A 115,343-nucleotide genomic window follows, 5' to 3' on the forward strand; every position below is an offset into this window, starting at 1 on the left:
GTCCGTGCCCGATGGCAACGACGCCGCAGGCCGGGCAACCAGCCAGGGACTGATCCGTTTCAATGCGAAGGAGCAGGCTCTCGGCAGATCCGGTGACGGAGGTGATGTGCACTCCAGTGATACCGAGCAGAGTGTCAGCGCGTTCGCACCAGCGCCCACCGGGACAGGACGTAGAATTAGACAAGTCAGGGTCTCTTTTGAGGTTGGAAGTTTGGTCGCTACCAATTCAAAGAGACCCTGACCCCGTTCCGTGCGCGCCACGCCGCAGCAGCCGCAGAACATCCCGCCATCTCAAATTCCTGAGGACACCCTAACCACGCTCAAATGCGAAGGGCCCGTTTGTTCAGGAGTGCTTGTGCCTGCCGTTCCATCTTCCATCATTGAAACCATCTGGGACCAGTTCAGTGCTCTGATACCACCGGTGGTCGATGACCATCCGCTGGGTTGCCACCGACCACGGGTGACTGACCGGATCGTGTTCGACAAGCTCGTCCAGGTACTGGTGCTCGGTGTCGCCTACGACAAGATCTCTGACACCATCTGCTCGGCGACCACAATCCGGCGGCGTCGGGACGCGTGGATCGCTGCAGGGATCTTCACCGAACTCGAACAGATCGCCCTGGAGGCCTACGACCGGTACTGCGGACTGGAGCTGGAAGATCTGGCCGTTGACGGGTGTCTGGTCAAGGCCCCGTGCGGCGGTGAAGCGGCTGGCCGTTCGCCGGTTGATCGCGGCAAGGGCGGGACCAAACGCTCTTTACTCACCGACGGGGCGGGCCTGCCTCTGGGGTGCGTGGTCGCCGGCGCCAACCGCCATGATTCACCCCTGCCGCGCCCCACCCTGGAAAGGCTTGGCCGGTTCGGCTTCGACCTGCCCGAAGACATCCATGTGCACCTGGACGCCGGTTACGACTCCGGCGCCACCCGCGACCTGCTCGACGAACTGGGCTGCGAGGCCCACATCGCTAAGAAAGGCGTCCCGGCACCGATCCAGAACACCTCACGCTGGGTCGTCGAACGCACGAACTCGTGGCACAATCGCGGCTTTAAGAAGCTCCACATCTGCACCGAGAAGCGGACCCGGGTGATCGACGCGTTCATCGCCCTGGCAGATACGATCATCACCATCCGCAGACTCATCCGCCAGGCCTGGACCACCCACCGCTGGGACACCCGGCCAACACGCAGACCATACCCTATCGGCGGAATCTCTAATTGTCTGGACTTGGTCAACCAACGTGTAGTGGTTTCCTGTTGGCTCTCCTGCAGGCCTGTTATGAGGATGCGGATGTTGTCGTTGGTTCGCGGTACCGAATGCCGAAGCCGCGGGTTAGTGGGGCCAGGAAGGCGATTAACGCAGAGAAGATGAGCCCACTCCAATTGAACACTGCCCAGGGTAAGAATTCGAAGTTGTCTACGCCGAGCGTAGTCGCGAAAAACACACCGCTCACTGTCCACGGCATTAGTACCTCGGTGATGGTGATTGAGTCCTCCATGCTGCGGGACAAATTGACCGGGTGGAGGTTCCTTTTGCGATAAGCCTCTCCGTATAGGTCGTTGATCAGGAAGTATGTGACCAAGGCATTGGAGATGGTGACGATCATGGTGAATCCGGACAGCAATGTAGCCGCGACCAGTCCACCGGTCGTCTTCAGCTTCTCGATCATACGACCGATCAGGATGCGGAGCACGTTTGACTTCTCTAGTGCCGCAGCGAAGAAAAAGGCGCAGAATACAAAGAACGCCGAGCTGTACATCGAATACAGCCCACCGCGGTTCAGTAACTCCGCGAGCGAATCCGATACTCCATCACTGCTAGGCAGCATCTCTGTAGTGAAGCCGGAGACCGCCGAGGCGAAGAGGTCTGCGCCGTCGAACCCTTGCACGATTCCCGCCAGCAGCAGCGCCGACATTGAGGACACGAATAGCACCATCAGTGGCGATTTGCGTAGGATCGACCCGATGAGCACGACGGCGGCCGGGATCAGCAGGGTTGGGTTCAGGTCGAACAAGGCGTTCAGCTCGCTGGTGGTGCTGGTGATCGCGTCCAGGTTCGCCGACGAGTCGCCGATCGAATTGCCCGCGATTAAGAACACGGCAATAGCTAGCAATGATGACGGGACTGCTGTATAGAGCATGTGGCGTATGTGCTCATACAAGTCGGCGCCGGCGGCTAACGAGCTCATGTTTGTGGTGTCCGAAAGCGGCGAGAGTTTGTCGCCGAAATAGGCGCCCGAGACTACCGCACCTGCGGTGATCGCCAAGGACACGTCCATTGTCTGTGCAACGCCGATGAGGGCGACGCCGACGGTGCCGCCGGCACCCCACGACGTGCCGGTGAAGGTCGCGACGATGGCCGTAATGATGAAAGCGAGAACATACAGAAATGCCGGGTCGATGAGTTCCAGGCCGTAGTAGACCATCAACGGGATCGTCCCGGCGACCATCCAAGCACCAATCAGCATTCCAATGCTGAGCAGGATCAGGATGGCAGGAAGGGCCTGCTTGATCTTCTCGCCCATGTCCTCGAGGACCTGCGCCAGGGTGATGCCATATCGGGCGGCGAAGAGGGTGAACACAATTCCCGCGAAGATGAGCATCAGTTCCGCTGGGTACTTCAGGATCCCGATTCCGCCGACCAGGATCACCACCGTAATGGCCACGGGAACGAGAGCCATCGCGACGGCCGGCTGGGGCGGCGTTCGGGCGTCTTTCTTCTCCATAGAGGCAGTCCTCTCGTTGCTGGTGCTGCGATGGCGCTCTTACAGCTTCGGTAGGGAATCGAACGCTTTGTCGAGGTCCTCGATCTGTCGTTCCGCGCCTTCGAGCCCCACGGAGAGGCGGATCAGGCCGGGCGCCAAACCGTTCGAACGTAGCTGCGCGGCGTTGCCCGGTCGCATTGGCGAGGTCACGAGGCTCTCATACCCACCCCAGCTGGCACCGATGCGGAACAATGACAGGCTGTCGATGAATCGGCGGACCCGTTCGAACGTGCCGTTCCGGAGGTCGAAGCTCAGCAGGCCGGAGAAGCCGCTGAACTGCGCACTAATGATGTTCTCGTCGAGCGCGTGGTCGGCGTAGGGGTGATGGACCGCCACGACCTCCGGGTGGGAAGCCAGGTGGTTTATGACCCGCTCGGCGTTGCGCTGGTGCTCTTCCATCCGAACCGGAAGGGTCCGTAACCCCCGCAGGATCATTGATGCCTCCAGCGCGGACATGACTGCACCGAGGAGTTGGTACCCTGTGTAGAAGATCTCGGTGATCGCCGCTCGCGAGCCGATCACGGCGCCTCCGATAACGTCGCTGTGACCACCAATGTACTTGGTGCACGAGTGCACAACGAGGTCTATCCCTGAGGAGATCGGCTTCTGGAACAGCGGAGTCGACCACGTATTGTCCATGACGGTCCGAATGCCGTGGTGTCGCGCGACGGCTGTTAACGACCGCAGGTCCAGCACCCGCATGAGCATGGTGCCCGGGCTCTCCACATAGATTAATGCCGTGTTCTCACGAATATGCTCCTCGATATCTTCGCCCGGGTCGGCCAAAACAGTGTGCTCGATGCCGAAGCGGCGCAGATGCTCAGCGAGCTCGAGAGTGGGCCCGTAGATCGTGTTGACGAACAGCACATGGTCGCCACTGCGCAACAGCCCGGTCAGAACAGCGCTAATAGCCCCCATGCCGGAGGCGAAACACTTGGCCGCCTCACCGCCCTCCAACAATGACAGGCGTTCCTCAAGAAACGCCACCGTGGGATTGGTCCCACGACTGTACACGAAGTGCTCGTGCTCCGCGGCCTGCTGTCGAACGAAGGCGTCGAAGGACGGCTTCGCGAACAAGCTGGTCTGGAAGATTGGTGGCGCGACTGCACCGGCGCTTTCCCCTGGCCCGTTCCAGGCACCCATGCAGATCTCTCTATCCGTACTGTGCAAATGTGCACCTCTCTCTTGGTGTTTGTGGATTCAGCGCGTCCGACGCCGCTTCCGGTGCGACCCTCACCAATACCCACGCGCCTCATCTTCTCCGGGAATCGACTCCGAATCAGCGGCCTGGCCGGTCGTTGGACCGTGCACACTTCGGCGACTGCGACGGGAGTCCGCTGCTGGGCTCTGGCGTGGATTACATCTTCCATGGTGTCCTTGCTGGCTTTGTGTGGTGTGCGGAAGCTCGGCGGATCGAGTTGATGTCGACCATCAGCCGGCGACGCTGCTTCATAGGGACCTAGATTCTCCTGGCTTTCTTCCACTTGTCATTGAATCAGTCCAACTGATGGGAGGGATAATGATCAGGCTAAGGTGAGATTTGTAGACGAAGATGCCACAGTCCTGTACATGACCAAAGACGCGGCGCCGACGGAGCCGACGTCGATGCCGAGTTCCGACTGCCGGACCTCGACTGAATGCACTTCACTTATAGTAAACAGACGATTGATCTCGCGCGCTGCTATGGGGAGAACGACTTTAGAGAGTTCCGGCCATTCCGGTCCACCGAAAACTATTGCCTCGAGATCGAGTGCATTCGCAAGGTTCGAGGCAGCTCGTCCGAAGGCATGTCCAACTGCCTCCAACATCTCCCGGGCCGAATCGGTTCCTGTCTCCGCAAGTTCCGAGAGTTTGGCGATGGCAGCTGCCACTTCTATTGGGTCTTTGGTGTCCACGGCTTTCAAAACACCGGCTTCTACGGCGCACGAGACAATGTAAGGAGGGGCTGTTGTGATCGCGACGCATCCTCGTCCGCCGCAAGAGCAGATTGGACCGTTGGGGTCGCCGCTTAAATGGCCAATCTCTCCGAGGTTCTTGGAGGCCCCCCGAATGATCTCGCCGTCAAGGACTACACCAGCGCCGACACCGGTTCCGACATAAATGAACGCGAAGTTGGACAGTTGCTGGCGTCCCGCCCACAACTCTCCAGTTGTGGCGGCGATTGTATCCTTTTCCAATACAGTAACTAGTCCAAGCCGCGTCTCCAACTCATTACGAAGTTCGAGCAGCGACCACCCGCGTAGATTTGGTGGGCCGACCAAAGTTCCGGCATCGACGTCAATAGGGCCCGGGCAGGAAACGCCCAATCCGCTCACTGCATCTACACCGATCATATTGTCCCGCAGCATCGTACATACTGAGGTTTCGATCGCGTCGAGACCTGCCTCCGGGTCGTCACCCGGAGGCGTAGCGACCGACGTACGATCGACGATGTTGCCCGCGAGGTCGAGGACGACGAGATCCATTCGTGCAGGGTCAATGTGCAGACCTACAGCGTATTGGCTGTCGGCCACAATCTCATAGAAGACAGCGCGTGCTCCGTGCTCTGTCGCCGGTCTAGCAGCAGGTCGTATCAATCCCAACTGTATGAGCCGTTGACAAATGTTCGAAACAGTCTGGATGGTCAGGCCGGTGCGTTCGGCGAGAATACGCTTCGGCAGAGCGCCCGACTGACGAATCAGATCGAGCGCGAGTACTTGGTTGTAATCGCCAACCTGCGGGAGATTCGATCCGCGCTTCCGCATCCCGATGTCCTTTCCATGAAGTCTTATTACGAGTGCATGGTCCGTCTGCAAGCTATTGTTGAATTCAATTTGATTGTATACGCTTTGAGGACTTGGCCCTAGCCTTCAAAGGAGAAGTAGAATGAGGAGAAACCTGTTAAGGACCGTCCTGGCGGCCAGCTCCGTACTTGCCATATCCCTCACTGGCTGTTCATCTGGCTCATCCGGTTCCGATGATACGACACTGGTCTTCCGGCAGTTCGATCCGGCCGCACAAATTCAGGGCCTTGAGAAGGCAGTCGATGCCTGGAATAACTCTCATCCGGATATACAGGTTGAGCTTCAGACTCTCAGTCCCAATGACGTTCAGCAGTTCGCACGCGAAGCGAACTCAGGCACTGGTCCCGATATCACGCAGCTCGGTCTCGCCGACGTCGCATTCGTCGCCGACCCCGACATCCTGCTTCCCCTTGACAAGTACCTCAAGTCAGATCCGTCGATAGATGCTGACAACCTGCTTGCAATGGATATGGTCAAGTCCGACGGTAAGACATGGGCGATGCCTTGGACCGTCGATACCATGGCTCTCGTCTATAACCCGAAGGCATTGGCCAGTGCAGGGATAGATGCGCCGCCCACCTCATGGGAGGAGCTCGCAGATAATGCCGCCAAGATCAGTTCTTCCAGTGGCGGCGAAGTAGCCGGCTTTTGTTGGCCCGCCGGAGGCGCCGCCACCAGTTCCGGTTGGTATGCGATCAATTACTACATCTGGTCACATGGCGGCACTCTAATTGAGAAGTCGTCATCCGGTAAATGGCAGCCAGGTGTTTCCCGATCACAACTCGAGGACGCCATCAAGTACCTCAATGGCCTCTTCGTGTCAGGGGCGACCCCGACCTCATACCAAGCGGTCTCCGACTATAGCGATGCCGCTATTCTGAACGAGCTTGCCACCGGAGACTGTGCGATGAGTTATCAGCCTCCCGCTACTTTCCGCACGGTGCAGTCGCAAGCCGATGCGCAAGGCATTGAGCTGGTGACAGCTCCCATGCCTGACGGTACGACCGACGGGTCTACTCATCTGGGTGGCCGTGCGCTCGGGATCAACCGGAACACCGAGCATCCCGACGCCGCATGGGAATTCATCAAGTACTTGATGAGCTCTGACACGTTCGAAAGCTACGATCAGTACCCTGCCTCAACCAGCACACTTTCAAAATTGGATGTGCCTGAGGCCGAGAAGGGGTACGTCAAGCAATTGCCCCATGCCGAGTCTTTCGCCCGCTACATTGGTTCCGAAACGAATGTGGGGACCATTCAGGAGATCGTAAACGGGCAGTTCTCGGCTGTGTACTCAGGGCAGAAGGACGCTCAGAGCGCAGCCAGCGCGATACTTAAGCAGTTGCGAGCTGCTCTGAAGGGCTGATTTTCATTTCATCGCCTCGTCTACGCAAGGCACAACCTTTTGTGCTTACAGGACCGGCATTGGCCATCATTGCTGTACTGTTTCTGTTCCCGGCTGTGTACAACCTGGTGCTGTCGTTCCAACAGTTGACGCCATATCAGTCGCCTGCTGAGGCAGTATGGGTTGGACTGCGAAACTTCGTCTCTGTGTTCACCTCGCCCCAGACGGCGACAGCGGCCATTAACACTGCGCTGCCATTCACCTTCGCTACCGTGGCCGCACGTGTCGTGCTCGGGTTGGGACTGGCCCAGCTGCTGCAGAGTCGGACTCTAGCGCGGTGGCGGTTGCGGGGCCTTGCCCGTACTCTCGCATTGCTTCCGTGGATGATTCCGCCAGTAGCTGCCGTCGCGAGCTGGCGCTGGATGCTTAATGCCAATACTGGCGTGATCAACCAAATACTCACATCCACCGGTCTGGTCGATAGCGGAATCCCGTTCCTGGCCCAAACAAGTACGGTTTGGTGGGCAATCGATACTATTCTTGTCTGGCGCGAGTTGCCGTTTGTCGTGATCGTGATTATGGCGGGTCTGCAGGCCATCCCACAGGAACAATACGAAGCGGCAGAGCTTGATTCGGCAAATCGTTGGCAGCGGTTCCGCTATGTGACGCTGCCCAACCTGCGCCCGGTGCTCCTTGTCGTGGTGTTGATTACGACTATTCAGACCTTCAATAACTTCGTCTATGTCTGGCTCACTACCGGTGGCGGCCCGGGTAACTACACACAAGTACTCGCTACGCAGTTGTACTCGGCCGCGTTCATCGACAACAACCTTGGGCAGGGAGCCGCAATTGGCTTGATCATGTCGATTGTGATGTTAATATTCGCCCTTGTCTACCTTCGCATCACGTCTGGGAAGGAGAACTTGTGATGTCATCCGGTATTCAAGCACCTTCGCACGACTACACCTTCAGGGCCTCTGATAAAAGGCGCCCACGAGACCTTCTAGTCATAGTGCCGACCTTCATTTTGCTTCTGCTGCTGGTGTTTCCCGTGCTATGGATGGTGTTTACTTCGCTTCGTCCTGCCAGCGCCCTCATCGGTGGGACGGGCCTGTCCGAATTGTTCGTCGATCTCGGCTTCGACTCTTACGTCCGTCTGTTTCAAGGATCGGACTTCGCGCGCTTTATCGGAAACAGCCTACTGATCTCCCTGGTGAGTACCACGTGCACCCTCATTCTGGCGAGTGTGGCCGCCTACGGGTTCTCGCGCTTCCGCTTTCGGGGCCGATACCCCCTGCTGCTCGTGGTGCTGGCAACCCAGCTGGTGCCCTTCGTCGTGCTAATTACGCCGGTGTACCTGTTTTTCTCCACATTAGGTCTGCTCAATACCTACTTCGGACTAATTATCGTGTACGTAGCGATGACGCTGCCGTTGGCCACGTATCTGATGTTGGGGTTCCTTAACACGGTTCCTCGTATGCTCGATGAAGCCGCGCGGGTGGACGGCTGCAACACTTTGCAGGCGATTTTCCGCGTCATATTGCCTGTTGCGGTACCTGGCCTCGTCTCAACAGGGGTGACCACGTTCATCGCCACCTGGGAAGAATTCCTCTTCGCCAGTGTCTTCCTGACCGATCCCAATCTCAAGACTGTGCAGGTTGGGCTATATGGGTTCTTTGGCGAGTACGCGACAGATTGGGGAGTCATTATGGCAGCCGCTACGATTTCGGCCATTCCGACAATCGTGCTGTTTTCGATCATCCAGCGCCGCCTCATTACCGGCGTGGCGGCAGGAAGTGTGAAGGAATAAATATGCCAGTCCGGCCAAATATAATAATCATCTACGCTGACGATCTCGGCTGGGGGGACTTGGGCTGCTACGGCGCCGACGAACTTTCCACTCCGGCTATTGACACACTCGCTGAAAATGGCGTGCGTTTCACCGACTGGTACTCGAACTCACCGGTATGCTCGCCGTCACGGGCATCACTTCTCACCGGCCGTTACCCGGCACACTGTGGCGTCGAAAGTATTCTTGGCGGAACCCGCCGTACCCCGGGACTAAAGCCGCAACGTACACTGGCTGACAGTTTGCGCGGACAGGGGTATACCACCGGCATCTTCGGGAAGTGGCATCTGGGCGCCGATCCGACCTATGGGCCCCTCAAATATGGCTTCGATACCCACTTTGGCTTCCGAGCGGGGTGCGTCGATTACTATTCCCACATCTTTTACTGGAATGACCATAATCCAATTCATGATCTCTGGGAAGATGACGAAGAGGTGTGGCGCAATGGCGAGTATCTCACCACTATAGTGGCAGAGCGCGCCGCCGGCTTTATCGAAGACCACTCGGATGGACCATTCCTCTGCTACGTTCCCTTTAACGCTCCCCACTATCCTCTGCACGCACCGGAACACTACGTATCGCAATTCTCCCACCTGCCAGAGGATCGACGAATGATGGCAGCGATGATTAAGGCAATGGACGACGGCGTCGGACATATCATGGGGACACTTGAGCGGCTTGGATTGCGGGAGGACACGCTTGTATTCTTCTCTTCCGATAACGGGCCTTCCACAGAAGAGCGCAATTGGCTCAATGGTGAGGAAGTCTCATACATGGGAGGTTCGGCCGGCGGTCTACGCGGCCACAAAGGATCGGTATTTGAGGGGGGTATCCGCGTCCCCGCCATCATCTCCTGGCCCCGGAATATCGGGCCCGGGCAGGAAATTACCACCGCCGGTGTGATGATGGATGTTGCCCCGACCGTACTCGATGCAGTGGGCTGCCCTCCCGAAAGCGATATTGATGGCCGCTCAATGCTAGGGACGCTGCTGGGTGCGGATGCGCCGGAGCGCACTATCTTCTGGGAGTACGAGCAGCAGTCAGCCTGTCGTTCCGGCCGGTGGAAGCTAGTGCTTGGGGCCATCGAGAGCCTACAGGGCCCCGTCGTCGTAGAGGCGGCCCTCTTCGACCTGATGACCGATCCCAGCGAACAGAATGATGTGCAGGCCGACTATCCCGATATGTTCGAGAGATTGAGTTCACAACTGCGTGCATGGAGCGCCGAGAACGCGTCCCTGCGTAATGAACATGAGTAATTTGCCCGCGCCCAAACCAGATGTGGAGTAACTGATTATGGATCATAAAGCGACCGCTGCCGAGATGCGCATCGAGCGGTTCACCCGGGAACGGATCCTCCCGGCGGTGAAGCGAAGGAGTACCCCGCTTGCGATTGAGGCGTGGGATGTGCCGGGAGAACCAGTTTCGTTCAATGAAGCACGCGGCGGAGAATACCGTCCGTTCTCGGCAGGCATGCCTTGGAGCCGCCCTTGGGGCACTACATGGTTCCACGTAACGGGCGAGGTCCCTAAGGGGTGGGGCGACGATGATGCATCACTGGAGATACATGTGGACCTGGGCTTCACAGATCGCCAGGCAGGGTTCCAGGCAGAGGGCCTTGTTTATCGTCCGGATGGTTCAATCATTAAGGCATTGGAGCCGCTGAATGCCTACGTACCGCTGGAAGCGCACTGCTCAGTGGACGTCTACATCGAAGCCGCGTCGAATCCCGATGTGGGGGGCAACTACTTCTACTTACCGACGCACCTCGGGGATCCCGAAACTGCCGGCAATGAACCGATCTACACACTGCGTCGTATCGACCTCGTCGAACGCGATCCAACGGTATGGCGCTTGTATCACGATGTATGCGCTCTTGTTGGCGTTGCAGACCAACTGGAGACCAGCGCACCCCGCCGCGCTGCAATACTGGGCGCCCTGGAACGGATGTGCGACGAGGTCGATCCCCAGAATGTTGCCGGAACCGCGGCAGCTGGACGCGAACTCCTCTCGTCCTCCCTCGCCAGTCCAGCATCAGCGAGTTCCCATCACGTAGTCGCAGTTGGCCATGCCCACATCGATTCAGCTTGGCTATGGCCCGTACGCGAGACAATCCGCAAATGTGCCCGCACGTTCTCAAATGTGCTGCAGCTAATGGACGAGGCCCCCGAATTCGTGTTCGCGTGCTCGAGTGCTCAACAGTTCGACTGGATGCGGCGATACTATCCCCAGCTCTTTGAACAGATCCGGGAGCGGGTCGCGGAAGGCCGCTTCATCCCAGTTGGCGGAATGTGGGTCGAATCAGACATCAACATGCCCGGCGGTGAGGCATTGGTGCGCCAGTTCCTGCGTGGAAAAGGCTTCTTCCAGCGTGAGTTTGGCATCGAGCCGACTGAAGTATGGCTTCCTGACACCTTCGGTTACACAGCCGCGTTCCCCCAAATCGCAAAACTGGCAGGCAACGATTTCATGCTGACGCAAAAGCTGTCGTGGAACGAAGTTAATCCAATGCCACATCATACTTTCCTGTGGGAAGGGATTGACGGAACTCAGATCTTTACTCACTTTCCGCCAGCTGACACATATAACTCGGACCTATCCGGCGAGGATCTGACTCGCGCCGAACGGCAATTCTCGGAAAAGGGCGAGTCGAACATTTCGCTCCTGCCATTCGGCTTTGGCGACGGTGGCGGGGGGCCAACACGGGAAATGGTCGAGGCCGCTGACCGCAAGCGGAATCTCGAAGGATCGCCCACAGTGGAGATATCGTCTCCACTTCGCTTCTTCAAGGAGGCGGAGAGGCAACTTTCCACTCCGAGTGTCTGGTCGGGAGAAATGTACCTCGAACTGCATCGTGGGACTTATACCTCCCAGGCCGGCACTAAGAGCGGCAACCGCCGGAATGAACACCTCCTGCGCGAAGCTGAGCTTTGGTCCGCAACCGCCGCCGTCCGCGGCGTCATCGAATACCCGTATGACGAACTGAATGAAATATGGGAACGCGTCCTGCTGCTGCAGTTTCATGACATCCTTCCTGGTTCGTCGATCGCCTGGGTGCATCGAGAAGCAGAGAGCGACCACGCGGAGATGAGCCAGCGTCTGGAGGAGATCATCGCACGGGCGCAACGTGCTCTGGCCGGCAGAGGCGCCAAACGCATCGCGTTCAACGCAGCACCTGTTGCACACCATGATGTCCCTGCCAGCGGTGCAGCCCTCAATATCCCAAAGCAATTTGCTGCACCCATCGTCGATGGAGAGGGCTGGACGATGCGCGGCGACCGGATCGAAGCCCGCTTCAATTCAGCTGGCATACTTGTGTCACTCATCGATCGCAGAACCGGACGGGATGCTGTGCCATCTGGCCAGGAAGCCGCAGTTCTGCAGGTTTTTCGGGACACACCTAATCAATGGGACGCATGGGATATCGACGTGCATTACCGCAACAACAAAGCTGAGCTGCGGCAGGCCGACGACACGTGCGTGGACGACGAAGCTCTCGTCGTTACACGCAGTTTCGGCTCGTCCACCATGACCCAAAGGTTCAGCCTTTCCCAAGAGGCAACGGAAATTGATATTGAAACCCGGGTTGATTGGCGTGAGCAGGAGAAGATGCTCAAGCTCGCCTTTGCCGTGGATGTCCTCGCCGACCATGCCACCTCAGAGATCCAGTTCGGCCACCTGCAACGCCCGACACATACAAATACATCTTGGGATAAAGCCCGTTTCGAAACGATTGCCCACCGCTGGGTTCATGTAGGCGAGCATGGCTTTGGCGCCTACGTAGCCAACCGGGCAACTTATGGCCACGACATCACACGACAACGCAACCTTGACGGGGCACCTTTCACCCTCGTGAGGGAATCGTTGCTGAGGTCACCAATGTTCCCCGACCCTAAATCTGATCAGAGCGAGCATGTGCTCCAAACTTCCTTTGGTATCGGATCCACGATCGACACGGCAGTGAGCGCGGGATACCGAATGAATCTGCCTTTGCGCATACTCGAAGGCGGCAAGGCCCCAGCCCCTGTCGTCACTGTCGACTCGCGGTCGGTACTGGTTGAGTCGGTGAAGCTCGCTGAGGATCGATCAGGTGATCTAATCGTGCGCCTTTATGAGTCTCTGGGCGGATCGGAGCCGGCGACCGTGGACATCGATGCATCATGGACGGCGGCATGGCGAACTGATCTACTGGAGCGCGACGCGGAGGAGGCGCGATGGTGGCCAAGCGGGCCGATTGAGATGGCTGTAAAGCCATTCGAAATCATTACGCTGCGGATGCGGGTGGACAGTTGACCCACTCACCTTGCAGGGTCTTTTCAAAGTCGGGTGAGGTGGTGTTCGCGCTCTTGCCGTGGCGTGGCGGCTTTTAATGGAGGAGTGTTATGTCGCAAGAGATCGGTGACAGTTCTGCCTCAGGACATCGGTGACACTTGGGCGGGTTTTGGTGGTGACACTTCCAGTGGTGTTAACGGTTTTGGCCTGGCCCGTGGTGGTGGCGAAGAATGATGGGTGAATAAGAATGAGCCTGTCAATGCCTGTATCCGTCTCGCCATCGCCGGGTGGCCCGATGACGCACCACGCGGTGCGGTCAGCACGTAGACCCCTCAACGGAATCCGGGTCGATCTTGGTCAGGAACGTCTTAGAATCGGCCGAGCGTTGTCGGGGGCTTTCTGCCCGACGAGAGCGCCCGCGAACCATGAGGTTATGGTCGTCGGGTGGGTTATCGCTGTGCCGACGACGACGGCGAAGGCACCCGCCTCAAGGGCTGCCGCGGCCTGGATAGGAGTATGGATCCTGCCTTCCGCCAGTACGGGCTTACTCACCACCGCGACGAGCTCGCGGACCAGGGCGAGGTCCGGCTCCTCGGTCCTCGCCCGCTCTCCCGTATGCCCGGAGAGGGTGGTTCCGATACAGTCGGCCCCGGCATCTTCGGCGTATATGCCGTCTGCCACACTGCCGACATCGGCCATGACGAGCGCAGATGTCTGCCGATGCAGTTCCGTGATCGTTTCCTGCAGCGACAGGCCGTCGGGACGCGATCTGCCAGTGCCGTCTATGGCTACGATTTCGGCACCAGCCTCAGCGACGGCGATGGCGTGCTCCAGAGTGGGCGTGATGAAAATGTCGTTGCCTGGTACCTTCCAAAGCCCGATTTGGAGTGCCTCGATGTTGTCGTGGATGAGTCTGATGTCATCCAGGCCCTGGGCCCGGATGGCGACAGCACCCCCGAGTACAGCGGATTGGGCCATCAGCATCATGGTGTGCGGATCTTGGAGCGGCTCGCCGGGATATGCCTGGCACGACACGACGAGCTTGCCCCGTAGCATTTCGAGCGGTGGAGTGCCCGTTATGTGGCTCATTGTCGATCTCCCTTCCGCAGATCAACAACGCGGATCAGAGAGCTGTGCGGGAGGTCGTCCGCCTCGCGCAGCAGGCGAGCGGCTCCGTCCAGCGACGTCCCTTCCGGCTGCAGATGACTGCTGGGGCCCCACTCGTTGAGGGCGCGTGCGATACCAGGCAGAAACAGGTCGCTGGCAGGGGAGAGCCCGCCGATGAGGGAATACTTCAGATCAGCGGTGAGACCGGCCCGTCGTGCCGCAGCCGCAACGGCGCGACCTATGTGTCCAGAGGCTTCTTTGAGGATCGAGACAGAGGTCGGATCGGCGTCACGCGCGGCGTTAATCACTACTCGGGCGAAAGCGGCGACTTCGCCTATCGGAGATGCGGCGGAGGCGACTGCGATGGGGATAGCAGATGTGCCCGTGTACTTGTCCTTCGCCTTTTCCAGGAGGTACGAGGAGGCGGGCTCACGGCCGTCTTCGGCGGATAGCGCGGCGATCAGCCCCTGCCGGCCGATCCACCAGCCCGACCCCTCATCTCCGATCAGCGGACCGACACCGTCCACGCGGGCGAATTCGCCGGACTCGGACCGCGCCAGTGCCACCAACCCGGTGCCGAGGGAGACGACGATGCCGGGGCCGCTTCCCACAGCACCGAGGTATGAGGTGACGGCATCGTCGGCGAGGGTGAGACGAGTGGTTCCGAAGGCGTTGTATAGGTCACGTGCTGTGTCCAATGTGTCGGGGACGCGGCCGAAGACTCCGGTGACGCCTCCGGCTATGGAGTCGAATCTCTCGATTCCGGTGTTGTCGACCGCTTCGCGCACGACGGCGTTTATTGCGTCGCGGAAGGGGGTACCCATCACGTAGCCCGGTCCGGAGAACTCTGGTCCGGCCGTGCCGTCGATGCTCGCGCGGGCACGGAATCCGGTCTGGCCGAGGTCGAAGGTCAAGGTAGTCATCTGCTGCTCACTTTCGGTCTCACACATTCTTGTCCAGAAGACGCTGCAGCCAGCTTGCCCTTGCCCGGTGCGCCTGACGGGACACCTCGGCGTCTTCGACCACGCAGTCGGAGCTGTGGGATCCGCCCGACCACATGTGCAGCTCGACCGCGTTTCCCGCGGCGTTGAGCCGGCCCGCGAAGTCAAGGCAGCCGTCACGGAACAGCTCCGCCGATCCCGCGTCGACAAATGTGGGAACCATGCCTTCCAGATCCGCGCGCTCTCCCGGCGGGATAGTGGAGGCCCCCGCGAGGACCACGGACCACGCGGTTCGATTTGATTGATCGCTCCATGCCGGGTCGTGCGCGAACTGCTCCAGTCGACGGACGCTCCAGGCGGTCGAGCATCGGGCAGGTGAGGAGTTGGCCGGCAAGCCGGACGCCCCGCCCGCGTGCGGCGAATGCACATGCAGCGGCAAGACCGCCACCACCGCTCTGACCGGCGAGTACGGTCGGGAGGCCGTCCGCGCCACAGTCGACAACAATGGCCAGTACGGCGTCGATCATTTCATCGAGCTCGTGCTCGGGGGCAAGCGGGTATTCCACAGTCCATACATCTGCACCGGCCGGCTCGGCGTGTCTGGCTACGACATCCACTCCGTCGAAGCGATTCCCGGCGATGAAGCCACTGCCGTGAAGGAAGACGACGTGGGCCCTCGGGTCGCGGTGAACTGGACGGAAGATCGTCACCGAGCAGGCGCTGGAGGTCCGCTCTTCTCGGATCAGGCCGAGCCGGTTCGCAACCTCTTCGACCGTCGTCCTCCGGGATGCTCCGGAACGGCGGTAAGCTTCGATATCTGCATGAGTACGCAGATCGGTTGGAAGAGCCGTTGCGAGGCCGTTCAGCCCGGAGCGCAGAACGGCCGCCGCCCCCGGATGCAGACGGACGACGGGCCCGTCTCGCGGTCCTGTCGGCATAGGCGGGATCATTCTTGTCGAAGACGACATGCTTGCCTCCCTCTACTCTGCACCGGGGTGCGAGTCGGTTGATTCCGTGCCCCGAAGATCCCGTTCGATCTCTTCGAGGCTGCGGCCCTTGGTCTCGGGGATATACCGGGCCGCGAAGACGACAAGGATGATGCAGAATGCCGCGTAGAGCCAGAAAGCGCCCGAGGTGCCGAGTGCGTCGAGCATCGGCAGGAAGGTGAGAGAGACGACGAAGCTGAGGCTCCAGTTGGAGAACAGCGTCACGCTCATCGCGGTGCCTCGGATCTTCAGCGGGTAGATCTCTGACGGAATGATGAACACGACGACGTTCAAGCTCGCCGCGACAGCGGCAATGTAGACGGCGACACAGATGAAAGCAACCATACCGGCTACGTCCGAGAGGCCACCGATCATGAACGTCGTGGCCAGGGCGATGAGAGAGACAGCCATGATAGAAACGCCGGAGATGAGCAGCGGCTTGCGCCCGATGCGGTCCACCAGGCTCATCCCCACCAGCGTCATGACGACGTTGACGAGCCCGATGCCGACCGTCGCCAGGATCGCCGCCGAGGCATCGAAGCCCGCGTTCTGGAAGATGATCGGCGCGTAGTAGATGACCGTGTTGACACCGGTGGCCTGGCCGAGGACCTGGAGACCAATGCCGGCCAGGAGTGCCGGGGCCATCCATCGCCGGGTCAGGTCGCGGAGGCGGGTGCGTCCGCCCGATCCGACCTGCTCGATTTCCGCGATCTCGCCTTCTACGGCGTTCGCGGGCCGCAGGCGTGCCAGGATAGCCCGGGCCCGATCGCCCCTTCCGTTCAAGAGCAGCCAGCGCGGGCTCTCGGGCAAAAAGAGCATCCCGATGCCCAACGCGAGGGCAGGAATAATGCCGACCGCGAACATCGCTCTCCAGTTCTCGCTGTCGGTGAAAGCGTAGCCGATGAAGTAGGCGACGGCGATGCCGATGGTGATGAGCAACTGGTTGACGGCGACGAGGCGGCCACGGCTGGCCGGGGGCGCGACCTCCGAGATGAAAGTGGGCACGAGGGCCGAAGTGGTGCCGATGCCGATGCCGAGGATGACGCGGGCGGCGACAAGGGTGAGGAACGACGGGGCGAGGGCCGCGAGAGCGGATCCGACCGTGAAAATGGCCGCTGCGATCAGGATCATCGTGCGGCGTCCGAAGCGGTCGGCAAGCCTGCCGGAGCCGAGGGCCCCGATCATGGCACCAACCACGATGGAACTGACCACGACGCCGGATGTGAACGAGGAGAGCCCGAAGTCGTCATTGATGAAAGTCAGCGCACCGGAGATAACGCCGGTGTCATAGCCGAAGAGGAAACCGCCCAAGGCGACCACGGAGGTGATGCCCAGCACGGCCCGCGTTCGGTTCCTGGCCGAGGGATCGTTTCGTGAGTTTTTCAGCTGTGAAGCGTACTGATCGTCTGTCATGTCCGGTGTTCCTTCATTGGAGCCAGAAAATTGGTTAGATCCAATAATGCGATTAATGCCGGACCTACGCAATAGATCTCGTAAAATCGTGAGAACATGAAGTATTGGTACGAACCATATTACGAAGGGTGGGTGCCGCAGTGTTCCCGGGATCAAAGCACGAGTGGCTTGGCGCGGAGCTGCGCAAGCAGATAGAGCCCCTCGACGCGCACACGCCGCTGTCAACTGAACGGGAACTCGCCGTTCGTTACCAGGTGAGCCGTGCTACCGTTCGGACCGCACTGCGCGGGCTTGAGGCCGCTGGGATCGTCTACCGGGTCCAGGGTGCGGGAACGTTTGTGTCGGACTCGACCGTGTCGAAAACCCTGACACTCACCTCGTTCAGCGAGGATATGCGGAGGCGGGCGAGCCGCCCCGACTCTCGGGTCGTCGTTGCAGGGGAGGTACCTGCGGGCAGCGTCATCGGGGGCGAACTGCGATTGTCCGTTGATGATCCGGTTGTGCGGTTGGTCCGGCTCCGGCTCGCGGACGACGAGCCGATGTGCCTGGAGACGAGTTATCTGCCAGCGGTATTGGTCCCGGGACTTCTCGGCGAAGACCTGTCGTCTTCTCTATACGAAAAGCTGGATACTCTGGGTATACGTCCGGTGCGCGCCGAACAGGTCGTCACAGCAGTCACAACGGAGGACACTGAGGCGGGGCTGCTCGTTGTGCCGCCGGGGGCCCCCGCACTCCGGGTCCAGCGCATCGGTCTCGATCATCGTGACCAACCGGTCGAACGTACGACGAGTCTCTATCGGGCAGATCGCTACGATTTGAAATTCGGCGTTAGGCGTGAGCCGTTGATCTAGCGTGGCTCCGAGGGCGCACCCTTCTTTGTACAGATGGGATATACCGTGTTGGACAAATGAGTCAGGAGCCGCCCGCCACACCTTGACTCACCGCATCGGCCGGCCGTCCCGGTCCTGTTCAAATTTCTCCCGCTTGCGCGTCTCGTCACGGGCCTTGTCCCGCATGGTGATGGATGATTTATGCGTCAGGCGCACATCGGAGACGGCGTATATCCCTTTGGCCAGGTTTTCGGTCCGATCGGCGATCGAGTAGGCCAGCAACTGTTCAGTGACCTGTGAGGTCTGCTTCACCTGTTTGAGACTGTCCTCGAGGTGACTCAGTTGTCTCTGGCTATGGGCCTGGTTCTGTTCCATCGCCTCCATGCGTGCGGCCAGTGAGCCCAGCAGCGGGTTCTGAGACCGGAACAGCTCAACGGCGGTGGACGTGGAAGCATCAGTGTCGACGTCCACGTCGAATTGTGCCGACAGCGCGGCGATCACCAGGGCCGGCTGGGACAATCTTTGGCTGAACTCGCGGGCCTCGTCAGCATCAATACCCCGATCGCGCACCGTCGCTGCCCGCACCTGTTCCTGCAGGGCCGTGATCAGAACATCGGGCAGGCCCCGCACCTGCAGCTGCTTCTTCGCCCGAGACAAGTTGAAGCCGGTGCGCGGCAGGGCTGCGGTATTACCGGCCCCTGCTGGATTCTTGTGCGCCGAGGCCGATTGGACCGCAACCTGCTGATCAGTCTTGCGCTGTGTCGATACAGCCGACACGGCCTGGGCACGATCGCGTTCTGAACCCTGTTGTGCCGACGATGACGTCTCGGGCACAACAACGGCAGGCTCCGCCTGCGGCTCAGGGGAGCCGGGCTCGGGTTCAGGCTCAGGCGCAGAAGCGGCATCAACGTCTGGTTGCGCCGGTGCCGCCGCTGTAGTCTGCGTGGCTGCTACCACATCAACACCGGAAGAATCATCGGGCCCGCCCGGCTCAGACTGTCGCCGATCACCGACGGCCTGAGAGTCAAAATCGTCATCAATGTCCCGGTCGGGTTCAGGATCCGCGCCGCCTGGCCGGGCGGGCTCGCCGGTCGCGACCGTGTTGGGCCGGGTGGTCAGATACGACATATCGACGTCCATGGCCTCATCGACTGAGGCGTTCTGGAGCAACTCGTCAAAGGTCCCACTCACGCCAGCTCACCGTCTTCGTCGTCCATCAAATAGTTGTCCCCGCGGGTCAGCCCGATGAGCGTGTCGAAACCCTGGGTGGTCACACGCTCCAGGTTTGCTGAGTTCGTCGACAGTGCCTTGACTTCGTCGACGAGCTGGTTGATCCGGGCGATCTCCAGCGTGGGAAGGTCATAATCAAGATTCTCGCGCCGGATCTGCTCGCCAATGGCATCGGCGATGTACTCGTTGACCGTCAAGGCCCGTTTATCCGCCCAATACTGCACCCGCTGTTTGGTATCGGGATGCAGCCGCACGGTCGTGCGTTCACGACGGTCCTGGCCGGGTTGTGTCGTTGCCGCCATCTTCGCGACCTCCTTTATAATCATCATTCAACTCATGTATCAATCAATTCTAACCAGCATTGTGAGACAATCACGCATCACTTGGCCGATCATCAGGTCAAACACGCCGACAGGGACGAGCTGAAATCCGACGACTGCCACAGTTGCTGGTCCTTTTCGTCGGGGATGTATTCAGCGATAGATCCGGCCGCGATCTCGGCCCCGCCGGCGATAAAATGCAGTGTTTGCTGCGAAAAACCGGCATCCAGCACTGCCTCGCTCAGACACCGGGCGCTGTCTTTAATCAACTCACTCTGGCGCTGACCGCCGAACGAGGACATCATCGATACCAGGCCCGGCTTCAACTGCTCCACCGTGGTGATCGGTTGATCCCGGTTGATGTCGTACTTCGAGGGCACATGAATATACGACGATGGCGCACTCGCCTGTGGTGTGGGGCGGTTGGTCATAGCAGACTGCGCATCGCTGCCGGGCTGTGCCTTGCCGCCGGAGCCGGCGGCAGAATCCTCGCCGGCATTCAAATCAGCATCGGCACAACGATCGACCAGCGTGCGAAACTTCTGGCCCATCAGGGCATCGGCAGCGGTATTGCTGACGTCGGCCCGCAGCGCTGAACCGACCTCGGTCCACCGGTCGCCGCCGCGTTCGACAATGTATCTCTGCGCCTCGATAGAGAGGCCGACCTGCTCTACCGCCTCGACAAAGCACTGGCCGCCGTCGGAGCTGGTGTGCAGACTGCCGTAGATCATCCGGTTCAACGCTGCGCCGAGCTCTTCGTCACTGACCGGCGAAAGTGCCGCCTTCGACGACTTCGGCTGTGCCGGTGCTGCTGCTGACTTCGACGGTGTCTGCGTTGACTGTGTTGGCTGTCTCTGCGGCGGTGTCGCTGTACTGGTCGCGCCGGGCCCGGCGGTGTGGCCGGCGGTGGCATCACCGCTGCCGCAACCGGCCAGCATGGTCACCACCAGCACGGCCGCGCCGCCTAAGACTGCTTTGGACATCATGTTCAAGGCATCTCCCGATTCGACTGATAAAGCTTCTTGATTTACGAGTCCATCATATCTGATAGATAATAACGATCATCGATTGAATGCTGGATGCGCCGTTGGTTGGTGTGTTGAAAGTTGACAGGTGGGCCCGGGATCAGCACAGCTGCTCCGGGACAAGCATGGAAAGAGTGACTGAGGCAGTTGCGTTAGCGGTAGCTGCCGGTCTCGTCGCGATCTCGTCGCCGCGGTGTCACAACCGCGACGACCTCGACGCACGAGTCGTCAGTCACGCCATGACCGCACATCGAGGTGCGGTACGCGCAAAAAGGGGAATACCCATGTCCTATGCAGTCATCTACGGCAACAACCTGTGCCTGAAGCACCACTCAAAGTCCGAAGCCCTCGCCAGCTTTTTCGCCATCGCGACCCGGCACGCCAATGCCCAGATCTTCGCGATCTGCGGATCCAACTTCACCAACCTCACACACAACGCGTTGTACGCCCGGGAGAATGCCTGATGCCTGAAAACATCGAACACACCGCTGTGATCACCGTGACGCTGCCGGTGAGCCTAGACGGGAACACCTGGTATCCAATCGTCTTCGAGGCCGAGTCGGCCGATTACCTCGACTCTCAGATCCAGACCTGGATCATCACCCACCGGGATCAATTGATCATCGGCGACGAGAACACCGACTACTCACGACTGCCCAAAACCTGTCAGGCACTGCTGTCGCCGGTTTACGAGCATGCCTGATCAAACACACCGCGCACGTACACAGCGACGGCGTCTACAGAGAGATCGATCATCATGGCGTTCAAAACCACCCGGACACGGTTTGAGACCGAAGCAGAAGAACAGGCACGCCTGGCCGAATTTCCCGAAGGTTCGTTGACCCACACATTGTCCACCCGGCCGGTGAGCCTCACAGAGGATTCGCTGGCCGATCTGGCCATTGAACTGCCCTGGCACGGCGATAAACACCATCAATACCAGGTCATCGTCGAACCGATTGAGTTCCGCGGTGTCCGACCGGATGGCTACATCAATCAGAAATCGTCGCTGCGCAAACGCAACATCGGTTCCTGGATCTGCCTGGTCGTGTCCTCGAACCACCCGTCGTATCCGCCCGCGAATGCAGGCCATCGCGTCACCATCAGGACCGACGAGCTGGTCCGGGGCCACCAATCCAACATCTGAGTGTCCAACGGCGGCAAAAAGCTGCAACAAACCCGCCTGCGCATGTGCCGGTGATCGAGCCGGTCACCGACACAGGCGGACTATACACCACACCAAGGAAACCATGAAGCCCATATCAAGATTAGCCGCGGCACTGCTGACTTCACTGCTGGCGATCATTGCTCTGTCCGGCTGCAGCATCGGCCTGTTTGAAGACAAACCGACGACAACGACCCCGCCCACCGACCAACGTGCACAGATCACCACCGAGGTGGTGCGCGTCATCGACGGCGACACCGTCGCCGTGAAGCCGGTCGCCGGTGTCCTGGAGGCCACCAACGAGGCCGGCGACGAGCACTCGGTGCGCCTGCTGGGCATCGACACTGCCGAGATGAACACCTATGAAACAGCCACACCCGAATGCGGGGCGCAGGCCGCCACCGACCACCTCAAGACCATGCTGGACGCCGGCACCGCCGTGACACTGACCTATGACGACCACGCCGACCACGCCGACCACACCGACCGCTACGGCCGGTCCCTGACCTATCTCAGCACCGATGGCGGCGGTGATGTCGCGCTGCGGCAAATCAGCGCGGGTTATGCGGTGCCCTGGTATCCGGACGGCGAGCCTGAACCACAGCGCTTCGGCATCTACAGCACCGCCGCCGACAAAGCAGAAGCAGCAGAGGCCGGCGCATATGCATACTGCACATCCATTGGCCGCAGCTGACCCAAATAACCAAGGAATCACTCATGAGACAGAAACACCCCATGGAATTAAATGACGTCACCCTCGTCTACGTTGACGACGATGATGTCGAACATGAACAGCCAGTATCCGACGTCACCTGGTCGGGAACCCTCATTGATCCGGACAGCGGCCACGATCTTGAACTATCGCATGTAGTCATCAACCAACCGCCATCGTCGGAATCCGCTTCCCGCGCCGCAACAAACAACAACCATGACTACAGCGGAGGTCACGATGACGGCTACCGGGCCGGTCTGCAGAAAGCCCGTGATGCCATCGCCGACGGTGAACTGTTCAACCGTCAACAAGTCAAAGAGCTGCAACAAGCCCAGGAGCAGATCATTGTCTCCGTCATCGGCGGGCTCGACCAAGCTTTGATCGAGGTTGCGGCAGGTGCCGGTCTCGACGAGTTCGCCGGACAGATTGCCCGGATCCGGTCTCAACTCCAGGACCAGGGATAAACGACGGCAAAGTCATGGCACGGACAAAGAGCACAGCGGGGCGGCAGCACAGCTGCGCCGGGGGAGGGCAGTGACAACACGTTCACCGCCACCGCCGCGTCACACGAAAGGATTGTCCTTCATGTTCGCCATGTCACCACTGCAAAGCTGGGCCGTCATCGCGCTCATCCTCGGCTGCATCGGCAGCTGGGTCTTCAACTCCGTTACCGCAACACACGAGCGCGTCAACAATGACGTCGTCGTCGAGCACGCCCGCCGGAGTGAACCTGAGTCCGTGCCCGTCGAGGCACCCGAACCCGTCGCGTCAGTGACGGACATACGCTCAGCGCGCAGCGCCGGCGATCACGGAACCGACGACGAAGAGGACTGGCTTGCCGCCTGGCGCGGGGTCCTGTAAGTCACTGCTCAACTGAACCCATCAACGTGGATTACCTCGAATCCGAGATTCGTCGTCTGCACATGTGATCTCCAGCTGAGAAAAGAATTTGAACACGTCAGAATCAGCGCAGCTGATTCGAGATTCGTGATGAAAGAGACACACCATCGACAAGGTCGATTCGGGTGTGGGAATGAAAGACAACTACATACTTCGCACTACGCACTGATCAGAACAATCAAGGAGAAAACCATGTCGAATCCTGCCAACAACGGAAACCTCGTCGGCCGTCTCGCCCGCGATCCGAAGGTTTGGGAAAACAGCGACGGATCCAAGAAGGTCGCCTTCACCGTCTTCGCCGATCGCAACTACAAGAACAACGGCGAGGTCCTCTCCGACGCGGTTCCGGTTGAGGCGTTCGTGCGCAAAGACACCGACTTCGAGGCCACCCCGTTCGCCAGCCTCTTCCAGGGCAGCCGCCTGGCGCTGAGCACCTCGCTGCGCATGGACAGCTACACCCGCGGCGACGAACAGGTCTACGACCTGAAGGTCGTCGTCGAAGCGGTGACGTTCCTGGAATCGAAGACCGAATCCCAGAAGCGTCTGGCCAAGCGCGCCGCCGAAGCCGGACAGGTCAACCAGCAAGCCGCTGCCGCTGTTGCCGAGCCGGTTGCCGCCGTGCCGGGACAGCAGTCCCTGCTGACAGATGATCAGGTGTCGGCCCTGCAGGATGAGCCGCCCTTCTAAGACCTGACAGCGCTTTGAACTTCATCGAGGCGCTGGCAGCACCATAACTGAATAACAACTGAATACACCGATTGGCCGTGCCGATGAACACATTTGCTTCATCAGCACGGCCAATCTTTTTTATCAGCCTTTACGTTGCTGTTCTTTGAATCCACTGCTGCCAGGCCCTGGCCAGCCGCAAATGCGGGAAGCCTGCCAGGCTCGTCGTCGCAGCATGCGCCTCGATCCAGGTCAGTGCTGATTGACGGCTCGTAAAGCCGTAGAACGCCGTCATGTCATCAACAGAATAGGACGGCAGCCGGCCCCATTCCGGTACAGAAAAATCAGCAACCATCACGCCGAACAAGCCGGTATCTGGGCCGGAATCGGCTTCAAGCAGGTAATACACGCAGCGGCCGTCCGCGCTGCGTGTGGCCCACTGATCTAAAGGTCTGCGATACGTGGCATCCGTGGTCGTGGTGGGCATTGGCCGCGTGGTTTTATCAATCATCAATGAATCAGTTTACAGTAACGCACAATCGTTGGCTGTGTGGCCTTGGAGATGGATCAGCATAGCTGATCCGAGTGGGGGATTGAAAGAACATCTTCATCCACTCACGGAGGTTTCGACATCATGACACTGCTTCTGGAGCACACTGCCACGCCGGCAAACAAGAAGACAGCCAAACCCGCATACACCGAAGCCGACCGCGTCGCCGACCGCCTGCTGTGCCGGACGTACCTGCGCCAGTGGAAAGAAAGTTTTGGTGGTTGGCCAGCACCCGAGTCCGGTATCAGCTTCACCACCTTCGCAGCCGCAGCCGATCGTCTGGCTGCACCGATCTATCACTGAACGTTCAAACACACCCGCGTCACGAAGAGGAGAGTTGATCATCATGGCGTCAGCCACCAAGGACACCATGCTCAGCAAGCGCTGCCCGAACGGGCCCGGCGGCCGCGACTGCCCGTGCTGCGGAGACAAGCCAGGCAAGAGCCGCACCGCGCCCGCCGGCGAACCAAGCGCGCCGAACGCCGCAGCTGGAAGAAGACCGTAACCCGCAGCGAAGACTGAACCGTTCAGTATCACTAACGAAGCAAAACAGATATCACAGGAGTTCATCATGACCGCTACTCACACTGCCGCCAAGACCCTCGCCGATCTCACGGTGGGCGACCAGGTCACCGTCAAGCGCAACCTGAACCACTCTCACTGGATGGTGGTCGTCGACAATCCCCGCGAAGGCAGCCGCCGGGTGCCGAACCCGGATCCCGACGAGGTCATCGGCACCGCAGCAATTATCGACCGCCGTGACGTACCGGCTGTTCCCGGTTGGTGCGGCCGCAGTGCCACGACCCTGGTCAGGCTGCCCAACCACCATTGGTATGACCTGGCCGACGGACTGCAGAACGGCAGCCGGGCCACCCGCATCGAACCATCCGTGAGGTTATGACACGGGCCGACGTGCATTACGCCGACCCATCACGACCGACCCTGCTCCGCCGCACCGGAGCAGGGTCGGTCGTGATGGGTCGGCATAGACAGAACTACGAGCATGATGGCCGAATACGCCTTGCGCACCTACGGCACCGCGCCAGTGGCGATCACGACCGGCACATTAGAATGGGCTGAAGCGTACCAAGACCTCTCGCGAAAAGGAGTACACGATGGCCGCGCTCAATATCACTGATCTGGCCGGGGTCGTGTACTCCTCGGGCAAGGTGTTCGACGGCCTGAGAACCGGTCGCCTCGACACTGAGAACTTCCTTCGCTCGGGAAGTCTCGAGGGCGTCACCTCGCGCTCGGATCTCGCCCTGCTGCAGGACATGCGCGACGTCGCTCAGTTCGTCGTCAACTACGGGAACCAACCTATCGACGCACGGTTCGTGTGCGAGGTCAATGCGCAGCTCACTCGCAGCGCAGCGATCGAACCCGGAAAGCTCCGGGCTGCCGACCCGCCGATTGGAGTCAACACCCGACACGGTCGGCACGACCCCAAGGCGCTCACCGATGCGGGATTGCAGCAGATCATCGACGGCTCGCTGGCGGCCGGGGACCCGGACGAGAATGCGCTTGACCTGTTCGTCGATCTCGCGAAGGCTCAGCCCTTCCAAGACGGTAACAAGCGCACGGCGCTGTTCGTGGCCAACGCCCGGCTCCTCGGTGCCCGGAACAACAGAATGCTTACGATCCCGGTCGATGAGAACGACCCGTCAGTAGCTGACAGGTTCAATGACTTGCTCGCGCGGGCGTACATGTTCGACGAACACGACAGTGTCAAAGGCATGCTCCGTGAAACAGGATTAGTCGACATCGAACCCCAGACTCGACTGTAGCTCAGCCGGCGGGCTGAAGAGCCCTCACGCCTCGACCACCTAAGGGGCCAGGTCAGTACGAGCCGACCAGAAGTTCACCATAACAAACCCCGGCGGCGGTGCGTACGCACCGCCGCCGGGGTTCTCTTTTTTCGCATCCTATTCACGTGCCAACCCGTAGTAGCAAGCGTGACGCAGCACAGCTGCGTCGGGAGGTGAACCAACAACCAAGACACCCGGCTAAGAACGAGGAGACCGTTATGAGCACCCTGCCCACCGTTTTTCCGCGCGTGCCGCTGAAGTGCATGGATCCATCCATGCTGGTCTTCGAACTCGACCGCGAGAGCCACCGGCTGATACCCGACTCCTGTGAAATGATCACCTCGGCGGCGACCATGGCCTCCTTCCTGCACCGCGAACAGACCCGCGCCGTCCGTGGCGATATGCCCAAGGTGCCCTACATTGAGCACCCGCTGCGCGTGGCACTGCGGCTGATCCGCTGGGGCGCGCGCGACGGAAACCTCATCGCCGCGGCACTGCTACACGACGTTGCCGAAGACTGTGCCGCAGAGCTGGTCGACATCTTCGGCCACGGTGACGAAACAGTGTTCGACTGCCTCGGCCGGCTCTACGGCGGCGACGTCGCAGAATGTGTCAAGACAGTGACCAACCCGACCGACGGAACTGGCTATGAAGAGCACCTGTGCCGGCTGGCTGATTCACAGTCACCGGCACTGCTGATCAAGGCCAGCGACCTCAAAGACAACGCCGGTTCGATCCGCCACCAGCTCGGCCACGGCAAGGACAGCCGGATGCTGTGCCGGCTGCGCAAGTACCTGCCTGTCGTCGACATCGTCTCCACCGAGCTCATGAACAGCGGCGGCGGGGCCATGCCTGGTGCGGTCACCGCGACGGCTGCCATCAAGATGACCGATCTATCCATGGACCTGCTACAGCTGGCCGATGAGCACAACATCGTGATCTAAAGACAGCACGGACCAGGATCAGCTGAAAGAAAGGAAACCAACGACCATGTCAAACAACCCCACCTTTGACCACGTGGCCAAACGAGCGAAAAGCGCTACCGGCAAACTGGTCATCGTGTCCCTGGTCGTCATCAACGTCGGGCTCATCGTGCCCAGCCTGATCTTCAGTATCCAACTCAATCAATACAGACCCACACTGATCATCATCGGTATGAGCCTGGCTGTATGGGCTGTCGGATACAAAATCGTCAAGCTGATCCGGGACAAACTGGCCCGGTGGCGCAAGTCGAAGGCCAAGCCCACGGCAGCGGACGAATTCCAATCCCGGTTGGAGTCCGACTGGACCGACATCAAATGGTGATCGACCATCATGTCAAATCACTTGAAACCATCGAGAACCCTCCCTGCTCCAGCATCACGCTGGATGCGGGGAGGGTTCTTTTTTGCTCTGGTCTGTTCTGCTCTGGTCAACCACCACGGCCGCTGTAGATTCCGCATAAAAACGGCTCTCTTGATGTTCAGGTGGGGGCGGAAGGGCCAAATTCGGGGTACATGTACGAAAGTTTGTGCATCTTCGTTTCTTGGAATGTCTCGACGGCGGTCACTCCGGTTACTTTTGGAAGCTGTTCCACGAGGAGCTGCCACAGGTGCTCATGATCCCTGCAAACTATTTGAATGTACAGATCTGCCCGGCCGGTACACGAGGAGATATAGGTCACTTCAACCCATTCCGTCAATTCGTCAATAGCGGCCGTTTGTTCACCGAGCTGCACATTGAGCAGGCAGAACGCCATCGCGCGATAGCCCAGTTTGAATGGGTCGGCGATTGCGGCAATCGTTAACACACCTTCAGACTGGAGGCGGTTAGCCCGTCCCCGTACTGTTCCTTCAGAGACCCCGAGGCGGCGGGCTATTTCGCGATATGACTCGCGGCCATTGCTCTGCAGAATCGTTAATATCTTGCTGTCAGTTGAGTCTAATTGTGTCTCTACTTTGCCACCTGTGGAGTTCTTAGTTGCCCTTTTCATATCGCATACTTTATCGGAATGGCCGGGCAACTGTACGCAGTGGCCACGCTCACATGCCCTTCAGGGTGGGTAAGCCGGTCGCAAGGAAACCACCGTCGACATAGAGCGCCTGGCCTGTTACCCAGGTCGCCTGATTACAGAAGAAGGCGACGGCTTCGGCGATGTCGGCTGGCTGCCCCCATCGTCCAAGTGGTGTACGCGAGAGCTCGTGAGCCGCGATTGGGCCTTCGCCGAGATAGTCGCCGCCCATGGCGGTCTCACTCGTACCCGGGCCCACGCCGTTAACAGTGATGTTGTGCCCCGCGAGCTCGACTGCCAACGTGCGGGTCAACAGCAAAGCGGCACCCTTGGACGCGCAATAGGCACTTTCGTTCGCGAAACCTTGAACGGCGGCGTTCGAAAGAATATTGACAATCGAGCCGCCGCCGTTTTCTTTCATACGACGGCTGCCTTCCCGGCACATGAGGAATGGTCCGCGCGCGTTGACCGCCATGATCCGGTCCCACGTATCGACTGACGTCTCGTGCACCGGGTGGTCGGCGAATATCCCCGCAGCGTTAACGAGAGCGGAGGGGACGCCGAATTCGTTCTCCATCGCGGAAAACACGGTCACCACACTGCTTTCGTCGGAAACGTCTGTCACGTGTTGCCAGCTATCGACCCCCTTATCGGCCAGGAGCTTCGCCGTTTCGTCGCACGATTGCCGGTCGAGCAGGGCAATGCGGTAGCCGGCGTCGGCGAGCCGGAGGGCAACGCCCCGGCCAAGCCCCTGGCCCGCACCGGTAACTGCTGCGATTCTCTTCTCTTCGGCCATGACTTTCCTTTTCGTCCGTAGATGAATTGCGCGTATATAGCAGGGGCTCTCGCGAATGGTGACGGCGCCGGACGTCCGATGATGTCGGGCGTGCCGGCGCCGTCACCATTTACCGACGGAGTCTTCTCATGCTTCTTGCGGCAGCGACTTGCCGAGCCAGTCTTCGTAGAACCCTTCAAGGTCTGGCAGAAAATCGAACACGATCGGGAACCCGGGCGGGGCCGCCTCAACTTCCAAAAGGGTGACGCAGCCGGGGCAGATAAACTCTCTGAGCTCCATCCACTCCGGATCACATGTGTACCGTCCGGGATAAATCTCGGCGATGCTCTCCCTGTCGCCGCGGACGCGGATGAGGGCCTGGTTCTTCCAATTGTCCTGGTAGGAGCCGAATTCATGGCCGCAATCGCATTTCACGATCCGGTTCTCCCCGCTTTGCACGATGTAGAGATGCTCACCGATCGGCAACAGGATCGGGTGATGCCATGGTACGCGCTCCTGCAAGATCGACAGATACTTGTCGAAGCGATCGTCGTCCTTATGTGCGCTCATGATCGCCCGGGTGGACGGCCACGGCATGGACCCGTCAATTAAGTCCGCAATTTCTGTCTTGTCGTAACTAGCCATCTGTTAATTCCAATCCGTTCTTGAGGGGGTGAGTGACCGCGCCGGATTAGCGCCGTGAGCGCTTCGCGATTTCGTAGTCGGACGGAAGGCTCCAAAAGTTCCGGAACTCGCCGGCGAACCGCGGCGACAACTCCATGCTGTCGCGATACATTTCCCGTACTTCCGGGGCGAAATCGCCGTCTGCGACCCGGCTGCGTGTTTGTTCGATCCACTCGCTGACAGGGAGGGCGTTCGCCAACCGCTCGTCGTGAATGTTGCGACGCCTGGACTGGGTTGCTTCCGCATTCACGGTGCTGGTGTTGTCGTTGGATTCGACGACGACCCCGTACACGTTCTCGGCGGCATCGGCCGTCACGTAGCCGTTGGCGACGTCACGAGCGATTGAGCCGGCGTCGCGTTCCAGCGGATCTCCGTATCCACCCCCGCCGTTATAGGAATGCGCGAACAAATCGCCGCTTTGCAGAGGCTCGGCCAGGTACGGACCTTCGTCAATCTTCGTCTGTCCATCGGTAAGACGTTCTATATCGGACTCGTACGGGTTGTCTCCGATCGAATGCGGAAGCGGCTTGCGCTCCGCGGCCCGTTGTTCGATTCCGGCGTCTTTCACAGAGTGATGGAGCTGCACCGTCGGAGCTGGGTACCCGCCGCACATTCCTGCGTTGTCGAACACTCGGCTGGAATGTTCGGAGGTCGCGGGGATCAGAAGTTCCGTGTTGGTCACCGCCCACAGCGATTCGAATCCGCTTCCGCCGCGGTAACGACCAAATCCACCGGAGTTGGGACTGATGGTACGACCCAGATAGACCATCGGCATGTCCTGCTCCCAGATCTCCATATTTCCCATGTCGGATTCCGGGTTCCATCCCACGTAGGCGGTGTCGAGCCCGTCCTTGATGCCGAGCGCTCCGCTGCCGGCGGCGGCGCACTCGAACAGGGCGATCCCGAAGTCACCGCCATACTGGCTCTCGCCGCCCATTTCCATCATCGGGCTATTGACTTGGCCGACGAATACCTCTTCCTTGTAACCGCGGCCTAAGAATCCGCGGCTGAGCATACGTTGGAAACAGCCGAACGCCGGTAGGAGCAAAGCCCACGACGTTGCGGTGGCAACTGTTTCCTTGTCCGGGTTCGTCCAGGTGCCCAACGGCAAATTCATATCGGTGGCCAGCCAGGCGCCGTCGTTGACCTTGCCGTCGAAGTTCATGTGCTGGGTCAAGGTGACGAACATTCCGCCGTCCATGCCTGCCGGCGTGCAGTTCATCGAGTGGTAGCCCCATGAGTTCGTGCCATCGAAGTCCAGGCTGAGTTTTCCCTGGCGGGTGACTTCCATTTCCATCGGAATCGCATACAGCCAGTTCCGGTTGCCTTGCGGAAGGACCCCTTGCTTGCCTTCGGTCACGTGGCCGAAGAACGTGTGGCCACGGTACCGACCGGGGACTGTGAGCTGGCGCACGCGGGCGAGCTGTGCCCGGCGTCCCTCTTCAATGAATTCCTTGGTTGCCCGCTTGTAATAGTCGAGGCCGACTTCGTCGATCAACTCCCTGACCTGTTTACGGACCTCGAGACATGCGGCGACCTTGGCCTTATCGTCCAGCACCCAATAGATCGGCATCCGCAAGTTGCGTTCGAGCCGGATGAGATAGTCGCGGCGCAGTTCGTCATCGTAGCCGACCTTCTCGGCGCAGACCATGAGCCCTTCGGTATAGCGCTCCTGTGACAGGGCGACGTCACCGCCGGGTGTGATTCCGCCGACTTCCAATTCGTGAGCCACTGCGGCGACCCACCCGATCAATTCGTCCTCGTGGAAGATCGGGATCGTGATGATGACATCCGGTGCCTGGACCGTGCCAATGAATGCGTCGTTGTTGGCGAAGATATCGCCAGGCCGGATGCCGGGCGATTCTTCGTAGCCGTTCTGGATCATCCATTTGATGAATCGGCTGGCTGTATGAACGTGCACCATAATGCCGGTAGACAGAGCAATGGCATCGCCTTCGGGAGTGTAGATGGCGACGACGCTTTCGCCGACTTCCCGGACCCCGGGGGACGCGGAGATTCGGCGCGCCATCTCACGAGCGGAGACGACCATGGACCGGAGTTTAGTGTGCATGCTCTCGTACTTGAGAGGATCCGCCGCACGGAGTTCCAGGTTTTCGAGACCAGCATAACTATCTGTCTCTTTCAGCAGGCGTTCGCTTTCCAGAAGGCGCTCGTGGAGCGTCGTTACGCTTTGTGGTTCCGTTATCGGTGTTGCAGTCATTTCAACCTACCTTTTACTCGGACTCAGAGGAATCTTCGGCGTGCTCGTAGTGCACGATGGTCCATTCGTCGACCCATACGCGGTCGCCGGCCGGTATGACGAGGGTGGTGGCGGGATGTTCGACCACGGCCGGGCCGGCGACGACGTTTCCGGGCTTCAAGTAGTCCATCTCCCACAACTGGGCCTCGTGCCATTCGCGGTTGTAATACATCGACCGCGTGCCCTTGAACGCCTCGGCGAGCGGGGTCTCACCCTGCAGCGTCTCGCGCACGAGTTTGGGCTTGATCTTTTCGACCTTGGCCACGATCCCCAGCTCGGTGATGCTGTGGCCGGCCTCGCGGTACTGCGCTACCGCTCCGTTGATGGCGGCATACAGTTCGTCGAATTCCTTGATGACCAAATCCAGGTCGGAATCCGCAGTGATGCGTTGCATGGCGAGCGGCACTTCCACGTCTTCGAGCTGACCGGTGTAGCGCATCTGGGCGAACATTTCGAGCTGTACATCGGCCGGGGCGTGCCCCTCGTCACCCATTTCCGAGGTTGCGGCTTCTTGCAGTCCCTCCCATATCCTATTGATCTCCTCGGCCACACTGTTCCGGTGCTCGGCATCGGCATTCGGCGGCAGGGTCAACTGGACTGAACGGCTATACCGCCGTAAGTAATCGGCGGTCGTGCAGCCAAATGCCGAGAATGCGGCGGCAAAGGGGAACGTGAGGATGTTTTTGAATCCCATACCGCGGCTGTATTCGGCCATATGCAGTGGGCCGGAACCGCCGTAGGCCATCAATGCGTAGTCTGCCGGGTCGACGGCTCGGGCTGAAATCATCTGCCGCATGGATTCTTTCGCATCCATCTCCAGCATATTCGCCATGCCTTCGGCCGCCTCGTAAACGTCGACGCCAAGTGGATCGGCGACCTTCTCCTTGAATACGCTTTTTGCGGCTTCGACGTTCAGCTTCACTTTTCCGCCGAGGAAGTAGTCCGGGTTCAACCGGCCCATAATGACATCGCAGTCGCAGACTGTTGGTTCGGTGCCGCCCATATCGAAAGCCACCGGGCCGGGGGTGGATCCGGCGCTCTCAGGGCCGAGACTGACCTTTTTGGTCAGCGGGTCGACCTTGATGATGGTGCCCGCACCGGCCCCGATGCTTTCCATGGAGATGGTGGGAAGGTTCAGCTTGAAGCGGGCGAGGGTGGGTTCATTTTCGATCGGGATGTTCCCGCGGGTGATCGCGCTGATATCGAAGCTGGTGCCGCCCATATCGCTGACGATCACAGAATCGGATCCGATAATGTCACCGACGTATTTCGCCCCGAGAATTCCTCCCACGGGTCCGGAGATCATCGTCTCGTGCAGCCGCGGGTAGCGGATTCCAGCGAGACCGCCGTAGGACAGGACGGTTTGGACGCCGTATCGGAAGCCTTGTGATTGCGTGGCTTCCTCGACGCCCACCAATTGTTCGCGGCTGACGTCGGCAGCGTAGGCCTCGATGACGACGCTGTTGAGTCTTGATTGTTCGCGGATCACCGGACGCACCGATGATGACCGGTAAATGGGGACCTCGACATCACGCTTATTGAGTACGTTTTGCACGATCTCAGTGATTTGTCGTTCGTGTGTGTCGTCCACATAAGAAAACATGCAGCACACGCAGATCGCCTCGACGCCTTGGGCGACGAGCTCTTCGGCCGCTTTCTCCGCCTCGTGTTCGTAAACCGGCGCCACCACATTGCCGAATTGGTCGATACGCTCGGTCACGCCGTAAATGCGATGCCGGGGAACAAGCGGTTCCGGCGCCTGGTGCGTGACCGCGTGAAGCCGGTCCGGATACGAATAATCGGTCCAGGCTTGCAATCCGCGGCCCATCAGGATGGCATCTTCCATCCCCCGGGTCACGATCAGTCCGACTCGGCGTCCGGTCCGTGAAAGCAGCGTGTTCAGCATTCCGGTACCCGAATAGAGCACTACAGAGAGTTGCTCAAACGCCTCTTGTGACGTCAAATCCCAATATCCGGCGGCGTCTTCGGCCGATTCGAGAAAGCCGACCGACTCGTTTTGCGGCGTGGTCGATGCCTTTCCGACCGCAAATCGTCCGTCCTCATCGACGAGGAGGGTATCGGTCATCGTCCCTCCGGCGTCGATCCCAAGTACTAATGGTCGAAAATCGTTCACGAGATGTCCTTCCATATCCGTTTGAAAGACCAACTTGATCTTCCGGATGCCCCTCGATTCGGCGTGAGCGGGAAGCCCTCCGATGGGAACACAGTCGCCACAACCATTGAGTGACACCACTTCGGGTGCCTGCATATACTACGCATTGCAAAATAGTTCATGCTTACCAGAAGGTAATTAGTAGCACAATTCCCCATAAACTACGCATTGTCAAGGATGGTGCCGATGGGGGGCCTGCGCCCCGGCCCGCGACCTGGACCACAATCACAACGGCACAGGCTGTACTCGACCGATCGGGCAAAGGCACGAACCGCCCAGCGACCCCGGGGCGGCATTGGGTCGATTGCGACCCGTGGTGGATCCCCCAGGGCCGCCGACCGCGCCGCCCCCGTGACGATTGACACATCGATCAGTTGCTGAAAACATCCGTTACGGCGCTGCGTAAGAAATCCAAAACATATCCATGCAATCTGCGCGTAATGTGCGAGATGATACGCGATGCGAATATTTGACTCTCAGGAGGCCTTCTTGCCCCGCGAACTCGACGAACACCTTGAACTCGATTTAACTCAACTCGATTCCGCTGAAACCGGACGGGAACTCAACAAAATGGACATGCTTCATTTGGCCCTTCTCGGCCTCGTCCTTCCCGCTGCCCTTTTGGTGTGGGGATGGATGTGAGGGTGTCTCCAAAGACGACAAGCATCCCGCGGTCAAGCCTGCCGCTTCCCCTCGGTGAACGGAACTGGAGCAGTTTCGTGCTCGGAACTGTCTGCACCAGCACGGGCGTGGCCACGTGGGCATTCGTGATCGGCGGTTCGGCTGCGCTGTACCTGAATGCGCGCATGGGGCTGATCGCGATGGTCGCCGGCGCGCTTATCGGACAGCTACTGGTTACGCTTGCCACGACTCCCGTCAGCACGAAATTTGGAATTGAAACCACTGTTTCGACGAAACCACAACTCGGTGTACGCGGGATCTACATCGGCCTATTCCTGATGCTCTTCAACGCCATCGGTTGGAATACCGTTCTGATGATTTTCTTTGGGCGGGCCGTAGCGTCCGTCCTCGACATATTTGGGCTCATTGGCGACTCATCCCGCTATACCGTCTCGGTGGTCAGCTCGGTCGCCGGCCTGATCCTCATCGGCGTTTTGGTCACCCGCGGCACCAGATCGCTGAGTAAGACGGGACCCGTCATTGCCGGAAGCATCGTTCTTTTGGCCGCGTGGCTCGTATATATCCTCCTGCGCACGCACGGAGTGTCGGGGGTCGCCGACGCCGCGCCGTTAGAGCCGCACGATAACCGGCTGCTGAACTATACGCTAGTGGTCGAGATGCTAATCGCCGGAACGTTCGGCTGGTGGGGCTACATGGGCGGAATCGTCCGGATGGTCTCCGGGGCCCGTAAGGCTATTCTTCCAACCATGCTCGGTCTCGGTGCGGCATGGGCCGTGGTCGCTGCGGTGAGCTTATTTGGCGCGCTGGTTACCGGCGAACCCGATCCGACGGTCTGGGTACCCGAGATCGCCGGCCAGGTTGGCGCGGTCATCGTGTTGATATTTATCAGCTTCGCGAACCTCGGGTCGACCCTTGTCGGGGTGTACGTTTCCACGCTCGCCGTTAAACAAACGCAAAGTCTTGGCCGCTCACTGTCGTGGGGGCGTACGGTTGCCCTCGTACTGGCGCCGATGTTGTTCATTTTGATCTTCATCCCGAACATGATCTTTGACAATGTTCCGATCTTCATGGCCTTCCTCGGCATGATTACCGGCCCGATGGTCGGCGTTCAAATTGCGGATTGGTTCATTCTGCGGCGCAGGGCGCACATGTCGGTGTCTTCGTTATATCTGCCCGGACGGGCCTCAAATTACTGGTATCTGCGCGGTTTCAACCCTGCCGGCGTCCTCGCGCTGATCGCCGGAAGCTCCACGTATATGCTCATCATGAACCCATACACGCTCATACCGAATTCGCCGATCTTTGCGTACACCACAGCTTCAATACCTGCCGTCTTGATGGGCGGGACCGTGTATGTCTTAGCCTCGCGTGCCATGTGGCGGCTCTTCCCGCACACACATACTCAATATCAAAATCATCGTCAGTTTGATGTCGAAGCATCGTGACGGAGTCAGTCGAAGCATCGTGACGGAGTCAAAGGAGCGAAATCCATGCCCAGGCTCGAGAAAAAGGTAGCGATCATTACCGGAGCTGCCCAAGGAATCGGTGCCGCGACGGCCGAGCTCTTTGCCCAAGAGGGCGCGGCCGTCGTGATCGCCGATATCGACGAAGCTGCGGGCCGCGAGGAGGCAGCGAAAATCAACGCGGCCGGCTACAACGCAACATACTTCAACCTCGATGTCACGAGCCGGACGGGTTGGGAAGAATGCGTGTCGTTCACCGCCAGGGTTTTCGGCAAGTTGAATATCCTCGTCAACAATGCAGGTATTTCCCACAGCAAAAACATCGCGGACACGAGCGATGAAGTGTGGGATCGCACGATCGCCACCAACCAAACGAGCATCTTTTACGGCATGCAAACCGCCATCGACACGATGCGTCAGAGCGGCGAGTCCTGCGCCATTGCCAACGCCTCATCCATCGATGGCCTTGTCGGTGAATCCAGGTTTTTCGCCTACTGCGCCGCAAAGGGTGCCGTGACCATGATGACGAAGGCTGCTGCCTTGTATTGCGCAGAAAACGACCTGACCATACGCGTCAATTCCGTGCACCCAGGTTATATCTTGACTCCGATGGCATCCCGCGACGCCGAACAGCACGGTCAAACCCCTGAAGAGTACACGAAACAATTCGTCGACCGGCACCCCGTCGGCCACCTCGGAGATCCAGCAAACATCGCCAATGGATACCTCTATCTGTGTTCGGACGACGCGGCGTTCGTGACGGGAACCCAACTCGCCATAGATGGCGGGTTCACCGCGCAATAGGTTCCAGCGCTCCTTGGGCGGGCCAATCTCCGACGTTGATCTGGTCGAACGCCGCCGATAGCCCGTCTTCGCCCGGCAACGGGGTGAACCCCTTCGTCACCGTGTAAGTCCCGGCTCCAGCAATCCAACCAACATGCAAAAGCCCTCATCCCAACGTGGTCGAGCGACCAACCATAAACAATAATAGCGATTAGGGCTTTCATAACTGCCCATTATCGGCGGTCAACGTGTGCAGCGGGTGGACCCCCGGGTCCCTCCGGCGATTACCACGATGAGTCCATTTAACTGGCTGAGGGCCCTGCAGCTCTTGGCCGCGGGACCCTCAGTAATCCATAACAGGGAACCTGTCCCTGTCTTCGTTTACAGTTTACTCCAATGGGTAAAGACGAAGACCGAGCATTGAGGCTGTGATGTTAAGGCGCTTCAGCGCACCCCGGCTGGCTCCCTACCTTGTCGCCGCGGGCAACTTCCAGAGGCGCTGTCCACCTGTACCGATGGAACGTCGCCCCCTCCGGGGCCGTGTATGAGGCCCTCCACATCTTCGAAGTCGTTCTCCGCAATGCGATCGATGAACGCCTCCCAACCCGATCCGCAGACCGGACGCCTGTACACATCGGGCCACTTTTCCAAGCGGACGTTGCTTTAGAACCGTTCCAATCTTTTCAACTGAAGCGAACCAGGGACAGCAGATCCTTGTCTATGGCACCAGACATCAATGGGGACTTCTCGCTCGGGTGGTGATAGATGCCGGACTCAACTCTGGAGTGGGACACTCAGGTAATGGGTGGGAAACTTTATAAGGTCGAGTACCGGTGCAGGCTGATCGCGGATGGCGGCTCCAACTGTGGAATGGGTGCCGATCCAGGCGGTTAAGTGCAATACCGTTCAGTTAGGTCCGAGTATTGTTATCTCGGGTGCTCCGGTCGGTTGTGGCCAGGTGGCGTGGTGAGAGCGTTTGACGTGCCATTTGGGCATCTTGCGTTTGATGGCCCATGGGTTGGAGCGGGCGCGTCGTGGCGGGTTGAGTCTGTGCAGGAGTTTGTCGGTGACCAGGCTCCAGAGCTGTTCAAGGCCGCGAGGGGGAAAAAGCGCCCTCGGATGGTGCGCAGCCGCTCCAAATACGGCCGCTATACCATCAGGATCGCCGTGGCTGGACCCGATAACTACCCCTTCAGCGAGGTCCCGAGGCAATTTGGATTATTCCGAGCCTGAAGCGTAATTTCCCCTGTTCCAAGGGCCGTTCACGCGGCAAACGGAATAATCCCAGACTCGGAATAATCCACGAAGAAGTCATCGCCGTCGACGTCGAAGCGCATCTGACGTCCAACGAATGCATGCTCTGGTTCCAGATCAGTCATGAATTATTCCTTTGTTCATATGCAGCCTCGTTGGCCGCGATCTGTGCCGCCGCCCGGGCGAACATCGTGAAGCTGGACTCGATATCGACACGCGAGTCTGCAATGTACGGGTCCAGCGACAGCTTCAGGCTAAGTTTGGAGGCCTCGTGCCAACGCCCGTCATCGATCAACGAGCGCAGCCGGCGCACCGGCTCGGCGCGGGCCTCGACGACCGCTTCGTCGTTGAGCGCGAACACAAAAAGCTCTGCGACCGGCCCGGGAAAAGCATTCATCACAGAAATTGCCGTGTGGCCGAACTCAATATCGGCGGCGTCGACACCGTCGGCACCACCGAGCCAGTGCCGGCTCTCCCACCGGTCCAGGTCAATGTATTCGCACAACTCATAGACCCTGCCGTTACTGTTGGTGCGCAGACGGAGCACATCCGCCTCACGCTCCACCGAAACCTGCTCACTCATCACGCCACCGCCTTGCTCTTGTGCTTGGCTTTATTCACGGCTTGGCCCTCGACGTGCCTCGCGGCGATGTAGAGGCCCTCGCGGTTCAGGTGCCGCGAGTAGCCCGAGTCCAGATACAACACCGGAATATCACCGGCTGCTTTCAACAGTGCCGGATACAGCAGCTGCTTGAGCGGGCCGGCCCCGCCGCCGTAGACGTAGACGACCTCGGTCATCGCCCCGGCCTGGGAGAGCACCTCGCCGAAAGAAGAAGTGATCTCGTCGACCAGATAAGAAGCCTCGTCCTCGACGAACCCGGCGGCACGGGTGTGCCGCGACTGTTGCAGCGGCGACGGCACAGCCTGCAGGAAGTCGGCCAGCTGCTTGCGCGAAGAAAACTGCAAGGTCGAGTCAGACTCGTTCATCCGCTCCATCGCGTTCATCAACGCGGTACCGTAGCCCTCCTGAAGTGTCGAGGCGGCCTCGGAGTTGAACCGGCCGTCGGAGAAGACCGGGAAGTTGACGGTGCCTTCGCCGACATCGACTCCGATCGTGTTGCGCACCTGGACCAGATCGGCGGCGGTGACACCTTCGACGATCGAGGCATCGCGAGTGCGCAGATCGCCCAGCAGCGCCTGTGCCAGCGGTTCGCCCTTGTCGGTGATCGCGAACTGCGCCGACGCGCCTTCGGCCATCACCTGCACGTCGTCGAACTCCAGACGGACGCTGACCGGGGTGTTGAAATTCTTGATGGTCACCAGGTGCACTGCCGGGTCAGCTGCGCCCGGTACGCCCATGAATTCGGCGGCGTAGGACTGCCGGCGGGCGACGAATTCGGCGATCGGCAGCGCCAGCCCGGCACGCACGCGCACCCGCAGCTCGTGATCGGGCAGCGAACCGGTCGCGCCGACGTGGTCCCGCAGCGCCTTGGCCGCGAAGACGCCGAGCACCAGAACCTTCGACAGCTCCTGGTCGGCCTTCGAATGCTTGCCCAACACCTCGAACTCGGTGAACTTGGAGCCGCGCACGGACAGCGCGGACCGGCCGAACATCCGGCGGTCGGCGGCGGCGACCAGGGCCGTGATCATCGTCGCATCCAACCGGTTGTAGAAATCGTCGGTGCCGGCTGCTGCCGTCGGTGCGAGCACTTCGGCGGCTGTAGCGTCGGCGGCCGGCACCTTCGGGCTGGTCCGCGACGTCGACACGACCGCCGAAGGCAGATCAATGTCGTCGACGACGCCGGTGGCGGTGTTGCGGATGACACCTTTGACGTAGCCGTTGCCGACGTCGATGCCTCCGGTCAAAGTGATGGTCTCCGTGCTCATAGATTCGTCGTTCCTCAATGTCAGTGGTGGATTCATGCGGCGGCCGTATATGTCAGGTGCCGCCAAAAGCGGCGGCGGCTTCAGTTGCGCAGGCCGGCCATGATGTCGTTGATGTCGACCTGCACGTCATCGGCTGATTCGCCGGACCTATGCGGGGTCTCATCTTCGGATCCGGCCGGCTGCTCTGCGGCAGGCAGTGTCGTTTCAGTCTCCTGTGTAGAGTCCGGCCGGGCATGCTCATTGAAGGTCTCCGTGGCGGCGGCTGATTCTTCGTCTGCCGACGACGGCCCATTATTATGCTCAGTGGATTCGACCGGCGGCCGGCCGCGGCGCGGCAGCTGATCAACCGGCCGGTTCACCACATCGAGGTATCCGTCGCGCTGGATGGACTCACGGATCAGCAGCTGCAACGAACGCGAGATGTTCTCCTGCTTGTCGAGCCAGTAGTTCGTTGAAACATCCACCGCCGGAACACTCCAGCGCAGCCGGCGCGGCTCAGACTCAGCAGGCCGGCCCTGGCGAGCACCGTCGGGCTTCACATCGTCAGCCATAACAGAGACATCCTCTCTTCCCTGATCGTATTCGATTATGTATCAATCCTTATGCTAATGGACTTTTACCGGTCTATGCAAACATCAAGATAAACCATCAAAAGACCATCTGTCATAGAGGACCACATCAGCGTGCCAATGCGGTGGGCATAATCGACCTCAGCAGAGCCACCGGCAAAACCTGAGAAAGTCCTGTATTACCCGGCGGCAGAATATAACCCGGGACCAACCGGGTACGGCAAAGAAACCCAATACCGCCTGTATCCAGACCGTGAAAAGTCCCTGGCCTGATGCAGGTCCAGTGCCAGCCGCTTTCCAAACGCTGCACAGGTTGAGCCGGGACCGCACCGGGGCCACGCAAAACAACGGTCTTCATCAAGTCCCGATAGAACCCGGCACCGTACACGCATCGGGCGCACTCGGGCACCCAATCAGGCCATCCGGCCGGCAAAAGATGAAAAGCGGCCCATTGGGACTATTGCGGGTTCGATGGCGGTCTTGGTTCCGGCTTGCTCAGCCATCATCAAGCCGCAGATCAGCCACACTATAGTCCACGGTTGGCACTCAAAATCGGTGCTCCGAACGCGATGGCACCGCCGTCGCAGACCCACATTTAAGCTCAATTTGAGGGCCGGCGTCTGGGCCGCGCATCGACATCGAAACTGATGGTGGATCCGGTGTTCGCCGGTTGCTGCAATGACGGTGCAGGGCGGTGGAGGGCACACACCATGGACAGTCGGTGCAACTGCCGGTGCTGCGACCGTTGCAACAGGGGCGGTGTGAGAAGTCGGTGAGACTCACCCATCGGCCGTGGAGTCAACGCAGGGGAGGGGAGATCGATACGGGGGACGAAAGGGGTAGGCCGCGCATACAGCGATGCTGCTGTTGAGTCGGTGTTTCTATACAGAAAGCCATGGCAGAGGAAATCGGTGGGCGAGGCGTTTCTGTATAGAAACACCTTTTGCCTTGGAAATTGCCGGCCACGACCGATGAGACATATCGAAACATAAGTGCAGCAAGATTCTGCCGACACTATTGAGACATTCGATATGTCGGTATCGGGACTCTTCTTTTTTAATGCGCCCACACCAAATGCGTTCGGGCCGCGCAGGCGCGATACAGGGCAGGGGCCGAAGCAAAACTGTGCAGCGCCACACGGCTACGCCAGCGGTTCCGATGGGCGCTGCACAGCGTGGGCGCTGTGGAACGCACTGAGGCCGTGACGCCATGAAGCCGGCGGCCGATGACGGCTGTAGAGCTGCTGGCGCAGCCGGCGGCCGTCGTACCGATGCGATGGTCTGAAGCGACTGATGCAGCGACAGAGGCGTTGCACTGTGCATCCAGAGATGGAACGGAGAATTATCCACAGCGACAACAGAGAGCGGATCCGCGCAGCTGGCGCGGCTGTGGCAACGGTGTCGATACACAATGACAACGCGCTGCGCGCGACGACACCGAGGTGCAGAGGCGGACCTGTACACGACGCGTCGATCGTTCCTCACGACGGTGTGCACAGGCATTCGTACGGCGGTGCCACGGGCACCAAAAAACCAGTACACCATAAAGGGCCATGACCAGGGGAAACACACTCGTACGTACACGCGCTGCGCGCAAACAGGGACGATGCACGGACTCGTACGTACCGGAGGTTTCCCCTGATACACCAGCGTGCCAGTCTTCCGCTAACGCTCCAGACGTGGAACAGACAGGGGAGGAGGGAAAGGGCATAAGAAAAAGTGGCACCACTGGTCCTACGGACCCTCCGCTGGCGCTCCGGTCTTCCGCTAGCGCTCCACACAGTGGCGGTCGGCATAGCCGACACTTTTTCACGGTCGCTGGCGCTCCCTGACCTCGCTGGCGCTCGGCCATGCCCATACAGGGGAAATAGACCCACCACCGCGCGACGCTGCATCGAATCCACAGTCGTGGACCGACCGCAGCAACGTCACCGTCAGCGGTGGTGGAGGCCGCGCAAAGCGCGGCTGATCAAGGGCAGTTCCCCGCCCGGCGCGTGTACGCGCCGGGCGGGGCCATGAAACCCGCCGCGTCGGCCTGTGCACACAGAACCGCCAGATGCCGACGCGGCGATGCGGCCATCATGAGCAGTCAGCCGTACGGCTGACACGGGTGCCAATAAAGATGGCAGCGTCCATCAAATAATTGTCATTGCCTCATCCATCGACATCAAGTGAAAAGAGCAGGACCAATGAATCAACCATTTTTTACCCCGTATGACACCGGAGCCCGCTGCGAGCCGAAAATATGGCAGCCCGATCACAATTCCGTGATCGATGCAATGAAATGCGATGAAAAAGACGATATTGGCAAGGTCGACTTCGATGATGATGAGGGCCATACCGTCTGTGTCGTCCATGTTGAACCGGACGCCTCCGGCAAGTTCGCCGTCCATGTCCAGCCGTTGTGCGGTGACGACGAGATCAGCGTCGAGCTGCACACCGAACAAGAGGCACGGTGATGGCCACGTTCGTCGATGTGACATCAACCAACCCGTGTTGCATCCGCACGTCTCGTGCCAGTGGCACAGCTACTACATTATGGCTGATCAGACGTGCCAGGACGCCACGAACGTCTGCCTGAACTGCTACGGAGAGGACCACTGATGCAATCATGAACCAGTCACAGAATGATTTACACAATGATTCCGCGACGTATTCACACGTCATGCTCGTCACCGGTGCACGTAGCTGGGATGATCAGGCACTGATGCGTTCAACTTTCAACGACGCCTGGCGATTCTGGGGATCAGGGCATATGGCCCGGCCGCTGTTGGTGTGCGGGGACGCCGGCGACGGTGCCGATGCCATGGCCGGGCGGGTGTGGCGCAACGCGGGCTTCGACACCAAAGTCGTTGCCGCCGATTGGTCCACCCGTGGGAAGAAAGCCGGCCTGCTGCGCAATCAGCAGATGGTCAACCTTGTCGCAGAGCTTCGCGAGCAGGGCAGCGACGTGCTGTGCACGGCCTTCATCGACGTCTGTCGAAAACCTCGATGCCCGAAGCGCGACGATGAACAGCTCATGCCTGCTGCGGGCGGTCATTACTCACATGGGACGATGCATGCCCGGGCCGCGGCGCTGAAAGCGGGTATCACCACTATCGACGTGCTGCGTCCATAGCGACCATCAGTGGCAGGCACGAAAAGATCCCATGGTCGTTGACGATGGGATCTTTTCTGTTGATCAGCCGATCACGCACACCCGAGACGGATGACGCTCAATCGTTTTTCTTATCGCTGGCCAGCCCGTGCTCGGCCCGATATGCGGCCATGATCTTCTTCGGGATCCGACCATAGCCCTTGTCTTCATAACCCTTCTTTTTGGCCCAGGCACGGATGGCCGCGCGCTCTTCGACTGAGGTCTCGGGCACCTGCCTGGGTTTGGCCTGCTTCTCCTCGGCCTTCCGGGCCACCGTGACATACGTATCGAGATAGGCCTTCAGCTGCTCCTGCTCATCCGGGGTCAAGTCAACCTCATACCAATCGTCTCCCAGTCCGAAGGTGATCGTGGCCGCATCCGTTTTTCCGCTGATGTCTGATTCGATGATGTGTCGTGTAGCCATAGTCCCGAGATTAGCCTACTGAGTGGTCTATGAAAAGTCTTTCGGCAAAGAGGTGGCGCAACAACTAAGAACGCTGCTATATGAGCATAATTGACCGCTTTCCAGTGCTAAAATGGCACTAGTAGATACGAGTAAATTGTTTTCCACGCAAGGACCACACGACCATGAATCAACCTTCCAATGATTCCACTCTGCTTCTGGAAGAAGCCTCAAAGACCACTGACCTGTTTGCTCTGCTCTGTCAGCGCAAGGGGTGGACTGATGAATACTTATCGGCGATAGACAATGCCGAACACGATTCGCTCAAGGATCTCGATACGCTGGTTGCCGCTCTCGAAGATATTCGGCTCGCCGGCGGCACCATCACCATTGCTCCGGACTTCGACATGGACGGCATCGCCTCGGGCGTGCTCGGCTATGCCGGCCTGAAAGAGCTCGGCTTCAACGTCAACCTCCACATACCCGACTACCGTCGCGGCCACGATCTCACCGTCGAAGATATTACCGAGATCCACGATCGCTATCCGGACACCACGGCGTTGCTGACGTGCGACGGCGGCGTGAACTCGCACCCGGGCATCGCCGCCGCCAGGGCACTGGGCTGGACGACGATGGTCACCGACCACCACCAAGAGCTCGAACCCGGCTCGAGTGCCGACATCACCGTCGATCCCTGCCGCATCGATGAGACGTACGCGCTGCCCGGTATTTGCGGCGCTCACGTGCTCTATCAGGTCCTTCAGGCCTATGCCCTGGCTCATCAGCCGTTCAAGTTGTGGGCGATCCGGCTGCTGCGTCTGTTCGCCGGACTGGGCACTATCTCCGACGTCATGCCCATCCTCTACGAGAACCGCCAGCTGGTTCGTGATTCACGGTCGATCGCCCGTCTGCTATGGGTACCGGCACCAAAGACACATCAGTACGCCGACCCCGAGCCCGACAGGATCAACGTCGAGCACGCCACGCTGATGCAGTTGCTGCGCAACGAGCCGCATGATCCGGCATTCATTGCGGCCTTCGAAGGTTTCGCGGTAATGCTCAAGGCTTTCGCGATCGGCGGCAAAGTCCGTGACATCGACAGCATCAACGAGGGCTTCTACGGCTTCTACGTCGCACCGGCGATGAACAGCCCGCGCCGTACCGGCTCACCGTTGGAAGACTGCTTCGCCGTCTTCACCGGCCAATCGGCCGGCGAGAAGCTCGCGGCCATGGACCGGGTGATCGAAAACAACGAGGTCCGCAAGGAACTGACCACCCGCTATATGGAAGAAATCGTCGAAGGTGACCAGCCGCTGGCCCCCTGGGTCTACTTCTCCGGGGCAAACCATGGCATGTTCGGCCTGCTGGCCTCCCAGATAATGCGCGCAAACGGCCACCCGGTCGTGGTGCTGGCCCGGCCCGCCACGGCCGGTGAGCCGGTCAGCGGATCGGCGCGTGCGCCCGGCTGGTTCGACGTCATCGCCACCCTGGACGGATACGAGAACCTCACGGCCATCGGTCATCGACAGGCCTGCGGCGTCAAGCTCGCATCAGCGGCCGCCCTGGACCAGCTGGTGACGATCCTCGCAGACGCCACCCGCGTGCTGCTGTTGACCGCCGGGGACAACCTCGGACCGGCCGCCGACCTCACCCTGGGACCCGACGAGGCACACGACGCACCGCTGACCGATGCAGAACCACTGATCGAGTTGGTACGGCGCTTAGAGACTCTGCGCCCGTTTGGCCACGGTTTCACCGAACCGGTCGTCGAGCTGGTCGTGGACCCGGCCACGGCCCGGCTGGACCGGATCGGCTCCGAGCGCCAGCATCTGCGTCTTCTCACCCACACGGGTATGGCCCTGTTGTGGTGGAACGCCGCCGCGAACCAGGGCGATCGACTGGATGGTGTGGTTGCCGACCCCGCTGTACACGGGCCTGCCCGGTTCATCGGCAAACTGCAGCTGAACACGTTCCGCGGCGAGACTCGTCTCCAGGCCGTCATCAACGAACAGCTGTGACCGGCGACCGCCGCCGATCACAGTCGGCAAATACCGCCGCAACGACCGGGTCCGCAGCGTTGGGCCGGTCGCGGGCTCTGATGCACGATGCCGGTTACAGCGCCGCCATCGTGATCGCAGCCGTCGGCGCATATCTCGTGCTCTCGGCCGTGGTGCTTGGTGTTATTGACGATCCGATCATCGCCACGCTGGCCGTGGACGGGCTGGTCATAGCAACGGTGCTCGGCCTCAGGGCGCTGCGGCCGCAGTGGCTGTCTTATACCCCGCCCGCACAGCCGTCCGGTTTTTGGCCCTGGGCACTGCCCGCGTTCTGCCTGGCCTTTTTGGCCGGTCAGAGTGCGGCGCTGGGTCTGTACGAACTGGTCGGCTCGGCCGGGTTCGATGCCGCCGCCGATACACGGGAAGCCTCGAATCCGATACTGGTGCTGACATTGACCCTGGTGGCAGCACCGGTGTGCGAGGAGGCGATGATGCGCGGGCTTCTGTATCCGCTGCTGCGCCGGCGCGTGTCCGTTCTCGTTTCCGCACTGATCAGTGCAACAGTCTTTGCCGCAATGCACGCCAACATGGTCCAGGCCGCCGCGACGATTCCGATGGCACTGCTGCTGGCGATGGTCTATGAACGCACACGGACGTTGTGGCCGGTAATGGTGCTGCACGCGGTGTTCAATCTGGCCGCGATGCTTGTTCCGCTGGCGGTCATCGCAGCACTGTCCACACCGGTGATGACAGTGCTGCTGCTGGCGGCGTACATCCTCGCCCTGGCCCGTGTCTTCGCCCGAATCCAAGCCGGCCCGCAAGGGGGCCCGTGCTTGTAGGGTTCCGACCTGCCTGTCATCGACGACGAAGGGCTGTGACATGCAGTTTCATTTTCACTGCCCACGCTGAAATGCTGCGTTTCGTGACATTTTCCTACAGTCAGATCCAAACGCTACACATCTGGCGATCCTCGACGGGCCGTCTCCATTTCGGATCCGTCGAATGCATAAATATTCGTTCTGGAGCAGTCTTTCTGAGTAGTGCAAACAGCTTCGGCTTCATCGCCATCACCAAACTCATACCTGGATGGCAACGTGTCGCATTTGGAGATGGCCCATTGAACATGCCCCTAATGATGCCGCCCAGTCGGGGCGGCATCACCAGGGGCATGCAAGTCTGTGTCGAAAATTATTCCTTAGCCGGCGAGGGGCCCGCCTGAGTTGACTGGTATCTTGGGCAACGCTAGGTCTTCAAGCCCGTAGCTAGATATCAGTTCGCGGTACGCCCCAGTTTCTACGAGTTTCAGCAGGGCTGCTCTAAGTGCTTCCCGAAAATCGGCGTTGTCCTTGTGTACTCCAATGCCGTAAACCCCTGGGTCAGGCTGAAGCCAGAGCGTCTTGAACGTTTCGGGATTCTGCCGGACGTTGTATAGGATTGAAGGAGCGTCGATCCAGGCGGCGTCATCCTGACCGCTTTTGACCGCCAAGACAGCTGCTGCTCCGTTTTTGTAACCAATACCCTTGATCGGCGCTTCTCCCTTTTCCTCGCATTTTTCTGAAGCAGACTGGATTAGGCCCTGCTGCCGGGTGCCGACAATGAATGCGATTGATGCACCACACAGTTCAGCAGGGGAGGCGACCTTGTCTTTCTCGAAGTCGGCTGAGACCATAATCCCGGTTCCGGATTGCATGTAATCGATAAAGTCGATGTTCGTCCGCCGCTCTTCATAGTCGCCAATCGAACCTATTACATCAAATCGTTTCGCTTCGAGTCCGGGCACCATGGAGTCAAAGGAACCCTTCTGGATATTAACTTCGAGCCCCATTACTTGGCCTGCTGCTCGTAACAAGTCGGGTGCAAATCCCGTGATCTCTCCAGCAGAGTTGACGAACTTAACAGGAGGCACATCGGGATTGATAGAGACTTTGAATGACCCCCGTTCCTGGTACTCTTCGGGTACCATGGATGCAATATCAGGGTCGGTCTCATACTTCTGTTGCGCGGCTCCGGACTTGGGTGCTGAGTCGGGCGCCGAAGCACCGCCCGTCGGGCTGGTCGCTCCTGGGTTTGAACAGGCGCTGATAGTCATTACTGCGACCAAAGCCAGGCCGCTTATGCTTAGCTTGTTCTTCATGGGTCTCTATCTCCTTTGATACCGATGACACATTTGTCGGTGAGTCAGATCCGATTGTTTTATTTCGCGATGACAGTCAATGGGTTACCATCCAGGGCCTTAGGAAGCCACGACGGAAGAGAAAAACTCTCGAGCTCGCTGGTGAGAAGAGTTGTGAACGACTTGTTTTGGAGAGCCTCGCTCTATCACTTCCCCATCGGCCATCATCACGACCTCGTCGGCCACATCCTGCGCAAACGCCATTTCATGGGTCACGATCAACATGGTGGAGCCCTGTTCGGCGAGTGACTTGATGACGGCTAGCACTTCGCCTACCAATTCCGGGTCAAGGGCGCTCGTAGGCTCGTCGAATAACAAAATCTCAGGTTCCATGGCCAGTGCCCTCGCGATGGCGACTCGTTGCTGCTGGCCACCTGAGAGTTCATTTGGATATCGGTCTTTCTTGTGTTCCAAGCCGACCCGTTCTAGCAGCTGCAGAGCCGCTGCCCTCGCAGATTTGCGGCTGTGTCCTCGTACAGTAATCGGCGCAAGCGTCACATTCTCCATAACAGTACGATTGGGAAATAGGTTGAAGGTTTGGAATACCATTCCGAAGTTTAGCTTCTGTAGACGCGCTTGCTTGGATGAAACCGGAACGCGGTGTTGTCCCCGGACAGTTTGACCAATCATCTCTCCCTTAAAGAACACTGCACCTCCGTCAATTTCTTCTAGTCCGTTGATGGTGCGAAGCAATGTACTCTTGCCAGAGCCGGAAGGGCCAACGATGCATGTGACGCTTCCTGGGGCAATTTCAATGTCAACACCCTTCAATGCAACGAAACTACCGAACTGTTTGGTGATTGCAACAAGTTCAAGTATTGGTTTTGCCACGTTCATCGAATGTCTCCGTCCGCAATAGTGGATGTTCTGGTTTCCACTTTCTCTGTCGGTTCGCGTTGCTCTTCTTTGTCCGTTCTCCGATCAAAACCCCGGCCAAACCGTTTTTCGAGGAGCGATTGTCCGTACATTGCGATGGATGTGAGGGTGAGGTACCAAATGACCGCCACGGTGAGCAGGGGAATAGTTTGGAAATTTGTTGCATAGATCAATTTCGCTGTGGTCAAAAGTTCTGTGTATCCGATTACCGAGACCAAGGATGTATTTTTGAACATCGTAATGATCTCATTGGCCATAGGTGGCGTGATCACGCGAATGGATTGCGGGCCGATCACTCTAGTGTAGGTCGTTAACGGGGACAGTCCCACAGCCCGACAGGCTTCAAATTGTCCTCTATCGACAGCGATAATCCCAGACCTGAAGACTTCCGCCGACTTTCCACCGAGGTAGAGGGACAGACCAAGCACGGCTGCAGTGAAGCGGGAAATCACTTCGTTAGTTGGGACTTCGAACAATGATGGGCCAAACGGGATACCGATGCCGAGGGAGGGTACTAAGGCGGCAAGAAAGAAGATCATTAATAAGAGCACCAGTAAAGGGGTAGCCCTGATCACCCATATGTACATGGCAGCGAGTTTTCGCAATACGGCTAGGGGTGACAATTTCGCCCACGCTACCAGTATGCCGATGAACAAACCCAAAAGGGTAGTAATGAGGGTCAGTGTTATAGTGTTTAACAGACCCTGCAATATGCGTTGGCCAAATAGGTACTCGAAAACCAGAGGCCAGTTCCAGTTTTCGTTGAAAACAAAGAATTCCAGGCCTACGAAGAATACATATACTGCCAATACAATACTTGCCCATTTTGCAATACTTGGGCGTGGTTTGATCGGTAATAAGGCTTCGGCCCTTATTTCGCCTTTATCGGTCAGGCGCTGTGCCGTCCGTTCAGTGGGTGTTTTCATGTGCCGCCTCGGTTTCGCTTGTGACTATCGCCTGGATGTTATGCATGAACAGCCCTGGACGCGGTCTTTGCTTCCATGTTGAGAAGGCCTCGTCATTCTGCACCAGGTCCTTCATGGTTTTGACTGTGAGGTCGTCGAGGTTGAGATTGCGGGCCGTTCTGCCAAGATCACGGAAATCACGCCCAAGTAGGGCACTCGACATGGTTATCAGCGCGTTCGATATTGGGACCGGCACAGTGGCGATCTCAGCAAGGGACAGCAAGGGAACTACTCCGGCGAAGGTGTCTTCCCACAGGAAGCGGTGATTCAGGTGCTCGGGCGAAGAGGACTTCGCATACATGGCGCATCCCTGAATTGATTCGTACAAGCTGCCTTCCGGGGCAGAAACCGTCTGCGTGAGGTAGTCGGACAGCGTCGTTGATTCATAGCCGAACGCCCTTGCGACGGCCAGGCGCTCCTTATCGAACTGTTGGATCACTGCCGCGATGCTCGGGGTGATCCCGTCAACATAGTAAAGAAATTTTCCGCCTTGGGCTTCTACCCTGCCAGCGTTCAAAACCATGGGAACGACATGTAGGGCCGGGCCCATGTTGTTGAATGCGGATCGCAATACGTCGTCCACGGCAACGAATGAGAATTCCGGAAGCAGGACGTCGAAGACGTCGGCCCGACCACTGGGGAGGCTGGCGATCTCAACGCCGTCCTTACGGCCACCGATGCGAACGGTGGCCGGGTCCGTGGCCCGGCTTCCAAATACCGTTGTCGACGTTTCACCGATGAGCAGGTCACCGGTGAACCCACCGGTGATAAGTCCCTGCCACATGTCGATGGTCCCGAGCGTCCCGGATGCCATGAGGATGAGCCGCTGAGAGCTTGAAATATGCGGAGCCAGTTGGCTGCCGACACTCTGATAAGCATCGGTGGTGGTATTGACGAGAATAACGTCCGCGCCGGAAATCGCTGCGCCAATATCGGTGGTGACTTCTTGGATAGGCGCAAATCCCTCGATGACTCCTTGGACTTCGAGGCCGCCGCGATCACTTATCGGTTTCAACCACCGGTTAACTTCTTCGTCATCATCACGGTTCCATAGGTTGACTTGGTATCCGGACAATGCGAGGAAGCCGGCGATGGCCTGCCCGCTACTGCCTGCCCCGATCACCGTAACTGTGCGTGCCTTCATGTTTTGTCCTCCGTGGCTTCTTGCACTCGTTTATCCGGCGGTTCAGTTCTGAAACTGAACCTCTGTTGCCAAGTCGTTAAATCGCTGTAGGCCGAAATCGATGAGTGATGAGTGGCGGGTACCAGTCAGAATTTCCTCCGCGACCGTCTCCGCGAGGTGCGGAGCCAGCGTCACGCCGCTGTGGGTGGCGACGGTATAGTACCGCTGATCGGAGTCCAACCAGTCGGCGATTGTGACCCCGTCCGACGGGAGAACGCGATTACCGATCGTTGCCGTTGATATCTCAGCAGAATCCAACGCTGGCCAAAGGGCTCGGGCACGGTCAAGCAGAGCGTTCGGCACTTGCCACAAAGCCGGGTCCGCCGAATCCCACTGGCTTGCAGTCGGATGATCGGTTATTGTGACGCCGCCATTCGAGCTGGGCCTCATGGAAACGGTATCCGCGTGAATCACATGTTTGGGGCCTCCGGTAATCGGGGTCGTCGTGCAAGTCATCCCTACGGTCGGATGTTCCGTAATTGCTCCCGGTTCATGGGAGGCATCGATGGCTGTCGGAAGGGTCGGGAAGTCAACGCCTATCGCTGGGGTGAGCAACCGGATCCCATTGCCGGCGGTGAGTATGGTGACATCCGAACTGAACCATTCATCGATACCCGAGGCATTGCTGACAAGGACCCCGTTCTCGGTGAGCGCAGTCGCCCGGTGATAGGGCATAAATCGCGCACCAGATTCGATGGCCTCGTTTACGAGAATCGAGCACATAAGGCTCGTATCAACCCATCCTTCACTGGGGAAATACGCCCCGCCGAGGGCGCTGCGGAGGTTTAAGGTGGGCTCCATCTCGGCAATATCGTCCAGAGGCAGCAGCTCAGCGCGATAGCCAATCTCTTGTAGCCGCGCCACCTGCGTTTCTAACTCATCCATTTGCTGATCACCGTGAGCAATTCTGATGTTGCCTATCTGATGAAACCAGGGCCGTTTCCGGTCCGCTGCGGACCAGCGTTCGTATGCATGCAGGCCCAGAGCGTTCAACTCCGCATAGCTTTGTGGCTCTTTACCGTTTGAGTTGACCCAAGCAAAGCTCGCTGCCGTTGTACCGTTACCAACCTCACCCGAATCTAATAACGTCACTTCGCAGCCGCGACGTGCCAGTTCCCTTGTCAGCGAGCACCCAATCACTCCTGCTCCTATCACCAGAATCGATTGGTTTCTACGCGCATTCGTACTTGACATAAGACCGTCCTCATTGATCGTTTTCATTTCTTAGCTCCCCTTATGGAGAAGGGTGTAATTTACGTCGACTCCCTCGAGTCGATTGGTTGAACCAAGTTGTGACCAGTCGTGTCGATGAGAGCCAACCGTCATGCCACCGTTGGCGGTTTCACCGCCACCGGCCATGAGATGGCTGATTCGGCTGATTGTGTTGACTTATGGGTGGTTAGTTACTTTGGTCCGAATACTCTAGGAAGAGTTCACGGGTGCCTGGGCGAAGGTAATAAGCCGTTGACTCCGCGAGTTGCCCGTTCGGTTGCCAGATATGCCGACGTCGTCGCAAAATCGCAACTCCCGGATCGATGCCAAGCAGGTCTGCGTGTTTCTTTTCCAGAAGCATCGCGTCGAAATACATTCGTGAGCGAGCCACTGACACACCCAGAGCCGCGAAATGCTCCAACACGGCGAACGTTTCCAGCCGCTCATCAAGCAGCTGTGGGGAGAGTCCGAACGGGATTGCCGCCACCTCAACAACAACTGGGCTGTCATCCAGGTCATGCCTAACTCGAACAAGCTGAGTCACGGGCTCGTCGGCATCCATTCCGGGCAGATGCACTTCCGCCTTTCCTGCAGTAACGACATCAGCGGATACCACGGACAGTCGTCCGGGAACATCCGCGCCACCCATTTTGGGTCCAACTAAACGTAGGAGGTTGACCTGTCGAGCTCCTTCGCTGACATGAGTCCCTAGACGTTTGCGCCGCACCACCAGCCCAGCTTGAGCAAGATCGTTCAGGACCCGCTGTGCAACCGAACGGCTGACGCCGTGTTCGGCCTGCAGCTCAGCCTCAGTAGGAACTTTTGCTCCTGGGGTGAGGTCCCCTGACTGAATCCGTTCCTCAAGTTCTGCACGGATGGTCTGGTATCGAGGCTTCAACATGTATTGACCGTACAATTGGTTCTATGACCGGTCAATAGTTTTTGGAGATTTTTTGTTGTCGGGGTCACATGTTCAGGGGGGAGTAAGCAATCACCCGGCGCGCCGGAACTCCGGCACCCCCGCCACCGGCATCCTCTACCTCGGTTCTAGACTGCTGGCCCAACTCGGGCGTGTTCAAAGACCAAGCTCGTTTGAGTTCCAGCCACCGCAGGATTAGCAGATAGCCAATCGAGGACAAACCTGCGGATGTGTTCTGTGTCCTTGGCAGCGATGTGGACCAGGAAATCTTCGGCACCGCCAAGTACAAAGAACTGCAGTATCTCTGGAGCGTGTCGAAGTTCTTCACCAACCTTGGCCATTAGGTGGCGGGCGCCAGGTTGCAGACGCACGCTGATTAGCGCTTGAAGGGGAAAGCCGAGCGCATCTGGCTCAACATCGATCGTGAATCTATCGATGATCCCGGCTTCCTTCAAGGTTTTCATTCGAGATAGACAAGTCGACGGCGCTATGCCGAGTTCATCGGAGAGGGACTGATTGGTCCGGCGTGCGTTCCCGCCCAGCAACATAAGGAGCTTGCGGTCGAGTGGGTCGAGCTGCATTCGTAGTTTCTTCGACTGACCCATACGACATCGCTCCATTCCCGAATATTCATTCCACTTCGTTGCTAATAACCGAAGAAACTCTAACCGATGGCGCTTAAGCCAGGAAAGTCTGCAACCATCTCCCCGTAACGAGACCCTATTGTTCGGAGGAAGAATGATCATTTCAGTGCCAAGAGAGGTCAAGAACAACGAGTACCGCGTCGCCATCACTGCGGCCGGAGTCCAAGAACTTCACGCCCGAGGCCATGAGGTTTTGGTGCAGGCAGGTGCCGGACTTGGTTCAAGCATTTTTGATCATGAGTACGAATCTGCCGGTGCAGAAGTAGTCGAGGATGTGGAGGCACTCTGGGCCCGGGCTGAAATGGTAATGAAGGTTAAAGAGCCAATTGCAGCGGAGTACGGTTACTTTCGTGAAGGTTTGATCCTCTTCACATACCTTCACCTCGCGGCTGAACCTGAACTTACCGAAGCTCTTGTTCGAACAGGAGTAACCGCAATCGCTTACGAAACAGTTCGAACGGCCGATGGGGGGTTGCCTCTCCTGGCGCCGATGTCCGAGGTTGCGGGTCGACTAGCCGTACAGGCCGGTGCGACATCACTGATGGCAGCAGCAGGCGGAAGCGGCATCCTTTTGGGTGGTGTGCCCGGAGTCCGTCCCGCCAAAGTGGTGGTGCTAGGAGCAGGAGTCGCAGGAACCAATGCGGCTGCAATGGCCATTGGGTTGGGCGCTGAAGTTACGATCCTCGACATCAACATTCCACGCCTGCGTGAGCTCGACGCTCAGTACCGAAGCCGAATCAAGACCGTTGCTTCGAATGCGTTCGAAATCGAAAGGACGTTGATAGACGCTGACTTGGTCATTGGCTCGGTCCTCCTCCCAGGCGCGAAGGCTCCGAAACTGGTTACCAATGAACAAGTGTCAAGGATGAAGACAGGATCTGTCCTAGTCGACGTCGCCGTGGACCAAGGAGGGTGCTTCGAGGACAGCAAACCCACGACCCACGAACATCCCACTTTCAAGGTCCACGACACGTTGTTCTACTGTGTCGCCAATATGCCTGGTGCCGTTCCCAACACCGCCACCTATGCTTTGACCAATGTCACCATGCGTTACGCACTGGCTATTGCAGATCACGGCGTGGACAAAGCACTTGCACTCGACCCATCACTTGCCCTCGGCCTGAACGTCCAAGCCGGTCAGACTATTCATCCATCCATCACTGGCCATCGCCCCTGAGCCGACACTGACACCAGGGCCACTTCGAGGCTGGTCAAAACGTTAGCGTCGAATACTTCACTTCTTCACAAGCCCAAATTCGGCACCGCGGGATCAGGAAACATCTGCGGCCGACAATCACGGTCACCGCCCGATAGGGGAACCCTCACCGGTCACACCCCATCCTGACCTGCGGCGATGCAGCTCCGGGTTTTGACCAATGCCGTATAGGCGGTCCGGACCCTTGTCCGGTGACGCGGGCCCTATACGACACACCCTCTGCGACACCACAGATGTCGGTCGTACCCACGTTCCCGTGCCATCCCGGCCCCGCCGATAACGGAACGAGTCTGCGTTAATCAATGTGCAAATACTCAATAGGGTGCATCCTTATACAGTCCACTCCACGCTAACCAGTACGTTCCCTTGGATCGCGAAATACGAAGAGATCACACCGAGGTCATGAAACGCTGTGATCACGAACGGGCGGACCCTACAGTGCCAAAGAAACAGACGAGGTAGTGCCCTTATTGCCGCCGCCGTCCGGTCGTCAATGATGTCCGGTCGGCGGGCAGGACCATGGGCGCAACTTCGATCTGTGGGTGACCGGGGTTCAACCGGTCACCGGGGGAAGGATGGAAAGAACATATACAGTCACACTGACGGCTACGCCACGAAAGGAGAGCTCAATGTCTGTTATCAGCCCGTGCGAATACGTCGGCGGCAACCTGATCAATCCGCCCATGGAGCCGTGGCTGGCGGCCAGTCACCGTCTGACCACCAAAGGCGGGAAATTCTTCCCCACCTTTGACATCGGCTATTACCACATCTTCGAGATCAATGTTCAAACACCCTCGTACGATCGCACTGAGCGCGAAATAACGCGCAAGCTGGGCCGGTTCTACAAGAAGATGAACATGATCGAAGGGTTCCGCACCCTTAAGACCAGGATCGTCAACGAGTACATCCCCATCAATCACAACTTCAGTATGGTTCATAAGATCACCTATGTGATTGAGAAGACCGGCACCGGCAACCAGAACCCCGACTGCCCGTATCCGCAATACCCGGATGACATGCGGCGGCTGACGTTTGCCCCGGAGACCGCCGAGGTGTTGAAAAACGAACCGACGCTGAAATCCAGAGGCCCGATGGTCCGTATCCCGGACAACCACAGGACGTTCGGATACTGACGTGGTCCGGCTCGTCGGGAGCCAAAGACGCAAAAAGGCCGGAGAGCTTCCCTTCCCATGGGGATAACTCTCCGGCCTTCCTGTTACTTCACACGCTCATTCAAATACGGGACACGTGACAACGACAAGTCACCTATCACCTAGCCGATAGACTATCGGAGTCCGGGTCTCAATGCAAGCATCAAAACAACCACCAATGATCATCCGAGACGAGACGGACAAGGAGGACAAACCATGCACGACAACGACACTGATCATGATCGAAACGCCCGCGACCAGGGCGTGGCCGATGCCCGGCAGATGGCCGACGGCGCGGCCCGGTTCGCCTCCGGTGCCCGGGGCTACATCAACCACCGCCTCATCCCGGCGGCCGCCGCAGGCACTAAACGGCTAAGCGCCGAAGCCGCCACACGCACGAGCAACGCCGGGGGAGTGCGGGCACTGGCACGGAACCTGGCACCATGGGCCATCGTCGCCGCAGCGATCGTCGCGGCCATCTCGCTGTTCATGCCCGTGGCCTCAATGGGCGGGTTGAGTATCAGCTACATGAGCATGCCCAGCCCGGAAGGGCCGATACAGCTGATCCTGCTGCTGGCAACCATCGCCGTGACCGGATTCAACGTCAAATCCGGCCGCACGCGCACATGGTCACGCATCGCCTCGGGCATCGCGGCCATCGTGCTGGGCCTGCCCGACACGTTCAGCGGATTGACCAACCTGTCCACGTTCGGATTCTCGTTCGCCAGCCTGTTCCTATAATGCTGCTCGTGTCAGGACTGGCCACGCTGGTCACCACAGGCCCGCGTTCGACACCGACTCGATTCTGAACAGACCACCCGAAGCCGGCCGATGCCGGCTAAATACAGCCGGCTCAAGAGAGAACAGACGTCATCTCTTGAGCCGGTTTTCACATTTTAACCATCGTCGTCGCTGAGTCAGATAGTCCGTGCGGCGCTGCAGACGCTGCGCGGCGGCTCAAAAGCATACTCGAGCACCCAAACCCCGGTCACCGTGGTTTATGATGCTCACAGGACGAATGCAGGTTCTCACAAGCATTCCCCGGCTGACGCCACCGGCAAAGACGCCGGCTTCGCATCCGGCCCGGATCGTGCAAATCCGACCCGCGTGTACCAATAGTGGTACACCCCTTCAAATGCGCTTTGACCTGCATAAACATCTGTATTACACAGGTGACGGAAGCATCCCGGTACCATATGGCTTTTCCAGTTGGTACAGGTGTTTGCCCTGGTCAGAACGGCTTTTAAGCCATTGGTACCAGTTGTACCAACTGTTCGCAGATCTTTGTAGGGAAATATAAGGCGAACACTTGATACGACAACACGCCGGGACATTGGTCGATTGACCAATAAGCTGATGACGTGTATATCGCACACGCACATGCGTATTACTTTTATATTTTCAAATGGTACAACTGGTACAGAGATCCCAAAACCCGCTCTGACCAGGGCAAACGGGTGTACCACTTGAATTTTTAGAAATGGTACATCTCTTCTGCGCGGCCCCCTTGAATATCCCTCAAAACCCGCTCTGACCAGGGCAAACGGGTGTACTTATCAGTGGTACACCTCTCCGGCATCTCCTACAGGGATATATGCTCAAACCCGTCCAGGGTCCCTCAGAACCTCCACCCGCCGGTGACATCGCCTCCCGTTGACCCGAACGACACCCGCGACAAACCCGGCGGCTCACGCCGCCGGCGGGTGCGGTGCTCGGCACTGACCGCCGTCATTGACCATCGACGCCGACCAGCCTCATCATCACAAGCGGCGAAATGGACCATTTGCAAAGACAGTTCGATAACGGAATCGATAGGACACTGATGTCTTTGCTGAATGAGCATTCAATGATCTAGGCTGAGAATCCACGGCCCATTCAAATACGAGATCTAACCGGCTTCCCATATTCATGCTGGCCGGCCCTGGTATCGAGACGGGATACGACGACACATGACACTTGACAGCACCGACGACAGCACGACCGAAACACCCGGCACGGCCGAGAACGCGGCCGGCGAAAAGGACCAGGACACCTTCCTGTCCGACATACTCGATTACTTCGAACAGCGTTCGTCGGCGGCAGCCTCGCCCAGCCTGATTACCGCCGAAGTCACCACCGGCTACCTTGCATGCCTTGATCCGGCCGACCCGCCTCACCCGCAGTTCCTTGAGCAACAACTGCTGGTCGCCCGCAACGCCGTCGTGGAGGCCGAAAACAAGAAGATCAGCCAGAGCAAGGACAAGCTGGCCCGGTCCAACTATCTGACCCTGTGGCAGGTCGCCCGGATCCTGCTGCGGCTGCATCGCGTCATCCGCATTGCACCCAACGCCAAAGACACCGACCGCGAATACGACCTGCTGGCCATGTATCGGCCCGGCGGGGCCGGCTATGGCACGTACACCACCAGCGAAGACGACATCCGCACCACGGCCCGGCTTTACTACATGCTGCTGTCACTGAACGACTTCAAAGAGATCCAAGCCATCCTGCGCGAAGACAGCCCGCGCCGGCACCAGTGCGCACACCCGGACCTGATCGCCGCCAACAACGGCATCGTCTTCTACGGCACCAAAGACACTGACATCGATTTCGTCGGGAAGACCTTCCACTTCAAAGCCAAGCAGGTCCACCCGTTCGACCCGGCGATCATCTTCTTGAGCAAGAATCACGTCGACTATGTCGCCGACGCGCCCAGGCAGGTCATCACCGACCCGGTCGATCACAGTGACTGGGAGGTCGTCGAATGGGTCAACAGCCTCTCCGACGACGAGGGCATGCCGGCGCTGCTGTGGGAGGTCATCGGCGCGATCATCCGGCCCCATGTGCCGTGGAACAAAACGGCCTGGTTCTACTCCGAGCAGGGCAACAACGGTAAAGGAACCCTGTGCGCACTGATGCGCAACCTGGTCGGACCCGGCGCTCACACTTCGATCCCGCTGTCCGACTTCGGCAAAGACTTCGCCCTGGAACCTTTGGTGCGGGCCAATGCGATCATCGTCGACGAAAACGACGTGGGCACCTTCATCGACAAGGCCGCCAACCTCAAGGCCGTCGTCACCGGCGACATCATTCAGATCAACCGCAAGTACCGCACGCCGATCGCTTACCAGTTCTTCGGCTTCATGGTTCAATGCCTCAACGAATTCCCGCGCGTCAAAGACAAGTCGGAGTCGTTCTACCGCCGGCAGCTGTTCGTGCCGTTCACCAAGTGGTTCGGCGGCAACGAGAAGAAGCACATTAAGAACGACTACCTGCAGCGCAAGGCGGTGCTCGAGTATGTGTTCTGGTATGCGATCAATGTCGCAGGTGCCGCTGAGCCGGGCAACTACTACCAGCTCTCCGAACCGGCCGCGACGAAGGCCGTGCTCAACGAATACAAGGAAGCCAACGACCCGGTCCGGGGTTTCTGGGAGGAATTCAGCACCCGCTTCGCCTGGGACCTGCTGCCTTTTCCGTTCCTCTACGACCACTACAAGGTCTGGTTCGCCGCCGTCTCGCCGTCGGGGTCGCCGGTGTCCCGCCAGCAGTTCGTCACCGACCTCGTATCCATCATTGCCGAAGATGAGAACTGGCACTGCCCGGACAAGAACCGCAAGATCCGTCCCGGCTCGATGATGAACACCCCCGAGCCGCTGATCGGTGAATACGAGCTCAAGAACTGGTACAGCCCGACCTATCAGGGTTCGGATCCGTTGCGCCTGGCCCAGCCGATGCTCAAGGCCAACTACCGCGGCCTGCTGCGGGCCACACCGACCACTACCGCAGCACCGGCCGGCGACACTGACAAACAGGATTGATACACATGTCCCGCCTGAACACAGCCATCGATGCGCTCGTCGCCGCACTGTCGAGGGTGGCCGAAGAACACAGCAATCTCGCCTCCACCCAGGCCGAGGTCGTGCGCGAACAACGGGTCACCAACCTCATCGTCCGCTCACAGATCGAAACCGACCCGGGTGAAAAGGCCCGGCTGCTGCACGAGGCCCGACAGCGCATGGACGCACCCAGCCGGCGCGCCGCACACCACTCGCTGTAGAGCCGCACGCCACCACCACCATCACGAAAGGACACGAGGCCATGCCCGCCACCATAGAGGCGACCCACCCTGTAACCGAGTCGAGCCACTCGAGAACTGACCATGAACCCGGCTCGCCCTTCGATGCCATCCGGAACATCCGCAATGACGGCAGCGAATACTGGTCGGCCCGCGACCTGATGCCGCTGCTGGGCTACGACTCCTGGCGTCGGTTCACCGATGTCATTGACCGTGCACAGGCAGCAGCCCGAAACCAGGGATTCACCGCCGGAAATCTTTTCCTTGACACTGCCGTCAAAAATTCAGATCAACATGGTACAAACCGCGGCCGTCCGGCTAACAACGTCGAATTGACACGCTTCGCCGCCTATCTGGTGGCCATGAACGGCGACCCACGTAAATCGCAGATTGCCGCCGCACAGGCATATTTCGCCATCCGTACCCGTCAGGCCGAAGCCGGCCAACACCAACACCAACACCAAGGCCCCGCGCCAGCAGATGACATCAGCGCCGAGCGCAAGCTGGCGTTGCTTGAAGCCGCCGTGGGCATCCTGGGCCGTGAACAGATCCGTCAGCGTACGGCCCGGTTCCTGGACGAGACGGTCGGCGTGCCGGAGCCGGCCACAGACCCGGCGCACAGAGCCAAGCATCGCGGCACAGGCATCAGAAATCTCGAGCAGTTCTGGCACATGGCCCGCCATCGCCTGGTGTGGGATCTCGTGCCATTCGCGTTCCTGTGGCAGCTGTATCAAACCTGGTGTGCACAGACAGAGCCTGAAGCGGTCTTGCTGTCGCGCCAACAATTCGTCAGCGGCCTCGTCACCCTCGTGGGCGAAGACGGCGAATGGCACTGCCCGGATAAAAGACGCAAGATGCGGCCGCGGTCGATGATGGATGCGCCAGAGCCGCTGATCGCCGAATACGGGCTCAACGATCCACGGGATCGAATCAACCACCGGGGCCTGCTGAGAAGCCGGTCCTTGTCGCGAACCGGCGATTAAACCGAACCATTCAATGACCGGCACTGACCACCACAATGAAAAGGGATCCCCATGACTGCCGGAAGGACACCTGTCACTGCCGATACGGCTTCGTTTACTTTCTACGACATCGAGTCGCTGTCCAACGTTTTCAGCCTTGTGGCCTATACACCGCGGCCCGCAAGTCACCCCGATCTGCTCGAAGTATTCTTCCTCGTCGACGACGAGCAGCTTTGCGCGAGCTTCGACCACGATGCGCTCACGGCGGCGATCACCGATGGCAACCCCGGCCTGCCGGCGGTGCATGTCACAGCACACGATCTGCGCACCGTCGAGGGCAATCTGGCCCTGGCGCAGCTGATGGGTCTTTGTGACGCCGACCAGGTGTGCAACACCGGTCAAAAATCTTCCTACCCGCTCGATCTGCGCCCTGTCTGCGACACCGACAATGATTACAACCCGATGCACCACCCTTATCTGGCCGGGTACAACTCGCTGAACTACGACACCACGATGCTGGCGCTGTATCTGTCCGAGGTGTTCTCGGACGTGGCCGACCATAGGCAGAATCTGGACAACGCCCGGGTGCAGGAAGAATATGCCCGCACTCCCGAAGACCAGGCCCACACCCAGGCGCTGGTCAAAGATGTCCTCAACCGCAAACCAGTGTTCAAGCCGGTCTCGGCAGCGACACTGCGCGGTTACAACGACCAGCTGTTCAGCTCCGAGCACATCGACTACATGCCCGGCTACAACCAGTGGGACTCGCAAGCGGCCAGGATCCGCCGTGCGATGCTTCATTCGGGCCGGCATCTCGATATCGCCCGGCTCAACGAGCTGCAGCACAAGGTCGCGCTCAAGCGCCTGCTGGGCATGCTGGGCCGGCAGATCAAAGAATCCGACAAGCTCGGCCACGGCTCAGTGGTCACCACCACCGGCGAGCTCTATGAACTGCTGGCCTACAACGTCTCGGACTGCCTGGGCCTGGCCCAGCTGTTTGAACATCCGGTCTATTCGTCGGCCTTCGACCTGAAAGCCGGTCTGCTTCAGCAGTATGCGGAGACGGTGTACACCAAGTCCGGCACTGTGCGCATGGACCGGTTGACCATCGATGCCTCGTCGGCGAAGTTCGTGGGCCGCATTCTCGCCCCGTACACACCCCTGAACGACATTGAAACCGTCTCGTTCGACTACCCGGCCAAAGAAGTGGCCGACGAACGCGGTATCGCCCAGGTCAATGTCCTCGACGAATGCGTCCACTTCTTCGACACGCAGGTCGCCCCCGACCGGGCGACCAACACGGAACAAGCAGCCGCCTGGGCGCAGTTCATGGACGTGGTGACGTACTATCGCCGGATCGAAGGTGAAAATTTCAACGATTCCGACCAATACAACAAGCGTTTCAAGCGGTCGGCCGCCTCGCTCAAAGAGATCGCCAAGACGCCGAACAACATACCGTACTTCCGCCCCGACGGCACGGCCTCGTCATGCTTCGCGACCTTCTCCACCGGCGGGATTCACGGTGCCGAGGCCGATAAGAACGCCTTCACCCGTGACCGCATCGCCCACGTGCAGGCCGACACCATGCTGCACCGGGCCAAAACCCTGATCCCGGAGGCGGTGGAGTTCGTCGCCGAGGCCAAGCGCCAGCATGCACAGCTGTCACTGCCCGACGGCTCATACGTCGACAAGCGCGATGTGCTGCTGGGCTCGGATCCGGCGAAAGTCAAATACCGCAAGCCGAAGAAAGGTGACCCGGCCCAGACCGACCAACTCGCCCGCGCACAACAGCAGGTCCCCGATCCGGCCGATCTGCTGGCCACCCAGCGTCCGGAAGCCGCGGCGCTGCATGTGTCCATGTCCGACGGCAGCGTTCTTCACGGCAAGACTGTGCTGGCCACGACATCGGCGGCCGCCGCGACCTACCGCGACGAACCCGCCAAAAAGGCTCCGAGCCTGTTCACCGCCAAGGAGGATGAATCCACCAAGCTGTACCCCAAATATGCCCGCACCTCGGCCGGGCCGGTCATCCATGAGGATTTCACCAGCTACTACCCGAACCTGCTGCGCAATATGCGAGCCTTCTACAACCCTGAACTCGGCGAAGACCGCTATGCGACAATCTTCTTCGACAAGGAGCGTCTGGGAGCCGAGCTGAAGAAACCGGGCCTGGACGCGGCAGAAAAGGAGCGACTGACAACGTTGCGCAACGGGACCAAGCTGATCCTCAACGCAGCCTCCGGTGCCGGCGACGCCTCGCACAAGAATCCGATCAGGATGAACAACCGGATCATCTCGATGCGGATCATCGGCCAACTGTTCAGTTGGCGGATCGGCCAAGCACAAACACTGGCCGGTGCCCGGCTCATCTCGACGAACACCGACGGGTTGTATTCAGTCATCGACGATGGTTCCGACGTCTCCAACGACTTCGAGGCCGAAACCAACAATCGGGTCCTCGAAGAGCAGAAAGCCGCCATCGGTATCGACATCGAGCCCGAGCAGATGTTTCTGATCAGCAAGGACTCGAACAACCGGATGGAACTGACCGCCCCCGCAGCCGGCACCACCGTGGCGGAATCGAGGATCGTGGCGGCATCCGGGGGCACACTGGCCTGTCATGACGGGCCGACGCCGACAAAGGCACTGGCCCATCCGGCAATTATCGACCACGCTCTGGCCCGGTACCTGCAGACCATCGCGGCCAGGACAGAGGCGGCCTTGTGCGAAGACTTCGATTTCGACCTGGGGCGCAAGATCATCGACGACGCCCGTGATATCGAAGACCCTATACGGACCGCGTTGCTGTTCCAGAACGTCATCGCAGCCTCCAGGGGTTCGATCACCTATCCGTTCGCCGCAGCTCCTTCCGACACAGACGCAGCCGATGAGCAACGGGGCGGAATCCGTGATCCGCAGCCGCTGCAGATGATCAACCGGGCTTTCATCGTCCAAGACGGCACCGCCGGTGCGGTAAATCTGCACAATGCCGGTGCCTGGAAGGTCTCTCCGGTCAGTGCGGCCAAGCGCGAAAAGGACGGGCTGGCCCGGGTCGAGAACAACAGCACGGCCATCGGGATGCTTCGCCATCACGGCTGGGCCCGCGACCGCCACAGTGCCGCCCGTGACGGGCTGAACCTGCTGCCGACAGACCAGGACGTCGTCGTCCGCCGGATCAACGGCATCGACCCTGCCTGGTCCATGGTGATCTGCAACGACGATCTCTACACCGCGGGCCGACCGCGGCTGAGAGATCTCATCGCCTCGCTCGATCTGGAGGTCTACACACAGATGCTCGCGGAGACGTTCACCAAAAACTGGAAAAACAGCCCGGCGTAGTCCAGCACCAGCACGCACGAAAGCCGCCTCAGGTCATCCCGGGGTGGCTTTCGTGCGTTATAGCAAATCTACACTGAAAGATCAGTCAATGATAAATCAATATACGTCATCATCAGGTATAGAATATATGTAAGAAACCATTCTAATGATATCAACGATAGACATCGGAAAGAGAGGACATTATGTCCAGCATCACATTGCCCGTTCGCGCTGACGACCCTGATATTTCGTATGAAGCCGCTGAGAAGGCGGCTTTCGGGGCCTCGAAAATTCGCCCTATCGTGCTCGCGTTGGTGCGCGAACACGGCCCGTTGACCCATGACGAGTTCATCGGTCAATACAACCGGTTGGTCATCATGGAAACGGATACCGCCCGTGCTTCCGATTCCGGTGTACGCACCCGGCTGCACGAGCTGGTCCGTGCCGGGCTCATCATTCAAGACCCCGAAAAAGGCAAGTCCAAGTTCGGCAACAATGCCAAACGCTGGATCGCCGTCGACGGCAGCGGTGGTGGCGACAACACCGATGAGCAGTGAATGACATGATGAACGACTACACCGTAGATACCGCCGCTGATGACCGTATACACGATCGGGCCGGGGTATTCGTCGCCTCCATGGACCGGACCGAACGCGTGGTCTGGCTGCAGCGCCAGGGCGTCAACGACCGGCAGATCCTCGATGCCCTGCTCACCGACGGCGATGAGGACCTGGACGAGTTCACCCGCGACATTGCCGGCTCCATCGCGGCCTCCGCCGCCAACAACCCGCACGTACAGACCCCGCAGTGGTTGGCATGAGCACAGCCACACGTGAAGACACGGTCGAAAAGTACCTGCTCACACGCTGTCGGGCGAACGGTTTTCTGTGCATGAAGTTCGTCTCGCCGGCCCGTGGCGGCGTGCCCGACCGTGTCATTATCACCCCCGCCGAGACAGTCTTCGTTGAAACCAAGCGCCCCGGCGGCAAACCCCGCCGGCTCCAAAAGATTGTCCACACCAAAATGCGCCGATACGGGGCCAAAGTCTACGTGGCCGACGACCGACACAAAGTCGATGAACTCATACGCGAACTGGCCACGAAGAAATAACCGGGACCAAAGGCCCAATAACGACTATTGAATCGACCACCAATTGATGACCGGCTCAGCCGACGACGACGAATCTGAAAGAGGTAAACCAGCGTGTTTGGAAAAAAGAAGAAGCACAGCTCCGCCCAGGACGAAAACATCGGGCCGGCTGACCCCCAGTCGACTGAAATCAATCCCGGGCCAACTGATCAGCAAGACGATGAACCACGCCAGAGCACGGACCTGCCAATTCCTCTGATTATCGCCATCATGGCACTCGGCCTCGCCGCTTTCGTGCTCGGCGGGACAATGCTGGGTCTGTACTAGATGCCGTTCGACTCATCGCAGCGTATGCCGCGCGGCAAAGCCGCGATTCTCACCACCGAAGGAGGGAGTCGAGCCGACTCGACGCATCCAACATGACATCCACCACCACACCACAACTGCCTGCCCTGAAGAGAGATCAGCAGCAGATTCATGACTTCCTGGTTCATCAACCCTTCGCCGGCGCATGGCTCGGCGTGGGCAGAGGCAAGACATTGACAACCCTCAGCGTCCTGCAGACGGTCCGGCCTATCGGACACATTCTTGTGATCGCACCCGTCGCCATTGCCCGTTCCACCTGGATCGATGAGATCGCCAAATGGAATTTTCCCGTCAGGACCAAGTCGCTAATCGTCAATGACAACGACAAGAAGCTGTCGAAGGATAAGCGTCTGAAGCGATTCGAAAATGTTTTCACCGACCCGCCGACGATGTACTTCATCAACCAGGAGCTGCTCACGCAGCCGCCACGCACCGGTTGCCACATCTGTGGCGGTGAGGGGTTCAAGGACCGAGCCTGTCATGACTGCCAGTTCGGTCTCATTGACCAGATGCCGGTTCAAAACATCAACGGCCAAAACACCACCACATGGCCCTTCCAGACGGTCATCATCGATGAATCCCAGGGCTTCAAGAACCACGCCAGCGGCCGGTTCAAGGCGCTCCAGACCATGCGGTCGGCGATCACCCGGATCATTGAACTGACCGGAACTCCCGCACCGAACGCTTTGACGCTCGACGCCCCGATCCTCACCCCCACGGGTTGGAAGCTGATGGGTGACATGCAAGTCGGAGATCTCGTGATCGGATCCGGCGGCAAGCCCACCGAGGTGATGGGCGTATGGCCGCAGGGTGACAAGCCCATCTTCCGGGTCACCTTCAGTGACGAGACCGTTGTCGACTGCACCGAAGACCACCTCTGGGCTGTGAACAGCCGCAGCCGTCGTAGCAAGGGTCTCGACCCTCTGGTGATCTCCACCGGCGAGCTCAAGAAGGGAAGGAGCCGCAGCCGAGCGACGGACATCGAAGTTGGGCTGACCGACATGAACGGTGCCCCGCGATGGGCCACACCGACCGTTGCACCTGTGGAGGTGTCTTCGCAAGATATCCCGCTTGACCCCTATCTTCTAGGAGTTCTTCTCGGAGATGGGCACATCGGACACAGCGTCGACTTCACCACCATGGATCCTGAAATCACGCGGTATGTGGCAGAGGCTCTTCCGCCGAGAATGCAGCTGACACACAAGGGCTATCGGCGCGACTCGAAGGCCAGCGCCTACTACATCACCTCTGGTAAGCGCGGTGGAAGTTTGCCCGGCGCGATTCGCGGGGCTGTGCCCAACCCTGTGAAGACCGCTCTTCGCAACCTGGGTTTGCTCGGGCTGAGATCCTGGGAGAAGTTCATTCCAGACGTCTATCTATGGAACAACACAACCGTTCGACTCGAGATGCTGCGCGGTCTGTGCGACACCGACGGTTGCAGCAAGACGGGCCGTGGGTCGACTTCGAGCTTCGGCACCTCGTCACCCCGGCTAGCCGAGGATGTCAAGCACCTCATCCGGTCTCTGGGCGGATACGTCACTCAGCACATCGAGCAGCGAGAAGGCCCCCAAGTCATGCCCCAGGGGCACACCTCGTCGATGCGCCCGCACTATGTCCTGACGTTCGGCCTGCCGATCAGCCCTTTTCGCCTTCTGCGGAAGGCGAAGAACTGGCAGAAACGTTGGCGCACCAAGGAGCGAACCATCCACTTCATCGAGCCCATCGGCAATGAGCAAGCACAGTGCATCACTGTGGCAGCAAGCGACGGTTTATTCGTCACCAAGGACTTTGTGGTCACACACAACTCGCTGCACGATCTGTGGAGCCAGATCTACCTGCTCGACCAGGGCCGGGCACTGGGACACAATATCACCGCCTTCCGGAACCGCTGGTTCACGCCCAAGATGGTGCCCGGCACGAACACGCCGGCCAAATGGGTCCCCACGGCCAACGCCGAAGCGGAGATCCACCAGGCGATCGCCCACCTGGTAATGAGTGCGCAGAACACAGATCTGGTCCTGCCTGAACTAACCATCGACGACGTCAATGTCACGCTCACGCCCGACCTGCTGACCGCCTATAAGGAGTTCAGGCGCGATCTGGTCCTCGATATCGTCCGGACCCACACGGACGCCGACGGCAACCTCACCCAGAGTGTGGAGTCGATCGTGGCCCAAAATCAGGCGGTGCTGACCAGCAAGCTCATGCAGTTCGCCTCGGGCACGCTCTACACCGCCGATCCGGACGACCCGTCCACGCAGGGCCGTTACGAGATCATCCACGATAAAAAGCTCGAAATGGTCGAATACCTGGTGCGCAACAACGGCGGCGAGCCCATACTCATTGCCTACCATTTCCGCTCCGACCTCGAACAGCTGCTTAAGCGGCTGCAGAAAGCCGGCGTCGATGTCCGGGCCTTCGACGGTTCGCGTCAGATGGTCCGTCAATGGAACGACCGGCAAATTCCGGTCATGCTGCTGCATCCGGCCTCGGCCGGGCATGGCCTGAATTTGCAGGAGGGTGGTTCGACCATGATCTGGTACACACTCACGCACAACCTGGAGTGGTATCTGCAGACCAACGGCCGGCTCCATCGCACAGGCCAGAACAAGCCGGTGACCATTCACCGGCTGCTCGCCAAAGGCACCCACGACGAGCGGATGCCCGCGGTGCTGGCCGATAAGAAGCAGATCCAGGATGACCTCATCGACGCCGTCGATGCCGAGAACGCCACACTGGCCGCCTTGGAGGGTGAGATCCAGGACGATCTCAATGATCTGTGGACCGCCACGCGGTTATAAATCACCACAATCATGATGCGCTGACGTGCTCAAACAATGTGGCGGTAGGTAACCACCAAAAGGAAGGTCGGCGGGGCCGACCCGGGGGCCGGTGCTGACAGTACACGCCGGTGGGAACCGCCCGGAGGGTCCCACCGGCGTTAGCCCCGGCAGGCAATTCCCGAGAACACAGAAACCTGCCATGTCCCGGAAACCGATCCTTCATCCACGAAGTCACCCATGGGTCCTGCGACCAGTACAGCGACAAGAACAGAAACCAGACATGAACAACACACCACACCTCCATTCCGACCAACCCGTGACCCTCTCACACCGGGACCGAGACTTTCTCCGGCATTTAAAGTTCCGTGAAGCGGTCCACGTTCAGAAACACCCCTGCTGGCTGTATGCAAAAACACGGGGTCGATGGCAGCTCGTTGTCCTGACCCTCATGGACACCTACGAAAAACACGACCGCTTCGTAAAAAACGACAGCACCATCCAACGGCTCATGGCCGACCGGCTCATCGAAATCTCGTCCGAAACGATGCTTCCCAAGCCGTACCGGAATCAACATGGAGTCACGGTCAAGCTCACCGACCGCGGCCGATTCGCATGCCGGTAATCCGCCGTTTCACGCAAGTGACTGCATATACCAGTCGGCACAGCCGACCCGGAAGCCAAGTCGGCTGTATTGGCTCACACCGGCAACATCCGTGCCTCAACTGCACGTCAGAAAAGCCTTTGATCATCAACACCACAGCCCGTACACCAGGAGCTTCTCATGAAAAATCTCATCGACGACACGTATTGCCCTCTCTGTGGCAATCTCGAATGCCATGCAGACAACGATGGCTGGTGTCTCGCGCACGGGTGGGATTGCGGCGACTTTCACCAATATCTGAATGAAACCAGTGAACCACTGGTGGACATCATTCACCTGCAGGGTGACGACTACGAGACGGCCGTCGATGCCGCCAACGACCAGGGCGGATCCACTGAGGCCGTCGTCGCATATCTGGCACAGTTCGACTACGGCGATGAGACCGACAGTGTTGCCGAAATCAATGGTCACACCAAATTCGTCGAGCTCGAACGCCTACAGCACCAGCTGCACGAAGCCGATCACGGCGGCCTGCACTACTGGCTGCAGGTTGATCACGGCCTGCGCTTCTACGGCCTGTACCGCCGGCCACTCTAAACAATGCGCGGCTTTACCCCGACCATCAATAAGACATACCTGAAAGGCCCGTCATGAATAACTCAAATACGCGTCGTGCCCGGGCGGCACTATCGGCGCTGATAGAACCATCGGATCCTGTCGGCATGGCGTTGATTGAAAGCGTCGGGCCCGTTGACGCCCTCCGGGTTGCTGAGGGAACCATTAAGCACAGCCGCCAGACGGCACAGGATGTCAGCGCGATCTTGTCTGCCCGGGAATCCGGGTATCGGCAAGACCCGCTGCCGGAGGCGTTGACGAAGTGGGCCCGCAAAAGCACCGATCCCGCACCCGAGCGCGACATCGCCACTATCGAAAGACTCGGCGGCCGCCTGCTGATACCGGAGGACGAAGAGTGGCCCGACGCCTTGTTGGATCTAGACCTCGTCCATCAACCGATATGCCTGTGGGCCAGGGGCGGCAACGGGTTTGAAATCCCTGCCGAACATCGCAGCGTCGCATTGGTCGGTTCGCGCGACAGCACCAACTACGGCAATGCAGTCACGGCCGATCTGGCAGCATCGCTGAGTCATCGCGGCTTCAGCGTCGTCTCCGGGGGAGCCTACGGAATAGATGCGACGGCCCACCGTGCAGCGATGGCCACCGGCGGTGCGCCCACCCTGGCCGTGTCCGCATGCGGGCTGGACAGATACTATCCGGCCGGAAATGAAGACCTACTGCGGACCATAGCCAATCAAGGCATGCTGATCTCTGAAGTCCCGCCCGGGACCGCTCCGACCCGGTGGAGGTTCCTGCAACGCAACAGGATCATGGCCGCCCTGTCTGCGGTCACGGTCGTGGTGGAGGCGCGCTGGCGGTCGGGGGCGCTGAACACCGTCCGCCATGCCATCGACCTCAATCGCGAAGTCGGTGCTGTTCCCGGCTCTGTCCATTCAGCCAACTCGGCCGGATGCCACCGGCTGTTACGCGAAGGCACAGCCGTATGCGTCAGTGATGCCGGACAAATCATCGAACTGGCCGGATCGATGAACCAGCAGATGACGCCTGAACCGAACCTGACACCTTAACCACCAATTCAAATACCAAAAGGAGCAACCCATCATGGGGTATAACACCGACTTCGACGGCGCTCTGACCGTGAGCCCGCCGTTGAACAAGCACGAACGCAGCTACCTTGTCGACTTCGCCGATACCCGCCAGACCAGCCCCGACCACGGGCCGCTGGTCGTCCAGTCGCGGATAACCGGCTTCATCGACGGTAACGATCCCCAGGGCGACAAGCCCGGCATCTGGTGCCACTGGGTCACCGATGACGAGGGCAACCTCGTCTGGGATGAGATGGAGAAGACCTACGACCACGCCGAGTGGCTCGAGTGGATTATTCTCCATCTACTCGGCCCTGATTCACGTGATTACGTTCAGGCGCACGCGGATGACGACCCGCGTCTGGCGCACTTCACCTGCGACCACACCGTCAATGGCGTCGTCGACGCTCAGGGCGAGGAACCTTTCGATCTCTGGCGGATCAAAGTCGAGACTAACGACGTGCAGACGCAGTACGCCGTGATCGTCTACCCCGACTAAGTTTCACCGCACGAACACCGAAGAAAGGAGACCCTCGATGGGCAAACGCAAGCACCAGAAGAAGTCACGCGAGTCTGTCGAGGGCTTCCGCGGCACCTCGAACCCAGAGCAGGCGCACTGGATGGGTGAGCTCAGGAAGTCCAACGCCGCGCAGCGGCACACACCGAAGCCTCGCAAAGGCACCCGCCGACAGCGCCAGCGCCAGGCGATCCGCGATCAGCAGAAGAACCGACAAGGATAGCTGACTCAAAAAACCGCTACGCCGGCGACGGCTTTATGCGATTCAACAACGGCTCCATCGCGCAATGGTCTTCCCACAACCTCGTCACCGTGAAGCTGATCAAGTTCGACAACAGCGAAAGTGAATAGTCCTCATGAGAATCCGCATCACCATCAACACCGACGACGCCGACCACCCCGATGCAATCAAGACCGGCACGCCGTTCACGCTCAACGTCTATGACGACGACGCGCTGCCGGGCCGGGAGCAGCTCGAAATCGGTAATGAATCATGCGGCATCGGCGGCGACATCGCCCAAATGCTGCATAACCTTGCTGAACATTGGGGCGCGCAGACAGTTCACGACGAGGACAACAAGCCGCTGCCACGCACCGTCGACCAGTGGCGTGCCGCCGAAAACCAGCGCTCTGCCGGAAAGGAATCCGCACATGAACGAGAACGAGCCCACTGACACCTGGACCTGCGACTGCGGCCGGCCCATGGCCCGTCACCGGGGACGGGGTGACCAGAATTGTCCAGAATGCGGCCAATGGTTCAACGCCGTCGGGCAGCGCCTGCGCAGCAACTGGATGAACAATCCCTCACTATACGACGACAACATCGGCGACCTCGAAGGCTTTGAACTCGCCGAAGCTGCGGCCGAAGCCGGTCATCCCTGAGTCGTCTGCGCCGATACAGAAAGCGGCAGAAACCCCGAGGAGAGACAGATATGAAAACACCCGAACAGCTCAGCCGCGAGGTCATCGACGCCCATTACGGCGTCGGCACCGAGTGGGAAGAGCCCAATCAACACGGCGAAGAGAACTTCACCCGCGCCCAGGCCGAGTCCGACATCGATGCCGACGACATCCGCCTCCTGATTGAAGAGGCCGTCGAAGCCGATCGCCAGCAGATCCGCAAGAGTCTCGACACATTCGATGCGGTTCCGGGTTTTCGGCCATTCCCGCTGGCCACGGTCGATGCGCTGATCGAGGCTTACGAGGCCTTCGACGGTGACGTCGACGGCTTCATCAGCGCCTGGAACGATTACACTGCAGGGCTGGATTTCCCGTGCCCCGAAGATCCCGCCGGCATCCACGACGTCACCTACGGGTCCTGCGACCAGTGCGGCGACAAGAACAGGAACTGAACCATGCACCAGCCCAAGTCCGTCGATCTGCGTGCCCGTCTACGCGCTGTCATCGACGACAAGAAACACCAGGCGATCGTCTTCCCCAACCTCGACGAGGTCCGTGTTGGCTCCGTCGGCTACTTCACCCCCGGCGGCATCGACGCCCGGCGGCTGAGTTCCGGCTGGATCGCCGACGGACCCGACCGACACGCCTACCGGCCAGGCCCGGAGCAGATATTTACGTCCCTGTCCGGGCCCGCCAACGACGAAAAACTCATCTCGATGCTCGAGGCCGATCTGATGCCCGAACACCACATCCTCGTGAACTTTGAAGCCGTCACTGACTCCGAGATCATGGACGGTCCATACGGCTCCGGGGGAGACGGTGTCGCCACCTGGACCAGTCTTTTTGAGCCAAAGCTGCTCGGCCACAATCTCAACGACAACGAACTCGCCGGTCTCTACTTCGAGATCGAAGCCGTTGGCAGCCTGAGCGAATCCGACGCCTATCACGACCTGGACAAGCTGATCGAAAAGATCGGCGAAAGCCCTGCGGAAGCGCTGCGCTCCCGGATCAACAATCCAGACCCCGGACTCCTCGAGCCTGCGCCGGACACGAACGAGACCAAGAACAGGAACTGAATCATGCAGCAATTGACCGAAGACGAATTCGACTTCCGCTTTACCGTCGTGCCCGATCCTGCGACCGGAAGTGATGTACGGCCATCCGACCGGAGCCTCGATCCTGATTCGAAGCAAGTCTGGACCATGGTCGAGGCCGACGACAATTTGTACATCATCAGCGGCTGGCACTATGTCAACAACATTGGCTACATGGTCACTGAGGAGCCATGGGATGAAGAAACCGAGGCCCTCATATACGACGCCGCAGGCCTCGTCGACGACGGCCTCCAGGGCTGAGCGCCTCACCAACCACACGCAAAACGACCGTCGCAGCAGTTGCGGCGGTCGTTTTGCGTGTGTGATCCCTGCTGATCAACCACTCACACAAGGACGCCCCCATGAGCCTCACTCACATACCCGCGCACACCATCGACCATCCTGACCGCTTCGAAGACGAAGATGCTGACTTCGGCTATGCCGTGTTCGCCGATACCGATGCCGAAGACCCCCGGTCCTGCATTGAAAACCAGCACGCCGCACTGTGGGCCTACCGTGAACCGAATCTGCGCCACTCTATCGCCGCAAACAAGCCCGACGGCAATATCGCCATTAACGCTTTCGCCCGTTACTTGGATGAATCCGGCGCTGAGACGGCCCTGGACTGCACCCGGCGCTACTTGGCCGCATTCCACCCCGAACAGAAAATCTCGGTGGACACGCAGAACATCCGCGGCTACGCCCAGGGCGACTGGCTTGACGTCGTCGTGGCGGTCTCCGAAGGTCACGGCACCCCTGCCGGTCACGCTGGTGAATTCGCACGGTGGGCCTTCGGCGACGTGTGGACCGTCGTGCCCGACGTTGGTGCCGGTATCTCCAACATTTACGCCGACGACGCCGAAGAGGCGCTGGCCTACTTCCAAAAGAACTTCGAGGACGAGAAGCCGGTGATCGGACAAGACTGCGAAGTCCAGCCCGGCATACTCGAACAGGTCGTACTCAGAGAGCCCGACTATACCGATGAAGCCATGGGCGTCAATCGGTGGCACTGCACCGACGGCACAGTCGTAGCCAATACTCATTATCACGATATCTCGGTCGCCGGCCGTGTGTGCGGTTTCCACCGGGTAGATGACCCCGAACAGCTGATCTCGGCCCTGGTTAACGCCCACACCTATCTACAAAACAGGGAATGATCCCTATGTCCACCTTTACCCGCACCCTGACGCTGAACATCAGCGCCGACAGCGAAGAAGAGGCCGATGCAAAGACCCGGTGGCTCATCGACGCCGCCGAGGAATCCGACGCGCTGCCACAAGGTGTGAAGCCCTGTACCGCGGGCACAGACATCAACGCCGACCATCCCGATCCGCACACCGCGCCCGGCGGCCCGTACACCGTCTGCTGGACCATCGACGCGGAAGGTGGTATCTCTCCGGCAGCAGCGGCGCTGAACGCCTGGCAGGACAACTTCAGCAACTGGTTCAACCAGCCCACCAACGAAGAATGCTGCGTCTTCGACGTGCTCGACACCGGCACCGGCCAGCAAACACAGGTCGATCTCAGTGACGAACAGTTCGCCTACCTGTTCGACTAATCAGAAAGGTTTATTCATGTCTGCTCCCGCCACTATCCCGTCCGGATTCTGGTCACAGATCGAACACCAGCTCCACCGGATCATCATCGAAAAGCCCGGCACCTTCGACGAGGTGCGCGCCATCCTGCTTGACCCCGCCTATGACGCCGTCACCGCTGACGTGAACCTCAACGGCGTGCGCACCTTTGGCCCGAATTCGGCGTTTTTCGCCGGGTCCGGGGGAGAGTCCACACTTGTCCACGCCCTTCACCTGGCCGGGTGGAAAACCATCAACGCCCGGGCTTCGTATTACTACGTGCTCCAACAGCCCGATACCGGCGAAATCCTGACCTACATCGAAGGCGACGTCGAACGCGGCGACAGTCTGCACTGACTGCCTGGTTGCTGCAGAGTCGGGCAGGGGAGCGATTCATGTCCACCAGATCCGGGCAACAACAATGTAATCCGCGAGAGCGCTGCTCGCACACCGGATGCGAGGCGACGATTCCGGCGCACGCCTGGGGTCGCATTAAGTCCGACTGGTTCTTCCAAAAGAACGGTGACATGTTCTGTCCCAAACACACACCGGACTGGGTCGAGACCTGGCGTGCGCGCAGGGGTCAGCGAACAACCACGAAAGAGAGCTGAATCGCCCATGACCACCCACCAGCCGCTGGCCGCTCGCATGCGGCCGACCACGCTCGACGAGCTCGTCGGCCAGGATGACTTGATCTTCGACGGCTCGCCGCTCAAGGGCATCGTCGAAGGATCCTCCCAGGCCTCGGTCCTGTTGTGGGGGCCGCCGGGCACCGGCAAGTCTTCAATCGCCGGCATCATCGGCCGCAGCACCGACAAGCGCTTCATCGAGCTTTCGGCGACCGCAGCCTCCGTCAAAGAGGTCCGTGAAGTCTTTGCCGCGGCAAGGACAGCCCGCGACGAGGACGGCACAAGCACGATCCTCTTTCTCGACGAAATCCACCGCTTCACCAAGTCCCAGCAGGACATCCTGCTGCCGGCCGTCGAAGACGGCAGCATCGCCCTGATCGGTGCCACCACCGAGAACCCGAGCTTCTCGGTGATCTCGGCACTGCAGTCGAGGTCCATACTGCTCGTCCTCAAGCCACTCGAGACCGGAACTATCTCGGCGCTGCTGTGCCGGGCCATCGACGACCCGCGGGGCCTGGACGGATCCGTGACCGCTCAAGAACATGTCCTCGACGAGATCGCGGCCCTGGCTTCCGGCGATTCCCGGCAGGCGCTGGGCAGACTGGAGGTCTGCGCGCAGGTCGTACACGCCGCCGGCGACACCGAGATCACGCCCGGGACCGTTGCCCGGGTGACCGGTTCGGCCACCCAGCGCTACGACCGCGACGGCAACCAGCACTACGACGTGATCTCCGCGTTCATCAAGTCGATGCGCGGATCCGACCCGGACGCGGCGCTGCACTGGCTGGCCCGGATGATCGAGGCAGGGGAGGACCCCCGGTTCATCGCCCGTCGGCTCATGGTCCACGCTTCCGAGGACGTCGGTATGGCTGATCCATCGGTGCTGCCCATTGCAGTGGCCACCGCCCAGGCTGTCGCGCTGATCGGCATGCCCGAGGCACGAATCAATCTTGCTCACGCCACAGTGGCTATCGCCACAGCCCCCAAGAGCCGCAGCATCGTCACCGGTATCGACCAAGCTGTTGCCGATGTTCAGGCCGGCCGCACCGGAGGAGTGCCAATGCATCTGCGTGACGCGCATTATCCGGGGGCTAAAGCACTCGGTCATGGCGCTGACTATCTGATGCCGGCCGATTATCCGCACAGCGTCGTTGCCCAACAGTATCTGCCAGACGGCACCGGCTCGCAGTATTACACGCCGACCACCAATGGTTTCGAACAAACGGTCACAAACCGCCTGTCGAGCATTGAACAGATCACGAAGGGCATGTCATGAATCCAGAATCCGAAACACCCGACAGCGGCATCGCCCGGATCGTCGCCGCCCTTGATGCCCTCGCCGCAGCGGCCGCCGCCGGCAACCGGGAACGCTACCGCGCTGTGCTGGGCGCGGTCCACCGGCATGCGGCGACAGAAGGACAGATCCGCGACGCTTACTGCTGGGGCCGCAGGGGTCTGGGCGCGGCCGGCTTCGACCATCACGGGCTGGCCAGCGATGTAAGCCACAACCAAAAAGGAACAGGATCATGACCGATCTGAGACCACACATGCGTGCTATCACCACCGAGCTCGATCGCACAACAGACACCAACTCCCTCGATCGCGTCCAGATACGTACCCGGCTCGTCTTTGACATCTTCTACAACGACGAGCCGGAAGAACCCGGTCAGGCCATCCGCGACGTACTCACCGACCTGATGCACGCCGGCGCGGAGCGCGGTGTGGACTAGCGAACGAGAGAACTGGGGAATGGATACATGAATAAAAACGCCAACAACACAACAGACTCCACCGACGAAAAACTATCCGCCGAACTGGGCATGGATGTCGGTTTCGTCGAACAGCAAATCAACTTCCGGCTCGACCTGGCACGCATGCAGCGCGGTGAACCTGCCGAACTTGGTTACATACTGATCGACCGTCGGCACAACCCGGACGCTGCAATCGTGTTCGCCGGGGCAAAGGATGCCCTGACCGCGCTGGAAGACCATCTGCTAGTCAACGATCTCCGCCAAGAAAACTGTCTTGACGCCCGGGTGCCCGACCGGGCAAATCTCTCCGATCTCGCCGGCCGTCAGATCATCCTGCCCTGACCCGCAGCATTAACGCGGGGCACATCGAACATAATTATTTGAGTGGAATACATTCCACCACAATGGTACGTTAGGCGGGTTCCACGCTGATCACATATTGCCGGCTCCAAAGAACGACGACCGACGCCCGTACCGATACCGAACAGCAGGTTTCACCATATGAATAACAAGGATGTGCGCCGCGGCGCGAACATCTACAGCAAGCCGGTGCTGGGCTTCTACGATCTGCTGGTGGTGCGGCTGTCCAACACGTTGGCGTGGCGTTGTCCGAGCCGGCTCATGCTCGATCAGTACAACCGTTTCCTGGGACAAGAACATCTCGACGTGGGTCCCGGCACCGGTTGGTATCTCATCCACGCCCACCTTCCCGAGCGCAACAGGATCACGCTCATGGACCTCAACGAGAACAGTATGGAGCACACCGGTTTCCGGCTGGCCGGCATGCCCACTGCCGGCACACGCCCCGCCCCCAGAGCAGTGACCGGCAACGTGCTCGAGCCGATCCCTGAACACCTCGGCAACTTCGACTCCATTGCGACGAACTACCTGTTCCATTGCATACCGGGCACCTGGGAAACCAAGAGCGAAGCATTCGGGCACCTGGCCGACCGGCTCACCGACGACGGCGTGCTTTTCGGCGGCACGATCCTCGGCCACGGTGTCCGTCACAACACGGTCGGTAAGGGCCTCATGGCGCTCTACAACAGGATGGGTATTTTCCACAACCGTGACGACGCTGAGGCGGGTCTGCAGCAGGCTCTCGAGCGCAGCTTCCACCAGACATCCGTCAAAGTCGTCGGCACTGTGGCAGTATTCAATGCCCGCCAACCGCGCCGCTGACACAAAAGGTCGGACCTGCCCACATCAAGAAGACAAGACCTTAGAGGTCGAGCCGGATCACAGCATCGCGACCATGTACGCCTGATCTCGCACCAATCACGGTCATTGAGACCCGTTGGACACTTCCGTCAAGCCTGCGCAGATCCACTTTCATTGAACTGCTATTTTCGGTGTCTTCTGCAGCATTTTTGGTGAAATCGTACAGCACAACCGGATCGTGGACGACAAATTCCCCCAGGCCGCCAACATGACCGAAGTCCTCCAGCCACCACGCCGCAGACGTCATCAACACCTCCAGTGTTTCGACGTCGACAACGGCTACGGGCTCCCGGGCCAGGGCCATGACCCCGCGCAATACGTCGTCGACACGACCGGCATGGACGTCCTGGACGAACGCCATGTCATGGAACGTATCCGGCACCTCGAAGCTGAAACCTTGGATGATGATCTTGTCGTCGTCCGGTTCGACCGGCACAATCTGGCCGATCAGCCGCAGGTGCTTGCGACCTTGAGACTCCGACCCGTAACCGGTGACGATATTGTAGGTAAGGCACCTGATCATGCCTGTCACACCCATCAGCCCCTCTTGGATGCCGTCCCTGACCAGGCTGTTGACCCGCATTTGATCAGACTTAGCAATAAGTTCGCTTGCCCACTCGCCGGCCTCCCAATAACCCTGACGCTGTTGCGCGACATTCAGATTGACGGCGTAGAGGTCAAAGAGATTCCGATCCCAGTACGTGCGCCGCTGCGGCGTCGGCTGTCCTTCACAGTTGCGCTCAATTTCCCATTCCCAGGCCCCGACCAAAGGTGGACCGGGCAGCCGGCCACCAGATGGAAATACTCCGGCGAGAACGCCGATCAAAGAACCGGAACGCGGCGAGAGTATGGGTCGCAGCACCACAACCCACTCCTTGCCGTGGTGGGAAATGGTCTCGGTGGATGGATGCCCGGTCTGGTACGCATGAGTGATTCGGTTCTCATCCAAGAGCAGCTCACGCGGGATCCGGCGTGTGTATTTCCGCGCGGAGCTGGGCCCGCAGGCCTCGTTGTCGACGAGCACGATCTGCCTGCCTTCGTGCCCGCAGAACAGCCCCCAGGAACCGACGTCCAGCTGAACTGACATTGCCTAAATACCTCCTGCGACCGGAATCGTGGATCCTGACATGTATGTGCTGTCGGCGGTTCCCAGTCGCTGCAACGGAATGCTCATAGAGGAGGTCCGCGCCGCGATGTATCTGCCGGGCCGGTACCCCGCCTTGACTGGCCTCAGGGCCGTGGCCTCGCCGATTCCGCGGGTTGCTCCGATGACCAGTGCAGTACCACCAGACCCACTCATTTAACAACCAGACCTTTCCATAATGTAGCCTTTACTGTAAGTAAGTTACGGACTCGTACCCCTTCGTTGGCAAACGGCAGGCGGTGTCCGCCCTTCTCTCCCCCAAGAGGATCGCTGATGCCTGCCTTCACTTCGTTAACAACAACGCCCGCTGCAGCTGAAAATCCGCACCCGCGCTCCAGCCTTCTTGAACGCCTCAGGCACAAAGTTGTTTCTACCGCACATACCACTGGCCGTACATACGCTCAGCAGGATCCGCTCGACAGCTTCACGTGGCCGGTCGAACCCACTATCGAAGCACTCGGAGAGGCCGTCTCCGCCGCCCGGGGTCTCGCGATTAACATCATGCCCATTCCCGATGAAATGCGGCACCGGGAAATCACCGGCCTCACCACGGTGAACGGACAAACCGCCTACGTATTCTATGACGAAAATCTTGCACTTCTTCACTGGGAACTGACGATCTTCCACGAGTATGCCCACATCCTCCACCGCGATGTACAGGCCGACTCGGACTGCACGCACCTGCGCAGTATGTTCGATGACCCCGTCGAAAAACGCGCTGAGACCACCGGCATGCGGATGCTGGAGGCATGGCACCAAAAACAGAAAACACCCGAGAGGCGACGTGAAACCGAAGTACTCGCCTTCTTCTCCGGCACTGACGAGAACAGCGGTCTCTAATGGTCGAGATCCTCATCGTCGGCATTACAATGGGTCTGACCGTGATCGTTTCCACGTTCTACCGGGGTCGACGACGCGTACATCTGCTCCGCATCACCTGCCTCGCCCTCTTCCTTGCCACGGTCTGTCGTGGGGTCGAACCCGTCATGGGTGGGCCCGGCGTCGATCTCGTCAAGAGACTCTCCATTCTGACGGCGCAGGTCTCCATCGTGTTGCTTATTCTCACGTTCCGTGCGACTTCGCAGCGCATGAGACGAAGCATTTATCTCATCGCAGGGCTCGTTGCCCTCGGGGAGACTGTACTCATGTGGTTCCTGCCGGTCCACCCGAATGGCGACGTCTTTCAACGATCTGAAGTCATTGAAGCCGCAGCCGAAGGCAAGGCCTGGTCACTCATCGCGTATCACTGCCTCTATTTGGGTGCGTTTGCCGCGGCAGTCGCCGTCGTCGCTGTCGGGTGCTGGCGGACCATGACCGAAAAAAACCAGCCTTTCTCCGCCCGCTTCCCCGTTGGATGCGTTTTCGCGGGCGCTCTCGGATCGGCCCTGTTCGTCGGATCCTCGATCATGGATCTGTTTGGCCACCCGGTCTTCGGCGGATCCGGAACCAGAACGTACATCCTCATCCTTGTCGTCGGCCTCTTCTTTCTTGGACTCGCCACCGGCGTCATCCGTCGTGTCAGCATCAATTTGCAGAAGGCGCTGGCGGTCCAGATCGCCCGGGAACTGGTGATCCCGCTATGGAAGACGACAACCGCGTTGCAGCCCGGCGTCAAGCTCCCGCCGGAAGAACAGCACGATTTCAATCAACTGATGTCCCTGTCCAGAATCACCATCGAGACACACGACGCCCTCAGGCTCATCCGCGAGGACAGCGATCCGGCATTGAATGTCGTGCATGAAAAGCATCCCGAGGATCCCCACCTGTCAGCCGGACTGGTGCGGCATCTCAGCGGAGAGAAAGCGGTGCCGCCGCTTGGGTGGATCACTTTGGCGTTGAGCCGGTTGCGCACTTTCAGGCTGAAGAATGATGACACCCTGGCCACGTCCATTAAAAGCCTCTACGAAATACGTGTCGCCGTCAGCGAGCAGAACCGTTGACCGCCGATTGCCGAGCGCCGAGGAGCTGATGAAGACATACATCATCCCAAGAACTACAGACCCATCAACCACTGCCGCCAGAATCTTAAGCGACGTGTTCGCGCCTGCGGTGTCCGTATTTCTCATGTGCGTCCTATCGGGAATCATCAGCCACCCGCAGACATGGACAGGTCTTGGGTGGGGGATCCTGCTCGGTGGATTCTGTGCAGTGATCCCCATGGCCGCCATACAGCTGGCCGTACATCGCGAGTATCTCACCGATCGGCATGTCACCCGCCGCGAGCAGCGTTGGTGGGTCTTCCTCGTCTGTGCGGGATCCGTGCTCTCCGGCATAGTCACGACACTGTTGTTGAATGCTCCGGCTCTTCTGACCTGGATCCTGTTGACCATGGTTGCCGGGCTCGCACTCACCGGCGCGATCACGCTCATCGGCCCGAAGATTTCGATGCACACATTCTGCCTCACGGCATTGATCGTTCTCGCGGCAATGCTCGTCTCGCCCTGGTGGTTGCTCTCCCTGCTAGTTGCACTGCCGCTGGTAGCCTTCGCCCGCCTGAAACTCAGACACCACACAGTCCTCGAGATTGCCCTCGGCGTGGTGATTGCCCTCGTATTAATGTTTGTGGCACGGCTGTTCATGCCGCAACTGGGCTGAACACACCACAAACAACTATGAACTGCAATGCCACCCCATTGGAAGTTCTTCCACTAAGATGGTCATCACCGCTACGCCTTAAAGGGCCGTCGCGACCCGCCCGCACCCGAGACCATAAGAAAAGGCAACACTGTGACCCTTGCGCAGCGACTTGAACATCTGTTTGCAGAGACCGCCGGCCCTGGCGGCCGACCCGTCACGCTGCAGGAGATCATCCACAGGATGGAACAGCGCAACATCTCGACCATGTCGCTGAGCTATCTGCAGCAACTGCGCTCGGGGCAAGCATTGAACCCCCGATTACAGCACCTGCGCGCTCTCGCTGACGCTTTCGATGTGCCGCTCTCATACTTCTTCGACGAAGATGCCCCAAGCGCGCAGGCCCAAAACGAGCTAACACCCGAGGAACGCAAAATCGCCATGCGCGTGCACGGATTGAGCGGCGAAGCCCTCTCCAGCATCAATTCCATCGTTGAATTCGCCCGCAAACGCGAACAACTTGATGATCCACCAGGGCCTTCAGAAGAACAGTAGACCCAACTCAGGCGAGCGAATCCCTCATACCCTGATACCGGGCTCCGCACTGCGTGGGATACCTGCCGGCGCTAGTATTCCAGTGGAAATATTTCCACTGGTGTAGTATGATCGGAAGGACAGTCCGGTGATGCCGACCTTTGCATCCTCATCGCATCGCCGAACTCCATAATCACGCTCGTAGAGGAGTTCATCTATGTTCCACCCCCAGTCCGGCTCCGGTTCTGAAGAATTTCCGGGATTCGACCAGGCCCGCACGATCATGTGGTGCTACGAAGCCCGGGCCCGGACACACACCCGCTTGAGCGAGACCGACTTCCTCATTGACGAAGCTGTCATGGCCGTTCACGTGGACAACACCTCGCGGGCAGACCGCGTCTTCCTCACCGCGTTCGACCGTGACGGACAGCTGCTGCGCGGCGATACCCTCTACGTCGACGAACCGGACCAGCGCCTGGACATCACACCGGAATTCGATCACGACTACAACGCCATGACCGTTCCGGCTGGATCCGACCTTGAACAAGCCGTCATCCGTGAGAACGGCTGGATCATCAACATGGCTTCCCTGCGGAAGTACGAGCCGCAAGAAGACCGGCGGGCCACTCAGCGGGCCGTGTTCCTGGCACATCTAGGCGACATGATGAATTCAGGCCAAACCCGCGGTTTCCTCTTCGGCGACTCGATCATGGGGTCCAGCGGGTCAACGACCCAAACGCCGGGAAGCGAGCACTAATACCGGACGGCAACAACCATCCCACTATTGATGGAATAAACGACCCGGCGCAGATTCTGCGCCGGGTCGTTTTTATGGCCGTCACCGCGGAGAATCAGCGCAGCTGATTCGGGTGTGGGCTCGGATATGACCGTCTCACGAAAGACAACGCCTATGACCACCCCCGAAATCACTGTGTACACCCAGCCCGGCTGCGGACCTTGTATCGGCATCAAGCGCCGTCTCGACCAGAGCGGCGTGCGCTACCGCACCGTTGACATAACAGCCTCGTCAGAGGCCAAAAAGCCCCTCGTCGAACTTGGGTACCAGTCCACGCCTGTCACTGTCTGGATCGACCGAACGGGCGAACAACATGCCTGGCACGGCTTGCTGCCCGAACTGCTTGATCAAGCTGTCGCTGACATGCGCGGCCGACACTGAAGGTCAGTGGCCGTGGACCGACTTACGTCGGTCCCGGGCGGGGGTCGCGGTGGTCACTCGTGGCGTACACGGGTATGAACCGCCACGGCCGCGTCGACGAACACCATCGACGACAACCAGGGAAGAAAGAAAGAGATCCATGACCAGCACGTTCGATACGAGATTGACTGAAGTCAGTCTCGTCGCACACAACAGCCTCATCCACATGTACAAGGTCGGTGGCGGGACCGTCGGTCAACGCTATGCCGGCCGCTGGGGTTACCGGGTGATCCGGTGCGGGGAAACCGTCGCCTGCGGCGCTGACCTTCACACGCACGCGCCGCTGTCTCACCAGCAGGTCGCACAGCTCGCCCTCGACATCGCCGATACGACCGGAAAGGACCGACAAGCATGCAGTTGACCGACCTCACAGTGAAGTACGAAACAGCGGAAAGTGTACACCGGAACCATGATCAACTGACGATCTGGCAGACGCCGCAGGGCAGCCTGTACCAGGTCCGGTCACGTTCCGGCCTGCACGTGGTTGAGACCCTGGTATCGACCGGATGGATTCAACTCATCACGCTGTCCTGCAAGGCCGCCGGCACAGCCAATGATGCCATGAGTATCTGGCTCGATGTTCAAGACACCGGAAATATTCAAGGCATCGGGGATACTCAAGACACCGAAGAACGGGCTTGAAACCGGCGGATCATCAACCCGTCTGCGGGATAAGCAACGCCGCACCGGCGTAGATCAGGTTTGGATTCTGAATGTCGTTGGTCTGCACCAGCGTCCCGAGCGGAACACCGGTCTCGGCGGAAATCCCGGCGAGCGTATCACCGCGTTCAATAATATAGGTTTCCGGTCCCACCTGTCCGGGCTGGACAGAGGCTTCATGCTGACCTGACGCGGCATCCTCGTCGCCGCGACCGGATGCACCCCCGGCGTGGGCTTTATCGTCGCCCGGTCCATGGTCCGTGGCCTTCGTGCCATCGGATTCAAACACATCAGCGATGCCGTTGCCATCGGTATCCGGCAACGTCACTGTGACATGACCGGCGGAGACAGATTCGCTGCCTTGGCTCATACCGGTGTTGCCCTGGCTGCCCTGGCTTTTACCGGTATGAGCAGTGTTGTCCCCGCCATCGGTGCTTGAATTCGCAGCAGCAGCCGCTGCCGGCGGATCCTGCAGCAAAGCAGAGAGGCTACTGCCCTCATCATCCAGCGCAGGGGTTACGCCCCAGCCGGCACAGATGACGCCGCCGGCTGCCATCACCCCGGCGGCAATGATCGGGCCGGTGCCGGCTGAGGCCGACTTCACCCGCTTCGCTCGAGCCGTATCATTCGGGTCCTGATCCGAATCCGGATTCGTCTGTCCCGACGGCTCACTGATCGCTGTCATCGCCTCTGCCTCCCTATGGTAACGGTCCACCCGTTCCGTCTTGATCATTCATTCCATTCTACTCATACGTGAGTCAATCTTGATAGAATAAATACACGAATGCAAGCCGGATAATCAATCGCAATAATCAAGGCCCACGACACAACAAACAGCGCAACATCAACAGAAAAGAGCAACACATCATGGCTACCAACACCATTTCCGCTGAGCAGCTCGCCGAAGGAAGTGTGGTTCTGGTCCGCGGCCGGCTCGGCTTCAGCCGCCTCAGTCGCCTCATCGAAGGCGCTGAGCTGGCCACGTCCGACAACCGCAAGATCCAGAACGGGATGAACGCCGTCGGCAAGCCCCACACCACCGCGACCATCACCGAAGCCGAAGTCATCCCCAAGGACGCGGCCAACCCGACCACCGAAGAGACGTTCGTCTCCGAGCGGCGCTATGTCTCCAACAAGCGCCCGGAGACCGGCCTGAACTACTCGATCGACTCAAAAGGTTCAAACCTGCCGATCATCACTGTTCCCGACGAGAACGGCAAGACCGTCCCGGACGACTCCGGAAAGGAGCTGGCCTCCGGCCTCGACGTCACGCTCGCGCTGCGGGTATACAAGCCGAAGAACTACGCCAAGCGTGGCCTGAGCCTCGACCAGGTGGTCGTCAACGAAGAGGTTCGCTACTACACGGCCGACACCACCACCGAGGAGCTGGTTGCACGGGGCCTCGTCTCCGCCGCCCAGCCGCAGGCTGTCGCAGCCGGGGACAACACCGTTTCGACGAACGCGGCAAACACTGCCGCCGGTTCTGTCGATGAGAGCACCGGCACCGTCTATGGCGAGGATGGTCTCGGCTTCCCGGCTCCGGCACAGGCTCCGTCTCAAAAAGCGCAGCCCTCCACTCAGCCCGCGCAGGCACAGCCTGCTGCTGCGACTGTCACTGCTCAGCCTGCACAGGCACAAGAAGTGCAGCCGCAGTCTGAGAAGACCGAAGATTCCCTGCAGGAACAGCTGGCCCGTCTGCAGGCTGAGAACGCCGAGTTGAAAGACTACGGCTCAGCCGTCGGCGCACCCGCCGCTGTCGGCAACCCATGGCAGGAAAAGCAGGAAAGCCAGCAGGCCGGTATCACCCCGCAGAGCTGAAGCGTCAGCGGCGTACGAGACTGGCCCGGCGTATCAATATGCGCCGGGCCAGTCTCGTTTCACCCTTGCCCTAACGAGATCCGATTCGAAAGCAGCCACTTCACCATGACTCTGGCCGATCCAACTTCCCGGTTTCCGTCGTTCTACGCCAACCCGGCGATCAGGCTATTGGCCACCGCTGCACGCTGGACCGTCTCCGGACGACTCAGCAATGATCCTGAAGCGACGAATAAGGCACCAATCGACGTCCGACATCTGCTCGACGGCTGCAACGCCGGCTGCCAGCACATCGGACCCGTGCGAGGTGCATGGGACATTGGACCCGACTGCCTGGTCACACTGGCCGAACTGTCTGAGGGATTACCGTCAGCGGCCAACACGGCTTTCTACGTGCAGGCCGCCGTCGACGGACTGATGATCATCGACATCGAACCCGACTGCCCGCAGCAGATCTCATCACACCTGTTGAACCTGCCGGGGGCTGTCTATATCGAACAGTCCATGTCCGGACGTGGGTTCCACATCCTGGCCCCGTTGCCCGCCAACTTCCACGAGTATCCGACCGCAGCCAACAAGAAGGTGCTGCGTGAAGAACACGGTTGGTACGAAATCCTGCTCGATCACTGGGTGACCTTCACCCGTGAGCCCGTCAACAGCAGCCCCGTCGTGGCAGATGCTTCGAAGCAACGGCCGAGACCACCGGATTTTTCGACGTTCGAGGCCGTCTATGCCTCTTTAGCCGAGGCCGCTGCGCAAACAAGCGCCGCCGCAGCCGTCGACATTGACACCGCCGTTGATATTCCACACATCATCGCCGGTGAACAGATCATCGCCCGGGTTCTGGACCAAACCGCCGGCAGATTCAAGACACTCGATGATTTCAACGGGGACACTTCCCGTTGGGAATTCTCCGTGCTCGGCACGCTGTACCGGCAGATGCTCCAGTATCTGCTCAGGTACGGCGGGTTCCACGGAGTCGCCTACAGCACCGGTGATCAAGCCTGGCTGTTGTATCAGGCTGCGCAACAGGTTCTGCCGCCGCGACGCAAACACCATGAACGCCGCAACGGCAGGCCGTTTCTGCTCGACCGGGCCGCGGCCATGATCGCGGCGCAGCAGCCCGATACCGACTGAACACCTCAGAAAGCTTTCTTTCTATCTTTCTGAGTCACACAGCGCCTTCACATCACTTTCACGCCATCTCATCATCAGAAAGGCCATGACGCCATGAAGTTCAACGACACGCTGACCGAAATCATCAAGCAGGACCTTGAAATGGGCATCGTTCCCGCCCTGATGGGGGAGCCGGGTATCGGCAAATCCTCGTTTGTCGAGTCACTGGCTTATGCCATGAGCAGCAAGGCCTTTGTCCTGCCGTGCAACCAGCTGGCTGACAAGGCCGATCTGACCGGTGCACGCCTGGTGCCGACCGATAACGGGTCGTATAAGCAGGTGTTCTACCCGCACCACGTCATCCAGGACACCATTGACTACGCCGAGGCCAACCCTCATGAATGGCCGATCCTGTTCCTCGACGAAATCAATCGGACTACAGCCGATGTCACTTCCGGTGCCCTGACCCTGGTCACCCTGCGGCGCATGGGACATATCCACCTGCCCGCCAATGTGCGCATCCTGGTGGCCGGCAATGACAAGGGCAATGTCACCACACTCGATGAGGCATCGCTGTCACGTTTTTCGATCTACCGTGTCCAGCCCGAAAGTTCGGCCCTGGTGCGAATCCTGGGTGATCAGCTCAACGGCTGGGTGAAGAAGGTTCTGACCAGGTTCCCCGAGCTCGTCTTCCAGAAGGCGACGCCGAACGTCATCGCCGCCGACGGTAACGATGAAAATGACGATGCCACGGCCTCGTTCACCGACCTGTTCGACTCCGGCGAGGAGATGAATCAGCTGACCACCCCGCGGACCATCGAGAACCTCTCGCGGTGGCTGAACATGACTGACCACGAGCAGCTTTCGCGGTATCTGGCCACGCCGACGAGCATCGGTGAGCGGGAGTCCACCATGCTCAACGAAGTGATTGAGGCCCACGTGGGCAATACGCTCTTCGCCACGCAGATCGTGGCAGCCATCGCCGATGACCTGACCAGCGGCAACACGCAGAATACGCAGACGCAGGTCGTCGTACCGAAGCCGAACCGCTACACCCAGCTCAAGTCCGCTTCAACGATCACCGAGATCACGACGCTGGTGGCCGACATGAGCGACTCCGAGAAGTCCGGTTCGCTGTTGTACGCGCTCAAAGAAAAGGAAGACAACTCCCGGCTGATCGAACAGCTGGCGGAGGCCACCGGCGCGATCGAATCCGATCACACCAAGACCCTGTTTTCGATGGTCTCTGCCCAGCAGGCGCACACGCCCAATATCGAAGCTCTGCTGGAGCTCGACATGCCGCTGACCAACAAAATCAAGCCGATGCTTTCGGCCTTCCTGTGACCGTCACAGGCATCAACGCACCGCACAGGCCCTTCGAACCCCAAGCAACGGGTTCGAAGGGCCTGTGCGGCATGTGGTGGTCAATCATGACCGAAAGATGACACCCACCAGGGCTTTGGTTGATCAGTTCCAACCACACCGACGACGGCCGCCACTATGCAATCCAAAAGAGGAGCACCGATGATCATCACCGTCACCAACCAGCAACCGGCCGTCCTCGATGCCGTGCACACCATTTCCGCACAGGGTGACTATAACCCGTTGCCGGCGATCACCGACACGATCCTCGATCCGCTTCAAACACCCCTGGCTGCAGGGACAACCGCCGCCATCGTCGACAGCCGCGGCAACGACCTCAGCGCCGATCTCGAACCGATGCTGATGAACTGTCTCGGCCAGAGCGTTGACCCGGCCGCGGAGCAGCTGATGAAAGAACTGCTGGGCCAGACTTTGGTCAACTTTGACCAGAACACCTCGCTGCCGGTCAATGAGCTGTTCGCCGCCCAGGCGGGCAGCAAGCACAAAATGCACGACCCTGACCCGCACAAGGTGATCTATTCACCCAAAGACGACGTCATCCCGGCCGCCAAGGCCCTGTTGTCCGGGTCGGGTGCCTCCGACGAATTCTTCGCCACACTGGCCTACACCTATCACCCCGACACCCTCGGGTTCTGGTTCCAGTCTTCGAGTGAGTTCGAGAATTTCACCACCTGGCTCAACACGCAGCTGCAGGCCATGAGTTCAGCGTTACCGTCGGACACGGCCAAACTGCTGAGTGATTTCACGAACTTGTCGCTGAAAGACCTCACCGAGTCACTGCAGCTGCGCGCCGACGACGATGACAACAATGACGAACTCTCGTTCGCCCGGCTGATCATCAACATGCTGATGACCTACCTCGACCAGCAACGCACTCAGGGCCAGACCGGCGGTGAAGTCGTAGGCATTATGCCGTTCACGGTCACTGAGCTGTTCTGCCCGCGGTCGCTGGTACTGGTCAACGCCGAGGCACACGCGAGGGCCACATCGGCCAAAATCGCCGCGGAGTGGAAAGTCATCAACCAGTCACTGGCCGCGCCGGTCAAGGTCGTCTCGCACCGGAATCTGTCCAAGCTGACGGCTCTGCAGCGGGCCGCGACCCGGTCGCAGGCCGCCGGCAATGCTGCCCTGTCCGGCGCGAAGAAGAACGGGCGTTCGGCACAGATCTCCTTCCGCAAACAGCCGCCCTCGAAGCTGGACCTGTTCGCCGTGTTGACCCGGGTGCTGGCGCGCATGGGCAAGGTCAACCATTCCCAGAACATCTTCCGCAAGTCCAAGACCACCTTCTTGAAGGCCAACCGCCGGGATCCGGACGATTACAACAAGCCGGGACGGATCACCTCGGTGTCCTATATGCCCGACCTGCACATCTACATCGACACCTCCGGCTCGATCAGTGAGAACAACTATCAGGAGGCGGTCATGATGCTGGTCAGGCTCGCCAAAAAGCTGGGCGTCAACCTGTACTTCAACTCGTTCAGCCACATCCTGTCCCAGGAAACACTGCTGAAGGTGGAGAACAAGTCCGTGGGCCGGATCTGGCAGGAATTCCGCAAGATCCCCAAGGTCAACGGCATGACTGATTACCAACAAATCTGGGACTACATCAACGCCAGCACGACCCGCAAGCGCCGCCTGTCCCTGGTTATCACCGACTTCGAGTGGAATCCGCCGTCATCGCGCGAAGAGCACCCGAAGAATCTCTACTACGCACCATGTTCAGCCATGGACTGGGACTCCATGGTCGGCAACGCCAAGTCATTCCACGACCGAATGAGGCACATCGAGCCCGCGATCGCCCAGCGTCTGCTGGGCGTGGTCGTGTGAGCCCGACACCGCCACGGCCGTGTCGTCCGTTTCGGCGGACGGCACCGCCGTGGCGCTTTCACACACATCATCTGAAATCAGGCCGAAGAATCTGTCGGCCACCGAAGGCTAGCCATCGAAGGAGTACACCGTGGGACTGTCCAACTTCACCGGTCGTGGTGACGACGACACAAATTCGCCGAGCGGACCTGCCGGGCCCAACCCGCTGGCCGGACTGATGTCGGCCCCTGCTTCCGATCAGCCCAACTCCGTCGATGACATGCTCGTCAACTACAACGAGAAGTTCGTCAACGCCGAGCCGACACTCTTCCGCGACCAGCTTATCGAGCAGGTGCTGTCGGTGCTGATCGGCAAGAACAAGTCCAACGCGCTGCTGGTCGGGCCGGCCGGTGTGGGTAAGACCAAAATCGCCGAAGATATTGCCCGCCGCATCGTGCTCTCGGACCCGTTGATCCCTGATCAGCTGAAGGGTTATACGATCTTCGAGTTGCCGATCTCCAGCCTCGTGGCCGGATCGTCTCTGGTCGGGGCGCTGGAGCAGAAGGTCAAAGACATTGTCGAATATGCCTCTGAGCCAGCCAACAAGGCGATCCTGTTCATGGACGAGGTCCACCAGCTCACCAACGGATCCGACAGTGGCACCTACGCCAAGATCGCACAGATCCTCAAGCCGGCCCTGGCCCGCGGGGACATGCAGGTCATCGGTGCCACCACGACGCAGGAGGCGCGTTCGCTCGATGACGACCCGGCGTTCAAACGTCGGTTCTCCCGGCTCGTGGTCGACGAGCTCAACGCTGAACAGACCGCCACGATTCTGGGTAAGGTCCGGCCCGGTCTGGTGGCGCACTATCAGCATCAGATCACCGTCGGTGACGATGTGCTGGACTCGGTGGTCCGCGTCGCTGACCAGAACACTCATGCCGGGGCGCACCGGCCCGACAGCGCCATCACGTTGCTGGACCGGGCGATGGCCGATCGGGTGCTGGAACAGAAGCGGCTGATCACCACAGCCCTGGGCAACGGTGACACCGTCGCCGCACAGGCACTGCAGTCGATCCCGAAAGTCCCGCTGACCGAGAACCGGGTGCTGGACGTGGCCAGGCGCATGCTCACCGGCAACACCGCCAGGCACGTCTTCGATGTCCCGGCGCTGTCATCGACCCTTAAGCAGCATCTGTACGGCCAGGACGACGTCCTCGATCAGCTCACTGACTGCATCGCCCGTGAAGAGCTGAACCTGTTTCCGCGCACCGCACCGATTGCTTGGCTCTTCGCCGGTGCCTCCGGGGTCGGCAAGACTGAAACAGCCAAACATGTGGCCGAGCAGATGACCGGACAGGACCCGATCATCCTGAACATGAGTGAATACAACGATGAGGCCTCAATCAACCGGCTCATCGGCTCTCCGGCCGGTTATGTCGGATCCGACTCCAATGCGGAATTGCCGTTCGACTCGCTCGAATCCAACCCGCACCGGCTGATCCTGCTCGACGAATTCGAAAAAGCCAACATCGCCGTGCAGCGTCTGTTCCTGCAGGCTTTCGACGAAGGCGTGATCACCACCGCCAGGGGCAAGCCGATCGACTTCTCCAAGGCGACCATCGTGGCCACAACCAATGCTGCCCGCGAATCCCTCGACGGCGCAGCCGTCGGCTTTACCTCCGGGCCACAGAAGATCTCGCACCAGAGCCTCAACAAGGCCCTGTCACAGTTCTTCGAGGCCGAGCTGCTGGGGCGGTTCTCGTTGATCGTCGGCTTCAACCCGATCACCGGCCAGACCTATCGCAGCATTGTGGCCGCCTACTACGAGCGTGCCCGCGACCGGATTGTCGAGGCCAGGCCAAAGTTTGCCTCGTCGCTGCCGGCGGCCATGCCGGCAGAAGCCATTGAAACGCTGCTCGAAGAATCCTTCATCGCTTCCCAGGGTGCGCGGCCGGCCGAGCGGGCCGTGCGGGTCTGGATCGAAGACCGGCTGCTGGGGGCACACACACAACAACCTGCGGCAGCGGTGACGGCACCGGCCGACGCCGCACTGAACCGTCAAGAGGAGTCATGATGACAATCATCGATGAAAACCGCCAAACCGGTACTGATGATCTGGCCGAGGCAGCCCGCCTGCAACTGGCGGATTCTTGTCATGATCAGACTGACCTGGCCCGTCTGGGCCAGATGCTGGGCCTGTTCACCGGTGAAACCGGCGATGACGGGCCCCCGATGGCCAAAGCGTCACCGTTCGACATGGATCTGTCCGGCTACATCCCGAAGTGACAGGCAGTGCCTCTTCATCGATGAAGGCCTCACCGATGAACAGGCCCGAAGAAGGTGAGCGGCGAACCACCGCGCGTCGCCTGTGGCGCGCGGTGTGCGGGGCCTTACGGCCCCTCCGGGGGAGACAGCAATGCTGTGAGACAACGACATGGTCAGCGCCCCGACTCATCATCGGCGAATACCCATCATCCGCCCAGGACTCAAGAAAGCACATATTATGCCTTTACTTCTCGACGACATCGACCTGACCGGTGTTCAGGCCACCCAAAAGTCCATCGACCCCAAATTCTTCTCCTCCAAGCTCACCGGCAACGGCAAGGACAAGCCCGGTCTGCTCAATGGGCAATTGCTGCCGACCCACACGAGCACCAACACTGCTTACACAGCCGACGACCATATCGAAGTCAAAGGCGGTGCCACGCAGAACGGTGTCACGGTCACCACGATCCCGTTCGCGCCGGTGACGCGCAGGGCATTGGCCGATGCCGGCGGCTCGTTCACACTTGCCACCCCGCACATCGACGACCGTTGCGTCATCGAGACCGACTCGAATGATTGGGACGTCGCCTTTGACATGACACCGCAGGCAGCAAAGTTCTTCGAAGACTCCTCCGGCGGTCACGGCGCGATGAGTCGTGAGTTGATCATCCAGTATCGGATGGAACTGTTCGTCTTCAAGAAGGGCACCACCGAGCCGGACCGCACCACAATCGTGACCGGCCGCGGCGTCCGTGACGCTTTCGCCCACATCGGCTGGGACACGAACCCGCTGGATTATGCCGGTGATTTCGTCGGCCAGCGTCTTGCCGGACTGGGTCTGGTCCACAGGAATCCCGACGTGCTCACCGACTGGCTGTGCCAGAGCTTCAACATCTATGAGCGGATCACGCGGCAGGCCGAAATGTGGAATTCCGAAGCCATCGCCGATGAGGTCTGTGCCTACATCGACGGTCTGGTCGCGAGCCCGTCCCAGCAGGATCTCAATGTCCTGGCCGTCCAGCTGCGCTACCTGGAAAACTACAACGTTCTGCTGGAGGCCTATCGGACGATTCACCAAAAGATCGAGACCACCTTCAGCGAGCCCGTCGCGGCAGCACTGTCCAAGCAGAACCTCAACCTGCTGATGAGTCATACCCTGTCTCATCTGGACTCGATGAAGAACCAGCTGGCGACCCCCGCCGTGCCGACCACTGCGCCGGTGATCCCGGCACATCTGTCGATCCAGCAGAAAAATGCGCTCACCACCCATGAGCCGCTGGTGATGACCCAAGCCGGTGCCGGAACCGGAAAAACCACGGTGATCCTGGGCCGCATCAAGTACCTGGAAGGCTGCGGGGTGGATGCCGGTGACGTGACCGTGCTGTCCTTCACCAACGCCGCGGCTGACAACGTCAGCGAGAAAAACCCCGATGTCGGGTCAATGACGATCGCGCGGATGATTCACGATATTTATTCGCTCAATCACCCGAGCCACGAGATTTCCACCATCGACACCATCATCAACAGTATTGATATTTTCTATCCGGCAAGTGACTTCGCGGCCACGCTGCGCAGCCGGTTGTTGGCTGTTGATCAGAATAAGACCGGTGCCTTCACCGCGCTGAACACCTGTATCGAGAATCATTTCGATGAGGTGATTGAGCTGCTTGACCGGATCAAGCAGACCTCGCTGGAGCTGGAAATTGTCATCTGCTATCAGCGGATCGATGACATGGTCGAGCCGGCGCATGTGCAGAGCAAGTACCTCATCATCGACGAGGTCCAGGACAACTCGATCTTCGAGTTCATCTACATGCTCAAGTACGTCACCAAGCACGCCCAGTCGTTGTTCATCGTCGGCGATGCCTCCCAGACGCTGTACGAGTTCCGCTCGGCGAACCCGCGCGCACTCAACACGCTGGAGAGCTCGTCGGTCTTCGAGACCTTCAAGCTCACGACGAACTACCGGAGTAATCAGGAGATCCTTGATTTCGCCAATGTCGCACTCGGGAACCTGGAGACCAACCAGTTCGCGGGTATCCAGCTGCGGGCCGATTCGCTCGATGTGCCGACCCTGGATACGTTCACGGAGAAGGTGACTCTCGATTACCGGACGGTGCCGAAACTGACACAGTTCGTCGCCGAGGACCTGGCCGGCATCGTGTCCACCACCATCGTGCCGGATTATGTCGACGACTGCCTGGCTCGCGGTGAACAGGTGGCCTTTTTGGCCTACTCCCGCCGTGAGGTGGCAGTGATCCAGGAGACGCTGCAGCACAAGTATCCGCAGCGTCATGTGGCCAGCCTCGTCAGTGAGAGGCCTTTCTCCACCGACATCTTCTCGAAGTACATCAAGCACTTCTGGAACGATGTGTTGCAGGTCAAGCCCAGCGACGCTTCCTTCGTGGTGGCCCAGGGCATCATGGACAACCTGGACAAACTCACGAACAACGCGTCCAACAAGAAGGTCGAGTTCGCCGTGCGCACCATGGTCGCCAACTGGTGGAGTGAGAATGCGGCCACCATCCGCGGGTGGGAGCAGCTGTGTCTGCAGAGAATTCTGCAGCACGGTGACTTCTTTGATCGTCTGCGTGACAACATGCTCTCGTTCGAGATTCACCACAACTCGGTGCGCAAGTCGCTGATCAACCAGAAGAACCGGGAGCAGAAGACGAAGAACGCCGAGGCGAAGGCGGATCTGGTCGTCTCGACGATCCATGGTGCCAAGGGTATGGAATTCGACAACGTCGTGGTCCTGCACAAGGAGACCCCCAAGATGGGCCAGGACACCCGCCGGATGTTCTATGTCGCGCTTACCCGTGCGATCAAGAGTGAATACATCCTCTCCTACGGCACCGTGAAGGATCCGCCCATCGTCAGCAACTACGAGCAGGTCGTCAACCTGCTCACCGCCCGGGACAAGCGCTCGACGGCAATCACCGCCGGTATCGATCCGGATCTGCTGGAGGAAAACGGCGACCTGGACGGGCAGGATCCAACGAAGTCCGATACCAGGGCTCTGGCTCAGACTTCCTGAGCAGGACCTGCGTTTCACCGTTTGCGCCGGTCATCGGGTATATGCCGGTGGCCGGGGCGAACGGTGCCGGTCACCACCACTATCTCAATCACATCAAGAACCAGGCATGCAGGAAAGGGCGAAATCATGTCGGCCATCAACTCCCGCACACACACCGACACTCTCGTCAATGGCCAACAGGCCACCCATGATTTGATCGTGCTGAACGGGGACCGGATTGTGTTCCACGACCACTACGACTCACCACAACAGCGCCTCGACCGTTGTATTTCGCTGCTCACCATCGAAGACACTTTCAAAGACGTGATCGACGCGGTCCAGGTCCTGGACACCCATCACTCATTGCAGCGTCGACGGGTCGAGCCCGACCAGATTCTGAATGCGATCGCGAAGCTGTGCCGCCGGTGGGGCCTGAACATCTACCTGTCCACGACGCACAAGAAAACCGGCCCCTCACCGGCGGCGGCACCGCTTATTCTCTATTCGATGATCACCAATTACGGGCCTGATTCGACCATCGCCGAACATTTTTCCAGCCGACAAGCCAGGCATGAGGCCTTGATTGAGCGGGCGGAGACGTTCACCCGCGCCACGTTGATCCCATATGACGTCCTCAATGATGAAACACGCCTGGCCGAGCTGGTGGCCACGATCCTCATGCCGGCGACGATCACGCTCACCGAATCTGCATTGGATAAAGAGAACAATTTCTATCGGCCCATCGCCGACAGCACTGACCATTGACATGAAAGAGCAACCATGAGCACGCATAACCGCTTCAGTGATGAACAAGTCTCCGGCCTCGCCGCGGTGACTAATGAGCGGCGCTTCAACGCCTTGAAAGACCGGCTCACCGCAGCGACCGGCTCACCCGGTTTAGTCTCCTTCCATGACGGCAAGGTCCACATGACCCTGGGGGAGTGGGAACGCCTGATTAACACCATCCGCGACGCACAGGAGCAGCCGCGGCAACCCGGCATGGAATCGATCAATCAGGCGCTGATCCACGCTGCCGACGAGGTCATTGGTCTCGCTGATGGCGACGAGCGAATCACAGACGCCGCCAATCTCATGGTCAACGCCGGGATGCACTTCATCGGGCATCCCGAAGACACCCTTGAGGATGCCATCGAGGCGAACTATGACGATGAAACCGACAACGTACTGGGTTGGATCCGCTGAGCCCTCTTCAGCACCGAGTTAGATCCACGGACCACCCGCCCAGTCGCGGCCGCATCCGGCGTCGACGCTGCCACCGCTGAAAAGAATACCCGGGCCGAATATGAGCAAAACATCGAAAACCTCGGGTGAAAATCCTCGCCCATATACTACGCGAAAGCCGGGACCAACCATGCCCTCTGTGATCTCCACCATCAATACCTTCGCGGACGGTTTCGGTCGTTGGCGGGCCCTGGTGATCTTCACCCACAGCCTCAGCGAGTCCGACCTCCGGCCCGAATTCAATCTCGGGCACCGCTGGCCGCGACTGCGCGCCCGGGCACGGGCGATGATTCTCAATGATCTCGTCGACCGCGAGCAGAAAACAGGCGAGAGCCGTCCGGATGCGGAGCTGCGGGTGGGTCAGTCGCTGCCACGGCTGGTCGTCATAGCCCGGGAGATCGATTCATTGAATCGCTGGCACGGGGTGACCTTCGGCGAAGCCTGAGTCTCGACTCCATCCAACATTCCATCCTGCAGCCGAACCGACACACGTTCAGGAGAACACTATGGCCGACCACGCACCGGTCCAACTAACTGTTTTCGATTGCCCGCCGACGCAGGCCGCCGCCGTCCTTGATCTCATCGACCAGAGAGATCTGGACCCCGAATACGGCACAGGCCATCAGCGGCACGACCAGCTCAGCCTCCATCTCGCTTATCGGGATACGGAAGGCCCCTGCGGTTCGGCCGACGAAATTGCCACACAGTTGCAGCTCACTGCCCCTGATGCCTCCTGGCAGGTCTGGGAAGACCCGAAGTACGAATGGCTCGGTAGTCTCTGCCGGTTCACCCCCGGCCTGGGGCTGTGGACGGCACCATGTGATGCTGACGGTTGCCCTGTCTTCACCGATCAACAGGTGCTGACGCTCTACGACGAGACCAACAACCGTAACGAGCTTGAACAACGTACTGGCCGCCGCCACAACCTGGCCTTACGCACACTCGCCAGCATCACAGGATACGCCGTCACCGCATCGGATAAGGATCAATAATCCATGAGAACCAACGAATCGACGAAACCAGCAAACCCCTATGCCGCCGCCTACGCCAGCTTCTGCAAACAGACCAAAGACCACAGTCTCGTCATTCTGCATAACGACGATCTCTACCGGCACCTCAGAGTCACGGCCCCCGGGACCCGCATCTGGAGCTGGGACATCACCACCTGGCCCGGCCACTTGGCCACCAGCGGCGACATCGCCGACGGATACATGTTCGCCCGCGAGCGTGACATGATCGAATTTTTCTCCTCCGCCGGCAAGGTCGATGATTACTACTTCGATGGCGCGCCGGGCATCGATTTCCGTTACTGGGCCCAGAAGCTCTGCGGCTCACGCTCGCACGAAGTCAAGAAATATGACCCCGAGATATTCCTGCAGCAGGTGCGCGAGCACCTCGAGGAGAGTGAAGAACTCGGCACCGAGGCGCAGGAATTCCACGAGAAGCAGCTCACGCTGCTGGAACGTCTGCACGAGCTGCGGGGACTCGATGACGATACGCAGGCAGCGCTCTTCGACGCCCACTGGGTCACCGAGGAACAGCTGGCAATCACCGGCGGCACCTACGCCGTGCTGAACCAGGAGCGCCGCGACGCGTCCGCAACCGCCCGCATTGCCCTCTGGAGTGTCGACGGCGTCACGGATGAGCAGATCGGCGCGCTGATCGAGGACCATGATTGGGGCGGACTCAAAGACAGTGAAGTCCCGCGGCAGTCACCCGCCGAGCATCGCGACGAGCTCTTCGACGACGCGCGCTGGCACGCCGACAGCGAGTCCGAGGCCCACAAGTGGCTCGCCGATCACGAGGAGTCCGTCGGCTCCGACACCTGGGAGTGGGATCTCTGTGACTTCGACGTCCACTTCCTGTTCACCTGCTACGCCATCGACATGGCTGTGCAGCTCCACCGTGACCACAAGGCGGCAGCTGAAGCCACGGCCACGACATAGAAGGAGTCTTGACCATGTCCACATTCCGCATCATCTCTGAACCGGATCCAGCGAGAACCTGTCGTGAATCGCGTGGAACACGGCTGTGCTCCGACGACAAACGGGTCTGCACCGTCGTTGAAACAGTCAGCCTGGCGGGAGCGGCTGTCGACGCGCGGGACACCGAACCCCATCGAGATCGACGCATCGTCTCCGTCGAAGAAGTCCACCGAGGCTTTGCCTACTCCGACGAGGACATCACCGCCGCTTTGACCGTGCCACGGCCAGAGCTCATGGACACCGCCCTGGTCGATTCCGGGGTGTTCGAGGACACGACTGAACCGTTGTATCTCCAAGAGGGTTTCACCGACACTGTCCGCGACGTCGTCGACGGGCTGAGGGAATCGAGTCTGGTGCCGGGCCTGAATATGTCCGTGCTCGACAACGAGACCGACGAGCCGTACGCCATGCTCGAAGTCCGCGACGAGGGTCGGTTCCTTTACCTCTCCCGCGGATGCGAGATCCGCAAGCTCACTGACGACCGCGACGCGGCCGGCTGGGACGGGGTGCTGGCTATTGCCCGGCAACTGATCGATATCAGCAACGACCTGCACTGACCTGTAGAAACAGCCACACCACGCAAAGCGCCGGCCGCCTGTGAAAGGTGGCCGGCGCTTTGTGCTGCCATCAAGGAGCACAGACCCATAAACGAGCCCATTCTGCTGATCTGTCTGGCCGTTACTGTCATCGGGCTCTTCGTCATCGCGGCGGGTATCGGCCGGCGGCGGCGCTGGCGTGATCCCACCCGTCTGTTCAGTTGGCCCGACAAGCAGCACCTGATCCGGCAGGCAAGTGGTCGCTGTGAGCACAAGTACCCCCTGTGGTTCCGTTGCCCGGCACCGGGGACCGAAGCCGATCACATCATCCCCTGGTCCAGGGGAGGGGTCACTGAACTGTATAACGGCCAGCTGCTGTGCGCCCGGCACAATCAGCGTAAATCAGACACCGTCCCCGGTCCGATCCACCAATGGCGACTGGCACGTCGCAGAAAGAAGTATCCATCATGACCGAGACCAAAGACATCATCAACATAGATGAGGCCAAAGCCATGGTTGAACATCAGGCCTTCGCGATTCACCGGCTGCTGTGGGATTCCATCAAGTTGCAGCAGCAGGCAGTACATGATGTGCTGCGGGTCAAAGACCTCGCATACAAAATTGACAATGAAAACGTCCCACCCGGTTTGTTCTGGGCAGTCATCGGCGGCTTCGGCACGAGTCGATACACCCTCCAGGACGATCGCTGGATCGTCACTGAATACGACCGCAGACGCAAGCAGCACGGCCCGCGCCAGGTTGATATTCCCGCAGAATTCATCGGTGCATCCACCGGAACATGTCGTCGTCTGGCGCGGCGGATGATCACCGAGCACCAGCTGCACATGGCCACTGAAGCAAAACAAACCCCGCGACTCTCTTCCAGTCAAGAGACACAGATCCGGCAACTGCGCCAGCGGCTTGATCAGCTGCAAGCGGCCTAATCCGCGCCGAAGATCGCCGATATACCAGATGATCGAGCCCGACAAAAAAGTAAGGCCGGCGAAGAGTGCAGTACGCGCTCTTCGCCAGCCTTATTTTTTTATTTCAGGCTCACACTGTCGCGGCGACCGGCTCACCAACAAGTTCGTCATTGAAGTCTTCGGTGTTGATCGCCTCGGCCGCGCCGGGATTCAGTCGACGGCTGACGCTTCTGGACGCCGAGAATTTCAACACCGGATAATCCTCGACGTCGGACTTGCCGAAGCGGACCTTATGCCCCTTGTGCACCTGTCGATAGAAGCGGCCGAAACCGGTCAGGACCACAGCCTGATCGCCCGCCACCGTGTCGACGAGCTCGTCGAGGATCCCTTCATACACCGCGCTCACCATTGCCGCCGATAACCCGGTCCGCGCCGAAACACCGGAGACGAACTGTTGTTTCGTGACTCGTTCACCTTCAGTCGTCGCTATGCTCATCATTCACTCTCCTGTGCTGGCCACTCGTTGCATTTATAGTTCAGTCTATCTAAATTATATCCGGCATGAACAATCAATAATACAAAAAATGATCCTTCAATGAGCTATGACTAGAACTCCATACCGGTGTCCAGTGTCTTCCGATCATCCCGGTCGGCATAATCGACAGTCTCGTTGATGGTGCGCCTGGTCGTACGACTCTGCTCACGCTTTTCCTGTTCTTCGACCTGCTCGGCTGCTTTCAGCCTGGCCTGCAGCTTCTGCTGGCCGACTTCAGAGGCCGAGGAGGCCGCCGATGTCATCATTTCTTTCAAGGCGCTCACGTGCTTCGGGGCCTGTTGCTGCCTGGCTTGATCCCATTTCGCACGGTCTTCGGCGGTTATAAAGCCGAATCCGCGGGCCATCTGGTCGGCACCGGGTAAGCCTGTTTGTTTCTGCTGTTCACTCATGATTGCCTCCTGCGCTCATATATCGCTTCGTTCAGGGCTGATACTCCGGTTGTGGCTCTTGTTCTGACGCCGCCGGTTGCGGTCTGGCCCGCGGCGTCCCGGAGGCACCATAGAATCCGGACCTTTCACGGGTTTGCCAGGTTTGATAGGCGGCAGCCGGATCCATCGTGGCGTTGGCCATAAAATCATGCCAGTCTTCGCCATATTTCTGCCCCCACTGCCGGCTGAAATCCGGATACTTCTCGCGCATCGCCTCGATCGCGTCAACGTAGGCGTTCGAGTATGTCTGTTGCTGCTGCTCGTCCGTGAACCCGTCGGCGGTCATCGATGCCAGCATGGTCCGTGATTGGAACAGCCGGTCGGGAATCGCTCCGGGCAGGTCTTCACCGTCGAAATCCCGGGCCCGGGCGGAGTAACCGAGCATATAGCCGGCCAGGTCTTCGTTGAAGGCCTGCTCGTCGCCGTCGCTGATGGCCTGCGACATGGTCATCGTCATCGTCTCCGACATGGCCATCCGGTGGTGATCAGCACCCATGGATCCGCGCACCGTGAAAGCGCCGAGCACCTCGTCCTTGGTGTCAGGGTCTTTATAACGCGTGTGCTCGGTCTCATGGCCCAGATAATCCTCGAACTGGCCGTGCCAGACCTTCACCGTCGTGCCTGTGCCGTTCAAACGCTCATCACGGGGAGCGCACATGCGGTCGCGCCCGTGCGAGAGCCCCTCGGCTATCGTCTGCATGCGCGGATCTTCAGTGATCCGCTCACCTAGGACCACCCGTGAAGCCTCGGCCACCTCTTCACGGTTCAGGCCGTCGGCTTCAGCCTGCTGGTACAAGTGTTTGACCATGTTCTGGTAACTGTCGTTGATCTGCCCGGTGTCGGCGTCGGGTTCTCGCAGTTTCATAAATGCCTGCTCGGCCAGCGCCACCTCGGTCATCGCCGCCGAACGGGGCGTGTACATCTCACGGTGGCCACGCTGGCGAAACCGCATATCGTCGAAGCGTTTCTGCCACTTGTTACCAACTTTTTCCCGCGGATCGACCTGCCGCTTTTCGGTTTTACCCTCGGCGGACCGCTGCGCGTTCTGCCCGTCGATCCGCTCGTTTTTCCGGCCGGCCTCAAATTCAGCCCGGCCCATTTTCTTGTCCGCCTTGGCCTCGACCCGCTCCTGTATTGCTTCGCCGACCGACTTGGCATATTCGCCGACCGCCGACCTGAAGGTGGGCGAAAGCATGTACATGGTCGCCATCATGGACGCCGCACGCGTCACTGACGCCGCACTGACACCCTGCTGCAGCGGGCGCATGCACGAGGTCATCATCATCCGGGCATGGACGTCGTGCAGCGCACTGGTCTTCTGGTGCCGGTCATCGTCGTTGAACCCGGCGGCGAGAATGTTGGAGGCGCGCAGCGAATCCATGTACTGCGTGCCGGCGTCGGCAATGTTGGACCGCAGCAGTTTCAGCTCGTCGCGGTTGCTCAGATCATCACTGGCATTCATTTCTTCAACCCAATGTGCCCGGCCCTGCTGATACCGGTCCTTGCGGTCGCCGGCCCTGGTTGCGAAAAAGCCGCGCGCCTTCTCCCACTGCTGCTTCCAGCTATATCTTTGCCCTTGTTGTTGTTGTCGACCGGAACTGTGTTGACCGTGATCGTTCATGTTCGTCTCCTCCCATTCGGCATCGACCGGTTCTTCATGTGGATCGGGCTGCGCATACGAAGTGCCGCCGCTTGTACCGGTGTCATTGACCGGCAGATGCTTGCGTGCCCTGCTGTGATACGCCATGATCAACCTCCCATTTCATATTCGTCATCGGCCGTCGGTGTTGTAATGGCAATCGAGGGCGTATACGAAGGCGCACCCGCGGTGGCCGCCACTGGCTGTGATCGCGGACCGCCGGCTGCCACCGCCTGTTTCGAACGACGCCCTTCGCCGCGGGCGCGGGCACTGACGTGGTCGCCGGCTATCACGTCACGCTTGATCACGGCATCAGCAATGACCGGTTCGGCGGGTTCGAATCCGGGCTCAGCCAACCGGTCGAGCTGCGTGCGGGTTTCGGTGCGGGCGGCGGCCGTGGCGATGGAGGCGAACTGTTCATTCCTGTCACCGTCGAAGAGATTCTCGTGGTTATCGGCGGCAGTGAGCAGGTCGCTGAAATCGCCGCCGTAGGCCATGCGGTCCATCAGCGAACCCTGCAGCGAGACGTCTTCTTCGAGGTTGCGCACCCGGCCGGTCTTTGGGTCGGTCAGCGCCGCCGCGACCCGTTCGACGTATTCGGGGTTGACTGAGACGTTGAAGCCATCAGGGGCCTCATAGAAATCAATGAACTGGCCCGTCCATTCCTGTTCAGTGGCCGCCACCGGTTCGCCGTCTTCAAAGACCGGCTTCCAACTGCCGGGCCCGTCGTGCTCGAGCTTGCGCCCGCGCCACAAGTCCCGCCCGGGGCCCTGGAGCATGTCATACTTATGCCGCGCCTCACTGGCACTGTGCTTGGACTGCAGGATCGACTGCGTCACTGGATAAGTCACTTCCAGCACCGCCTTGAGATCCTTGTTGCCCAGCGCACGCACGGCCCGCTGACTGTATGAGCCGCCCAGGCCGGTGCCGTGGGCCTTGATCGCCGTGGCGAACATTGACGCTTCCTGGTCAGCCCGGGTCATCCCCGGCTGACCATCTTCACCCAGGTACCGGGCATAGTCATCGAGCTTTCGTTGGTTGCCCTTCGCTCCGGTGTCGACGCAGACCGCCTCCACGCTGTCCAGGTGCGCCTGTTGGTCGTCGAAGCGCAACGCTGATCCGAACTCATTGCGCTGGGCATCGCGGTAGAAATCGGACAGTTGCCCGGTAATGTCCTCGTATCGTGCCCTGGTCACGTCGTCGGGCTCCGAATCCGCACCCATAACAGCAAGGTTCGTCTCACCGCTGAGGCTGTCGAGTTCGTCGCGCAGTTCACTGCTCTTTGACAGAGCGGCCTGAGTGTCCAGTGAGATCTGCATGGCAAACGGGTGCGTGCCGGCCTCGCTCTTGACTCCGGTGTCCAGCAGATTCGCCGGCACCGAGAGCTTGTCCATTGCCTCGGTCTTGGCGGCTTCGTGGTGCAGTCTGACCACTGCCACAGCGTCACCGTCGAAGTCGCCGTCGAAGCATTGATCCATCACCGGGTTGATAGCCACGCCGGTCAGTCGCTCGTCCACGGCCACCCGCATATAACGCATTCCCGCATCCCGCAGCACCGGGTCGCGCCAGATGAGGGCGTGATCGTCTTCGGCCAAACCCAGCTGCCCGGCCATCACCGGCGACAGCGCCACTTGGTCGATGTCCAGCCGCGGATCAGCAGTCCATACGGCCGTGGCCGAGTCGGCCAGCTTCGATGACATCAGGCCGGTCTTGAAAATGTTCTTCTTCTGGCTGAAGACCCGGTTTTGAAGATCACCGGTGATCGACTCGAACTTGCGCTGGGCCTGGACGGCCGCCTTGCCCATCCCGTCGGTCAATTCTTCGCGCTTGTCCTGGCTCAATGATCCGCCATCGAGCTTCTTCTGCATCGACCGGTATTTGCAGGCCTGCATATGCACATCCAGGTACCGGTTCGTGTAGTCGTGGGTCACTGTCGTGCCGTCCTCGAACTCCTGGCCTGAGCGCAGGTGCGACGAGAGCACCGGCATTTTCCATGATGAGTCCGTCACCGGCTCAGTCTGCTCACCGGTGGGGTAGGTCAGCGGGAACGGGATCTCCAAATCGCCGCCTTTGTCACCGATCAGTTCGCCGAACGATCGGCGCATTGCCGTGGTGTGCAGACCCCCGTTGGAGGTATGCACCAGGTCGGGCATGGCGAAGAGCCGGCGCTCGGGCCGGTCGTCGATTCCCTCGTGGCTCAGTCCCGTATGGTCTTCGTCGCGGCCGACGACCCGCAGGGTTCCGTCGGCTTCCATGTCCACACCGACGGTGAGCATGAATTCACGCAGATTCGCTTCGGCCCCGCTGTTGTGGCCATAGAACTCGGCCATGATCGCCGGGCTGTCCTGGCTCTGCAGCGCCCAGGCCAGCTGCGAGGAGGCTTTCCGCCCCCGGCCGGCCGACACATCCTCGTCGTCATAGATTTTCGTCTTCTCGTCGACGGCCATATGGGTGACCATGAACCGCATCTGTCCCAGCGTGCCGGACTGAGCGGCATCGACCCCGGGTGCGTGCAAATCAGAAACCTCCCCGCCCAGCATCTCCCGTGCCGATCCCGCGTTGCGTCGCGAGATCAATGAGAACGGGCTCATCACCACGTCCATGTCCGGGTTGTCCCGGAACCAGGCGACCTCCTGCTCCAGATCCTGCCGGCGGGCTTGTTCCGGTTCCATGTCCCGGTCGACGACCAGGGAGACAACGCCCTTGTTGCCGTGCAGGTCCGAGAGCTTATCGCCGGCGACCAGGTCGCGCATTCCGCCGCCGGCACCGTGAATCCGGTTGCCCTCGGAGAATTCACGGCTGATCACGATCGGGTCGTCGGCGGTCCAGCCGCCGAACGTCATCATCGCCGTACCGGTGGGCGACGTCACCTTCGAGGACTGCATCAGCGTCGAAGCCGTCATCTGCTGACGGTCGAACGGATCGAACTGCATCGTCTCGAGCTCAGGACGTGTCATCAACGGCGCGCGGGCACCGGTGACGGTCTCAGGGTCGCCGGGACTGATCCTGCCGTCGGTCGAGACCTGCGCGTCAGTGGTCAGGTAGCGCACGATGCCCTGATTGGTCGCCGACCCGGTCATCACCGGGTCGAAATAGCCGGCCTGGGCGGCGATGCCGTTCTCGTCCACGCCGGTCAATACCGCCATATTCCGGCCGCCGGTGAGCCGCCACGCATCGAAATGGTTATCGTCGGCCGGATCAGCCTGGCCCGACTGGGCCCGATGTTCTGCGTAAACGGTTGAACCGGCCTTGATGTCGTTGGAGTAGCGCACCCGCCTGGCTTCGGTGGCCAGGGTCGATGCAATCCACGGGTCGAGCGCAAACCGGTTCGCGGCAGGCTCGTCGAAGTCGAAAGCGCCCTGTCCGTCATATTCGCGATGCTGCTCAATGAAGTCCACCGGGTGCTTAGTGCCGTACAACTTCGAATACACCCCGTTCAGCGAGGCACCTTCGCCGACCTCGCTGCGGCCCGAAACCAGGTCGGAGGCGACCTGATATTCGATCTGCTCAGTCATCATCTGTTCATAGCCGCGCAGCAGGGTGCGCTCTTCGACCGACCCGGTCTCACCCGGAACCTGGGCGGCGATTCGCGCCTCATAGCCGGGCACGATCAGGGCATTCTCGCCGCCGGCGAATTCAGTCACGATCTCACCGTGGTCACCGACGTCGAAAATCTGGCCGATTTCGCCGCTGACTGTCGAAGCCGAGCCGTCGCGGCGCATCTTCTGCCCGCGCCACTTGATCACGCTCTGGTCGTCAATACGCACGTCGGCCTCTTCAACGGCGTTGCGCTGAAGGCTGGAGACCACCGTCTGCCCGGCGCGGCGGATGAAGTCACTGTCATGTTCATTGACGGGAACGGATGCTGACTCGTTGAAGCGCACCAGTCGGTCCTTGAACCGCCCCGACTGGAATCCGGTGCCCATCATTTCGGACGGGGCGACGTTGATCCGGCGCAACGCCGATGCCAGATTGTCCAGGTTCGACCACTGTCCCGATGAGCTGGTCATATATTTGGCCACCCGCATCGGATCGAAACGCTGCTCGACCAGTTGTCCGTGTGCGTCAACCCGCGATTCGCACTCGATGGTGCCGATAACCTCGTCGAGGACTTCATCGGCGTGGGCCCTTACCTTCTCCGGTGAGCTGCCGCCGTAGATCAGGTTGCCAAAGTCCGGTTCAACACCGTCTTCGGCGGATAGTTCGCCGATCGCGCCGAGGCGCTGCTGGTACATCTCTTCAGTCGCACCCGGGCGCAACAGCTGCTCCCGGTTTCCGGCCAGCACGTCCCAGTAAGAGCGCTGGATCGCCGCAACTTCGGTGTCGGCCGAGAATTCAGGCTCAAGTGTTTCGGCACCGTCGAATTCAATATCGGGCCTCTGGCGTTCATAATCAGCGATCAGCCCTTCCACGTCGAGCGCGTTCGACAGGTTCGCCCGGGCGCTGTCCACTGCTCCGGCCAGATAGGCTTCGGCCGGTTCGGCGTCGACGAAGTATTCGGGCAGAGACCGGTCGGTGCCGTTGCGGCGGATGAAGACTTTTGAGCCATCGCGCGGTTGTTCGCCGGCGACCCGGTGATCAGCAATGGCGAACATCGAAATCTTGCCGACGTGATAGCTGTCCTCAATCTCGGACGGCTCCAGGGGCCCGTCGCGGCCGCGACGTGCCATTTCCGTGTGGGTGCTGCCCGTGGCACCGACGGCAACGCCGGGTTGATCCTTGCGCTGCAGCGGCCGGCCCTGACAGAAACGAAGCAGATCGACGGCCTCGGCGGGGCTCGGCGTATGTGTGGCGTACTTACCGCCGCCGATCTTGTGGTTGGTCGAATAGCGCATCACCATACCGTTGTCATAAATCCGGGCACCGGCATAGTCTTCGTGATCGCGGGTCTCGGTCAGGCGCACGTTCATACCGGTGCCGGAGACGCGGGCTTTGATCTGACCGGGGTTCTGATCCTTGAGCACCTCGTAGTCCAGACCCTGGCTCTGTAGTTCTTCGAGGATCGCCACAGACCGGCCCAACGCCGCCGGCGACATGAACCGGTTACGGTCGATCCGGCCGGTGCGCGGATCCCGGCCGCCGTCAATGACCCAGTTGCGCACCTGGTCATACTCTGCCGCGCTCATCTTGTCCATCAGTGCAGTCAGGCCCGAGGCGTCCTCGTCGCTCATCGCCCGGCCGGACTCAACGGCCTTGCCATCACCATCGAGCTTCCACACCATCATCGGACCGCATTCGGGCGAGGACAGCCGGCCGGTCTGCCCGCCGACGGCACGTTCGATCGTCTCGTCGGGCACATAGCTCAATGCCGTGCCTGCATTTTTGATGGTCGCCCGCTCGGACCAGTCGGGGTCATAGGGACTGATCGGCAAGGCGGGGGAGGGGGAGGGGCGTGACCCGAAGCCGACCCGGCTCATGAAGGCCGCCTGCAGCCGCTGATAGTTCTCATTCGTCGGGCTGTGACCACCGTCGGCGTTGGCAAAGACCGGCTGATAGCCGGGCACCGATTCACCGATCGCGGCATCGACCGCCGTCAGCAGGTGTGAAACCTGCAGGTCCGGATTGGCCATGGTCAAACCTGGTGAAGACGCATCGATGGTGGACAGATGCTCATCAACACGGGCCCGAATCTCTTTTGCCTGCGAGATCGGGATCACCATTCCGGTCTGACTCCTGGCCTGCGAGATCGCATCATAATAAAGACCTTCATAAAAATACTTGCGCAGACCGTTTCTCTTTTGCATGATTAATCGCCTCCGTTGGAGTGATCGGATACATAACTCTATATAGAGTATACCCGATTATTCGCAATGATGAGTCTAATAATCATCATTGGATCTCAAACATGAGTGCGAAGCCGCCGACGGCAACAGATTCTTCCCGGCAAAACCCGCCAACCGCCATTACCCAAGACCGGCGATCATCCACGATGACCTGCAAGAATGCCGGCGGTGCCCTGACGAAATCAGGGCACCGCCGGCATCTGTCATCGGACGAACCAGCCGACCTCAGGCGTTATGCATCTCAAGAGCCATTGCCCGGTCGAAGGCACCGCCGGCCAGCGGCTCCCAGCTCGGCTGCGCGGCCAGAAAAAGGTAGAAATCCGCGTGGATCTTCATCGTCCCCACAGCCTGCAGGTCATTGGCGGTGATCTCTTCGTCCGCATATATCCGTGAATTTTCATCCGCGGCCGAATCATTGAGCTTGCGTGCGGCATCGACATAAGCGGCAGTTCGCACCGGCGTGATATAGGTACGCGTCCCGTCGGCGCTGCGCAGTTCGTCGTCGCCGCCGACCGAGAAATGCTCCCGGTCCTGGTGCATGTCCCGCATCACCGACTTGTACGCCTCGGCAATCGGCCCGTCCAGATTCTTCACCTTCGCCGTGCCGTCGGGCTGGACCAGCATGTCCTGGCTGATCGTGGAGTCGGCATACACGAGCCGGGCCCGCTGTGCCGCCGTCGCCCCTCGTGTCTCGGCCTGAGCCTGGGCCTCGATATTCTCGACCACCTGGTCCTCATCGAAGATCATTGAGGCCCCGCCGTCGACATCCATTTCCGCCGGTGCGTGCGGGTCTCCGTTTTGTTCCGAGTTGACTTTCATCTGCACCAGCTCCATGACCTCGTCGGAATAGAGGTCCGGGTCCAGTCGGGCAATATCGACATCCTGGTATCCATAACTCTCCTGATACGTATGCTTCGCATCCGGTGCATGGATTGCCTGGCGCATGCGCTTATCAAGCATCTTGCTGAAATCGGGCTGATTCTTGCGCACATCGAAGTCCAGCGCCGACGACAGCGTCGGGATCGTCTGCAGCGAATACTCATGTCCGGGATGCTTAATAGTATTTTTGAGCAGCCGCCAGCTCATCGGCATCACCGTTTCATTGCGGTTCCACACCGGCGCATCGCCGGCGCGGAAGACGATCGAGTTGCGCGGCGGAATGAAGGCCATGTCGTTATAACTGATGACCGGCTCCTTCTCCGTGCTCATCGTGTATGAAACATGACCCTCGGCCGTGCCGCCAACGACCTTGTCCAGGTCCTGGCTGATCTGCTTGGAGTTGATGTGTGAAACATGAGTCGTACCCGACATCTTCTCCAGCGTCTCGATCATCGAATCGTCGGTCGACTTCAGATAGATGATATTCGAGACATTGCCCTGTACGATCCTATCCGTGTCTTCCCCGTAAACGTTCCTTAATTGTTGCAACGTCTGGAGAATGAGCGTGAATTGCTGTTCCTGACCCAAACCGACAGAAAGCATTGTTTCAAAATTCGCAATGCCATGTCCGTCCGACTGCAGGTTGCCCAGTTCATCAAGCATGAACCGTGTCTTATACAACGGCTTCTGGTTGGACTTGGTCATGTACGACTTGTCGAAGTTCAGGTCCACCAGCTGCTTGACCAGAATCAGTACGAGTTTGGCGTATTTCATCAGGTGCGGGGGAGTGACCAGAAATACCGCCTTGGGCGCTTCACTGTATCGGACCATCAATTGGGTGATGGCCCTGGCATCACCGGTGACTTTCTCCGGAACACCCGATTGGGACAGATCAAGGCGATCCTGCGGATACGTCGTATCTGCCGGCCTGTATGAAGTGATTGCACCATCGGCTTGGCCGTCAGCCTGATCATCAGCACGGACAGCCTTGAGTTCACGCAGCACCCCGTTTTTGACAATCTTCTGTCCCGTGACCGGCTCGATCACATAATGACGGCCGCCCAGCGAGACCTGGTAGTTCTTCTTGAAGTGGAAATAGAACGTGCGCATCAGCATCTTCGACTGCGGGTTCACCAGTTCGAGCTTAAGCCAGGCCTGCTCGCCGGGAAATTTGCCCTTGAAGTAATATCTGGCCCAGCCTTCGCGGGAGACGATGTCGGAATGATCGAAGTCTTCGCCGAGGGGCTCAGTGAACATCGAATCCCCGTAGGCCGACCATACGGCCTGCTGGCCGATCAGCCGGTTGCGCTTGAGGAAGTTGATTGAAAACCGCACGCCCAGCCGGCGCGGAAACGACAATCCGCCCAGATCCGTGTTCTGGCTTGGCTTGCCACTGGTCAACGTTGAAATGGTCGGGTCGGTGAAAAAGCTCATTGCAGTAATGGCGATGCCATAGACCGACGCCAACATTTTCTCCGCTGAAGCCATGGCCCGCAGGGCATTGTTCGCGTTGCCGATCAGCGTACGCATGGTGTTGGTCGGCAGCGCGTCGGTGGCATTGAAGTAGAGAGTGAGCATGTCCTGCTCAGGCTGGCCTTCCCACAAAAACGCCTGCTTCGCCGCGGCAGCCCTTTCGATCTCCAGCCCTTCCTGGTCATCGTCGAATTCACCGGCCTTGGCGCGCTTGTCCAGCTCGGCCTCGGGATTCTTCAGCTTCTTCGAGGTTAGCTGCACGAACAATTGATAGCAGTTGTAGAGGGTGACCTGGCCCCACATGTCATCGAGGTTGCCCTCGAGCGTCTCCAGGTCCATCCCGGTCCTCGCGGCCTGCTCGCGCAGCTCTCGCTCTTCTTCCAGATAAAAGTCGATCAGGCCGTATGCGGCACGCTTGAAAGCATTATTGGCCGCGTTGGGCCAGACCGGATCCTCACTGCCGTCGACCGGGAAGAAGACATCGGCGATGTTTTCCACATACAGCGCGCATTTGGTCGAATCGCCTTCGCGTGCCGCGTCGGCGGCCATGCCCAGGGGGTTGTAAATATCGGTCTTCATCGAGTTAATAAGATTGAACTGCACCGGCTCATACCCGCGAGTGACGAACGGAATGTAATTTTTCACCAGCAGTTCGCCCTTGGGGTCATTGATGACCATGTTCGACGGGTTGATCTCACGGCTCCACATGTCCAGCATGGGTTCGATGTAGCCCTGGCCTTTACCCGCGCGGGTGATGGCCAGCACCATCGTGTTCACCGGCGCGGTGTCGACGACGTAGGCACCGGCCGGACGCTGGACCTCATAATCGGGAAAATCCCAGTCATCGTTGATCAGGTCATTGACCCTTTTATACGTGCCGAGCCTGTCCCGGTCGCGACCATCGGCGTTATATGGAATGGCCGTGGTGTCGTATCTCTTGCGCAGGTCCTTGTCATCGGGCAGTTCCGACGCGGTAAACAGAGCCTCGCCGAATTCTTCGTCAATGATCGGTTTCCGGTCAGTGATCAGCTTGCCGTCTTCGTCGTCCAGGGCCTCGCCGGCGTAATAGAGAACATTGCCGTTGTCATCGAACGTGTCGGCCTCGGCGCGACGGGCGACATCGATCTTTTTCAGCCCTTTCTTCGCCAGCATCGCATGGCTGATCATTGACGAGGCCTGCACGCTCGAATGCGCGCCGGCGTCGGGAAACCAGTCGAACTTGCGCTGGATTTCTTCGGGCAGGGCAATATGCTGATCATTCTCGTGCTGGTTGATGTCGGCGGTGTCATTGGCCAGGTTGGCTTTCTTGACCCGCTTGCCCGACCATGCGCCCGTGATCGTGGCCACCAACAGCCCCAGGCCCAGGGACAGAAACAGCTTGAACCCGGAGACGGCACCCAGATACGGGCCCACTGTCATCGTCGACAGATCTGTCGGCGACGCCGCGACGGCATCAGAGGCAGGGCCAGCCTGTGCTTGTTGTTTCGCCGCGGTGTACCAGCCGGGCACCGGCACCGCCTCCGCTGTGGGATAGCAGTCGCTGGCGGGCAGGCCCTGGTCACTGAGCTGGCGGAAGCATGGGGCCACATCGCCGCCGGTGACCGTCTGCATCGTCTTGGCGTAGTACGGACCCACGTCGCCGCCACCGCTGCCGCCGCTAGCGCCGCTGCCGAAACCGTCGATGATCGAGCCCGCCGCGACCAGGGCCATCGCGATCAGTGAGTACAGCACCCAGGCGGCGACCGTGACGAATACGCCCGCGACAGCGGCCCCGACCCGGCCGGGCGTGGGCGAACGCAGTCGCTCGCGCTTGCTTCGATCCAGCTGCTGAGAACTGTGCACGTCCCGGTGTCCGAGTGTCTGTTCCGGGTCTCTGGCCGAGATCTTGTCCCAGCTGTCGGCCTTCGGTGCACGCGCCTTCCGTTTGCTACCGGCCATGAGTTACGCTCCTGTGTCTGTCTTGTATCTAAAAACGTCAACAGTGCGTGCCCCGCCTGCTATGACGACGACGCGCGCACTGTTGACCTCATGTTCTGTTCGACGTCTCTCGTCCATGTCGTAGTGACGATCAGAGAATCGCCCCGAGGATGAAGCCGGCACCGAGCATGACCAGCCCCAGGCAGACCAACAGCAGGCTCATCATCCAGTTCGACCGTGAATGAATCACATCTGACTGCTCCAGTGCTTCGGCCATCGAGCGCTTCTCGTCTGTGAGGTCATTGACCTGAGTCTCATATTGGGCCTTGAACGAGGTCCCCATATTCTCGAGCTGGGCCAGCAGATCATCGACACGCCTGGCCTGTGAGTCCGCCTTCTCTTTCTCCAGGTTGAGACTGTGTTGCCACGCCTCGTCACGTTCGGCCATCTGCTCGGCGGCACGGTGACGCACACGCTCGAGCTCATCATCCATGTGCTGTTGCCGCTGTGTCTGGTCCGCCTTCACGTCCTCCAGGGCCTGCTGGTGGGACGTCTTGAGAGCATTCACCTGGTCTGTGCGCGCCTGATCTTCGGCCAGCGTCTCGGCGCGGCTGATGTCGTCTTTTCGGTGGTCGTCGATCACGCGCTCGATTTGGGCCGTCCAGGAGTCCATGAGCTCGCGCTCGGCATCCAGGTTGGCTTTGTGCTGGTCTTCAAGCAGTTCCATAATGCGCGTCTGGCCGACCTGCATCTTCGAAGCCGCATCCTTGCGCCGCACCCGCAGAATCTCCTGTCGGGTGTGCGAATACGTGTTTTCGGCCAGCGCCTCGATCTCGGAGACGGCCTCGACCTGCTCACGCGCCACGCGCGCCTTGTTGCGCTCCTTATACTGCATCTCCGCCTGCGCCGCCGCCTGCT

At 59.6% G+C, this 115,343-nt stretch carries 112 protein-coding genes and 4 pseudogenes (1 of these 116 running past the window's edge); 80 read left to right on the plus strand and 36 right to left on the minus strand.

From position 1 onward, the window contains the following. A pseudogene (locus H535_RS29635) lies at positions 1-184 on the minus strand (ISL3 family transposase); the annotation flags it as partial. A 171-nt stretch (positions 185-355) separates the two neighbouring features. On the opposite strand from H535_RS29635, the pseudogene H535_RS0113545 reads away from it, so the two are divergent. After that, positions 356-1,192, plus strand: a pseudogene (locus H535_RS0113545) (IS5 family transposase); the annotation flags it as partial. An 82-nt stretch (positions 1,193-1,274) separates the two neighbouring features. Here H535_RS0113545 and nhaC read toward each other — a convergent pair. From nhaC to H535_RS0113560, 3 genes are all read right to left on the minus strand, one after another. Further along, positions 1,275-2,651 carry a Na+/H+ antiporter NhaC gene (gene nhaC / locus H535_RS0113550; RefSeq protein ID WP_211236594.1) on the minus strand — a complete coding sequence of 459 codons (1,377 nt, stop codon included), beginning with the start codon at positions 2,649-2,651 and terminating at the stop codon, positions 1,275-1,277. 111 nt (positions 2,652-2,762) lie between these two features. Next, positions 2,763-3,905, minus strand: a complete 1,143-nt coding sequence (locus H535_RS0113555; protein WP_035769643.1) for a trans-sulfuration enzyme family protein — start codon at positions 3,903-3,905, stop codon at positions 2,763-2,765. 380 nt (positions 3,906-4,285) lie between these two features. Continuing rightward, complete coding sequence (locus tag H535_RS0113560; protein WP_026819975.1) at positions 4,286-5,506, minus strand: ROK family transcriptional regulator; 1,221 nt, start codon at positions 5,504-5,506, stop codon at positions 4,286-4,288. Between the two features lie 121 nt (positions 5,507-5,627). On the opposite strand from H535_RS0113560, the gene H535_RS0113565 reads away from it, so the two are divergent. Genes H535_RS0113565 through H535_RS0113585 form a run of 5 tightly spaced genes read left to right on the plus strand, consistent with a single transcriptional unit; the run spans position 5,628 to position 13,029 of the window. After that, complete coding sequence (locus H535_RS0113565) at positions 5,628-6,911, plus strand: ABC transporter substrate-binding protein (protein ID WP_026819976.1); 1,284 nt, start codon at positions 5,628-5,630, stop codon at positions 6,909-6,911. Between the two features lie 59 nt (positions 6,912-6,970). Beyond that, the gene (locus tag H535_RS25455) at positions 6,971-7,819 is read left to right on the plus strand and encodes a carbohydrate ABC transporter permease (protein ID WP_051299287.1); all 849 of its coding nucleotides are present in this window, start codon (positions 6,971-6,973) and stop codon (positions 7,817-7,819) included. Beyond that, complete coding sequence (locus tag H535_RS0113575; RefSeq protein WP_051299289.1) at positions 7,819-8,700, plus strand: carbohydrate ABC transporter permease; 882 nt, start codon at positions 7,819-7,821, stop codon at positions 8,698-8,700. The genes H535_RS25455 and H535_RS0113575 overlap by 1 nt, the downstream gene beginning before the upstream one ends. A 2-nt stretch (positions 8,701-8,702) precedes the next feature. Next, a complete protein-coding gene (locus H535_RS0113580; RefSeq protein WP_035769646.1) occupies positions 8,703-9,995 on the plus strand; it encodes a sulfatase-like hydrolase/transferase in 1,293 nt (430 codons plus the stop codon). A 37-nt stretch (positions 9,996-10,032) separates the two neighbouring features. Beyond that, the gene (locus H535_RS0113585) at positions 10,033-13,029 is read left to right on the plus strand and encodes an alpha-mannosidase (protein WP_026819978.1); all 2,997 of its coding nucleotides are present in this window, start codon (positions 10,033-10,035) and stop codon (positions 13,027-13,029) included. A 336-nt stretch (positions 13,030-13,365) separates the two neighbouring features. Here H535_RS0113585 and H535_RS25460 read toward each other — a convergent pair whose 3' ends face one another. The 4 genes and pseudogenes from H535_RS25460 to H535_RS25475 form a co-directional block, all read right to left on the minus strand. Beyond that, a complete protein-coding gene (locus H535_RS25460) occupies positions 13,366-14,097 on the minus strand; it encodes an N-acetylmannosamine-6-phosphate 2-epimerase (protein WP_051299292.1) in 732 nt (243 codons plus the stop codon). Then, positions 14,094-15,038 carry an N-acetylglucosamine kinase gene (locus H535_RS27825; RefSeq protein ID WP_162144882.1) on the minus strand — a complete coding sequence of 315 codons (945 nt, stop codon included), beginning with the start codon at positions 15,036-15,038 and terminating at the stop codon, positions 14,094-14,096. The genes H535_RS25460 and H535_RS27825 overlap by 4 nt, the downstream gene beginning before the upstream one ends. Positions 15,039-15,057: 19 nt before the next feature. Then, positions 15,058-16,024 (minus strand): annotated as a pseudogene (locus tag H535_RS30385) (alpha/beta hydrolase). A 12-nt stretch (positions 16,025-16,036) separates the two neighbouring features. Continuing rightward, the gene (locus H535_RS25475; RefSeq protein ID WP_081416692.1) at positions 16,037-17,455 is read right to left on the minus strand and encodes a sugar porter family MFS transporter; all 1,419 of its coding nucleotides are present in this window, start codon (positions 17,453-17,455) and stop codon (positions 16,037-16,039) included. A 140-nt stretch (positions 17,456-17,595) separates the two neighbouring features. Here H535_RS25475 and H535_RS25480 point away from each other — a divergent pair, with 140 nt between their 5' ends. Continuing rightward, positions 17,596-18,306, plus strand: coding sequence for a GntR family transcriptional regulator (locus H535_RS25480; RefSeq protein WP_035769647.1), 711 nt, complete (start codon positions 17,596-17,598; stop codon positions 18,304-18,306). Between the two features lie 87 nt (positions 18,307-18,393). Here the strand turns inward: H535_RS25480 and H535_RS0113615 are convergent, their stop codons facing one another. The 3 genes from H535_RS0113615 to H535_RS0113625 all read right to left on the minus strand — a co-directional run bounded on the left by H535_RS0113615 (position 18,394) and on the right by H535_RS0113625 (position 20,821). Next, a complete protein-coding gene (locus H535_RS0113615) occupies positions 18,394-19,476 on the minus strand; it encodes a hypothetical protein (protein WP_026819979.1) in 1,083 nt (360 codons plus the stop codon). Next, positions 19,473-19,817 (minus strand): hypothetical protein, encoded by a 345-nt coding sequence (locus H535_RS0113620; protein WP_026819980.1) that lies wholly within the window; start codon positions 19,815-19,817, stop codon positions 19,473-19,475. Before H535_RS0113620 ends, H535_RS0113615 begins: the two co-directional genes overlap by 4 nt. Before the next feature lie 92 nt (positions 19,818-19,909). Beyond that, complete coding sequence (locus H535_RS0113625) at positions 19,910-20,821, minus strand: hypothetical protein (protein WP_035769648.1); 912 nt, start codon at positions 20,819-20,821, stop codon at positions 19,910-19,912. A gap of 323 nt (positions 20,822-21,144) precedes the next feature. Between H535_RS0113625 and H535_RS0113630 the strand changes: the two genes are divergently transcribed. From H535_RS0113630 to H535_RS0113660, 7 genes are all read left to right on the plus strand, one after another. Beyond that, complete coding sequence (locus H535_RS0113630; RefSeq protein ID WP_026819982.1) at positions 21,145-21,324, plus strand: hypothetical protein; 180 nt, start codon at positions 21,145-21,147, stop codon at positions 21,322-21,324. Further along, positions 21,324-21,563 carry a hypothetical protein gene (locus H535_RS0113635; RefSeq protein ID WP_026819983.1) on the plus strand — a complete coding sequence of 80 codons (240 nt, stop codon included), beginning with the start codon at positions 21,324-21,326 and terminating at the stop codon, positions 21,561-21,563. The genes H535_RS0113630 and H535_RS0113635 overlap by 1 nt, the downstream gene beginning before the upstream one ends. Positions 21,564-21,617: 54 nt before the next feature. Next, positions 21,618-22,007, plus strand: a complete 390-nt coding sequence (locus tag H535_RS29375) for a hypothetical protein (protein WP_051299298.1) — start codon at positions 21,618-21,620, stop codon at positions 22,005-22,007. A gap of 103 nt (positions 22,008-22,110) precedes the next feature. Beyond that, positions 22,111-22,719, plus strand: coding sequence for a thermonuclease family protein (locus tag H535_RS27830; RefSeq protein WP_051299300.1), 609 nt, complete (start codon positions 22,111-22,113; stop codon positions 22,717-22,719). A 23-nt stretch (positions 22,720-22,742) separates the two neighbouring features. Then, positions 22,743-23,201: a hypothetical protein gene (locus H535_RS0113650; protein WP_155838691.1), complete on the plus strand. Its 459-nt coding sequence runs from the start codon at positions 22,743-22,745 to the stop codon at positions 23,199-23,201. Positions 23,202-23,322: 121 nt separating this feature from the next. Further along, positions 23,323-23,598, plus strand: coding sequence for a hypothetical protein (locus H535_RS0113655; RefSeq protein WP_026819985.1), 276 nt, complete (start codon positions 23,323-23,325; stop codon positions 23,596-23,598). 231 nt (positions 23,599-23,829) lie between these two features. Further along, positions 23,830-24,324 carry a single-stranded DNA-binding protein gene (locus H535_RS0113660; protein WP_026819986.1) on the plus strand — a complete coding sequence of 165 codons (495 nt, stop codon included), beginning with the start codon at positions 23,830-23,832 and terminating at the stop codon, positions 24,322-24,324. Positions 24,325-24,454: 130 nt separating this feature from the next. Here H535_RS0113660 and H535_RS25495 read toward each other — a convergent pair whose 3' ends face one another. After that, a complete protein-coding gene (locus tag H535_RS25495; protein WP_026819987.1) occupies positions 24,455-24,814 on the minus strand; it encodes a hypothetical protein in 360 nt (119 codons plus the stop codon). A 123-nt stretch (positions 24,815-24,937) separates the two neighbouring features. Between H535_RS25495 and H535_RS0113670 the strand changes: the two genes are divergently transcribed. The 5 genes from H535_RS0113670 to H535_RS0113690 all read left to right on the plus strand — a co-directional run bounded on the left by H535_RS0113670 (position 24,938) and on the right by H535_RS0113690 (position 27,963). Then, a complete protein-coding gene (locus H535_RS0113670; protein ID WP_026819988.1) occupies positions 24,938-25,156 on the plus strand; it encodes a hypothetical protein in 219 nt (72 codons plus the stop codon). Positions 25,157-25,424: 268 nt separating this feature from the next. Next, a complete protein-coding gene (locus tag H535_RS0113675; protein ID WP_026819989.1) occupies positions 25,425-25,754 on the plus strand; it encodes a hypothetical protein in 330 nt (109 codons plus the stop codon). A 214-nt stretch (positions 25,755-25,968) separates the two neighbouring features. Then, the gene (locus tag H535_RS0113680) at positions 25,969-26,637 is read left to right on the plus strand and encodes a Fic family protein (RefSeq protein ID WP_026819990.1); all 669 of its coding nucleotides are present in this window, start codon (positions 25,969-25,971) and stop codon (positions 26,635-26,637) included. 239 nt (positions 26,638-26,876) lie between these two features. Beyond that, positions 26,877-27,602 (plus strand): HD domain-containing protein, encoded by a 726-nt coding sequence (locus H535_RS27835; protein ID WP_026819991.1) that lies wholly within the window; start codon positions 26,877-26,879, stop codon positions 27,600-27,602. Positions 27,603-27,648: 46 nt separating this feature from the next. Then, positions 27,649-27,963, plus strand: a complete 315-nt coding sequence (locus H535_RS0113690) for a hypothetical protein (RefSeq protein ID WP_026819992.1) — start codon at positions 27,649-27,651, stop codon at positions 27,961-27,963. A gap of 157 nt (positions 27,964-28,120) precedes the next feature. Here H535_RS0113690 and H535_RS0113695 read toward each other — a convergent pair whose 3' ends face one another. From H535_RS0113695 to H535_RS0113715, 5 genes are all read right to left on the minus strand, one after another. Beyond that, positions 28,121-28,630, minus strand: coding sequence for an Lrp/AsnC family transcriptional regulator (locus tag H535_RS0113695; protein ID WP_026819993.1), 510 nt, complete (start codon positions 28,628-28,630; stop codon positions 28,121-28,123). Between the two features lie 49 nt (positions 28,631-28,679). Next, the gene (locus H535_RS0113700; protein ID WP_026819994.1) at positions 28,680-29,444 is read right to left on the minus strand and encodes an SDR family NAD(P)-dependent oxidoreductase; all 765 of its coding nucleotides are present in this window, start codon (positions 29,442-29,444) and stop codon (positions 28,680-28,682) included. 126 nt (positions 29,445-29,570) lie between these two features. After that, positions 29,571-30,068 (minus strand): acetone carboxylase subunit gamma, encoded by a 498-nt coding sequence (locus H535_RS0113705; RefSeq protein ID WP_026819995.1) that lies wholly within the window; start codon positions 30,066-30,068, stop codon positions 29,571-29,573. A gap of 46 nt (positions 30,069-30,114) precedes the next feature. After that, positions 30,115-32,328: a hydantoinase B/oxoprolinase family protein gene (locus H535_RS0113710; protein ID WP_035769650.1), complete on the minus strand. Its 2,214-nt coding sequence runs from the start codon at positions 32,326-32,328 to the stop codon at positions 30,115-30,117. 13 nt (positions 32,329-32,341) lie between these two features. Beyond that, positions 32,342-34,501 (minus strand): hydantoinase/oxoprolinase family protein, encoded by a 2,160-nt coding sequence (locus H535_RS0113715; protein WP_211236596.1) that lies wholly within the window; start codon positions 34,499-34,501, stop codon positions 32,342-32,344. A gap of 528 nt (positions 34,502-35,029) precedes the next feature. Here H535_RS0113715 and H535_RS0113720 point away from each other — a divergent pair. The 3 genes from H535_RS0113720 to H535_RS0113730 are packed head-to-tail and all read left to right on the plus strand — an operon-like array spanning position 35,030 to position 37,449. After that, on the plus strand, positions 35,030-35,182 hold the full coding sequence (locus H535_RS0113720; protein ID WP_155838692.1) for a hypothetical protein: 153 nt from the start codon (positions 35,030-35,032) through the stop codon (positions 35,180-35,182). After that, positions 35,173-36,627: a cytosine permease gene (locus H535_RS0113725; RefSeq protein WP_081416695.1), complete on the plus strand. Its 1,455-nt coding sequence runs from the start codon at positions 35,173-35,175 to the stop codon at positions 36,625-36,627. The genes H535_RS0113720 and H535_RS0113725 overlap by 10 nt, the downstream gene beginning before the upstream one ends. A 45-nt stretch (positions 36,628-36,672) precedes the next feature. Continuing rightward, a complete protein-coding gene (locus H535_RS0113730) occupies positions 36,673-37,449 on the plus strand; it encodes an SDR family NAD(P)-dependent oxidoreductase (RefSeq protein WP_026820000.1) in 777 nt (258 codons plus the stop codon). A 1,354-nt stretch (positions 37,450-38,803) separates the two neighbouring features. Here H535_RS0113730 and H535_RS0113750 read toward each other — a convergent pair. From H535_RS0113750 to H535_RS0113760, 3 genes are all read right to left on the minus strand, one after another. Further along, the gene (locus H535_RS0113750) at positions 38,804-39,265 is read right to left on the minus strand and encodes a hypothetical protein (protein WP_026820003.1); all 462 of its coding nucleotides are present in this window, start codon (positions 39,263-39,265) and stop codon (positions 38,804-38,806) included. Next, entirely contained in the window at positions 39,265-40,569 is a 1,305-nt protein-coding gene (locus H535_RS0113755) for an acetate and sugar kinases/Hsc70/actin family protein (protein WP_026820004.1), read from the minus strand. Before H535_RS0113755 ends, H535_RS0113750 begins: the two co-directional genes overlap by 1 nt. Positions 40,570-40,649: 80 nt before the next feature. Beyond that, a complete protein-coding gene (locus H535_RS0113760; protein WP_026820005.1) occupies positions 40,650-41,120 on the minus strand; it encodes a hypothetical protein in 471 nt (156 codons plus the stop codon). 2,206 nt (positions 41,121-43,326) lie between these two features. On the opposite strand from H535_RS0113760, the gene H535_RS0113770 reads away from it, so the two are divergent. Both H535_RS0113770 and H535_RS0113775 read left to right on the plus strand, forming a co-directional pair. Next, positions 43,327-43,596: a hypothetical protein gene (locus H535_RS0113770; RefSeq protein ID WP_026820006.1), complete on the plus strand. Its 270-nt coding sequence runs from the start codon at positions 43,327-43,329 to the stop codon at positions 43,594-43,596. A gap of 152 nt (positions 43,597-43,748) precedes the next feature. Continuing rightward, positions 43,749-44,255, plus strand: a complete 507-nt coding sequence (locus H535_RS0113775; RefSeq protein ID WP_035769651.1) for a hypothetical protein — start codon at positions 43,749-43,751, stop codon at positions 44,253-44,255. Positions 44,256-44,352: 97 nt separating this feature from the next. Here H535_RS0113775 and H535_RS27840 read toward each other — a convergent pair whose 3' ends face one another. After that, entirely contained in the window at positions 44,353-44,697 is a 345-nt protein-coding gene (locus H535_RS27840) for an Lsr2 dimerization domain-containing protein (protein WP_051299302.1), read from the minus strand. A 164-nt stretch (positions 44,698-44,861) separates the two neighbouring features. Between H535_RS27840 and H535_RS25510 the strand changes: the two genes are divergently transcribed. Then, the gene (locus tag H535_RS25510; protein WP_051299304.1) at positions 44,862-46,694 is read left to right on the plus strand and encodes a DHH family phosphoesterase; all 1,833 of its coding nucleotides are present in this window, start codon (positions 44,862-44,864) and stop codon (positions 46,692-46,694) included. Beyond that, on the plus strand, positions 46,691-47,512 hold the full coding sequence (locus tag H535_RS0113790) for a CPBP family intramembrane glutamic endopeptidase (RefSeq protein WP_026820008.1): 822 nt from the start codon (positions 46,691-46,693) through the stop codon (positions 47,510-47,512). The genes H535_RS25510 and H535_RS0113790 overlap by 4 nt, the downstream gene beginning before the upstream one ends. Positions 47,513-47,868: 356 nt before the next feature. Here H535_RS0113790 and H535_RS0113795 read toward each other — a convergent pair whose 3' ends face one another. From H535_RS0113795 to H535_RS0113825, 7 genes are all read right to left on the minus strand, one after another. Further along, entirely contained in the window at positions 47,869-48,807 is a 939-nt protein-coding gene (locus H535_RS0113795; RefSeq protein WP_026820009.1) for an ABC transporter substrate-binding protein, read from the minus strand. Positions 48,808-48,906: 99 nt separating this feature from the next. Continuing rightward, entirely contained in the window at positions 48,907-49,683 is a 777-nt protein-coding gene (locus H535_RS0113800) for an amino acid ABC transporter ATP-binding protein (protein ID WP_035769653.1), read from the minus strand. After that, positions 49,680-50,648, minus strand: a complete 969-nt coding sequence (locus H535_RS25515) for an amino acid ABC transporter permease (RefSeq protein ID WP_081416697.1) — start codon at positions 50,646-50,648, stop codon at positions 49,680-49,682. Before H535_RS25515 ends, H535_RS0113800 begins: the two co-directional genes overlap by 4 nt. Beyond that, positions 50,632-51,831, minus strand: coding sequence for an NAD/NADP-dependent octopine/nopaline dehydrogenase family protein (locus tag H535_RS0113810; RefSeq protein WP_026820011.1), 1,200 nt, complete (start codon positions 51,829-51,831; stop codon positions 50,632-50,634). The genes H535_RS25515 and H535_RS0113810 overlap by 17 nt, the downstream gene beginning before the upstream one ends. A 42-nt stretch (positions 51,832-51,873) precedes the next feature. Continuing rightward, complete coding sequence (locus tag H535_RS0113815) at positions 51,874-53,091, minus strand: NAD(P)/FAD-dependent oxidoreductase (RefSeq protein WP_081416698.1); 1,218 nt, start codon at positions 53,089-53,091, stop codon at positions 51,874-51,876. A 178-nt stretch (positions 53,092-53,269) separates the two neighbouring features. Then, a complete protein-coding gene (locus H535_RS28465) occupies positions 53,270-53,983 on the minus strand; it encodes a GntR family transcriptional regulator (RefSeq protein ID WP_081416699.1) in 714 nt (237 codons plus the stop codon). Positions 53,984-54,129: 146 nt separating this feature from the next. Further along, a complete protein-coding gene (locus tag H535_RS0113825; protein WP_026820014.1) occupies positions 54,130-54,606 on the minus strand; it encodes an Lrp/AsnC family transcriptional regulator in 477 nt (158 codons plus the stop codon). Between the two features lie 133 nt (positions 54,607-54,739). Here H535_RS0113825 and ald point away from each other — a divergent pair, with 133 nt between their 5' ends. The 31 genes and pseudogenes from ald (at position 54,740) to H535_RS0113985 (ending at position 79,493) form a co-directional block, all read left to right on the plus strand. Continuing rightward, positions 54,740-55,822, plus strand: coding sequence for an alanine dehydrogenase (ald, locus tag H535_RS25520; RefSeq protein WP_035769655.1), 1,083 nt, complete (start codon positions 54,740-54,742; stop codon positions 55,820-55,822). 668 nt (positions 55,823-56,490) lie between these two features. Continuing rightward, positions 56,491-56,994 carry a hypothetical protein gene (locus tag H535_RS0113835; RefSeq protein WP_026820015.1) on the plus strand — a complete coding sequence of 168 codons (504 nt, stop codon included), beginning with the start codon at positions 56,491-56,493 and terminating at the stop codon, positions 56,992-56,994. Positions 56,995-57,228: 234 nt separating this feature from the next. After that, the gene (locus H535_RS0113840; RefSeq protein ID WP_026820016.1) at positions 57,229-57,753 is read left to right on the plus strand and encodes a hypothetical protein; all 525 of its coding nucleotides are present in this window, start codon (positions 57,229-57,231) and stop codon (positions 57,751-57,753) included. Positions 57,754-58,961: 1,208 nt separating this feature from the next. Further along, a complete protein-coding gene (locus H535_RS25525) occupies positions 58,962-60,809 on the plus strand; it encodes a DNA primase family protein (RefSeq protein WP_081416700.1) in 1,848 nt (615 codons plus the stop codon). 5 nt (positions 60,810-60,814) lie between these two features. After that, the gene (locus tag H535_RS0113850; protein WP_026820017.1) at positions 60,815-61,048 is read left to right on the plus strand and encodes a hypothetical protein; all 234 of its coding nucleotides are present in this window, start codon (positions 60,815-60,817) and stop codon (positions 61,046-61,048) included. 41 nt (positions 61,049-61,089) lie between these two features. Beyond that, positions 61,090-62,049 carry a BRO family protein gene (locus tag H535_RS27845; protein WP_051299309.1) on the plus strand — a complete coding sequence of 320 codons (960 nt, stop codon included), beginning with the start codon at positions 61,090-61,092 and terminating at the stop codon, positions 62,047-62,049. A 51-nt stretch (positions 62,050-62,100) separates the two neighbouring features. Beyond that, entirely contained in the window at positions 62,101-65,367 is a 3,267-nt protein-coding gene (locus H535_RS0113860) for a hypothetical protein (protein WP_026820018.1), read from the plus strand. 182 nt (positions 65,368-65,549) lie between these two features. Further along, positions 65,550-65,903, plus strand: a complete 354-nt coding sequence (locus H535_RS0113865; protein ID WP_026820019.1) for a hypothetical protein — start codon at positions 65,550-65,552, stop codon at positions 65,901-65,903. A 5-nt stretch (positions 65,904-65,908) separates the two neighbouring features. Beyond that, positions 65,909-66,166 (plus strand): hypothetical protein, encoded by a 258-nt coding sequence (locus H535_RS0113870; protein ID WP_035769657.1) that lies wholly within the window; start codon positions 65,909-65,911, stop codon positions 66,164-66,166. Further along, positions 66,163-66,456, plus strand: a complete 294-nt coding sequence (locus H535_RS0113875; protein WP_026820021.1) for a PDDEXK family nuclease — start codon at positions 66,163-66,165, stop codon at positions 66,454-66,456. The genes H535_RS0113870 and H535_RS0113875 overlap by 4 nt, the downstream gene beginning before the upstream one ends. 93 nt (positions 66,457-66,549) lie before the next feature. After that, the gene (locus H535_RS0113880; protein WP_026820022.1) at positions 66,550-66,762 is read left to right on the plus strand and encodes a hypothetical protein; all 213 of its coding nucleotides are present in this window, start codon (positions 66,550-66,552) and stop codon (positions 66,760-66,762) included. A 92-nt stretch (positions 66,763-66,854) separates the two neighbouring features. Further along, a pseudogene (locus H535_RS29960) lies at positions 66,855-67,430 on the plus strand (SNF2-related protein); the annotation flags it as partial. A 57-nt stretch (positions 67,431-67,487) separates the two neighbouring features. Next, positions 67,488-69,602 (plus strand): LAGLIDADG family homing endonuclease, encoded by a 2,115-nt coding sequence (locus H535_RS29380; protein WP_245580325.1) that lies wholly within the window; start codon positions 67,488-67,490, stop codon positions 69,600-69,602. 430 nt (positions 69,603-70,032) lie between these two features. Further along, positions 70,033-70,206 (plus strand): hypothetical protein, encoded by a 174-nt coding sequence (locus H535_RS29385; protein ID WP_162144885.1) that lies wholly within the window; start codon positions 70,033-70,035, stop codon positions 70,204-70,206. A gap of 159 nt (positions 70,207-70,365) precedes the next feature. After that, entirely contained in the window at positions 70,366-70,782 is a 417-nt protein-coding gene (locus H535_RS0113900) for a hypothetical protein (RefSeq protein WP_026820023.1), read from the plus strand. A 53-nt stretch (positions 70,783-70,835) separates the two neighbouring features. Beyond that, a complete protein-coding gene (gene dprA, locus H535_RS25550; RefSeq protein WP_081416701.1) occupies positions 70,836-71,828 on the plus strand; it encodes a DNA-processing protein DprA in 993 nt (330 codons plus the stop codon). Positions 71,829-71,862: 34 nt separating this feature from the next. Further along, the gene (locus H535_RS0113910; RefSeq protein WP_026820024.1) at positions 71,863-72,345 is read left to right on the plus strand and encodes a hypothetical protein; all 483 of its coding nucleotides are present in this window, start codon (positions 71,863-71,865) and stop codon (positions 72,343-72,345) included. A gap of 37 nt (positions 72,346-72,382) precedes the next feature. Next, on the plus strand, positions 72,383-72,586 hold the full coding sequence (locus tag H535_RS0113915; protein WP_026820025.1) for a hypothetical protein: 204 nt from the start codon (positions 72,383-72,385) through the stop codon (positions 72,584-72,586). Between the two features lie 133 nt (positions 72,587-72,719). After that, the gene (locus tag H535_RS0113925; RefSeq protein WP_026820026.1) at positions 72,720-73,037 is read left to right on the plus strand and encodes a hypothetical protein; all 318 of its coding nucleotides are present in this window, start codon (positions 72,720-72,722) and stop codon (positions 73,035-73,037) included. After that, positions 73,015-73,245: a hypothetical protein gene (locus tag H535_RS25555; RefSeq protein ID WP_051299312.1), complete on the plus strand. Its 231-nt coding sequence runs from the start codon at positions 73,015-73,017 to the stop codon at positions 73,243-73,245. Before H535_RS0113925 ends, H535_RS25555 begins: the two co-directional genes overlap by 23 nt. 50 nt (positions 73,246-73,295) lie before the next feature. Next, positions 73,296-73,715: a hypothetical protein gene (locus tag H535_RS0113935; protein ID WP_026820027.1), complete on the plus strand. Its 420-nt coding sequence runs from the start codon at positions 73,296-73,298 to the stop codon at positions 73,713-73,715. Between the two features lie 3 nt (positions 73,716-73,718). Beyond that, positions 73,719-74,339 (plus strand): hypothetical protein, encoded by a 621-nt coding sequence (locus tag H535_RS0113940; RefSeq protein WP_026820028.1) that lies wholly within the window; start codon positions 73,719-73,721, stop codon positions 74,337-74,339. A 3-nt stretch (positions 74,340-74,342) separates the two neighbouring features. Continuing rightward, positions 74,343-74,618 carry a hypothetical protein gene (locus tag H535_RS0113945; protein ID WP_026820029.1) on the plus strand — a complete coding sequence of 92 codons (276 nt, stop codon included), beginning with the start codon at positions 74,343-74,345 and terminating at the stop codon, positions 74,616-74,618. Positions 74,619-74,719: 101 nt separating this feature from the next. Then, positions 74,720-75,514: a hypothetical protein gene (locus tag H535_RS0113950; RefSeq protein WP_026820030.1), complete on the plus strand. Its 795-nt coding sequence runs from the start codon at positions 74,720-74,722 to the stop codon at positions 75,512-75,514. Between the two features lie 5 nt (positions 75,515-75,519). Continuing rightward, positions 75,520-75,915 carry a hypothetical protein gene (locus H535_RS0113955; protein WP_026820031.1) on the plus strand — a complete coding sequence of 132 codons (396 nt, stop codon included), beginning with the start codon at positions 75,520-75,522 and terminating at the stop codon, positions 75,913-75,915. Between the two features lie 16 nt (positions 75,916-75,931). Further along, complete coding sequence (locus H535_RS0113960) at positions 75,932-76,288, plus strand: hypothetical protein (RefSeq protein ID WP_026820032.1); 357 nt, start codon at positions 75,932-75,934, stop codon at positions 76,286-76,288. Positions 76,289-76,549: 261 nt separating this feature from the next. After that, the gene (locus tag H535_RS25560) at positions 76,550-77,836 is read left to right on the plus strand and encodes a replication-associated recombination protein A (protein WP_035769662.1); all 1,287 of its coding nucleotides are present in this window, start codon (positions 76,550-76,552) and stop codon (positions 77,834-77,836) included. Then, a complete protein-coding gene (locus tag H535_RS0113970) occupies positions 77,833-78,090 on the plus strand; it encodes a hypothetical protein (RefSeq protein WP_026820033.1) in 258 nt (85 codons plus the stop codon). Before H535_RS25560 ends, H535_RS0113970 begins: the two co-directional genes overlap by 4 nt. Continuing rightward, positions 78,087-78,290, plus strand: coding sequence for a hypothetical protein (locus tag H535_RS0113975; RefSeq protein WP_026820034.1), 204 nt, complete (start codon positions 78,087-78,089; stop codon positions 78,288-78,290). The genes H535_RS0113970 and H535_RS0113975 overlap by 4 nt, the downstream gene beginning before the upstream one ends. Before the next feature lie 27 nt (positions 78,291-78,317). Continuing rightward, complete coding sequence (locus H535_RS0113980; protein ID WP_026820035.1) at positions 78,318-78,653, plus strand: hypothetical protein; 336 nt, start codon at positions 78,318-78,320, stop codon at positions 78,651-78,653. A gap of 159 nt (positions 78,654-78,812) precedes the next feature. Next, positions 78,813-79,493, plus strand: a complete 681-nt coding sequence (locus H535_RS0113985) for a class I SAM-dependent methyltransferase (RefSeq protein WP_026820036.1) — start codon at positions 78,813-78,815, stop codon at positions 79,491-79,493. A gap of 40 nt (positions 79,494-79,533) precedes the next feature. Here the strand turns inward: H535_RS0113985 and H535_RS0113990 are convergent, their stop codons facing one another. After that, entirely contained in the window at positions 79,534-80,556 is a 1,023-nt protein-coding gene (locus H535_RS0113990; protein WP_155838694.1) for a hypothetical protein, read from the minus strand. Between the two features lie 393 nt (positions 80,557-80,949). Between H535_RS0113990 and H535_RS0114000 the strand changes: the two genes are divergently transcribed. From H535_RS0114000 to H535_RS0114035, 8 genes are all read left to right on the plus strand, one after another. After that, positions 80,950-81,516, plus strand: coding sequence for a hypothetical protein (locus H535_RS0114000; protein ID WP_026820039.1), 567 nt, complete (start codon positions 80,950-80,952; stop codon positions 81,514-81,516). Continuing rightward, positions 81,516-82,616 carry a hypothetical protein gene (locus tag H535_RS25565; protein WP_035769664.1) on the plus strand — a complete coding sequence of 367 codons (1,101 nt, stop codon included), beginning with the start codon at positions 81,516-81,518 and terminating at the stop codon, positions 82,614-82,616. The genes H535_RS0114000 and H535_RS25565 overlap by 1 nt, the downstream gene beginning before the upstream one ends. Positions 82,617-82,644: 28 nt before the next feature. After that, on the plus strand, positions 82,645-83,271 hold the full coding sequence (locus tag H535_RS27850) for a hypothetical protein (protein ID WP_162144886.1): 627 nt from the start codon (positions 82,645-82,647) through the stop codon (positions 83,269-83,271). 132 nt (positions 83,272-83,403) lie between these two features. Continuing rightward, positions 83,404-83,805, plus strand: coding sequence for a helix-turn-helix domain-containing protein (locus tag H535_RS25575; protein WP_051299316.1), 402 nt, complete (start codon positions 83,404-83,406; stop codon positions 83,803-83,805). 196 nt (positions 83,806-84,001) lie between these two features. Further along, complete coding sequence (locus H535_RS25580; protein ID WP_051299317.1) at positions 84,002-84,541, plus strand: hypothetical protein; 540 nt, start codon at positions 84,002-84,004, stop codon at positions 84,539-84,541. Positions 84,542-84,694: 153 nt separating this feature from the next. Next, positions 84,695-84,961: a glutaredoxin family protein gene (locus H535_RS0114025; RefSeq protein ID WP_026820040.1), complete on the plus strand. Its 267-nt coding sequence runs from the start codon at positions 84,695-84,697 to the stop codon at positions 84,959-84,961. Positions 84,962-85,100: 139 nt separating this feature from the next. Continuing rightward, entirely contained in the window at positions 85,101-85,361 is a 261-nt protein-coding gene (locus H535_RS0114030) for a hypothetical protein (RefSeq protein WP_026820041.1), read from the plus strand. Beyond that, complete coding sequence (locus tag H535_RS0114035; RefSeq protein ID WP_026820042.1) at positions 85,352-85,642, plus strand: hypothetical protein; 291 nt, start codon at positions 85,352-85,354, stop codon at positions 85,640-85,642. Before H535_RS0114030 ends, H535_RS0114035 begins: the two co-directional genes overlap by 10 nt. Positions 85,643-85,655: 13 nt before the next feature. Here the strand turns inward: H535_RS0114035 and H535_RS0114040 are convergent, their stop codons facing one another. Next, the gene (locus H535_RS0114040) at positions 85,656-86,393 is read right to left on the minus strand and encodes a LysM peptidoglycan-binding domain-containing protein (RefSeq protein WP_026820043.1); all 738 of its coding nucleotides are present in this window, start codon (positions 86,391-86,393) and stop codon (positions 85,656-85,658) included. Positions 86,394-86,527: 134 nt separating this feature from the next. On the opposite strand from H535_RS0114040, the gene H535_RS0114045 reads away from it, so the two are divergent. The 15 genes from H535_RS0114045 to H535_RS0114110 all read left to right on the plus strand — a co-directional run bounded on the left by H535_RS0114045 (position 86,528) and on the right by H535_RS0114110 (position 101,771). Continuing rightward, entirely contained in the window at positions 86,528-87,478 is a 951-nt protein-coding gene (locus H535_RS0114045) for a hypothetical protein (protein WP_026820044.1), read from the plus strand. Positions 87,479-87,583: 105 nt separating this feature from the next. Beyond that, a complete protein-coding gene (locus H535_RS0114050) occupies positions 87,584-88,612 on the plus strand; it encodes a hypothetical protein (protein ID WP_026820045.1) in 1,029 nt (342 codons plus the stop codon). Between the two features lie 93 nt (positions 88,613-88,705). Next, complete coding sequence (locus tag H535_RS0114055) at positions 88,706-89,935, plus strand: AAA family ATPase (protein WP_026820046.1); 1,230 nt, start codon at positions 88,706-88,708, stop codon at positions 89,933-89,935. A 180-nt stretch (positions 89,936-90,115) separates the two neighbouring features. Next, complete coding sequence (locus tag H535_RS0114060; protein WP_026820047.1) at positions 90,116-91,801, plus strand: vWA domain-containing protein; 1,686 nt, start codon at positions 90,116-90,118, stop codon at positions 91,799-91,801. A gap of 130 nt (positions 91,802-91,931) precedes the next feature. Next, positions 91,932-93,857: an AAA family ATPase gene (locus H535_RS0114065; protein WP_026820048.1), complete on the plus strand. Its 1,926-nt coding sequence runs from the start codon at positions 91,932-91,934 to the stop codon at positions 93,855-93,857. Then, entirely contained in the window at positions 93,857-94,069 is a 213-nt protein-coding gene (locus H535_RS0114070; protein WP_026820049.1) for a hypothetical protein, read from the plus strand. Before H535_RS0114065 ends, H535_RS0114070 begins: the two co-directional genes overlap by 1 nt. A gap of 217 nt (positions 94,070-94,286) precedes the next feature. After that, positions 94,287-97,085 carry a UvrD-helicase domain-containing protein gene (locus tag H535_RS27855; RefSeq protein WP_026820050.1) on the plus strand — a complete coding sequence of 933 codons (2,799 nt, stop codon included), beginning with the start codon at positions 94,287-94,289 and terminating at the stop codon, positions 97,083-97,085. Between the two features lie 126 nt (positions 97,086-97,211). Next, positions 97,212-97,829: a hypothetical protein gene (locus H535_RS0114080; RefSeq protein WP_026820051.1), complete on the plus strand. Its 618-nt coding sequence runs from the start codon at positions 97,212-97,214 to the stop codon at positions 97,827-97,829. Between the two features lie 15 nt (positions 97,830-97,844). Further along, positions 97,845-98,267 (plus strand): hypothetical protein, encoded by a 423-nt coding sequence (locus H535_RS0114085; protein WP_026820052.1) that lies wholly within the window; start codon positions 97,845-97,847, stop codon positions 98,265-98,267. A 178-nt stretch (positions 98,268-98,445) separates the two neighbouring features. After that, positions 98,446-98,751 carry a hypothetical protein gene (locus tag H535_RS0114090; protein ID WP_155838696.1) on the plus strand — a complete coding sequence of 102 codons (306 nt, stop codon included), beginning with the start codon at positions 98,446-98,448 and terminating at the stop codon, positions 98,749-98,751. 61 nt (positions 98,752-98,812) lie between these two features. Beyond that, a complete protein-coding gene (locus H535_RS0114095; protein ID WP_026820054.1) occupies positions 98,813-99,298 on the plus strand; it encodes a DUF3145 family protein in 486 nt (161 codons plus the stop codon). Between the two features lie 3 nt (positions 99,299-99,301). Next, complete coding sequence (locus H535_RS0114100; protein WP_026820055.1) at positions 99,302-100,252, plus strand: RNA-binding protein; 951 nt, start codon at positions 99,302-99,304, stop codon at positions 100,250-100,252. 14 nt (positions 100,253-100,266) lie between these two features. Then, the gene (locus H535_RS0114105; RefSeq protein WP_026820056.1) at positions 100,267-100,848 is read left to right on the plus strand and encodes a hypothetical protein; all 582 of its coding nucleotides are present in this window, start codon (positions 100,267-100,269) and stop codon (positions 100,846-100,848) included. Between the two features lie 261 nt (positions 100,849-101,109). Next, positions 101,110-101,298, plus strand: a complete 189-nt coding sequence (locus H535_RS30390; RefSeq protein ID WP_425387279.1) for an HNH endonuclease — start codon at positions 101,110-101,112, stop codon at positions 101,296-101,298. Next, positions 101,295-101,771 (plus strand): hypothetical protein, encoded by a 477-nt coding sequence (locus tag H535_RS0114110; protein ID WP_026820057.1) that lies wholly within the window; start codon positions 101,295-101,297, stop codon positions 101,769-101,771. The genes H535_RS30390 and H535_RS0114110 overlap by 4 nt, the downstream gene beginning before the upstream one ends. A gap of 109 nt (positions 101,772-101,880) precedes the next feature. Here H535_RS0114110 and H535_RS25595 read toward each other — a convergent pair whose 3' ends face one another. The 6 genes from H535_RS25595 to H535_RS0114140 all read right to left on the minus strand — a co-directional run. Then, on the minus strand, positions 101,881-102,249 hold the full coding sequence (locus H535_RS25595) for an HU family DNA-binding protein (protein ID WP_081416702.1): 369 nt from the start codon (positions 102,247-102,249) through the stop codon (positions 101,881-101,883). A 107-nt stretch (positions 102,250-102,356) separates the two neighbouring features. Continuing rightward, positions 102,357-102,695, minus strand: a complete 339-nt coding sequence (locus H535_RS0114120; protein ID WP_026820058.1) for a hypothetical protein — start codon at positions 102,693-102,695, stop codon at positions 102,357-102,359. A gap of 31 nt (positions 102,696-102,726) precedes the next feature. Continuing rightward, a complete protein-coding gene (locus tag H535_RS0114125; protein ID WP_035769668.1) occupies positions 102,727-104,481 on the minus strand; it encodes a hypothetical protein in 1,755 nt (584 codons plus the stop codon). Positions 104,482-104,483: 2 nt separating this feature from the next. Beyond that, complete coding sequence (locus tag H535_RS0114130; protein WP_211236597.1) at positions 104,484-110,033, minus strand: hypothetical protein; 5,550 nt, start codon at positions 110,031-110,033, stop codon at positions 104,484-104,486. A 348-nt stretch (positions 110,034-110,381) separates the two neighbouring features. Next, positions 110,382-114,446, minus strand: a complete 4,065-nt coding sequence (locus tag H535_RS0114135) for a type IV secretory system conjugative DNA transfer family protein (protein WP_026820061.1) — start codon at positions 114,444-114,446, stop codon at positions 110,382-110,384. Positions 114,447-114,576: 130 nt separating this feature from the next. Then, on the minus strand, positions 114,577-115,343 hold the final stretch of the coding sequence (locus tag H535_RS0114140) for a coiled-coil domain-containing protein (protein WP_026820062.1). Its footprint extends 1,345 nt past the window's final position; only the last 767 of its 2,112 coding nucleotides appear in the window; its start codon lies beyond the right edge, outside the window; the stop codon is at positions 114,577-114,579.

The organism is Arthrobacter castelli DSM 16402 (genome assembly GCF_000430705.1).
GTDB lineage: Bacteria > Actinomycetota > Actinomycetes > Actinomycetales > Micrococcaceae > Arthrobacter_C > Arthrobacter_C castelli.

Bases quoted from the DNA above. Each gene is read 5' to 3' on its own strand.
- H535_RS0113555 (WP_035769643.1), bottom strand. From the start codon at position 3,905: ATGGGTGCCTGGAACGGGCCAGGGGAAAGCGCCGGTGCAGTCGCGCCA.
- H535_RS0113560 (WP_026819975.1), bottom strand. From the start codon at position 5,506: ATGCGGAAGCGCGGATCGAATCTCCCGCAGGTTGGCGATTACAACCAA.
- H535_RS0113565 (WP_026819976.1), top strand. From the start codon at position 5,628: ATGAGGAGAAACCTGTTAAGGACCGTCCTGGCGGCCAGCTCCGTACTT.
- H535_RS0113575 (WP_051299289.1), top strand. From the start codon at position 7,819: ATGTCATCCGGTATTCAAGCACCTTCGCACGACTACACCTTCAGGGCC.
- H535_RS0113580 (WP_035769646.1), top strand. From the start codon at position 8,703: ATGCCAGTCCGGCCAAATATAATAATCATCTACGCTGACGATCTCGGC.
- H535_RS0113585 (WP_026819978.1), top strand. From the start codon at position 10,033: ATGGATCATAAAGCGACCGCTGCCGAGATGCGCATCGAGCGGTTCACC.
- H535_RS25460 (WP_051299292.1), bottom strand. From the start codon at position 14,097: ATGAGCCACATAACGGGCACTCCACCGCTCGAAATGCTACGGGGCAAG.
- H535_RS27825 (WP_162144882.1), bottom strand. From the start codon at position 15,038: ATGACTACCTTGACCTTCGACCTCGGCCAGACCGGATTCCGTGCCCGC.
- H535_RS25475 (WP_081416692.1), bottom strand. From the start codon at position 17,455: ATGACAGACGATCAGTACGCTTCACAGCTGAAAAACTCACGAAACGAT.
- H535_RS0113620 (WP_026819980.1), bottom strand. From the start codon at position 19,817: ATGGCGGCAACGACACAACCCGGCCAGGACCGTCGTGAACGCACGACC.
- H535_RS0113625 (WP_035769648.1), bottom strand. From the start codon at position 20,821: ATGATGTCCAAAGCAGTCTTAGGCGGCGCGGCCGTGCTGGTGGTGACC.
- H535_RS0113630 (WP_026819982.1), top strand. From the start codon at position 21,145: ATGTCCTATGCAGTCATCTACGGCAACAACCTGTGCCTGAAGCACCAC.
- H535_RS0113635 (WP_026819983.1), top strand. From the start codon at position 21,324: ATGCCTGAAAACATCGAACACACCGCTGTGATCACCGTGACGCTGCCG.
- H535_RS29375 (WP_051299298.1), top strand. From the start codon at position 21,618: ATGGCGTTCAAAACCACCCGGACACGGTTTGAGACCGAAGCAGAAGAA.
- H535_RS27830 (WP_051299300.1), top strand. From the start codon at position 22,111: ATGAAGCCCATATCAAGATTAGCCGCGGCACTGCTGACTTCACTGCTG.
- H535_RS0113650 (WP_155838691.1), top strand. From the start codon at position 22,743: ATGAGACAGAAACACCCCATGGAATTAAATGACGTCACCCTCGTCTAC.
- H535_RS0113655 (WP_026819985.1), top strand. From the start codon at position 23,323: ATGTTCGCCATGTCACCACTGCAAAGCTGGGCCGTCATCGCGCTCATC.
- H535_RS0113660 (WP_026819986.1), top strand. From the start codon at position 23,830: ATGTCGAATCCTGCCAACAACGGAAACCTCGTCGGCCGTCTCGCCCGC.
- H535_RS25495 (WP_026819987.1), bottom strand. From the start codon at position 24,814: ATGATTGATAAAACCACGCGGCCAATGCCCACCACGACCACGGATGCC.
- H535_RS0113670 (WP_026819988.1), top strand. From the start codon at position 24,938: ATGACACTGCTTCTGGAGCACACTGCCACGCCGGCAAACAAGAAGACA.
- H535_RS0113675 (WP_026819989.1), top strand. From the start codon at position 25,425: ATGACCGCTACTCACACTGCCGCCAAGACCCTCGCCGATCTCACGGTG.
- H535_RS0113680 (WP_026819990.1), top strand. From the start codon at position 25,969: ATGGCCGCGCTCAATATCACTGATCTGGCCGGGGTCGTGTACTCCTCG.
- H535_RS27835 (WP_026819991.1), top strand. From the start codon at position 26,877: ATGAGCACCCTGCCCACCGTTTTTCCGCGCGTGCCGCTGAAGTGCATG.
- H535_RS0113690 (WP_026819992.1), top strand. From the start codon at position 27,649: ATGTCAAACAACCCCACCTTTGACCACGTGGCCAAACGAGCGAAAAGC.
- H535_RS0113695 (WP_026819993.1), bottom strand. From the start codon at position 28,630: ATGAAAAGGGCAACTAAGAACTCCACAGGTGGCAAAGTAGAGACACAA.
- H535_RS0113700 (WP_026819994.1), bottom strand. From the start codon at position 29,444: ATGGCCGAAGAGAAGAGAATCGCAGCAGTTACCGGTGCGGGCCAGGGG.
- H535_RS0113705 (WP_026819995.1), bottom strand. From the start codon at position 30,068: ATGGCTAGTTACGACAAGACAGAAATTGCGGACTTAATTGACGGGTCC.
- H535_RS0113710 (WP_035769650.1), bottom strand. From the start codon at position 32,328: ATGACTGCAACACCGATAACGGAACCACAAAGCGTAACGACGCTCCAC.
- H535_RS0113725 (WP_081416695.1), top strand. From the start codon at position 35,173: ATGGATGTGAGGGTGTCTCCAAAGACGACAAGCATCCCGCGGTCAAGC.
- H535_RS0113730 (WP_026820000.1), top strand. From the start codon at position 36,673: ATGCCCAGGCTCGAGAAAAAGGTAGCGATCATTACCGGAGCTGCCCAA.
- H535_RS0113750 (WP_026820003.1), bottom strand. From the start codon at position 39,265: ATGAGTGAGCAGGTTTCGGTGGAGCGTGAGGCGGATGTGCTCCGTCTG.
- H535_RS0113755 (WP_026820004.1), bottom strand. From the start codon at position 40,569: ATGAGCACGGAGACCATCACTTTGACCGGAGGCATCGACGTCGGCAAC.
- H535_RS0113760 (WP_026820005.1), bottom strand. From the start codon at position 41,120: ATGGCTGACGATGTGAAGCCCGACGGTGCTCGCCAGGGCCGGCCTGCT.
- H535_RS0113770 (WP_026820006.1), top strand. From the start codon at position 43,327: ATGAATCAACCATTTTTTACCCCGTATGACACCGGAGCCCGCTGCGAG.
- H535_RS0113775 (WP_035769651.1), top strand. From the start codon at position 43,749: ATGAACCAGTCACAGAATGATTTACACAATGATTCCGCGACGTATTCA.
- H535_RS27840 (WP_051299302.1), bottom strand. From the start codon at position 44,697: ATGGCTACACGACACATCATCGAATCAGACATCAGCGGAAAAACGGAT.
- H535_RS25510 (WP_051299304.1), top strand. From the start codon at position 44,862: ATGAATCAACCTTCCAATGATTCCACTCTGCTTCTGGAAGAAGCCTCA.
- H535_RS0113795 (WP_026820009.1), bottom strand. From the start codon at position 48,807: ATGAAGAACAAGCTAAGCATAAGCGGCCTGGCTTTGGTCGCAGTAATG.
- H535_RS0113800 (WP_035769653.1), bottom strand. From the start codon at position 49,683: ATGAACGTGGCAAAACCAATACTTGAACTTGTTGCAATCACCAAACAG.
- H535_RS25515 (WP_081416697.1), bottom strand. From the start codon at position 50,648: ATGAAAACACCCACTGAACGGACGGCACAGCGCCTGACCGATAAAGGC.
- H535_RS0113810 (WP_026820011.1), bottom strand. From the start codon at position 51,831: ATGAAGGCACGCACAGTTACGGTGATCGGGGCAGGCAGTAGCGGGCAG.
- H535_RS0113815 (WP_081416698.1), bottom strand. From the start codon at position 53,091: ATGAAAACGATCAATGAGGACGGTCTTATGTCAAGTACGAATGCGCGT.
- H535_RS28465 (WP_081416699.1), bottom strand. From the start codon at position 53,983: ATGTTGAAGCCTCGATACCAGACCATCCGTGCAGAACTTGAGGAACGG.
- H535_RS0113825 (WP_026820014.1), bottom strand. From the start codon at position 54,606: ATGGGTCAGTCGAAGAAACTACGAATGCAGCTCGACCCACTCGACCGC.
- ald (WP_035769655.1), top strand. From the start codon at position 54,740: ATGATCATTTCAGTGCCAAGAGAGGTCAAGAACAACGAGTACCGCGTC.
- H535_RS0113835 (WP_026820015.1), top strand. From the start codon at position 56,491: ATGTCTGTTATCAGCCCGTGCGAATACGTCGGCGGCAACCTGATCAAT.
- H535_RS0113840 (WP_026820016.1), top strand. From the start codon at position 57,229: ATGCACGACAACGACACTGATCATGATCGAAACGCCCGCGACCAGGGC.
- H535_RS25525 (WP_081416700.1), top strand. From the start codon at position 58,962: ATGACACTTGACAGCACCGACGACAGCACGACCGAAACACCCGGCACG.
- H535_RS0113850 (WP_026820017.1), top strand. From the start codon at position 60,815: ATGTCCCGCCTGAACACAGCCATCGATGCGCTCGTCGCCGCACTGTCG.
- H535_RS27845 (WP_051299309.1), top strand. From the start codon at position 61,090: ATGCCCGCCACCATAGAGGCGACCCACCCTGTAACCGAGTCGAGCCAC.
- H535_RS0113860 (WP_026820018.1), top strand. From the start codon at position 62,101: ATGACTGCCGGAAGGACACCTGTCACTGCCGATACGGCTTCGTTTACT.
- H535_RS0113865 (WP_026820019.1), top strand. From the start codon at position 65,550: ATGTCCAGCATCACATTGCCCGTTCGCGCTGACGACCCTGATATTTCG.
- H535_RS0113870 (WP_035769657.1), top strand. From the start codon at position 65,909: ATGATGAACGACTACACCGTAGATACCGCCGCTGATGACCGTATACAC.
- H535_RS0113875 (WP_026820021.1), top strand. From the start codon at position 66,163: ATGAGCACAGCCACACGTGAAGACACGGTCGAAAAGTACCTGCTCACA.
- H535_RS29385 (WP_162144885.1), top strand. From the start codon at position 70,033: ATGGACACCTACGAAAAACACGACCGCTTCGTAAAAAACGACAGCACC.
- H535_RS0113900 (WP_026820023.1), top strand. From the start codon at position 70,366: ATGAAAAATCTCATCGACGACACGTATTGCCCTCTCTGTGGCAATCTC.
- dprA (WP_081416701.1), top strand. From the start codon at position 70,836: ATGAATAACTCAAATACGCGTCGTGCCCGGGCGGCACTATCGGCGCTG.
- H535_RS0113910 (WP_026820024.1), top strand. From the start codon at position 71,863: ATGGGGTATAACACCGACTTCGACGGCGCTCTGACCGTGAGCCCGCCG.
- H535_RS0113915 (WP_026820025.1), top strand. From the start codon at position 72,383: ATGGGCAAACGCAAGCACCAGAAGAAGTCACGCGAGTCTGTCGAGGGC.
- H535_RS0113925 (WP_026820026.1), top strand. From the start codon at position 72,720: ATGAGAATCCGCATCACCATCAACACCGACGACGCCGACCACCCCGAT.
- H535_RS25555 (WP_051299312.1), top strand. From the start codon at position 73,015: ATGAACGAGAACGAGCCCACTGACACCTGGACCTGCGACTGCGGCCGG.
- H535_RS0113935 (WP_026820027.1), top strand. From the start codon at position 73,296: ATGAAAACACCCGAACAGCTCAGCCGCGAGGTCATCGACGCCCATTAC.
- H535_RS0113940 (WP_026820028.1), top strand. From the start codon at position 73,719: ATGCACCAGCCCAAGTCCGTCGATCTGCGTGCCCGTCTACGCGCTGTC.
- H535_RS0113945 (WP_026820029.1), top strand. From the start codon at position 74,343: ATGCAGCAATTGACCGAAGACGAATTCGACTTCCGCTTTACCGTCGTG.
- H535_RS0113950 (WP_026820030.1), top strand. From the start codon at position 74,720: ATGAGCCTCACTCACATACCCGCGCACACCATCGACCATCCTGACCGC.
- H535_RS0113955 (WP_026820031.1), top strand. From the start codon at position 75,520: ATGTCCACCTTTACCCGCACCCTGACGCTGAACATCAGCGCCGACAGC.
- H535_RS0113960 (WP_026820032.1), top strand. From the start codon at position 75,932: ATGTCTGCTCCCGCCACTATCCCGTCCGGATTCTGGTCACAGATCGAA.
- H535_RS25560 (WP_035769662.1), top strand. From the start codon at position 76,550: ATGACCACCCACCAGCCGCTGGCCGCTCGCATGCGGCCGACCACGCTC.
- H535_RS0113970 (WP_026820033.1), top strand. From the start codon at position 77,833: ATGAATCCAGAATCCGAAACACCCGACAGCGGCATCGCCCGGATCGTC.
- H535_RS0113975 (WP_026820034.1), top strand. From the start codon at position 78,087: ATGACCGATCTGAGACCACACATGCGTGCTATCACCACCGAGCTCGAT.
- H535_RS0113980 (WP_026820035.1), top strand. From the start codon at position 78,318: ATGAATAAAAACGCCAACAACACAACAGACTCCACCGACGAAAAACTA.
- H535_RS0113985 (WP_026820036.1), top strand. From the start codon at position 78,813: ATGAATAACAAGGATGTGCGCCGCGGCGCGAACATCTACAGCAAGCCG.
- H535_RS0114000 (WP_026820039.1), top strand. From the start codon at position 80,950: ATGCCTGCCTTCACTTCGTTAACAACAACGCCCGCTGCAGCTGAAAAT.
- H535_RS25565 (WP_035769664.1), top strand. From the start codon at position 81,516: ATGGTCGAGATCCTCATCGTCGGCATTACAATGGGTCTGACCGTGATC.
- H535_RS27850 (WP_162144886.1), top strand. From the start codon at position 82,645: ATGAAGACATACATCATCCCAAGAACTACAGACCCATCAACCACTGCC.
- H535_RS25580 (WP_051299317.1), top strand. From the start codon at position 84,002: ATGTTCCACCCCCAGTCCGGCTCCGGTTCTGAAGAATTTCCGGGATTC.
- H535_RS0114025 (WP_026820040.1), top strand. From the start codon at position 84,695: ATGACCACCCCCGAAATCACTGTGTACACCCAGCCCGGCTGCGGACCT.
- H535_RS0114030 (WP_026820041.1), top strand. From the start codon at position 85,101: ATGACCAGCACGTTCGATACGAGATTGACTGAAGTCAGTCTCGTCGCA.
- H535_RS0114035 (WP_026820042.1), top strand. From the start codon at position 85,352: ATGCAGTTGACCGACCTCACAGTGAAGTACGAAACAGCGGAAAGTGTA.
- H535_RS0114040 (WP_026820043.1), bottom strand. From the start codon at position 86,393: ATGATCAAGACGGAACGGGTGGACCGTTACCATAGGGAGGCAGAGGCG.
- H535_RS0114045 (WP_026820044.1), top strand. From the start codon at position 86,528: ATGGCTACCAACACCATTTCCGCTGAGCAGCTCGCCGAAGGAAGTGTG.
- H535_RS0114050 (WP_026820045.1), top strand. From the start codon at position 87,584: ATGACTCTGGCCGATCCAACTTCCCGGTTTCCGTCGTTCTACGCCAAC.
- H535_RS0114055 (WP_026820046.1), top strand. From the start codon at position 88,706: ATGAAGTTCAACGACACGCTGACCGAAATCATCAAGCAGGACCTTGAA.
- H535_RS0114060 (WP_026820047.1), top strand. From the start codon at position 90,116: ATGATCATCACCGTCACCAACCAGCAACCGGCCGTCCTCGATGCCGTG.
- H535_RS0114070 (WP_026820049.1), top strand. From the start codon at position 93,857: ATGACAATCATCGATGAAAACCGCCAAACCGGTACTGATGATCTGGCC.
- H535_RS27855 (WP_026820050.1), top strand. From the start codon at position 94,287: ATGCCTTTACTTCTCGACGACATCGACCTGACCGGTGTTCAGGCCACC.
- H535_RS0114080 (WP_026820051.1), top strand. From the start codon at position 97,212: ATGTCGGCCATCAACTCCCGCACACACACCGACACTCTCGTCAATGGC.
- H535_RS0114085 (WP_026820052.1), top strand. From the start codon at position 97,845: ATGAGCACGCATAACCGCTTCAGTGATGAACAAGTCTCCGGCCTCGCC.
- H535_RS0114095 (WP_026820054.1), top strand. From the start codon at position 98,813: ATGGCCGACCACGCACCGGTCCAACTAACTGTTTTCGATTGCCCGCCG.
- H535_RS0114100 (WP_026820055.1), top strand. From the start codon at position 99,302: ATGAGAACCAACGAATCGACGAAACCAGCAAACCCCTATGCCGCCGCC.
- H535_RS0114105 (WP_026820056.1), top strand. From the start codon at position 100,267: ATGTCCACATTCCGCATCATCTCTGAACCGGATCCAGCGAGAACCTGT.
- H535_RS0114110 (WP_026820057.1), top strand. From the start codon at position 101,295: ATGACCGAGACCAAAGACATCATCAACATAGATGAGGCCAAAGCCATG.
- H535_RS25595 (WP_081416702.1), bottom strand. From the start codon at position 102,249: ATGATGAGCATAGCGACGACTGAAGGTGAACGAGTCACGAAACAACAG.
- H535_RS0114120 (WP_026820058.1), bottom strand. From the start codon at position 102,695: ATGAGTGAACAGCAGAAACAAACAGGCTTACCCGGTGCCGACCAGATG.
- H535_RS0114125 (WP_035769668.1), bottom strand. From the start codon at position 104,481: ATGGCGTATCACAGCAGGGCACGCAAGCATCTGCCGGTCAATGACACC.
- H535_RS0114130 (WP_211236597.1), bottom strand. From the start codon at position 110,033: ATGGTGATCCCGATCTCGCAGGCAAAAGAGATTCGGGCCCGTGTTGAT.
- H535_RS0114135 (WP_026820061.1), bottom strand. From the start codon at position 114,446: ATGGCCGGTAGCAAACGGAAGGCGCGTGCACCGAAGGCCGACAGCTGG.